At 72.4% G+C, this 83980-nt stretch carries 77 protein-coding genes, 1 rRNA gene and 3 pseudogenes; 50 read left to right on the forward strand and 31 right to left on the reverse strand.

Features of this window, described 5'->3' with window-relative positions; genetic code table 11:
- From ACWGKU_RS07525 to ACWGKU_RS07545, 5 genes are all read right to left on the reverse strand, one after another.
- Positions 1-1070, reverse strand: a 1070-nt coding sequence (locus ACWGKU_RS07525; RefSeq protein WP_452191381.1) for a peptidoglycan-binding protein, incomplete at its 3' end; no start/stop codon positions are given.
- A 157-nt stretch (positions 1071-1227) separates the two neighbouring features.
- Positions 1228-2136, reverse strand: a complete 909-nt coding sequence (locus ACWGKU_RS07530; protein WP_401050737.1) for a pyridoxamine 5'-phosphate oxidase family protein — start codon at positions 2134-2136, stop codon at positions 1228-1230.
- A gap of 32 nt (positions 2137-2168) precedes the next feature.
- The gene (locus tag ACWGKU_RS07535) at positions 2169-2639 is read right to left on the reverse strand and encodes a VOC family protein (RefSeq protein WP_452178375.1); all 471 of its coding nucleotides are present in this window, start codon (positions 2637-2639) and stop codon (positions 2169-2171) included.
- A gap of 196 nt (positions 2640-2835) precedes the next feature.
- Complete coding sequence (locus ACWGKU_RS07540) at positions 2836-3843, reverse strand: XRE family transcriptional regulator (protein WP_387694032.1); 1008 nt, start codon at positions 3841-3843, stop codon at positions 2836-2838.
- Between the two features lie 300 nt (positions 3844-4143).
- Positions 4144-6300 carry a protease pro-enzyme activation domain-containing protein gene (locus ACWGKU_RS07545; RefSeq protein ID WP_452178376.1) on the reverse strand — a complete coding sequence of 719 codons (2157 nt, stop codon included), beginning with the start codon at positions 6298-6300 and terminating at the stop codon, positions 4144-4146.
- 256 nt (positions 6301-6556) lie between these two features.
- On the opposite strand from ACWGKU_RS07545, the gene ACWGKU_RS07550 reads away from it, so the two are divergent.
- Positions 6557-7123: a CGNR zinc finger domain-containing protein gene (locus ACWGKU_RS07550; RefSeq protein WP_452178377.1), complete on the forward strand. Its 567-nt coding sequence runs from the start codon at positions 6557-6559 to the stop codon at positions 7121-7123.
- Between the two features lie 93 nt (positions 7124-7216).
- Here ACWGKU_RS07550 and ACWGKU_RS07555 read toward each other — a convergent pair whose 3' ends face one another.
- The 3 genes from ACWGKU_RS07555 to ACWGKU_RS07565 all read right to left on the reverse strand — a co-directional run bounded on the left by ACWGKU_RS07555 (position 7217) and on the right by ACWGKU_RS07565 (position 11952).
- Entirely contained in the window at positions 7217-8707 is a 1491-nt protein-coding gene (locus ACWGKU_RS07555; RefSeq protein WP_401050879.1) for an FAD-dependent monooxygenase, read from the reverse strand.
- Between the two features lie 145 nt (positions 8708-8852).
- Positions 8853-10553, reverse strand: a complete 1701-nt coding sequence (gene paaN, locus ACWGKU_RS07560) for a phenylacetic acid degradation protein PaaN (RefSeq protein ID WP_401050877.1) — start codon at positions 10551-10553, stop codon at positions 8853-8855.
- A 160-nt stretch (positions 10554-10713) separates the two neighbouring features.
- The gene (locus ACWGKU_RS07565) at positions 10714-11952 is read right to left on the reverse strand and encodes a hypothetical protein (protein ID WP_401050875.1); all 1239 of its coding nucleotides are present in this window, start codon (positions 11950-11952) and stop codon (positions 10714-10716) included.
- Between the two features lie 159 nt (positions 11953-12111).
- Between ACWGKU_RS07565 and ACWGKU_RS07570 the strand changes: the two genes are divergently transcribed.
- The gene (locus tag ACWGKU_RS07570; RefSeq protein WP_359905207.1) at positions 12112-12696 is read left to right on the forward strand and encodes a TetR/AcrR family transcriptional regulator; all 585 of its coding nucleotides are present in this window, start codon (positions 12112-12114) and stop codon (positions 12694-12696) included.
- An 85-nt stretch (positions 12697-12781) separates the two neighbouring features.
- Here ACWGKU_RS07570 and ACWGKU_RS07575 read toward each other — a convergent pair whose 3' ends face one another.
- On the reverse strand, positions 12782-13228 hold the full coding sequence (locus tag ACWGKU_RS07575) for an Lrp/AsnC family transcriptional regulator (protein WP_359905204.1): 447 nt from the start codon (positions 13226-13228) through the stop codon (positions 12782-12784).
- 164 nt (positions 13229-13392) lie between these two features.
- On the opposite strand from ACWGKU_RS07575, the gene ACWGKU_RS07580 reads away from it, so the two are divergent.
- The 4 genes from ACWGKU_RS07580 to ACWGKU_RS07595 all read left to right on the forward strand — a co-directional run bounded on the left by ACWGKU_RS07580 (position 13393) and on the right by ACWGKU_RS07595 (position 18901).
- The gene (locus tag ACWGKU_RS07580) at positions 13393-14535 is read left to right on the forward strand and encodes a thiamine pyrophosphate-dependent dehydrogenase E1 component subunit alpha (protein WP_452178378.1); all 1143 of its coding nucleotides are present in this window, start codon (positions 13393-13395) and stop codon (positions 14533-14535) included.
- A gap of 77 nt (positions 14536-14612) precedes the next feature.
- Positions 14613-15581: an alpha-ketoacid dehydrogenase subunit beta gene (locus tag ACWGKU_RS07585; RefSeq protein ID WP_380545877.1), complete on the forward strand. Its 969-nt coding sequence runs from the start codon at positions 14613-14615 to the stop codon at positions 15579-15581.
- Positions 15581-16948, forward strand: a complete 1368-nt coding sequence (locus ACWGKU_RS07590; RefSeq protein ID WP_452178409.1) for a dihydrolipoamide acetyltransferase family protein — start codon at positions 15581-15583, stop codon at positions 16946-16948. The genes ACWGKU_RS07585 and ACWGKU_RS07590 overlap by 1 nt, the downstream gene beginning before the upstream one ends.
- 234 nt (positions 16949-17182) lie before the next feature.
- Positions 17183-18901 carry a globin domain-containing protein gene (locus ACWGKU_RS07595; RefSeq protein ID WP_452178379.1) on the forward strand — a complete coding sequence of 573 codons (1719 nt, stop codon included), beginning with the start codon at positions 17183-17185 and terminating at the stop codon, positions 18899-18901.
- On the opposite strand, the gene ACWGKU_RS07600 is transcribed toward ACWGKU_RS07595, so the two are convergent.
- Positions 18902-19471, reverse strand: coding sequence for an NUDIX domain-containing protein (locus ACWGKU_RS07600; protein ID WP_452178380.1), 570 nt, complete (start codon positions 19469-19471; stop codon positions 18902-18904).
- Between the two features lie 238 nt (positions 19472-19709).
- Between ACWGKU_RS07600 and ACWGKU_RS07605 the strand changes: the two genes are divergently transcribed.
- Both ACWGKU_RS07605 and ACWGKU_RS07610 read left to right on the forward strand, forming a co-directional pair.
- A complete protein-coding gene (locus ACWGKU_RS07605) occupies positions 19710-20627 on the forward strand; it encodes an IclR family transcriptional regulator (RefSeq protein ID WP_452178381.1) in 918 nt (305 codons plus the stop codon).
- A gap of 196 nt (positions 20628-20823) precedes the next feature.
- The gene (locus tag ACWGKU_RS07610) at positions 20824-21249 is read left to right on the forward strand and encodes an SsgA family sporulation/cell division regulator (RefSeq protein ID WP_359905190.1); all 426 of its coding nucleotides are present in this window, start codon (positions 20824-20826) and stop codon (positions 21247-21249) included.
- Positions 21250-21351: 102 nt separating this feature from the next.
- Here ACWGKU_RS07610 and ACWGKU_RS07615 read toward each other — a convergent pair whose 3' ends face one another.
- Positions 21352-21732, reverse strand: coding sequence for a phage holin family protein (locus tag ACWGKU_RS07615; RefSeq protein WP_359905187.1), 381 nt, complete (start codon positions 21730-21732; stop codon positions 21352-21354).
- Between the two features lie 120 nt (positions 21733-21852).
- On the opposite strand from ACWGKU_RS07615, the gene ACWGKU_RS07620 reads away from it, so the two are divergent.
- Together ACWGKU_RS07620 and tenA are read left to right on the forward strand one after the other, a co-directional pair.
- Positions 21853-22170, forward strand: coding sequence for a cupin domain-containing protein (locus tag ACWGKU_RS07620; protein ID WP_401047999.1), 318 nt, complete (start codon positions 21853-21855; stop codon positions 22168-22170).
- 26 nt (positions 22171-22196) lie between these two features.
- Positions 22197-22868 carry a thiaminase II gene (tenA, locus tag ACWGKU_RS07625; RefSeq protein WP_387694022.1) on the forward strand — a complete coding sequence of 224 codons (672 nt, stop codon included), beginning with the start codon at positions 22197-22199 and terminating at the stop codon, positions 22866-22868.
- Between the two features lie 82 nt (positions 22869-22950).
- Here tenA and ACWGKU_RS07630 read toward each other — a convergent pair whose 3' ends face one another.
- On the reverse strand, positions 22951-24240 hold the full coding sequence (locus ACWGKU_RS07630; protein WP_452178382.1) for a hypothetical protein: 1290 nt from the start codon (positions 24238-24240) through the stop codon (positions 22951-22953).
- A gap of 259 nt (positions 24241-24499) precedes the next feature.
- On the opposite strand from ACWGKU_RS07630, the gene ACWGKU_RS07635 reads away from it, so the two are divergent.
- Both ACWGKU_RS07635 and thiC read left to right on the forward strand, forming a co-directional pair.
- Complete coding sequence (locus tag ACWGKU_RS07635) at positions 24500-24700, forward strand: DUF5326 family protein (RefSeq protein ID WP_049653234.1); 201 nt, start codon at positions 24500-24502, stop codon at positions 24698-24700.
- Positions 24701-25066: 366 nt separating this feature from the next.
- Entirely contained in the window at positions 25067-26881 is a 1815-nt protein-coding gene (thiC, locus tag ACWGKU_RS07640) for a phosphomethylpyrimidine synthase ThiC (protein ID WP_401047994.1), read from the forward strand.
- 109 nt (positions 26882-26990) lie between these two features.
- Here the strand turns inward: thiC and ACWGKU_RS07645 are convergent, their stop codons facing one another.
- Positions 26991-27422 (reverse strand): hypothetical protein, encoded by a 432-nt coding sequence (locus ACWGKU_RS07645; protein ID WP_401047991.1) that lies wholly within the window; start codon positions 27420-27422, stop codon positions 26991-26993.
- A 463-nt stretch (positions 27423-27885) separates the two neighbouring features.
- Between ACWGKU_RS07645 and ACWGKU_RS07650 the strand changes: the two are divergent.
- Positions 27886-28554, forward strand: a pseudogene (locus tag ACWGKU_RS07650) (ice-binding family protein); the annotation flags it as partial.
- Positions 28555-29376: 822 nt separating this feature from the next.
- Here the strand turns inward: ACWGKU_RS07650 and ACWGKU_RS07655 are convergent.
- Positions 29377-29628, reverse strand: coding sequence for a hypothetical protein (locus ACWGKU_RS07655; RefSeq protein ID WP_452178411.1), 252 nt, complete (start codon positions 29626-29628; stop codon positions 29377-29379).
- A gap of 470 nt (positions 29629-30098) precedes the next feature.
- Between ACWGKU_RS07655 and ACWGKU_RS07660 the strand changes: the two genes are divergently transcribed.
- Complete coding sequence (locus ACWGKU_RS07660) at positions 30099-30251, forward strand: thiamine biosynthesis protein ThiC (protein ID WP_401056382.1); 153 nt, start codon at positions 30099-30101, stop codon at positions 30249-30251.
- 93 nt (positions 30252-30344) lie between these two features.
- Here ACWGKU_RS07660 and ACWGKU_RS07665 read toward each other — a convergent pair whose 3' ends face one another.
- Entirely contained in the window at positions 30345-30770 is a 426-nt protein-coding gene (locus ACWGKU_RS07665) for a CBS domain-containing protein (protein ID WP_452178383.1), read from the reverse strand.
- Between the two features lie 352 nt (positions 30771-31122).
- Here ACWGKU_RS07665 and ACWGKU_RS07670 point away from each other — a divergent pair, with 352 nt between their 5' ends.
- Both ACWGKU_RS07670 and ACWGKU_RS07675 read left to right on the forward strand, forming a co-directional pair.
- The gene (locus tag ACWGKU_RS07670; protein WP_452178384.1) at positions 31123-31518 is read left to right on the forward strand and encodes a DUF5994 family protein; all 396 of its coding nucleotides are present in this window, start codon (positions 31123-31125) and stop codon (positions 31516-31518) included.
- A gap of 154 nt (positions 31519-31672) precedes the next feature.
- Positions 31673-31906: pseudogene (locus tag ACWGKU_RS07675) on the forward strand (SRPBCC domain-containing protein); the annotation flags it as partial.
- A 93-nt stretch (positions 31907-31999) separates the two neighbouring features.
- On the opposite strand, the gene ACWGKU_RS07680 reads toward ACWGKU_RS07675, so the two are convergent.
- Positions 32000-32386, reverse strand: a complete 387-nt coding sequence (locus tag ACWGKU_RS07680) for a VOC family protein (RefSeq protein WP_452178385.1) — start codon at positions 32384-32386, stop codon at positions 32000-32002.
- A 129-nt stretch (positions 32387-32515) separates the two neighbouring features.
- Between ACWGKU_RS07680 and ACWGKU_RS07685 the strand changes: the two genes are divergently transcribed.
- A complete protein-coding gene (locus ACWGKU_RS07685; RefSeq protein WP_452178386.1) occupies positions 32516-33439 on the forward strand; it encodes a LysR family transcriptional regulator in 924 nt (307 codons plus the stop codon).
- Positions 33440-33487: 48 nt separating this feature from the next.
- On the opposite strand, the gene ACWGKU_RS07690 is transcribed toward ACWGKU_RS07685, so the two are convergent.
- Positions 33488-34324: a helix-turn-helix domain-containing protein gene (locus tag ACWGKU_RS07690; protein WP_452178387.1), complete on the reverse strand. Its 837-nt coding sequence runs from the start codon at positions 34322-34324 to the stop codon at positions 33488-33490.
- 101 nt (positions 34325-34425) lie between these two features.
- Here ACWGKU_RS07690 and ACWGKU_RS07695 point away from each other — a divergent pair, with 101 nt between their 5' ends.
- Entirely contained in the window at positions 34426-35022 is a 597-nt protein-coding gene (locus tag ACWGKU_RS07695; RefSeq protein WP_401052374.1) for an NADPH-dependent FMN reductase, read from the forward strand.
- 70 nt (positions 35023-35092) lie between these two features.
- Here the strand turns inward: ACWGKU_RS07695 and ACWGKU_RS07700 are convergent, their stop codons facing one another.
- The 5 genes from ACWGKU_RS07700 to ACWGKU_RS07720 all read right to left on the reverse strand — a co-directional run bounded on the left by ACWGKU_RS07700 (position 35093) and on the right by ACWGKU_RS07720 (position 41392).
- The gene (locus ACWGKU_RS07700) at positions 35093-35656 is read right to left on the reverse strand and encodes a hypothetical protein (protein ID WP_452178389.1); all 564 of its coding nucleotides are present in this window, start codon (positions 35654-35656) and stop codon (positions 35093-35095) included.
- Between the two features lie 149 nt (positions 35657-35805).
- Positions 35806-37317: an alpha/beta hydrolase family protein gene (locus ACWGKU_RS07705; protein WP_401052378.1), complete on the reverse strand. Its 1512-nt coding sequence runs from the start codon at positions 37315-37317 to the stop codon at positions 35806-35808.
- 141 nt (positions 37318-37458) lie between these two features.
- Complete coding sequence (locus ACWGKU_RS07710) at positions 37459-38364, reverse strand: hypothetical protein (protein WP_452178390.1); 906 nt, start codon at positions 38362-38364, stop codon at positions 37459-37461.
- 285 nt (positions 38365-38649) lie between these two features.
- Positions 38650-39813, reverse strand: a complete 1164-nt coding sequence (locus ACWGKU_RS07715; RefSeq protein WP_452178410.1) for a metallophosphoesterase — start codon at positions 39811-39813, stop codon at positions 38650-38652.
- Between the two features lie 421 nt (positions 39814-40234).
- Positions 40235-41392 carry a LacI family DNA-binding transcriptional regulator gene (locus ACWGKU_RS07720; protein ID WP_359905133.1) on the reverse strand — a complete coding sequence of 386 codons (1158 nt, stop codon included), beginning with the start codon at positions 41390-41392 and terminating at the stop codon, positions 40235-40237.
- A gap of 341 nt (positions 41393-41733) precedes the next feature.
- Between ACWGKU_RS07720 and hisC the strand changes: the two genes are divergently transcribed.
- The 5 genes from hisC (at position 41734) to ACWGKU_RS07745 (ending at position 47272) form a co-directional block, all read left to right on the forward strand.
- Positions 41734-42813, forward strand: coding sequence for a histidinol-phosphate transaminase (gene hisC / locus ACWGKU_RS07725; RefSeq protein WP_359905131.1), 1080 nt, complete (start codon positions 41734-41736; stop codon positions 42811-42813).
- A gap of 327 nt (positions 42814-43140) precedes the next feature.
- The gene (locus ACWGKU_RS07730) at positions 43141-44523 is read left to right on the forward strand and encodes an efflux RND transporter periplasmic adaptor subunit (RefSeq protein WP_401048269.1); all 1383 of its coding nucleotides are present in this window, start codon (positions 43141-43143) and stop codon (positions 44521-44523) included.
- Positions 44524-44531: 8 nt separating this feature from the next.
- Positions 44532-45356: an ABC transporter ATP-binding protein gene (locus tag ACWGKU_RS07735; RefSeq protein WP_401048271.1), complete on the forward strand. Its 825-nt coding sequence runs from the start codon at positions 44532-44534 to the stop codon at positions 45354-45356.
- A complete protein-coding gene (locus ACWGKU_RS07740) occupies positions 45353-46564 on the forward strand; it encodes an ABC transporter permease (protein ID WP_452178392.1) in 1212 nt (403 codons plus the stop codon). Before ACWGKU_RS07735 ends, ACWGKU_RS07740 begins: the two co-directional genes overlap by 4 nt.
- Before the next feature lie 12 nt (positions 46565-46576).
- Positions 46577-47272, forward strand: coding sequence for a DUF5666 domain-containing protein (locus ACWGKU_RS07745; RefSeq protein WP_452178393.1), 696 nt, complete (start codon positions 46577-46579; stop codon positions 47270-47272).
- A gap of 84 nt (positions 47273-47356) precedes the next feature.
- Here the strand turns inward: ACWGKU_RS07745 and ACWGKU_RS07750 are convergent, their stop codons facing one another.
- Both ACWGKU_RS07750 and ACWGKU_RS07755 read right to left on the reverse strand, forming a co-directional pair.
- Entirely contained in the window at positions 47357-47608 is a 252-nt protein-coding gene (locus ACWGKU_RS07750; RefSeq protein ID WP_452178394.1) for a hypothetical protein, read from the reverse strand.
- Positions 47605-47967, reverse strand: coding sequence for an ATP-binding protein (locus tag ACWGKU_RS07755; protein WP_452178396.1), 363 nt, complete (start codon positions 47965-47967; stop codon positions 47605-47607). Before ACWGKU_RS07755 ends, ACWGKU_RS07750 begins: the two co-directional genes overlap by 4 nt.
- Positions 47968-48184: 217 nt before the next feature.
- On the opposite strand from ACWGKU_RS07755, the gene ACWGKU_RS07760 reads away from it, so the two are divergent.
- The 3 genes from ACWGKU_RS07760 to ACWGKU_RS07770 all read left to right on the forward strand — a co-directional run bounded on the left by ACWGKU_RS07760 (position 48185) and on the right by ACWGKU_RS07770 (position 49924).
- Positions 48185-49051, forward strand: coding sequence for a helix-turn-helix domain-containing protein (locus tag ACWGKU_RS07760; protein WP_452178397.1), 867 nt, complete (start codon positions 48185-48187; stop codon positions 49049-49051).
- A complete protein-coding gene (locus tag ACWGKU_RS07765; protein ID WP_452178398.1) occupies positions 49044-49247 on the forward strand; it encodes a DUF397 domain-containing protein in 204 nt (67 codons plus the stop codon). The genes ACWGKU_RS07760 and ACWGKU_RS07765 overlap by 8 nt, the downstream gene beginning before the upstream one ends.
- Before the next feature lie 89 nt (positions 49248-49336).
- Complete coding sequence (locus ACWGKU_RS07770; RefSeq protein ID WP_452178399.1) at positions 49337-49924, forward strand: GNAT family N-acetyltransferase; 588 nt, start codon at positions 49337-49339, stop codon at positions 49922-49924.
- A gap of 63 nt (positions 49925-49987) precedes the next feature.
- Here ACWGKU_RS07770 and ACWGKU_RS07775 read toward each other — a convergent pair whose 3' ends face one another.
- Positions 49988-50167: a hypothetical protein gene (locus ACWGKU_RS07775; RefSeq protein ID WP_452178400.1), complete on the reverse strand. Its 180-nt coding sequence runs from the start codon at positions 50165-50167 to the stop codon at positions 49988-49990.
- A 126-nt stretch (positions 50168-50293) separates the two neighbouring features.
- Complete coding sequence (locus tag ACWGKU_RS07780; protein WP_452178401.1) at positions 50294-50728, reverse strand: VOC family protein; 435 nt, start codon at positions 50726-50728, stop codon at positions 50294-50296.
- 275 nt (positions 50729-51003) lie between these two features.
- Here ACWGKU_RS07780 and ACWGKU_RS07785 point away from each other — a divergent pair, with 275 nt between their 5' ends.
- From ACWGKU_RS07785 to ACWGKU_RS07820, 8 genes are all read left to right on the forward strand, one after another.
- Positions 51004-51207, forward strand: a complete 204-nt coding sequence (locus ACWGKU_RS07785) for an EF-hand domain-containing protein (protein WP_401056539.1) — start codon at positions 51004-51006, stop codon at positions 51205-51207.
- Between the two features lie 220 nt (positions 51208-51427).
- Positions 51428-51829, forward strand: coding sequence for a hypothetical protein (locus ACWGKU_RS07790; protein WP_452178402.1), 402 nt, complete (start codon positions 51428-51430; stop codon positions 51827-51829).
- A gap of 234 nt (positions 51830-52063) precedes the next feature.
- Complete coding sequence (locus ACWGKU_RS07795) at positions 52064-52255, forward strand: hypothetical protein (RefSeq protein ID WP_452178403.1); 192 nt, start codon at positions 52064-52066, stop codon at positions 52253-52255.
- Entirely contained in the window at positions 52239-52763 is a 525-nt protein-coding gene (locus ACWGKU_RS07800; RefSeq protein WP_452178404.1) for a DUF6879 family protein, read from the forward strand. Before ACWGKU_RS07795 ends, ACWGKU_RS07800 begins: the two co-directional genes overlap by 17 nt.
- Positions 52760-53593 (forward strand): helix-turn-helix domain-containing protein, encoded by an 834-nt coding sequence (locus ACWGKU_RS07805; RefSeq protein ID WP_452178405.1) that lies wholly within the window; start codon positions 52760-52762, stop codon positions 53591-53593. Before ACWGKU_RS07800 ends, ACWGKU_RS07805 begins: the two co-directional genes overlap by 4 nt.
- A 292-nt stretch (positions 53594-53885) precedes the next feature.
- Complete coding sequence (locus tag ACWGKU_RS07810) at positions 53886-54224, forward strand: hypothetical protein (protein WP_452178406.1); 339 nt, start codon at positions 53886-53888, stop codon at positions 54222-54224.
- A gap of 1 nt (position 54225) precedes the next feature.
- A complete protein-coding gene (gene tgmB, locus ACWGKU_RS07815) occupies positions 54226-55200 on the forward strand; it encodes an ATP-grasp ribosomal peptide maturase (RefSeq protein ID WP_452178407.1) in 975 nt (324 codons plus the stop codon).
- On the forward strand, positions 55197-56297 hold the full coding sequence (locus tag ACWGKU_RS07820) for a methyltransferase domain-containing protein (RefSeq protein WP_401046142.1): 1101 nt from the start codon (positions 55197-55199) through the stop codon (positions 56295-56297). The genes tgmB and ACWGKU_RS07820 overlap by 4 nt, the downstream gene beginning before the upstream one ends.
- A gap of 65 nt (positions 56298-56362) precedes the next feature.
- On the opposite strand, the gene ACWGKU_RS07825 is transcribed toward ACWGKU_RS07820, so the two are convergent.
- Both ACWGKU_RS07825 and ACWGKU_RS07830 read right to left on the reverse strand, forming a co-directional pair.
- On the reverse strand, positions 56363-58600 hold the full coding sequence (locus ACWGKU_RS07825; protein WP_452178408.1) for a transglycosylase domain-containing protein: 2238 nt from the start codon (positions 58598-58600) through the stop codon (positions 56363-56365).
- 239 nt (positions 58601-58839) lie between these two features.
- A complete protein-coding gene (locus tag ACWGKU_RS07830) occupies positions 58840-59445 on the reverse strand; it encodes a YceI family protein (protein WP_401051962.1) in 606 nt (201 codons plus the stop codon).
- A 228-nt stretch (positions 59446-59673) separates the two neighbouring features.
- Here ACWGKU_RS07830 and ACWGKU_RS07835 point away from each other — a divergent pair, with 228 nt between their 5' ends.
- Both ACWGKU_RS07835 and aspS read left to right on the forward strand, forming a co-directional pair.
- Positions 59674-60027 carry a UBP-type zinc finger domain-containing protein gene (locus tag ACWGKU_RS07835; RefSeq protein ID WP_359905082.1) on the forward strand — a complete coding sequence of 118 codons (354 nt, stop codon included), beginning with the start codon at positions 59674-59676 and terminating at the stop codon, positions 60025-60027.
- A 312-nt stretch (positions 60028-60339) separates the two neighbouring features.
- Entirely contained in the window at positions 60340-61647 is a 1308-nt protein-coding gene (gene aspS, locus ACWGKU_RS07840; RefSeq protein WP_401051966.1) for an aspartate--tRNA(Asn) ligase, read from the forward strand.
- A 169-nt stretch (positions 61648-61816) separates the two neighbouring features.
- On the opposite strand, the gene ACWGKU_RS07845 is transcribed toward aspS, so the two are convergent.
- The 3 genes from ACWGKU_RS07845 to ACWGKU_RS07855 form a co-directional block, all read right to left on the reverse strand.
- Positions 61817-62530 (reverse strand): IclR family transcriptional regulator, encoded by a 714-nt coding sequence (locus ACWGKU_RS07845; protein WP_030246527.1) that lies wholly within the window; start codon positions 62528-62530, stop codon positions 61817-61819.
- Between the two features lie 268 nt (positions 62531-62798).
- Positions 62799-62915, reverse strand: a 5S ribosomal RNA gene (gene rrf, locus ACWGKU_RS07850).
- 87 nt (positions 62916-63002) lie between these two features.
- On the reverse strand, positions 63003-63485 hold the full coding sequence (locus ACWGKU_RS07855; RefSeq protein WP_401051968.1) for a nuclear transport factor 2 family protein: 483 nt from the start codon (positions 63483-63485) through the stop codon (positions 63003-63005).
- 147 nt (positions 63486-63632) lie between these two features.
- Between ACWGKU_RS07855 and ACWGKU_RS07860 the strand changes: the two genes are divergently transcribed.
- The 14 genes and pseudogenes from ACWGKU_RS07860 to ACWGKU_RS07925 form a co-directional block, all read left to right on the forward strand.
- A complete protein-coding gene (locus ACWGKU_RS07860) occupies positions 63633-64226 on the forward strand; it encodes a sigma factor (protein WP_452180486.1) in 594 nt (197 codons plus the stop codon).
- A 293-nt stretch (positions 64227-64519) separates the two neighbouring features.
- Positions 64520-65308 carry a response regulator transcription factor gene (locus ACWGKU_RS07865; RefSeq protein ID WP_359914346.1) on the forward strand — a complete coding sequence of 263 codons (789 nt, stop codon included), beginning with the start codon at positions 64520-64522 and terminating at the stop codon, positions 65306-65308.
- A 12-nt stretch (positions 65309-65320) separates the two neighbouring features.
- Complete coding sequence (locus ACWGKU_RS07870) at positions 65321-66820, forward strand: sensor histidine kinase (protein ID WP_452180487.1); 1500 nt, start codon at positions 65321-65323, stop codon at positions 66818-66820.
- Positions 66821-67057: 237 nt separating this feature from the next.
- A complete protein-coding gene (locus ACWGKU_RS07875) occupies positions 67058-67963 on the forward strand; it encodes an LAETG motif-containing sortase-dependent surface protein (RefSeq protein ID WP_401049477.1) in 906 nt (301 codons plus the stop codon).
- A gap of 224 nt (positions 67964-68187) precedes the next feature.
- A complete protein-coding gene (locus ACWGKU_RS07880; protein WP_452180488.1) occupies positions 68188-69561 on the forward strand; it encodes an oxygenase MpaB family protein in 1374 nt (457 codons plus the stop codon).
- 348 nt (positions 69562-69909) lie between these two features.
- Entirely contained in the window at positions 69910-71454 is a 1545-nt protein-coding gene (locus ACWGKU_RS07885) for a cytochrome ubiquinol oxidase subunit I (protein ID WP_401049480.1), read from the forward strand.
- Between the two features lie 33 nt (positions 71455-71487).
- Entirely contained in the window at positions 71488-72513 is a 1026-nt protein-coding gene (gene cydB / locus ACWGKU_RS07890) for a cytochrome d ubiquinol oxidase subunit II (RefSeq protein WP_452180489.1), read from the forward strand.
- A gap of 4 nt (positions 72514-72517) precedes the next feature.
- Positions 72518-76051, forward strand: a complete 3534-nt coding sequence (cydD, locus tag ACWGKU_RS07895; protein ID WP_452180490.1) for a thiol reductant ABC exporter subunit CydD — start codon at positions 72518-72520, stop codon at positions 76049-76051.
- 93 nt (positions 76052-76144) lie between these two features.
- On the forward strand, positions 76145-77959 hold the full coding sequence (locus ACWGKU_RS07900; RefSeq protein ID WP_401053441.1) for a sensor histidine kinase: 1815 nt from the start codon (positions 76145-76147) through the stop codon (positions 77957-77959).
- 233 nt (positions 77960-78192) lie between these two features.
- Positions 78193-78606, forward strand: a complete 414-nt coding sequence (locus ACWGKU_RS07905) for a hypothetical protein (protein ID WP_452180491.1) — start codon at positions 78193-78195, stop codon at positions 78604-78606.
- Positions 78596-79000 carry a hypothetical protein gene (locus ACWGKU_RS07910; protein ID WP_359914327.1) on the forward strand — a complete coding sequence of 135 codons (405 nt, stop codon included), beginning with the start codon at positions 78596-78598 and terminating at the stop codon, positions 78998-79000. The genes ACWGKU_RS07905 and ACWGKU_RS07910 overlap by 11 nt, the downstream gene beginning before the upstream one ends.
- A gap of 423 nt (positions 79001-79423) precedes the next feature.
- Positions 79424-80467: a PstS family phosphate ABC transporter substrate-binding protein gene (locus ACWGKU_RS07915; RefSeq protein ID WP_452180492.1), complete on the forward strand. Its 1044-nt coding sequence runs from the start codon at positions 79424-79426 to the stop codon at positions 80465-80467.
- 237 nt (positions 80468-80704) lie between these two features.
- Positions 80705-81298 (forward strand): hypothetical protein, encoded by a 594-nt coding sequence (locus tag ACWGKU_RS07920; protein ID WP_387693984.1) that lies wholly within the window; start codon positions 80705-80707, stop codon positions 81296-81298.
- A 385-nt stretch (positions 81299-81683) separates the two neighbouring features.
- A pseudogene (locus ACWGKU_RS07925) lies at positions 81684-83980 on the forward strand (hypothetical protein); the annotation flags it as partial.

The raw sequence follows: 83980 nt of genomic DNA on the forward strand, positions 1-83980 counted from the left end.
GTGCCGCCCCCGCCGCCGATGTCGCGGCCCTTGCCGTTGACCAGGTAGTCCCAGGTGTCCTTGCCGGGGATGCCGTCGGCCTCGTTGCCGCGCCAGCCCTGGGCCTGCTGGAAGGCCTGGGTGGCCCTGCGGTCGGCCTCGCCCCAGCGCGGGCCGGGGCCCTCGGAGTAGAACGCGGCGCCGCCGCGCCGCACCAGCAGTTGGCCGAGCTCGGTGACGTACGCGTTGTTGGCGCCGGGGCCGAACTTGGCGGTGCCGGGGAAGGCGGTCGAGGAGGTGCCGCCGCCGTTGCCGCCGGCGGACAGGCCGGTGTAGCGGTACGGGACGTAGCCGCCGGAGTTGTTCCAGTACGCGTACGGGGTGGAGCGCTTCTTGGTGGCGGGGCCGGTCTGCTCGTAGGCGACGTACGTGGTGCGGGAGGAGTCGGTCCAGCCGCCGAAGATTGTCACGTGCGAGCCGGCCTGGGGGTTGGCCGGGTTGTTGTAGATGAGGACGTCGCCGGGCTGGAGGTCGTTCTTGCCGATCCGCTCGGCGAAGTCGGGCAGTGTCCAGGTGGTCTGACTGCTGCCCAGGCCCCAGGCCATCGAGACGAAGCCGGAGCAGTCCTGGCGGTAGCCGTCCGACCAGTAGCGGCTCATGCTGTACGGCACGCCCTGGTCGACCCAGGTCTGGGCGCGCTGGATGATCTGGGCCCGGGTGAGCGGCGCGGCGGCGGCGCGCGGGGCGGCGAAGGTGCGGGCGCCGGGGGCCTGGCCGTAGAGGCCGCTGACCTCGCCCTGGGGGGTCTGTGACCGGGCGTTGCTGCTGCCGCCCGGGGTGGGGCCGGGCGCGGGGGCCGCGGTGGCGGAGCCGGCGGCGGCCGTTCCGCCGCCTATCGCGGTGCCCACGGCGGCCATCAGGACGGCGGCCCGGCGGCGGACGCTGCGGGCGGCGGCGTGGCCGCCCTCGTGGACCGGCGCGGCGTGCAGCCGTGCGCGTCGGCGGGCGTTGCAGCCCCCGCATATGCAGTCCTCCGCCGGTTCGACGTCGTCGAACTCGATGAGCGGGGACAGGGGGTCGGTCAGGGTCATGCTCCGCCTCTTTCCCGGACTATTCCGCGTGTTATCCGGACCAAAGTCCCAAAGCGGGCGGGATGAGTCACGGTGGGTTAGGCCGAACGGGTGAGACCCGTTCGGCTCCCGGGCGTGGCGTCGATCGGTGGGATGGCCTAGGAGAGGTGAGCCGTGGTCAGCGCGGAATGGCGGCCGAGTACTCGGGGTCGCTCCAGGTCAGGGGGGTGGCGTCGGCCAGTTCGACGACGCCGGTGACGGTCAGTTCGACCATCCGTTCGGCGCCCGGGACGCCCTGCCGGGCCTCCTCGGACCAGTCGGCGCGGGCCTCGCCGGTCACCAGCAGCGCCCCGCCGGTCTCCCAGTCGGGCAGCAGCAGGCCGGCGCGCGGGTCCAGCTCCAGGTTCCCGAGCGTCAGGAACATGCTGTTGCCCGGGTACTCCGGCCAGCGCAGCCGGTCCGGTGCCACCGGTCGCAGGAAGCCGGGGAGGCCACCGCGGTGGGAGGCGTCCACGCTGCCGTCCGGGCCGGTGCTGGCGATGAAGAAGGTGTCCGCGGTGGCCGCCGCCAGGCGCTGCGCGGTGGTCAGCGCCGGACCGGTGGCGACCGTGCGGGGCGGGCCGGCGGCCGGGCGGTCCGTCGGGGTGCGGCGCTGGATGTACTTCGGGCAGTTGGCGACCACCTCCTCGGCGTGCACCAGCAGCCCGCCCCGGCCGTCCGGGACGGAACGCCCGTTGAGCCGCATCCGGCGCCGGCCGGCCGGGTCCAGTGCGATGGTGCCGACCCGGGCCGGGCGGTCCAGCGCCCCGGCCAGCGGGTCGGCCCCGGACGGGAGGGCGGCGACGGCCAGGGTGTGTTCGTCCGGGGCGGAGAGGAAGCCGGCCGGGCCGGCCAGCTGGGTGGCCCAGACCCGGCCGTCCCGGTCGGCGGCGCCGACGACCAGCATCCGGCGCTCGGTCAGGAAGCGGGCGGCGACCGTCGGGACGGTGCGGCGGATCGACCGGCCGGCGTGGTCGGCCCGTCCGGTCCGGTCGGCCCGGGCCTGGACGGTCCGCTCGCCGGGGTGGTACGGCGTGCTGGTGGTCATGGTCGGCTCCCTGGCGGTGGTCGGGACGCGTTCTAGAAGAAGCCGCAGGTCGGGGCGTTGGCAGTGGGGGCTTCGGCCTCGGTCCCGTCCACACCGGTGCGGGTGTAGACCTCCAGCCGGATGCCGTCCGGGTCGGTGAAGAAGATGCCGCCGGAGGCCGAGCCCTCGCTGTGCGGGACGACGCCGTCGTAGGCGAACTCCGCGCCGAGCCCGCGCAGCAGCCGTTCGGTGGCGCGGACCTCGTCGAGGCTCTCGACCTCGAAGGAGAGGTGGTGCAGGCCGGGGCCGGTGGTGGCGAAGGTGCCCGCGCTCTGCTGCCAGAGCGTCACCACCAGGCGGCCGTCGCGGCCGAGCAGGGCGTAGCGGCGTTCGGGGTCGGTGCCTTCGGCGGTGACCTCCAGGCCGAACACGGCGCGGTAGAAGTCGAGCGAGCGGGCCAGGTCGGTGACGTTCAGTCCCACGTGGCCGGTCTGCAGGGTGCGGAGCTGGGTGGTGGCGGACATGCCTGGTCACTCCCGGAGGCTTCGGCGTCCGGCGAGGCTGCCGCCTAACCGGTACTCATGAGAGTAGGAGTTAGATGATGCAGCGTCAACCAGTGAACGGCACTGGAGCGGTTAGGTTTTGCGGGGGGCACGCGAAAGCCCCGCCGGGCCTGACGGTCCCGACGGGGCTCGGAAGGGGGAAGGGCCCGGCCCCTGGCTAGGCCCACTCCCAGCGGATGCCGATGTGGCCCGGCTGCTGGTCCGGGGCCAGGACGTGGGCGCTCGCCGAGGCGCCGATCCACAGCTGTTCGCGGCGGTGGTCGACGTCGGCGCCGGGCTCGCGGTCGTAGCGCTCGCAGTGCGCGGGGACGGCCGCCGGGTCGAAGTGCACCTGGAGCACGTACTCGCGCACCGGGCTGGCGAAGCGGCGGCTGTACTCCATGGTCGGGCCGCCGGGCGGGATCTCCACCTCGTACTCGAAGACCGTGCTGTCGCCGAGGCCGAGCGGGCGGTCCAGCATCAGCTCGGCGACGATCAGCCCGGCCTCGGGGCGGCGGCGCACCCGGCCCAGCCGGCCGTGCCGCACCGAGGTGATCTCCGGGCAGCCGGCCGCCTCCTCGTCGGCCATGTGCACCACCAGGCAGCGGCCGACGCCGCCGACCGTGGCGCGCACCACCTGGCGCATCCGCAGCAGGTTGCCGCGCCGCTCGGCGTCCACGTAGTAGGAGTCGTGGATGCTCAGCCGCTCCAGCTCGCCGGCCGGCGGGGCGTTCAGCTCGGCGAAGATGTTGGCGATCTCCTGCTCGCCCGGCCAGACGTCCTCCAGCCCGAGGTGGCAGGTGTTGGCCGCGGCGGCCCAGCGGCCGCGCGGGCGCGGCGGGCCGAGCAGGGAGGAGAGCGCGCTGTGCGGCAGGCCGAGCAGTTCCTCCAGCAGGTGGACGGCGCGCAGCGAGCTGGCCCGTTCGGGCTGGCTGCGGCCGCGCCGCCAGTAACTCAGGGTCGTGACACTGACCCTGACGCCCCGTCCGGCGAGGGCGGCGCGGATGCGGTCCAGGCTGAGGCCGCTGGCCTCGATGGCCAGGTGCAGGGTGTCCGCGAAGCCGCCGACCGGGGCGAGCCGGCCGGGCGGTGGTGCGGGGGCGCCGGCGGGAGCCGGTCCGGGGCGCTCCGTGTGCGACCCGACCAGCCGCAGTCGCGCGGCGTCCTGTGGTTGCTGTGCGGCCATGCGGTGACCCTCCCCACCAGGTGAGTTCGGCGGGACCGGGCCGGCGCCGGGGCGCGCCGCCAGCGGCTTCACCGAGCTTTGGGGAACCCTATGCACGGTCGAGAGGCTACGTCATCAGTCGTGCGTATGACAGTGGTCACGGCAGGTGGACCGAAGGGTTAGCGATCTTGAAACAGTCCGGAAACACGAGCCGCCGACCTGGGCCCGCACACCGCCGTGGGCGGGCCCGGACGGACACCGCCGGGGCGGGCCCTGACGGCTCCGCCCCGGCGGGGGTTCGGTGGTGCTACCGGTCGGTGATCAGCTCACGTTCAGCGCGACGTCGTCGATCACGAAGCTGGTCTGCTGCGACGAGTCCTCGGTGCCGGTGAACTTGATGGTCACGGTCTGGCCGGCGAAGGAGGTCAGGTCCAGGGTGCGCTGGACGTAGCCCGCGGCGGCGTTCGCGTTGGAGTAGGTCGCCAGCGTGGTGCTGTTGGCCTGGACGGTCAGCTTGTCGTACGCGGTGGTGCCGGTCTCCGCGGTGTCGATGTGCAGCCAGAAGGTCAGCTTGGCGGAGGCGCAGCCGGCCGGGATCGAGACGGTCTGCGACATGGTGTCGGTGTGGGCCGAGCCGTAGCCGTTCATCCAGGCCTTCCAGCTGCCCGAGTGGGCCGCCTGGGAGGAGCTGTTGTCGACCACGCCGCTGGAGGTGGTCCACGGGGAGGCGGTACCGGTCTCGAAGCCGCCGTTGGTGACGAGCTGGGCGGCGGTGCAGCCGCCGGACGGCGGGGTGGTGCCGCCGCCGAGCAGGGCGGTGGTCAGCGCGTCGGCGACCGGGGAGCCCCAGCCGGTGACCTGGTCGTAGCCGGCCTTCGCGGAGAAGTCCTGGTTGGCGCCGGTGGTCACGTCGTGGAAGGTGCTGCCGTAGGCGCTGCTGTTCGCGACCGAGTACAGCCGCGGGCTCGCCTCGCCCAGGACCGGCTGCCCGGCGGTCTTGGCCTTCTGGTTGAACTGGGCCGCGTAGCCGGACCAGAGCGGCGCGGCGGCGCTGGTGCCGCCGTAGACCTGCCAGCCGCCGGCGGTGTAGATCGCGAAGCCGCTGGCCGGGTCGGCGTTGGAGGAGACGTCCGGGACGGTGCGCATGGTGCCGCTGACACCGGTGCCGGTCTGCCAGCTCGGCTTGGCGAACACGGTGGAGACGCCGCCGCCGGCGGTGCTCCAGGCGCTCTCCGAGGAGTAGGCGTTGCCGCTGGAGACCTTGAGGTTGGTGCCGCCGACGCCGGTCTGGTGCGGGCTGGAGGCCGGGAAGTCGACCGCCTTGACGGAGGAGCCGCTGGTGGAGCGGGTGCAGTCGCGGGAGCCGTCGTCGCCGGAGGCGGAGAAGATCGAGATGCCCTGGGCGGCGGCCTGCTTGAAGGCGTTGTCGACCGCGGTCATCGAGGAGGCGGTGGTGTCCGGCTCGCAGGAGCCCCAGGAGATCGAGACCACCGAGACCTTGTTGTCGGTCACGATCTTGTTGGCCATGTCGATCTCGCCCTGGTCGCTGTTGGGCGCCTCGTAGACCAGCTGGGTGGCCTTGGGCGCCGCGCCGCGGACGATCTCGCTGTCCAGCTCGACCTCGCCCTGGCCCTGGCCGGGGGCGGAGTCGTAGTTGGCGCCGTCCACCGAGACGGTGGAGACGGCCGGGCCGGACAGGCCGTACTGGGAGTCGTAGGTGGTCAGGTTCGAGGACTTGTAGCCGTCGAACTCCCACAGCGCGACCGTGGTGCCGGTGCCGTCCGCGCCGGTCTTGTTGAGGTTGTACGCGCCGGTGTACTGGGCCGGGGCCATGCCGCTCGGGGTGGCGCTCGCCGCGTTCGGGGTGACCGCGTTCGGCGTGGCGATGCGGTTCTTGCGCACCGCGTGGTTGTCCAGGCCGCTGATGCCCTGGACCACGGCGGCCAGGTCGGAGGGGATCGAGGCCGCGGCGTCGTTGGCGAAGAAGGCGCGCTGCAGCTGCGGGTCCAGGTACGAGCTCTCGTGGGTGCCGAAGGCCTGGGAGACCTGGGCGGCGGTGCCGTGGGCGTTGACCACCTGGCGGTTGGCGCTCACGTCGCCGACGGTCAGGCCCTGCTGTGCCAGGTACGTCCTGACCTGGTCGACGGCGGCCTGGGTCGGGCCGAACCGCGCGGTGAACTGCTCCGGCGTCAGGTAGTGGCCGTACTCCGGGGTGCCCGGGGTGGCGACGGCGGCGAGGAAGCGGTCCAGGGCGTCCGTGTCGCGCAGCTTCAGGCTGACGGACACCGCGATCTGCTGCGCGGCCGGAACGTCACCCTTCTTCTCCGAGTGGGCCACCGCGGGGTTCACGGTGTTCGGCAGGGCGACGCGCGGGGTGGCGTTGGGCGTGGCGGCCTGCGCGGTGGAGACACCGAGCGAGACGGCGGTCAGCGGCAGCACGGCTATCGCCGCGGCGAGGGCAAGGGAGCGGGGACGCAACGGATCCTCCTCTGGCCGGCTGTGGGGGCCGGCCCGGGGCCAGGCGTTCAGGGGGTCGAGAACGCTGGCTCGAACATGACAGAACCCGTGTGCGAATTGGCTCATGGCCGGGCAATTCGTTGCTAAAAAACAGTCAACTGTGGAGAGTGGGAAACTCGGCGGTTCCATACAGTGAATGGCCGGGATTCCGGGGCCGGTCCGGCCCGGTTCGGCCGAGGGGGGCGGACGTAGAATCGGACCGAGCCGAGGGAGAGCCATGACCGATGCGCAGCCCGACCCGAGGGACCCGCGACCGCTGATCGGCGAGCCGCTCGCGCTCGACCTGCTCAACACCCGCTGGGCCGGAACGCCCGTCAACGACCTGCTCACCGATGTCGAGGGGTACGCGATCTGGCTCTCCTCCGCCGGGCTGGGCGGACGCTGCGCGGCGGACGAGGAGGGCCTGGCGGCGATCCGGCAGACCCGCGAGGCGATCCTGTCGGCCGCCCGGGACGTCCGCGAGCACGGCGAGTTGGGCGCCGCGGCGCGGGACGGACTGGACGCGGTGCTGGCGCGCGGCCGGATCCGGCGCACGGCGGCACCGGGCGGGGCCGAGGACCGGATCGAGGCCGACGGTTCGCAGTGGCTGGCGCCCTGGCTGGCGGCGGACGGCTTCCTCGCGCTGCTCGGCGAGGGGGCCCACCGGGTCAGGCAGTGCGCGCACGAGGCGTGCATCCTGCACTTCTTCGACGCCTCGCAGAACGGCCGCCGGCGGTGGTGCCGGATGGCGGTGTGCGGGAACCGGGCGAAGGCGGCGCGGCACTATGTGAAGGCCCGGGGCTGACCGGCGGGCTGACGGGCTGACCGGCGGGCCGGCGGGCGGGCCGGAGCAGTGCGGGCGGGCCCGCGGCTCATCGCGCGCCCGCCCGCAGGACGGTCAGGCCGGAGTGCCCAGCCAGTCGGTGAGGGCGGCGCGGAGCTCGCCCTGGCCGGGGTCGACGGCGCCCCAGGCGACGTAGCCGTCCGGGCGGATCAGCAGGACGGTGTCGCGCAGCTTGCCGTGCGGGTCGGCGGGGGCGGCGCAGACCACGCGGTCGGTCCAGGGCTCGGCGGCGGCCAGCTCGTCATTGCTGACCAGGACGAACTTCCCGGCGCGCAGCGCCTCGTAGAGCCGCTCCGGGGCGGCGGGGGCGCCCTCGACGGGCTTGCTCAGGGCGGTCAGCCGCAGGTCCGGGACGCGCTTGCCGACCTGCGGGTGGGCGTCCTTGGGGGCGGGGTAGGAGATGCCGATGCCGGAGACCAGCCTGGCGCCGCGCTCGGTGACCGGGTCGAGGTGGCCGCCCAGCGCGGTCAGCGCCCCGCGCAGGGCGCGGGTGGGGGCGGACTCGGCGAGCGCCAGCCGGATCAGCGCGCCGGAGGTGCGCAGCACCGTCCGGCCGACCGGGTGCCGCTCGGTCTGGTAGGTGTCCAGCAGGGCGTCGGTGGCGTGGCCCCGGAGCGCGGCGGCGAGCTTCCAGGACAGGTTGGCGGCGTCCTGGAGGCCGGTGTTCATGCCCTGGCCGCCGGCCGGGGAGTGGCAGTGCGCGGCGTCGCCGGCCAGGAAGACCCGGCCGGAGCGGTAGTTGGGGGCCTGTCGCTCGTCGCTGTGGAAGGTGGAGCTCCAGCGCACCTCGTGCAGGCCGTAGTCCTCGCCGAGGATGGCCCGGGTGAGGTCGGTGAGCTGCTCGGTGGTGGGGGTGGTGCCGTCCGGGTACCGCTCCTCGCGGTCCCAGGCGATGATCCGGAACCAGCCGTCGCCGAACGGGGCGATGAAGGCGAAGCCGGCCTGGTTGGCGCCGACGGTGATCGCCTGGGCGGGCTCGCGGTCCAGCCGGACGTCGGCCAGCACCACCGAGTCGACCACGGACTCCCCGGGGAACGGGATGCCCAGCAGGTCGCGGACGGTGGAGTGGGCGCCGTCGGTGGCGACCGCGTACGCGGCGCGGTGGCTGTGCCCGTCCCGGGTCTCCAGCGTCACGCCCTCGGCGTCCTGGTGCAGCCCGGTGACCTCGGCGCCGCGCAGCACGGTCGCGCCGGCGTGCTCCGCGCGCTCCAGCAGCACCCGCTCGACGTGGTACTGCGGGGTGATCAGGACGAACGGGAAGCGGGTGGGCAGCGAGCCGAGGTCGATGCCGAAGCGGTCGAACATCCTCAGTTCGGCGAGCGGACGGCCGGTGGCGATCAGCTCCTCGGCCAGGCCCCGGGCGTCCAGCAGCTCCAGGCTGCGGGCGTGCACGGCGAAGGCCCGGGTGAGGTTGGACTCGGCGGCCCGCTTCTCCAGCACCGTGACGCCGACCCCGGCGGCGGCGAGGTCGCCGGCCAGCAGCAGTCCGGTCGGTCCGGCGCCGACGATCAGGACGTCGGTTTCGGTCGTCGGCTTCACGGCCATGTATTCAGCTCCCGTTCCTCGGAGGGCGGTCGGACGCCGTTCCCGGCGTTCTCCCAGCCTCCATCATCGCGGGCGCCGTCGGGGCTGTGAACCGCCGGGTCCCGGCGGTGGGTGACCGCCGGGATCCGGGTACTCGTCGAACGGCTCAGGCGTGCCGGCGGATCTCCACCGTGCGGAACCGGTTGGCGACGAACGCGCCGTCGCAGTAGGCCGCGTTGGCGGCCGGGTTGGCGCCGGTGCCGTGCAGGTCGGAGAAGGCGGCGGTCTGGTTGGGGTAGACCCCGCCGGTGAGGTTGAGCGAGAGCGAGACGCCGGAGTCCAGCGCGGCCTCGACCAGCAGCGCCTCCACCGCGGGCGAGGTGGTGTAGCCGGAGGCGGTCATGGCGCCCTTCTCGCGGACCGTGGTGCGCAGCAACTCGACGGCGGCGGCGGTGGATTCGACGGCGACGGCGAAGGAGACCGGGCCGAAGCACTCGCTGCGGAAGACCGCGCGGTCGTCCGGCTTGTCGGCGTCCAGCTTGACCAGCGCGGGGGTGCGGACGGTCGCGCCGGGGAAGTCCGGCGAGGTCACCGCGCGCGGGGCGAGGGCGAGTTCGCCGTACTCGCCGCCGGCCGCGGCGGCCGAGCGCTGGAGCACCCCGGGGTTGACCACGGCGCCGAGGATCGCCGCGGCGCGGGCGTCGTCGGACAGCAGGCCCTCGATGGCGCCGGCCAGGTCGGAGACCACCTGGTCGTAGGACTTGTCGCCCTGGTCGGTGGCGATGCCGCCGCGCGGGATCAGCACGTTCTGCGGGGTGGTGCACATCTGGCCGCTGTAGAGCGAGAGCGCGAAGGCCAGGTTGCCCAGCATGCCCTTGTAGTCGTCGGTGGAGTCGATCACCACCGCGTTGACGCCGGCCTTCTCGGTGTACACCTGCGCCTGCTTGGCGTGCTCCTCCAGCCAGTCGCCGAAGGCGGTGGAGCCGGTGTAGTCGATCAGCTTGATCGCCGGGTGGACGGCGAGCGCCTGGGCGACGGTGCCGCCCTCGTGCTCGGCGGCCAGGCAGACCAGATCGGCGTCGAAGCCGGCCTCGGCGAGCACCTCGCGGGCGATCCGCACGGTCAGCGCGAGCGGCAGCACGGCCCGCGGGTGCGGCTTGACCAGCACCGGGTTGCCGGTGGCCAGCGAGGCGAACAGGCCCGGGTAGCCGTTCCAGGTGGGGAAGGTGTTGCAGCCGATCAGCAGCGCGAGGCCGCGTGGGACGACGGTGAACTCCTTGGTCATCACCAGCGGGTCGCGCTTGCCCTGCGGCTTGGTCCAGGCGGCCTGCCGGGGCAGCCGGGTCTGCTCGGCGTAGGCGTAGGCGACGGCCTCCAGGCCGCGGTCCTGGGCGTGCGGGCCGCCGGCCTGGAAGGCCATGCCGTAGGCCTGGCCGGTGGTGTGCATGACGGCCTGGGCGAACTCGTGGGAGCGGGCGTTGATCCGGTGCAGGATCTCCAGGCAGACGGCGGCGCGTTCCAGCGGGGTCGCGGCGGCCCAGCCGGGGCGGGCGGCGGTGAGCGCGGCGATCAGCGCGTCCGGGGCGGCGTGCGGGTAGGTGATGCCCAGCTCGACGCCGTACGGGGAGGCCTCGCCGCCGACCTGGTCGCCGTCGGTGGGGTGGCCGTCGAGGGCGAAGGGCTTGCCGAGCAGGGCGTCGAAGGCGGCCTTGCCGTCCGCCGGGCCGCTCTCGCCGTAGGCCTTCGGGAACTCGGGGTAGGGCGACCAGTAGTCGCGCTCGGTGGCGGCGGTGAGCGCGGCGTCCAGGGTGGCCTGGTGGCGCTCGACCAGCTCGCTGACGAGGGGGTGGGTGACCGCTGCGGACATCTGTGCGCTCCTCGGAGGGCCTCGAAAAGCAGGACGGGACACGTCACAGAGTAACCGAACGATCGGTCGGCTCAAGGGGGTGCAGCGGGGGAATCCGGCGGGAACGCACAGGGGGCGCGTCCATGGCGGACGCGCCCCCGTGGGCTCGGGTGATCCGGGTCTACGGCACGCCGAGCTCGAAGATGATGTACCCGGCGTACCAGCCGGAGGCGACCGCCCCGGTCCCCAGGACGGTGGCCAGCACCGGCAGGCTCAGCTTGCGCATCGCCACCGCCAGCGCGATGAACAGCGGGAACACGGGCATCAGGTAGCGCGAGACGTTGCCGAAGATGCCGAGGCTGCCGAGCACCGAGACGATCGTGGCCAGCGTGTAGGCGGTCAGCACCAGCGGCGGGCGCAGCCGGACCAGCAGCACGATCAGCACCGGCAGGCTGAACACGATCAGGGTGGCGAGGAGGTCCGGCACCGGGAAGCCGTAGGGGTAGTCGCTGCGGCCCAGCATCACCCCGCGGATCGCGTGCCAGGTGCCCTGGCCCCAGTCGAAGTAGTGCATCCAGGCGTCCTGCTGGATCCGGAAGTAGCCGCCCCACTCGCCCGTCCGCCAGCCCACCCAGCCGACGTAGCCGAGCAGGCCGACCGGGGCCAGCACCATCGCGGTCAGCGGGCGCAGGACGCCGCTCTCCCGGCGGTACAGCTCGACGATCGCGGCCAGGCCGACGGCGCCGATCAGGGCCGCGGAGGTGGGTCGGTTGAGCCCGGCGACCAGGGTGATCACCCCGGCCGCGATCCACTGCTTGGTCATCACGCAGTAGCAGGCCCAGGCGGCCAGCGCGACGAACAGCGAGTCCGAGTAGACGGCCCACTCGGCTCCCGAGCCCGGGACGATCGCCCAGATGCCGGCCGCGATCACGCCCGAGCGCGCGTCCGAGGTGAGCTTCTCCACGACGGCGTAGATGCCGGCCGCGGCGAACAGCGAGGACACCACCGAGACCAGCATTCCGGCGCCGTACAGGCCGAGGCCGGTGGCCTCCGAGACCATCCGCATCAGGCCCGGGTAGAGCGGGAAGAAGGCGGCCGAGTTCTGCTCGATGGTGTAGCCGATCGGACCGTTGGGGATCGGTACGAGCGCCGGGTGGTAGCCGAACTGCGCCACCTGCTGGTACCACCAGCCGTCCCAGGTGGCCAGCACGTCCCAGGGGTTGGCGCCGCCGCCGAACCGGGCCGGCTTCTTGGCGTAGTCACCGGCGAAGGAGAGCAGCTTCATGAAGACGGTGAAGCCGATCAGCTTCAGCACCGCGTAGCACCAGACGGCCGGTCCGTAGCGGACCACCAGGTCGCGACCGCGTTCCTGCCAGGTGCGCCCGGTGTCCGCCGGCTCCTCGCTGCGCTGCTCTGGCATGTCGGAGGCGACTGCCGGTATTGCGTTCATCAGCCGTGGACCCCAGTGCTCTGGACGTGGACGGATCGTCCGGAGATTCTAGGGCCTGCCTTTCCGGGCCGGTGTGGACCAGTCGGACCCGATCGCGTAACGCGGGGGGCGGCCGGGGATACTCGGAGGATGGCCGATCACACCACGCGCACCGCCTACACCGTGGAGTCACTGCTCGCGGTGACCGTCGACGTGTTCAACGAGCGCGGCTACGACGGCACCTCCATGGAGGACCTGTCCCGGGCGGCCGGGATCTCCAAGTCCTCCATCTACCACCACGTGCGCGGCAAGGAGGAACTGCTGCGACTGGCGGTCGGGCGGGCGCTGGACGGGCTGTTCGCGATCCTGGTCGAGCCGGCCGCGGTCCGGGGCCCGGCGGTGGAGCGGCTGGAGCACGTGGTGCGGCGCACCGCCGAGGTGCTGCTGGAGGAACTGCCGTACGTGACGCTGCTGCTGCGGGTGCGCGGCAACACGGCCACCGAGCAGTGGGCGCTGGAGCGCCGGCGGGACTTCGACCACCAGGTGGCCGAGCTGCTGCGGGCGGCGGTCGCGGACGGCGCGCTGCGCGCGGACGTGGAGCCCAGGCTGGCCACCCGGCTGCTGTTCGGGATGATCAACTCGATCGTGGAGTGGTACCGGCCGGGGCTCAAGGCCGCCGACGGGGTCGCGGACGCGGTGGTCCACCTGGCCTTCGACGGGCTGCGGGCGCGCTGACCGGCCCGGCCCGCCGCGGCGGGCCGACAGGTGGGCCGATCGGTGGGACCGGCGGGCCGGCCGGTCGGATCGGCGGCCCGACCGGTCAGATCGGCGGCACCTGGTCGGTCTCCTCGAAGACCAGCATGGTCCGGGTGCCGAGCACCTGGGGAATGGACTGGATGCTGCCCAGCACCAGCTCCCGCAGGGCCTGGTTGTCGGCGGTGTGCACCAGCAGCAGGACGTCGAAGTCCCCGCCGACCAGCGCGATGTGCGCCACCCCGGGCAGCTCCAGCAGCCGTTCGCGCACCGTCCGCCAGGAGTTCTGGACGATTTTCAGGGTGACGTACGCGGACGCGGTCTGACCTGCCCGTTCGTGGTCCACCCTGGCAGTGAAGCCGCGGATGATGCCGTCCTCGACCATTCTGGAGATCCGGGCGTACGCGTTGGCCCGGGACACGTGCACCCGCTCGGCCACCGAGCGGATGGAGGCGCGACCGTCCTGCTGCAGCAGCCGAAGGATCGACCGGTCGACCTGATCGAGTCTGGACATCTGTTCAGCAGACATGACCCCCCACCCCCACCGATTGGACACACTGCCACCAGTCGACCGCCGAACAGGCCGAATGTCCACCACCTTGTCACGCTTCTGGTCAAGATGAACAGACGACCGAACAATCGGTAGGGAGCCCCCGCCACCCCTGGAGGTGCCCCGAGATGACCGTTCTCGACCACAGACACCACACGAGCGTGCCCGGCTGGCTGCCCGGGGCCACCGCTCCGCGCACCGACCCGGCGCCCCTCCTCCCGGACCCGTCCCCCGTCCGGGCGCTCGGCACCCCGGCCCTGGAGAAGTACGACCCGGCCCTGCTGCGCGAGCTCTACCGCCGGCTGGTCGTCGGCCGCCGCTACAACCAGCAGGCCACCACCCTGACCAAGCAGGGCAGGCTCGCCGTCTACCCGGCGTCCACCGGCCAGGAGGCCTGCCAGGTCGCCGCCGCGCTGGTGCTCGGCGAGCACGACTGGCTCTTCCCCAGCTACCGCGACACCCTCGCGGTGGTCTCCCGGGGCGTCGACCCGCTGGAGGCGCTGACCCTGCTGCGCGGCAACGCCCACACCGGCTACGACCCGCGGGCCAGCCGCACCGCCCCGCTCTGCACCCCGCTCGCCACCCAGGCCCCGCACGCCGTCGGGCTGGCGCACGCCGCCCGGCTGCGCGGCGAGCCGGTGGTCGCGCTGGCGATGCTCGGCGACGGCGGCACCAGCGAGGGCGACTTCCACGAGGCGCTGAACTTCGCGGCCGTGCTCGGCGCCCCGGTGGTCTTCCTGGTGCAGAACAACGGCTACGCGATCTCCGTCCCGCTCAGCGCCCAGTCCGCCGCACCGAGCCTGGCCCACAAGGCCGTCGGCTACGGCATGGCGGGCCGGCTGGTGGACGGCAACGACGCGCCCGCCGTGCACTCGGTGCTGACCGAGGCGGTCGAGCGGGCCCGGGCCGGCGGCGGCCCGACCCTGGTCGAGGCGCTGACCTACCGGATCGACGCCCACACCAACGCCGACGACGCCACCCGCTACCGCACCGAGCCCGAGGTGGCCGCCTGGCGCGAGCACGACCCGATCCTGTTGATGGAGCGCGCGCTGCGCGGGCTCGGCGTGCTGGACGACCGGCTGGTGCGGGAGGCGGCCGACGAGGCCGAGGCGCTGGCGGCCCGGATGCGGGCCGAGTTCCACACCGACCCGGCCCTGGACCCGATGGCGCTGTTCGCCCACGTCTTCGCCGAACCGACGCCGCAACTGCGGGAGCAGGCAGCCCAGTTGGCCGAAGAACTGGCCGCCGAGGCGGAGGTGGCGGACCGGTGAGCACCTCCCACCCGTCGCCCGCGCCCACCCTCGGCAGGGCCGCCGCGCGGCGCCCCTCCGACGTCCGCCCGTCGAGCATGGCCCAGGCGCTCAACTCCGCGCTGCGGGACGCCATGCGCGAGGACCCGGCGGTGCACGTGCTCGGCGAGGACGTCGGCGCGCTCGGCGGTGTCTTCCGGATCACCGACGGGCTCACCGCCGAGTTCGGCCCGGAGCGCTGCCTGGACACCCCGCTGGCCGAGGCCGGCATCCTCGGCACCGCGATCGGCATGGCGATGTACGGGCTGCGCCCGGTCGTCGAGATGCAGTTCGACGCCTTCGCCTACCCGGCGCTGGAGCAGCTGTTCTCGCACGTCGCCAAGATGCGCAACCGCACGGCCGGCAGGCTGCCGCTGCCGATCACCGTCCGCATCCCGTACGGCGGCGGCATCGGCGGCGTCGAGCACCACAGCGACGCCTCCGAGGCGTACTACACCAGCACCCCCGGCCTGCACGTGGTCACGCCGGGGACGGTGGCCGACGCGTACGGGCTGCTGCGCGCCTCGATCGCCTCCGACGACCCGGTGGTCTTCCTGGAGCCCAAGCGGCTCTACTGGGGCAGGGCCGACTTCGACCCGGCGACGCCGGTCGAACCGATCGGCCGGGCGGTGCTGCGGCGCACCGGCACCTCCGCCGTGCTGATCACCTACGGCCCCTCGCTGCCGGTCTGCCTGGAGGCGGCCGAGACGGCGAAGGCCGAGGGCTGGGACCTCGCGGTGCTGGACCTGCGCACCCTGGTGCCCTTCGACGACGAGACGGTCTGCCGGGTGGTGCGCTCGCTCGGCCGGGCCGTGGTGGTGCACGAGGCGAGCGGCTTCGGCGGCACCGGCGCGGAGATCGCCGCCCGGGTCACCGAGCGCTGCTTCCACCACCTGGCCGCGCCCGTGCTGCGGGTCACCGGCTTCGACATCCCGTACCCGCCGCCGATGCTGGAGCACCACCACCTGCCCGGGGTGGACCGGATCCTGGACGCGGTCGCCCGGCTCCAGTGGGAGGACCGAGGATGATGCCCGTCGTGCGCGAGTTCCGGCTGCCCGACCTCGGTGAGGGTCTCACCGGGGCGGAGGTGGTGCGCTGGATGGTCGAGGTCGGCGAGGTGATCGCCGTCGACCAGCCGGTGGTGGAGGTGGAGACCGCCAAGGCCGTGGTGGAGGTGCCCTGTCCGTACGGCGGGGTGGTCACCGCGCGGTACGGCGAGGTGGGCGAGGAGATCGCCGTGGGTGCGCCGCTGGTGACGGTCGCGGTGGGGCCGTCGTCGGGGAGCGGTCCGCAGGCTCCGGACGAGCCGGGCGTCGTCGCCGCTCCCGCGGCCTCCGAGGTGGAGCGGCCGCTGGTCGGGTTCGGCGTCGCCGAGCCGGGCCGGGGCGGGCGCCGGCGCCGGGTCGGGGGGCCGGCCGCGGTGCCGGCCCCGGTCGTGTCCGGTGGCGGTGCCGCTGCTGGTGCTTCGGCCGGTACTGCGGTGGGTGCGGTGGCCGGTGCGGTGGCCGTGCGGGCTCCGGCGGTGCCGACCGGGCCCGCGGTGGTGCCGGTGATCTCGCCGCTGGTGCGGCGGCTGGCCCGGGAGCAGGGGGTCGACCTGACCGCGCTCGCCGGGAGCGGGCCGGACGGACTGATCATGCGTGCGGACGTCGAACGGGCGGTCGCGGCCAGGGTGGCCGCTCCGGCGCCCGCCGGACCGGCCGTGCGGGACGGTGTGGTCCCGCTGCGCGGACTGCGCAAGGCGGTGGCCGAGAAGCTGAGCCGCAGCCACCGGGAGATCCCGGCGGCGACCTGCTGGGTGGATGCGGATGCCACCGAACTCATGGCGCTGCGAAGGCAGTTGAACGCCACGCCGGGGCCGAAGGTGAGCGTGCTGGCGCTGCTGGCGCGGATCTGCACCGTCGCGCTGGCGCGCTTCCCGGAGCTCAACTCCTCCGTGACCGAGGACGGTTCGGGCATCGTCCGGCATTCGGCGGTGCACCTGGGCTTCGCCGCGCAGGGCGAGCGCGGGCTGGTCGTCCCGGTGGTCCGGGACGCGCAGAACCGCAGCACCGAACAACTCGGCGAGGAGCTGGCCCGGTTGACCGGGGCGGCGCGCGGCGGCGCGCTCACCCCGGCCGAACTGACCGGCGGCACCTTCACGTTGAACAACTACGGGGTGTTCGGCGTGGACGGCTCCACCCCGATCCTCAACCACCCGGAGGCGGCGATGCTCGGGGTCGGCCGGATCGTGGCCAAACCCTGGGTCCATCAGGGGGAGTTGGCGGTGCGCGAGGTGACCCAGCTGTCGTTCACCTTCGACCACCGGGTCTGCGACGGCGGGACGGCGGGCGGCTTCCTGCGGTTCGTCGCCGACTGCGTGGAGCAGCCGGGGATGCTGCTGCGACAGCTCTGATCCCGGCCGCCGAAACGGACAGGCGCGGTCGCCCTGGGTGCACGGAGGGGCACCCAGGGCGACCGCGGACCGGGGAGAGTAGCGCGTCCCCGGCCCGGATGTCCGGGCTTCGCGCGATTCGTCGGAGGAGCGCTCCGGCCGTGCCACGCTGCCCTGGCGCCAGTAGGGACAAGCCGAGTGGTGGCGCAGCCGGCCGGAGGCGAAACGATTTTCTTGGGTACTCGAAACGTAGCGGTGAAGTCCCGCGGGACAGTCCTGGTCCGCACCGGACACGGCTCGGCGGGGGCCGCCTCCGTCCCGGGCCTGCCGGCGGGCGCGTCCGGGCGGGCCCCGGCGCGGGAGGTGGCGCGGGAGGTCGCCGTCCGGCCGCCGACGCCCCTGGACCCGCCGGACCCGCCGGACCTGCCGCCCCTGGCGGCGGCGGAGGCGCCGACGGCGGTGCTGCCGCCGGTGTCGCTGCTGGAGCCCGTCCGGCCGGTGATCCCGGCCCGGCCGCCGCACCCCCCGGCCGTGCCCGCCACCGGCCCCGTTCCCGTTTTCGGTTCCGGCACCGCGCCCGGTTCCGGCCCCGTCCTCGCTCCGGACCCCACCCCCTTCCGCCCGCTGTTCGCCGACGCGCCCGGCCTCAACTGGGCCGGGCCGGGCGACCGGTGGAGCGAGGCCTGGGGCGTGCGGACCCCCGTCGGGCAGCTCCCGGCCGCACCGCCCGCCGTCGCGCTCCCCACTGCCGGACTCCCCGCCGTCGGCCAGGACGGGACCGCCGGCCGACCGCCGCTCACCAGCCGGGAGGTCGCGCTGGTCCGGGCCGGCCTCGCCGCCGTCGAGCCGGACGCCGACCGGGCCACCGCGCACTTCTTCGCGCTGCTCTTCCTGCGCCACCCCGAGCTCCGCCCCTCCTTCCCCGCCGCCATGGACGTCCACCGCGACCGGCTGTTCCGCACCCTGCTGGCCGTCGTGCGCGAGATCGACCAGCCGGTGGCCCTGCGCGCCACGCTGACCGGGCTCGGCCGTGACCACCGTCGGTACGGCATGCTGACCGGGCACGACGCCGCGGTGGAGGAGTGCCTGGTGGCGACGCTGGCCCGGTACGCGGGCGGCCACTGGGGCGCCGAGGCCGAATCGGCCTGGCGCCGCGCCTACCGGATGATCTCCTCGGCCGTGATCGAGGCCGCCGAGGAGGACGCCCGCACCTCGCCGCCCTGGTGGCAGGGCGAGATCGTCCGGCACGAGCGCCGCACCCGGGACGTCGCGGCGATCACCGTCCGCCCGGACCAGGCGTACCCGTTCCGGGCCGGGCAGTACGCCGCTCTGGAGACGCCCTGGTGGCCGAGGGTCTGGCGGCAGTACTCCTTCGCCGGTGCGCCCCGCCCGGACGGGCTGCTGACCTTCCATGTCAAGGCCGTCCAGGCGGGCTGGGTGAGCAACGCGCTGGTCCACCGGGCCGCGCCCGGGGACGTGCTGCGGCTCGGTCCGGCGGCCGGCTCGATGACCGTCGACCACGCGGCGGGTGCGGACCTGCTCTGCCTCGGCGGGGGCACCGGCATCGCGCCGATCCGCGCCCTGGTCGAGGAGGCGGTCGAGCACGGCGTGTCCGGCCGCCGGGTCGAGGTGTTCTACGGGGCCCGCCGGGCCGAGGAGCTGTACGCGTTGGGCGAGCTGCGCGAACTGGCCGCGCGGAACCGGTGGCTGACGGTCCGTCCGGTGCTGTCCGGCGGCGCCCCGGCGGGTGTCCTGCTGCCCGGGGGCCTGCTGCCCGGGGGCCTGCTGCCCGGCGGGCCGCTGACCGGCGAACTGCCCGAGGTGGTGAGCCGGTTCGGCCCGTGGACCGGGCGCGAGGCGGTGCTCAGCGGGCCGCCCGCGATGGTGCGCACGGGCGTCGGGGCACTGCTGCGGGCCGGGGTGCCGGCCGAGCGGATCCGGCACGACCCGGTCGGCGACCCGACCGCGGGTTGATCACCCGAGGTCGGGTGCGAGGAGCGCGCGGATGCCCTCGATGTTGGCCGCCAGGTACGCCCGCAGCCGGGGCGGGACCACGTTGACCGAGGTGACGCCCTCGCGGGTGAACGGCAGCCGGACCACCTCGTACTCGCCGTTGGGGTCGGTCACTTCGGGCCCGTGCCGCCGGCTGAGGTCCATCTCGGTGAGCCGGCAGACGAAGAAGTGCTGCACCTTGACCCCGTGCGGGTGCGGCGGGGTGCCGTCGTCGACGGCGGTCCCCCCGGCCGGTGGCTGGGGCATGGTGTGGCTGATGGTGTCGACGAAGGCGGGCACCACGTCCACGACCTTGCCGCCGAGCTCCTCGTCCACCTCGCGGTGCAGCGCCTCGACCACCGTCCGGTCCTCGCGCTCGACCCCGCCGCCGGGGGTGATCCAGTACGGGTGCGGCGAGCCCGGCCGGACCCGCCGGATCAGCACGATCGACGCCGGGCCGTACGGATCGTCCGGGTCGAGCTCCAGCAGGATCGCCCGCGCGGTGCGCTTCACGACGGGGCGCGGTGGCGGAGTGCGGTTCTCGGGGCCCATGGCCACCTCCGGGACTGGCGCGTTGTGCGGGATTCTCCCGCGCCGGGGCGGGGGCGAAACCCGGGGAACAGGGCGAAACGCACCGGGAACGGGTCGAAACGCCGACCCGGTCGGGTGCATCCGTTCGGGGCCCCGCTGTGCTGCAATGAGCAGCTATCGGGCAAATCGGAGGTTTCGCTCCGCATGCCCGTTCTGGGCACGGACCTGTACGAGGGACTCGGGCTGGGGGTTGGGTGGCATGGATCGGATCGCACAGCCTTTCGGGAAGACGCAGCCGCTCGGGAAGACGCAGCCCTGCGGGAAGCCGCCGCCGTCCGAGCGGACACGGCCGTCCGAGCGGACGCGGCCGTTCGGGACCGCCCGGGAGCCCCGGATCGCGCGGGAGTCCGGGGCGGCCGGGTCGCGGCGGGCGGCCGCGGACCGCGGGCCCACCCTGATCGGCTCCGTCCAGCGGGCGCTGCGGCTGCTGGAGGCGGTCGGCGGCTTCCGGCACGGAGCGACCGCCAAGCAGCTGGCCCGGGCCGCCGGACTGCCTCTCGGCACCGCCTACCACCTGCTGCGGACCCTGGCCCACGAGGGCTATCTGCGGCGCTCCGAGGGGCGCTTCTTCCACGGGGAGGCGCTCGACGGCATAGCCCGCACCGGCGCGCGGCCCGGCGACCCCGACCTGAGGACGCGGATGCAGTCCCTGCGGGACGAACTCGGCGCCGCCGTCTACTTCGCGCTCTACCGGGACGGCGAGGTCCACGTGGTGGAGGTGGTCGAGGACCCGAGCCGGCCCGCCGTCGAGCCCTGGGCGGACTTCCGGGCCACCGCCCACGCGCACGCCATCGGCCAGTGCCTGCTCGGCCAACTGCCCGAGGAGGAACGCCGTGACCACCTCGCCCGCCACCCGCCGGCCGGGCTCACCCCGTCCACCCTCACCGGTGAGAGCGCGGTGCTGCGCCGGCTCGCCTCGCTGCGGCCGACCATGCCCGTGCTGGAGCGGCAGGAGTACGTGCTCGGCACGGTCTGCGCGGCCGTCCCGATCACCATCGGCCCGGTGGTCGCCACCATGGCCCTGTCGCTCCCGGTCGATCAGGCCGACCGGCTGGGGCCCGCCGCCCGCCAACTGCGGCGCGGGGTGGGGGCGATGAGCCCGGCGTTCATCTCCTGACGCCACTTGGTCTGGACCAGCTCCGGCTCGTTCACCATTTGAAAAAGCACACCTTGTCCGCTACATCCCCAAACGGGACGATGATGATCGAACGTGGATTGGTTGCATAAACCGTCACAAAAACCGTCGAAAACATGTCCGGCCGCCATCGGGCCAGCAGACCGACGGCGCGGGCAGAACGAGAGGTACTGGCGCCATGCAGCACAGCACAGTCCAGGGTCACCTGGTGATGAACCTCGTGGTCTCGCACGAGCTCTCCTTCCGCCTCCCGGTGGACCTGGCGTACGAGGCCGACGATCCGTACGCCGTCCGGCTCACCTTCCACCTCCCCGGAGACGCCCCGGTCACCTGGTACTTCGCGCGGGAGCTGCTGCTCGACGGGATCAGCGGGCCGGCGGGCGAGGGCGACGTGCACATCCGCCCGGTCGGCGACGAGCTCTCGGAGGTCCGCATCGTGCTGCGCTCCCCCGACGGCGACGCCCTGCTGTGCGCCTCGTCCGCGCCGCTGATCGCCTTCCTGGCGCGCACCGACCGGCTGGTGCCGATGGGACAGGAGTTCACCGGGCGGGACATCGACGCCCAGCTCGCCGACCTGCTCAAGGGGCGCGAGAACGCGGGGTGAGCGGTCCGGCGCCGGCAGGCCGCGCGGCGAGAACGGCGAAGGGGCCCGTACCCGGTGGAACACCCGGGTGCGGGCCCCTCTCAGCTGTCCGCGCGCCGCCGGTCAGTCGTCGTCCAGGGCCAGGTGCAGGCCCCACGAGACCAGGCTGATGATCAGCGAACCGACCAGCGCGGAAACGAAGTTGGTCACGTGGAAGTCCAGGCTCAGCTTCCCGGAGGCCCAGGAGGTGAGCAGGAGCATCAGGGCGTTGATCACGAAGGTGATCAGACCCAGCGTGAGGATGAACAGGGGGAGCGAGAACAGCTTGACCACCGGCTTGATCAGCCAGTTCACCACGCCGAACACGACGGCGACGCCGAGCACCGTCAGCGCCTTGTGCTGCCAGTCCGCGTTGCCCTCGGCGAGTTGGATGCCGCTGACGATCCAGGCGGCGACCCAGATGGCCGCCGCGTTGATCAGTGTCTTGATGACGAAACCCTTCATGCCGCCCAAGCCTGACAGGTACCCCCGTCCCGGCGGAACCACCGGACGGCGGGGTGGTGTTGAATGCCCCTGGTCCGGGAGGTGGACGGACGGGCCCGAGAACGAGGGAGGACGGCGGCGGTGAAGCTCTTCCGGCTGGACGGACTGGACGCCGAACGGGCGGCCAACGACGGTGCGTACCTGCGGTTCCTGCGCGAACCGCGGATGTCCGCCGGGCTGTACGCGCTCGCCCCCGGCGACACCGACACCCAGACCGCGCACGACCAGGACGAGATCTACCAGGTGATCAGCGGCCGGGCCGAGCTGACCGTCGGCGCCGAGACCGCCACGGTCGCTCGCGGCACGGTGGTGTACGTGCCGGCCGGAACCCCGCACCGGTTCCACCACATCACCGAGGAACTGCGCGTCCTGGTGGTGTTCTCCCCGCCGGAGGACTGAGCGCCCCGCCGGTTAGGGTCGGCGTCATGAGCACCAAGACGCTGACCGAAGAACTCTGGGCGGCCATCGAGCCGGTGTACGCCGAGATCCTCGCCCACCCCTTCCTGGCCGGGCTCACCGACGGCACCCTGCCGCGCGCGGCCTTCCGCCACTTCGTCGTCCAGGACTCGCACTACCTGCGCGACTACGCCCGCGCGCTCGCCGTCTGCGCCGCGAAGGCGCCCGGCGAGCAGGACGTCCGGGCCTTCGCCGACGACGCGGTCGGCGCGCTCGCCGCCGAACAGGGCATGCACGCCGAGTTCCTGACCGCCTTCGGCGGCAGCGCCGAGGAGGCCGCCGCCGAGCCCGTGCTGCCCACCACCCGGGCCTACACCAGCTACCTGCTGGCCACCGTCTACGGCGGCTCCTTCGCCGAGGCGGTCGGCGCGGTGCTGCCCTGCTACTGGATCTACGCCCGGGTCGGCGAGGCGCTGCTCGCCCAGGGCTCGCCCGACCCGCTGTACGCCAAGTGGATCGCCACCTACGGCGACGAGGCCTTCCAGTCGGTGGTCCGCCGGGTGCTGGCGCTCACCGACCGGCTCGGTGAGGAGCTGTCCGCGGCCGAGCGCCGCAAGGTGGTCGAGCACTTCGTGACCACCTCGCGCTACGAGTGGATGTTCTGGGACGCCGCCTGGCGCGGAGAGCGCTGGCCGGTCTGAAGCCGCGCGGGTGCGGCCGCCCGCCGTCCGCCGTCCGCACGGTACCTGGACGACGGGCGGACGACGGGCGGGCGGTGCCGGGTCAGCCGGTGACGAAGTAGCCGGTCAGGTCGGCGACGACGTTCACCGGGCCGCCGTGGTTGAAGACCGAGTAGGTGCCCCCGCCGGTGACCCCGGTGGTCACCGAGTTGGCGACGGTCTGCCCGGGTTCGACGTTGACGGTGGAGGTGTTCGGCGGCAGGCCCCCGCCCGGGAACACCGTGAGGTGGCCGGAGTCGGTCACGTCGGTGATCGTGATGTTGGCCTCGACACCCAGCACGTTCGGGACGGAGCCGTCCGTGGGCACCGCCTGGACGGCCGTGGTCGCCCCCTGCTGGAGCTTGCCACCGGTGATCCGGGTGTCGAGGTTGCGGACCGGCGTCGTGAGCGCGCTGAACAGGCCCGTTCCGGACGGGCCGTAGTAGCCGACGACGTCGACGATCACGTGCACCCAGCCGGCGCGGTTGTAGACGTCGATCCGCCCGTCCGCGCCGACCGGCACCACGACCTGGTTCGCGACCGTCGATCCCACCGGGAAGTTGACGTTCGAGCCGTAGGCGGGCCGCTGCGTCCCGCTCGGGTACGCGGTCAGGAAGCTGTCCCAGGAGCCGTCCGTGGTGGTGACGTTGAGGACCACCGAGGTGGCGTCCGCGGTCCCCAGCTCGGGGCGGGCGACCTGGTAGGTGCGTACCGCGTCGCCGCCGAGCCGCCCGGTGCCGTCGCTGCGGCTGTCGGCGATCCGGGTCGGGGTCAGCGGGCCGTACTTGTCGGTCGCCGCGGTCCGGTAGTACCCGACCACGTCGAGCACGACATGGGCGGTGCCCGCGTTGTTGTAGACGTTGATCCAGGGGGCGCCCCGGCCGACCGGACCGACCGCGATCGTGACCAGGTTGGAGATGGTCTGGCCGGCCTTGAAGTTGATGCTGGAGGTGGCGGGCTTGGTGCCGGCCGGGCCGGCCTTGGCGGCGAGCGTGACGTAGCCGTCGGCGGTCGGGTCGGTCACGGTGAGGTTGACCACCACGGCCGTGGCGTCGGTCGGCACGGCGGAACCGCAGTACATCGGCGGGTGGTTGCCGCAGCGCTGCGAGACCGGGGTGCTGTAGTACTCGCCTTCCTTGAGCGGTCCGAAGTGGTCGTGCGACGGGGTCTGGTCGAAGGAGCGGGTGTCCAGGATCCGGGTCGGGGACATCCCGACGAACCCGGCCGGTGCGGTCACGTCGGCGGCGGCGGTCACGGCCGCCGGTGCCGCGGTCGCCGGGACCGCGGCGAGCGCCGCCACGGTCAGGTTGAGCGCCGCGAGAGCGGCGGTGGACACGGCTGTTCTGGCCCGCATGACAGGTTCCCCCCTGGTCGATGGCACCGGACAGGCGTTCTTCCGGCACTGGTTGGACGCTTGGGAACGCCGGGGGTTGTACGCCGCCGGACGAATTCTCGGGGGTCACCCGGGGGGTCGGGCTCGGGGTGATCTCGGGGTTCTCTCCGGGCCGTTGGGCCTCGTTCCGGCACTCGCGCCACCGTACGATCGAAGTACCGAAAGCAAGCGGGATGCGGCACCGGACGGCGGCCGACCCGAGGGGAGAAGAGGAACCGACATGGCTGAGCTCTGGAAGTCGCTGCCCTCCTGGGTGCGCAACATCGTCATCCCGGTGCTGGTCCTGGTGCTGGCCTGGAACATCGTCGCCTTCGTGTTCGGCGTCGTCGGCGCCCTGCTCTCGATCGTGATCAAGCTGCTGGTGGTGGTCGGCATCGCCGCCGCCGTGGTGGTCCTGGTGAAGAAGGCCGCCAAGAGCTGACCCACCACCCCGTAACGCCGCCCTGAGGCCCGGCCCCCCACGAGAGGGGGACCGGGCCTCGGCCGTTCTCCGGTATCCGATCGGCTACTGGTTGCGGGTAGTAGCCGAAGAGGTCGACGACGACGTCGGTCGCTCGACCGGGCCGGGTGACCGGGCGGGCCGACCGGGCGGGGTGGGGCGCTCTGGACCTGCGGCGATCGGCTCGCTACCGTGTTGGGCGTCGTGTGCAGGCAACACCGCCTGCGACGCGGGAGCTCGGAGCACCGGGCTGAGAGGACGCTGACCGGGACGTCGACGGACGGACCGACGGCTGCGTCGACCGCAGGAACCTGACCGGGTAATGCCGGCGTAGGGAGTAGAGGTCAGATGACCACGTTCGAAGCACAGCCGCAGTCTGCCCAGGGCGCCCCCAGCAGCGAGCGCACCGGCTACCCGACCCCGGCCTGGCGCAAGTCCTACCGCGAGGGGTCGCGCCCCGACCTGCGCGTTCCGTACCGCGAGGTGCGGCTCACCAACGGCGGGTCCGTCCCGCTGTACGACACCTCCGGCCCGTACACCGACCCGTCCTTCGAGCCCGATGTGCGGCGCGGCCTGCCCGCCCTGCGGGACGCCTGGATCCGCCAGCGCGGCGACGTCGAGGAGTACGACGGCCGCGAGCCGCGCCCCGAGGACGACGGGATCAAGCACACCTCGCCGCGCGGCGGGAACCTGCGCAACCTGGACGCCGTCTTCCCCGGCCGGCCGCGTCGCCCGCTGCGCGGTCGCGGTGGCGCCGCCGTCACCCAACTCGCCTACGCAAAGCGGGGTGTGGTGACGCCGGAGATGGAGTTCGTGGCGCTGCGCGAGGGCCTGGCGCCGGAGTACGTGCGCGCCGAGGTGGCCCGCGGCCGGGCCGTCATCCCGGTCAACGTGAACCACCCGGAGGTGGAGCCGGCCGTCATCGGCACCAACTTCCTGGTGAAGATCAACGCCAACATCGGCAACTCCGCCGTGACCTCCTCGATCGAGGAGGAGGTGGAGAAGATGACCTGGGCCACCCGCTGGGGCGCGGACACCGTCATGGACCTCTCCACCGGCCGCAACATCCACACCACCCGCGAGTGGATCCTGCGCAACTCCCCGGTGCCGATCGGCACCGTGCCGCTCTACCAGGCCCTGGAGAAGGTGGACGGCAGGGCCGAGGAGCTGAGCTGGGAGGTCTACCGGGACACGATCGTCGAGCAGTGCGAGCAGGGCGTCGACTACATGACCGTCCACGCCGGTGTGCTGCTGCGCTACGTCCCGCTCACCGCGCGCCGCAAGACCGGCATCGTCTCGCGCGGCGGCTCGATCATGGCGGCCTGGTGTCTGGCCCACCACCAGGAGAACTTCCTCTACACCAACTTCGAGGAACTCTGCTCCATCCTGGCGTCCTACGACGTCACCTTCTCGCTCGGCGACGGCCTGCGCCCGGGCTCGATCGCGGACGCCAACGACGAGGCGCAGTTCGCCGAGCTGAAGACCCTCGGCGAGCTCGGCCGGATCGCCCGTGAGCACGACGTCCAGGTGATGATCGAGGGCCCGGGCCACGTCCCGATGAACAAGATCAAGGAGAACATGGATCTCCAGAAGGAGATCTGCGACGAGGCGCCGTTCTACACCCTCGGCCCGCTGACCACGGACGTCGCCCCCGGCTACGACCACATCACCTCGGGCATCGGCGCCGCGATGATCGCCTGGTGGGGCACCGCGATGCTCTGCTACGTGACCCCCAAGGAGCACCTGGGCCTGCCCAACCGGGACGACGTCAAGACCGGCGTGATCACCTACAAGATCGCCGCCCACGCCGCCGACCTGGCCAAGGGCCACCCCGGCGCCCAGGCCTGGGACGACGCCCTCTCCGACGCCCGCTTCGAGTTCCGCTGGGAGGACCAGTTCAACCTGGCCCTCGACCCGGAGACCGCCCGCGCCTTCCACGACGAGACCCTCCCCGCCGAGCCTGCCAAGACCGCGCACTTCTGCTCGATGTGCGGCCCGAAGTTCTGTTCGATGAAGATCTCCCAGAAGATCCGCGACGAGCACGGTGACGGATCGACGGCCGTCTCCAGCGGGTTCGACGCCGAGGCCCTGGCGGGCATGGCCGAGAAGTCGGCCGAGTTCGCGGCCCAGGGCAACCGGGTCTACCTCCCGCTGGCCGACTGACGGCAGGTGCCGAGGCGCTGTGCTGGGACCCCGACGGCGGTGTCCGGCACAGCGCCGCGCACGTTCGGGTGCGCGGGTGGAATCCGGTGGGCGGATTCTCGGGTGTAGGTCAGAGCCCGAGGATTTCGCGAATGAGGCCGAGCTTGCGCTCCGGGGAGAGATTCTGGGGACGGCCGGTGAGCAGGCCGTTCAGGACCGCGGGGACGTCGGAGCCGTCGGGAGCCTGGACCGCGTCGATGACCTGGCAGCGCAGGCCGCCGTCCCGGAGGAACACCCACAGGTCGTGTTCCTTCCGCGGCTCGCCGTTCTCCCTCGGGGAGAGCCGCCACGCCGGGAACCAACCGAGCCCCTCCTCGGTAAGGCGTTCGGCCAGTTCTTCCAGGACGTACTTGCCGAGTCTTCGGTAGCCGACTTCCGCGCGCAGTTCACCGAGGGTGACCCTGAGGAGGCCACCTGCGGCACGGCAGCGCTCGGCCACCGTGCCGGCGTCACCGGCGGCCGCAGTGAGCGCCTCTTCCTGCGGATTCGTTAGGTCGTTCATGATCGGGCCAACGATTGGGATCACGGGGCGATACGTGATTCACCGGCCCGGGCGCGGCCAAGAGGAAAAAACGGTACTGCTATGGCGTTGGCGGCGACCCGGGTAGCCCCCATCCCCCCGGCCGACAGCTGCCGGCCGTCGGCTGCCAGTGGAGGGACAAACCCGCCATTTGGTACGTAGACGAATGACGCTGCGGGATGGGGGTCATTCCCCGATCGGCGCTGGTGCGTCACTCCGTTGCATCTTTATCACTCTCTTCTTTTCATGTTGTTGTTGCACGGTGTAGTGAGTTGGTGACTCTCCATCACCTGCCCTGGTCGGCTCCGATCGTCGAAAGCCCTCCGGCGCGAGTGCGAGGGCGTGAGGCCTGACCGGAAACCACCAGCGGCGCTCCGAATGCCCTCTTCGGGTGACGGAGTTCAACGGCGACAAGAAAGGGTCCTGTCCTATGGCAGTCGATGCCATGTTGTCCGCTCCACCGGGACGAGGGCGTAGACGCACTCGACTCGCGGGGGCGTCCGTCCTGCTGTCCGGACTGACGTTGCTCGCGACGGCCGGCCTGGTCCCCAGCCCCGCGCACGCCGCAACCGCACCGGTGGGGCTGGGGACTGATACCAGCTATGCGATCCTGGCGGGCTCAACCGTCACCAACACCGGCCCCAGCGTCATCAACGGCGACCTGGGGCTCTTCCCGGGCACCAGCGTGACGGGCTTTCCCCCCGGAGCCGTGAACGGGGTTCAGCACGTCAACGACGCGCAGGCGGCGCAGGCCCAGTCCGACCTCGTCATCGCCTACAACGATGCCGCCGGCCGGGCCCCCACGGCCATCCTGACCTCGCCCGGTGACATCGGAGGGCTGACGCTGACGCCCGGCGTCTACAAGGCGAGTTCGTCGCTGAACCTCACCGGGACCGTCACCCTCGACGCGATGGGCGACCCGAACGCCGTCTTCATCTTCCAGATCGGCTCCACCCTCATCACAGCTCCGTCGAGCGTCGTCAGCCTGGTCAACGGAGCACAGCCCTGCAATGTGTTCTGGCAGGTCGGCAGCTCCGCCACCATCGATGTCGACTCCTTCTTCAAGGGCAACATCCTGGCCCTCACATCCATCAGCGTGAACCACGCCTCGGTGATCGAAGGCCGTGCCCTGGCGCGCAACGGCGCTGTCACCCTGGACGACAACACCATCACGAGGGCGGCCTGCACCGTCGGCCCGCCCGGACCGAGTGGCCCGCCCGGACCGAGCGGCCCACCCGGACCGAGTGGGCCCGCCGGTCCTCCCGGTGCTGCCGGTTCCCCGGGGGCACCTGGACCTAACGGTGCTCCGGGGGTGGCGGGCTCCCCGGGCGCTCCGGGTGCTCCCGGCCCCAACGGTGCTCCCGGTGCCCCCGGTGCCAATGGTTCGCCCGGCGCTCCGGGTGCTCCTGGCCCCAACGGTGCTCCCGGTGCTCCGGGTGCTCCGGGCGCCCCCGGGCCCAACGGTGCTCCCGGTGCCCCCGGTGCCAATGGTTCGCCCGGTGCCCCCGGTGCACCCGGTCCCAATGGTGCTCCGGGCGTGGCGGGCTCCCCGGGCGCTCCGGGCGCCCCCGGGCCCAACGGTGCTCCCGGCGCCCCCGGTGCACCTGGTCCCAATGGCGCTCCTGGCGCCCCCGGTGCGAATGGTTCGCCGGGTGCGAATGGCTCGCCAGGGGCTAATGGCTCGCCGGGTGCCAACGGTTCGCCGGGGGCTAATGGCTCGCCGGGTGCCAACGGTTCGCCGGGTGCTAACGGTTCTCCCGGGGCTAACGGTTCTCCCGGGGCTAACGGTTCTCCCGGGGCTAACGGTTCGCCCGGGGCGAATGGCTCCCCGGGTGCCAACGGTTCGCCCGGGGCGAATGGCTCCCCGGGTGCCAACGGTTCGCCGGGTGCCAACGGCTCACCCGGCCCTGCCGGTCCTGCTGGTCCGGCCGGCCCATCAGGTCCTGCTGGTCCGGCCGGTCCTGCTGGTCCGGCCGGTCCTGCCGGTCCTGCTGGTCCGGCCGGACCGCCCCAGTCTCCAGGCGGTCACGGTGGTCAGGGTCACGGCGGCCATGAGCAAGGTGATCACGGGAAGGAGCAGGGCAACCACGGCAACGTTCCGGCCGACCACGGGAACGGCAATGGCGGTCACGAACAGGGCAACCACGGCAACGTTCCGGCCGACCACGGCAACGGCAATGGCGGTCACGAACAGGGTGTGCCGGTTGTGCGTCCGCACGAGTCGGGGCAAGCACTCGCTGCCACCGGCTCCGACAAGTCGATCGTCATGGCGGTCGGTTCGGCGGCCGCCGTCGTGCTGGGAGGCTCAATCCTCATCCTCGTGAGGCGCAGCGGACGAGCCGCAGCTCGCCGTCGGCACTAGCCCTCGCCGTGATGGGCGGCGCGCGTCAGGAGTGGGTCCACTTCCCGCCGACGGACTGACGCTCGTCCACGCGTGGCGCTGTCCCGGGTAGCCGGAAGGCCGTTCGAGACAGCGCCACGCCCTTGGCCGGAACGGTGGTCGGATCGGTGTTCCCGGCCTGTTCGCGGGCTGATCGGCCTGACCCGGCACTTGTCCGTCGCGGCGGCGCGCCAGGCCAGTCCTGCGGTCGCGTGGGTGGGCCCATCGGGGCGTCGGTCCAGCGACGAGGTGTTGGTCTCGGCCCGAAGTTCTGCTCGATGAAGATCTCCCAGAAGATCCGCGACGAGCACGGTGACGGATCGACGGCCGTCTCCAGCGGGTTCGATGCCGAGGCTCTGGCGGGCATGGCCGAGAAGTGGGCCGAGTTCGCGGCCCGGGGCAACCGGGTCTATCTTCCGCTCGCCGACTGACCATGCGCGTCGTCGACCCTGCTCCGGGAGCCGGACGGGCTTCCCGGGCAGGGTCGGCAGGTGCCTGGTGCGGGGCCGGCCGGGTGCCGTGGGTCACGCGGGCGCGGCGGTGAGCAGGCCGGTGGCGCGGTCCGCGGTGAGCACGCCGAGGATGTAGCCGTCCTCGTCGACGACGGGCCAGACCGCCAGGTGCTTGATCCGCATGGCGATCGAGGCCAGGGTCAGGCCCATGGTCGGCCAGGCGAACGGGCCGCGCTGGTGGGTGGTGGCGCTGACGGCGGTCCGCTCGGTGTACCAGGAGCGGGTGAGGAACGGGTGGAGTCCGGTGCGGGTGACCAGCCCTTCGCACCGGCCGTCGTGGCCGCGGACGAGGAGGTAGTCCAGGTGGGCGCCGCGGAGGATGTCGTCGGCCTGGTCGACGGTGCTGTCGTCGGCGATCTGGTAGTCGCAGGGTTCCATGGCGTCGGCGACCGTGAGGCCGTGGCCGGGCCGTGCGGGCTGGGGCGTGCGAGTGGTCACGGCATTCACCGTTCCCGTCTCCGGCCGCCCGCCGGGGCGGGGTCTGCCGGGCTGTCCTGCACCCAGAACGAAGCCGGAACGGGGACCGGGATGCGGGATGCCCTGGATGTCTCCGAGGCTACTCCTGCGGTGGTCGGCCCGGGGGAGGTTACGGCGGAGTAGCGTGGGGAGTAACCGAGGACATTCCGGACACCGGCATCAGCGTCGACGTCGCCCTGGGTCATGACGGGTCCCTCGTGGACCGGACGGGCGGCCTCAGATGATGCCGATCCCCCTCCCCATTCCTTCCTCCCCCGGGCCGTGGACGGCGCCCGGTGCCCCGCTGCTGCCGCGCTTGGAGCTGGAGCCGACGATGTCGCGGGAGGGTGTCTTCGACGGGGCCTGGTGGCCCCGTTCGAACGAGGTCCTCGCCGAACTGCCGGACCTGATCACCGCGCTCGGCGCCCACTTCGGACGCATCCTGCGGGTCGGCCTCGACACCGAGGCCTGGGACGGTGTGCCCCGGTCCGTCGCCGCGAACGGCCTGGTGGTGAGGATCAACTGGTTCGCCGGCAGCGACGCGACGATCAGCGTCACCCGGGGCCTCCAGGACCACTTCCTCCTGCTGGTGGTGCCGCCCGGCACCGACCCGACAACGGCCGCCTCGGCGATGGCCGGAGCCTCCGCGACCGGGAACCACACTCCGGCGGCGGAGCTGCTGCTCGGCCGACCGCTGGTCGTCGTCGCGCCCGGCCGGATTCACGGCTGAAGCCGTCCTCGATGAAGACCTCCCGGCCTCGGTGGAGAACACCGGTGGAGAACACCAACGGGAGAGGTCGTCGGGAGAAGTCGTCGAAAACCTTCACGGCGAGCGATGAGTTTCCGGGACACCCGGGGTCTACCCCTGTGCGAGCGACGGACGTGACCACGGAGGAGATCCCGAGATCACCGAGATCCGGGTCGGCGAGTTCTTCGCGATGGTGGAGGAGGGCTCGGGCATGCGCTCCACCCTCACCTTCACCGGGCTCGACGGGGGCGGCACCCGGGTGGTGCTGCACCAGACCGGGGTGCCGGAGATGTTCCGCGGCCCGGAGGCCGAGGCGGGGCTCAACTCCAGTTTCGACCGGCTGGTCGAGCACCTCGCCGGCCGGAACTGACGGGCGCGGCGCTCCCGGTGTGCCCGCCCCGGGCCACCCCCGTGGGCCCGGGGCGGGCACACGGTCTGTTGGCCGTGCGCCGGGGGTGAACGGTCAGTTGGCCGCGTCCTGGGGGTACCAGCGGAGTTCGACGGTGTTGCCGTCCGGGTCCTGGACGTAGACGGAGGTGGCGGTGCCGCGGGCGCCGTAGCGGGGGACGGGGCCCTCCAGGACGGTGAAGGTGCCCGCGTCGATGACCTCCTGCCAGTCGAGGGGCTCGACGGTGAGGCAGAAGTGGTCGACGTTGGACTCGTGCCGGGGGCCGTGGACCAGGTCGATGATGGTCCCGGCGCTGACCCGGATCGACGGGAAGGACACCTTGCCGGCGCGCCATTCGTCGACGCGGACGGGCTCCAGGCCCAGGGGGCCGGCGTAGAAGGCCAGCGAACGCTCGACGTCGGCGACGTTGAGGACCAGGTGGTCGAAGGCTACGACGCGCATGGGTGATCGGCTCCGCTCGGGTGGGGCTGTCGGGGACGGGTTCAACGATCCTCTCGGCCGGGCGGGTGATCAATGCGCGATCGCCGTAGGATCGTTGAGCCGGATTCAACGATCGAGGGACGGGGCGGGATGCTGGAGCGGTTGGAGATCGAGGTCTTCCTCGCGCTCGCCGGGGAGCTGCACTTCGGCCGGACCGCGGAGCGGCTGCACCTGACCACCGGGCGGGTCAGCCAGGTGGTGAAGAAGCTGGAGCGCCGGATCGGCGGGCAGTTGTTCGACCGCACCAGCCGGTCGGTCCGACTCACCGCGGTGGGGCGGCAGTTGGCGGACGACCTGACCCCGGTGGTGGCGGCGATGGAGGCGGCGCTGCGCCGGGCGGAGGACGCGAACCGGGGCGTCACCGGGGAGCTGCGGGTGGCGTTCCTCGGCGAGTGGACGGCGCCGGTGCTGCTCAAGGCGGTCGCGCTGTTCGGCGAGCGGCACCCGGACTGCCGGGTGGACGTGCGGGAGGTGCAGCTCTCCAACTCCCGGGCGAGCCTGGTGGACGGTTCGATCGACGTCCTGATCGCCTCCTACCCGTTCGACGGCATGGCCCGCGGGCCGGTGCTGCTGACCGAGCGGCGGGTCCTCGCGGTGGCGGCCGGACACCCCTTGGCCGGCGAGCGGTCGGTGTCGCTGGAGGTGCTCGCGGACCATCCGGTGGTGCAGTACCCGGAGGTCACCTCGGCGGGCTTCAAGCGCGACCGCACCCCCGGCCGGACCCCGTCCGGCCGCCCGGTGCCCAAGGGGCCGTCCGGCGGCACCTTCTCCGAGATGCTCAGCCTGGTCGCGATGGGCCGCGGCGTCCTCCCGGTCGGCGAACACTCCCGCCGCTACTACCCGCGCCCGGACGTCGCGTACGTGCCGATCCACGACGCGCCCCCGATCGAGCGCGGCCCGGTCTGGCTGGAGAGCAACACCACCGCCCGGGTCCGCGCCTTCGTGCGGGCGGCCACCGACGCCGTCGCGGAGTCGGTCGACCGGGCGACGCCGTTGTGCGTGCCGGCGGAGTGACCGGTGCCGGCGGGGTGGCCGGTGCCGGCGGGGTGGCCGGTGGGGGTTTCAGGAGATCGCGCGCAGCCGGGGCCGCTCCGGGGCGAGCAGGCGGTCGAGGTGGGCGGCGGTGTCGTCGTCGGCGGGGAGCAGGACGAGGAGCTGCTGGGCGTCGTCGGTGAGGTCCAGGGTCTCGCGGTGGAGCCGGAGTTCGGGGCCGGACGGGTGGCGGAGGCGGAGCGGGCCCCGGCGGGGGACGAGGTGGTTGCCGATCCGCCGGGTGAACTCGGGGCCGGCGAGCGGGGCGAGTTCGGTGCTGAGCCATTCGGCGGACTCGACCGAGGGCCCGAGCCAGATGTCGAAGGCCTGCTCGTCGGCGATGTCGTCCCAGTCGGCGAACAGGGTGCGGGCGCGCGGGTCGGTGAAGACGTAGCGGGTGAGGTTCGGGGCCGGGGCGTCGAGCAGTCCGGCCGCGCCGAGGACGGCCGCGTAGCCGCTGGTGTGGGCGAGGACGTCGCCGAGGCGGTTGGTGACGGCGGCGATGCCCGGTTCGAGCAGGCGCAGGGTCTCGCGGACGGTGGGGCGCAGCTCGCGCGGGGCGGGGACGGGCCGGGCGTGGCCGGCGCACGCGCCGCCGGTGATCTTGGTGAGGTAGCGCACGTGGTTGCGCTCGGCGGGGTCGAGACTGAGGGCGTCGGCGAGCGCGTTGACCACGGCGGTGGAGGGGTTGCGGTCGCGGCCCTGCTCCAGCCGGGTCAGGTACTCGACGCTGATCCCGGCCCGGACGGCCAGGTCGGAGCGGCGCAGGCCGGGTGAGCGGCGGCGGCCGTGGTCGGGCAGGCCCAGCGTCTCCGGCTGGATGCTGTCGCGCTTCGCGCGGATGAAGTCCCCCAGTGGTGTGCCCATATGGCGAGCGTACGGTTGATCGTCGCGTGGAGGGTGGCCCTGCGGGGGCCAGCCTGGGCACGGCCTGGTTGCGGCCGTGCGGCGGGCGGAGAGTGGTCGCCATGGAGACGAACACGCACAAGCTGGTGATCATCCTCGGCAGCGTCCGGGAGGGCCGGTTCGGCCCGGTGGTGTCCTCGTGGGTGGCCGAGCAGGCCGCCTCGCACGGCGGCTTCGAGGTCGAGACGGTGGACCTCGCCGAGATCGATCTGCCGCTCGAACTTCCCGCCGCATCACCGAAGTTCGCGGGTGACGGGTATCCGCGCCCGGCCGGGATGGCGAAGCTGACCGAGGCCCTGGAGGGCGCCGACGCCTTCGTCGTCGTCACGCCGGAGTACAACCACAGCTACCCGGCCTCGCTGAAGGCCGCGATCGACTGGCACTTCACCCAGTGGACGGCCAAGCCGGTCGCCTTCGTCAGCTACGGCGGCGCGGCCGGCGGCCGGCACGCCGTGCTGCACCTGGAGAACGTGCTGACCGAGCTGCACGCGGTGACCATCCGGGACGGCCTGGCCTTCCCGAACTACTTCACCGCCTGGGCGGACGGCCGCCCGAACGACCCGCAGGCGCCCGGCTACGCCAAGGTCCTGCTCGACCAGCTGTCCTGGTGGGCGGGCGCGTTGAAGAACGCGCGGGCCGCCGCGCCGTACCCGGCGTGACCGGAACGGCGAAGGCGCCGGAGCGGGGAAAGGGACCGGGGCAGGGAAGGCGCCGGAGCAGGGAGGCGCCTCAACCCGCCCTGCGCCGACGGTAGTAGTGCACGGTGAGCACGGCGAGCAGCGGTCCCCAGGCGGCCAGCGGCAGGTAGCCGAACCAGAACGCGACGGTCTGCCAGCCGTGGGTGATCAGCCCGATGTGCCGGTCGCCCCGGATGGTCAGGCCGAGCGAGAACATCACCATCGCGTACGGGAAGACCATCAGCGCCGCCGAGCCCAGCCCGGCCGGGACCACGGCGGCGAGCACCGGGACCGGGCGGCCGCCGAGGACGGGGATCCAGCGCGGCCACACCTCGCCCCAGCGGGCGACCAGGCCGAAGCAGAGGAGCGCCAGCGCCTCGCTGACCACGCTGAGCGCCAGGATGTACGCCCAGCCGCCGTCGAACGAGGCCGGGTCCTGCTCCGGCGGCGTCGGGCCGTGGTCGAGCAGCGGCAGCCCGAGGATGAAGCCGCCGATCCGCCAGAGGCAGGAGGGCAGGACCGCCAGGGTGATCGCGTAACCGGTCCGGACCGCCCAGCGCGGTGTGCCCGGTGCGGGTGTGCCGTGCAGTCGTGCCGCGATCGTCCGTGCGCCCATGGTTCCGCCTCCGGCCCGGGCGGACGCCGTCCGTCCGCCACCGCTCCGACCCTCCCGGAGCGCGCGGGCGGGGGCGTCCTCACCCGGGCTGAAACCGGGCGCGCCCGCTCCCCCGGGCGGGGGAGCGGGCGGTCGCCGCAGTGACGAGGTCAGGGCAGCAGCAGCCCCCAGGACAGGGCCCAGGGCAGAAAGACCACCCCGGCCAGCAGCAGTGCGCCCAGCCGGACCCGGTCGGCCGCCGGGGCGGCGGCCAGGGCGGCCCGCTCCCGCCGGGCGCCGGCCGCGGCGACGGCGGCCGCCCCGAGCGCGAACAGCGCGAGCAGCTGGACGGCCAGCCAGACCACCGGGCGGCCGAACAGGACCGGGCCGGGGAACATCGCGGCGGTGACCGTCAGGAAGAGCAGGTACCCGAGGGCGCCCAGGAGGGCGGCCGTCCCGGTGAGGGCGGCCCAGCGGGCGGCCCGGGGCAGGGCGGCGGGGCGCGGCCGGCGGCGCAGGCGGCGGGCGGCGCCGGTCAGCGCGTAGCCCGCGAAGCCGGTCAGGCACAGCAGGGTGGCGACGGCCTCGACCCAGGTGGACTCGTACCAGGGGAGCGGATCGAGCGCGCGGCTGCGGGTGTCCTGCTGCGGGGCCGGGTCGGTGGAGGCGGTGGGCAGGCCGGTGGCGAGCCGCTGGATCCAGGCGGACTCGGCCTCGGCGTAGTCCGCCGGGAGCCGGTCGGGCCGGTCGTAGCCGTCGTCCGCGGTGAGGTGCAGGTTGTGCCGGACGTCGGGGACGGTCCGCAGCGTGTAGTGGGTGTTGCCGCCGCGGTCGAGGGCCCGGCGGATGATCGTCGCGCTCTCCTCGGGGGCGGCCTCGCGGTCGAGGGTGCCCCACTCGGCCAGGACCGGCTGCCGGACCCGCTCCCACGCCGGCACCGGATCGTAGTCGGCCTGCGGGAAGAGTCCGGCGGCGGTGAGCTGCCGGACGGAGGTGTCCGAGAGCGCGTCGATCAGTGAGCCGTGGACGCCCGCGTGGCGCAGGTAGCCCCGGTACGCCCAGGCCTGTTGGCGAGCGGGGGTGAGGCCGACCGCGCCGACGGTGACCAGGTACGTCGCCTCGGTGGAGCGGGTGGCGGCGAGCGAGGCCACCCAGGCGCCCTCGGACAGGCCCCACAGGCCGACCCGGTCCGGCGCGACCTCCGGCCGGGCGCGCAGCAGCCGGACGGCGGCCAGGGCGTCCTCGGCCAGCTGCCCGTAGTCCCGGTGGGTCATCGAGTAGCCGTCGGTGCGCTTGTCGAAGACCAGCGTGGTGACGCCGTGCCGGGCGTACGCCTCGGCGGCGGCCCGCAGTTCGGCCAGCGGGCCCGGCCCGGCCCCGGGGACCATGACCAGCCCGGGGCCGCGGGTGCCGGCCGTCGCGGCGGGGGCGGCCAGCAGCAGGCCGTGCAGGACGGTGCCGCCGGCGCCGGTGAAGTCGACCGGGTCGGCGACCGGACTGCCCGTCGCCGACGTGGTGTTCGCGGGTGTGGCGCTCGCGGGTGTGGTGCTCGCCGCCGTGCCGCTCACGGCCGCGGCACCCGCCGGTCCGCCGGTGAGGAGCAGCCCCGGCAGGGCCGCGAGTAAGGCGGTGAGCAGCAGCGCCGCTCCGGTGCGTGCTGATCGGACGGGTCCGGTGCTCATCGCCGCTCTCCCCCGGTCGTTCTCCTCCTGTGGGTTCCAGCCTGGCGGGCGGCGGAGTCCGGGGCGATGGTGGTCGCACCCGGACCGGGGGTGGGGATGTCCCCCGGAAGCGCCCCGGGCACCCGGGGCGTCGCGGAGGGCTCAGCGGACCTCGTCGGGCCCGGTGAAGTCGGGCGGTGTGTACCCGGGGCCGGTGAAGTCGGGCGGGGTGAAGGCGGCCGGGCGGGTCGTGCGGCCCCGGGGGTCGGTCAGCCCCTCGGGGCCGGGGCTGGTGAACGCGGGCGAGGTGTAGCCGGGGCTGCTGAAGTCGGGGCCCTCGTGGCCCGGGCCGTCGTGGTCGGGGCCGTCGTGGTCGGGGCTCTCGTGGCCCGGGCCGTCGTGGTCGGGCCGGGCGGCCGGGCCCGGCACCGGCGGCAGCGCGTCGAGCAGGTACGGGAGGATTCCGCGCTCGCGCAGCGCGCCGCGCCACTCGCGGTGGGCGTCGCCGAGTTCGGCGGCGAGCTCCGGGTCGGTGCCGGCCGGGGCGGTCGCGGCGCCTTCGCGCAGGGCGGTGAGCAGCAGCCCGATGACGCCGATGGCCATCGCGGCGACCCCGGCGGCGAGGGCCACCCACCCGGCCGTGACCAGGGAGCGGGCGAGGGCGAGGTTCGGACCGGCGGCGCGCAGCAGGTAGCCGATCAGCAGCAGGAACAGGGCGGCGGCCCAGGCCAGGATCGGGGTGAGCACGGTGAGGACGGGGAACAGTCCGGCACCGCCGCCCCCGGAGCGCAGCTGGCTGAGCAGCCCGGGGGCGGCCGGTTCGCTGCCGGGCGGCGGCGGGGGCGTGCTGTGCAGGCTCTCGCGCAGCCGGGTGTAGTGGGTGTACTCGGTGGCGGCCGCGGCGTTGACGCGGTCGGCGTCGCGCAGGGCGCGGATGCGCAGCTGGTCGGTGGTGAGCGCGCCGGGTGCGCGCAGGGCGGTGAGGACGGCGCGGTCGCGCAGGGCTTCCGTGAGGAGGCGCTCGTACTCCGGGCGGTCCTCGGCGAGCAGTGGCGGGGGGTTGGACATGGGGACCCCGTTCGTGCGGACCCCGTTCGCTCCGCCCCGGGGGCGCGCGGCCCTCAGGACGCCGAAACGGGCGCGGAGGCGGGCCGCCGGACGGGCGGCCGGGTGTGGTGTGCCTCATGGTAGGGGCGGGCGCGCCCGGGCTGACAGTCGGTTTCCGGAATTTCGCGCCCCGGGACGCGCGCGTGCGACCGCCCGAGCGCCGGGAACAACTGTTCTACGGCGATGGTCGGTTGACGATCGGTCGGCAGCCGGAGGGCGATCCGGCCGATGGAGCGGCCGCGCGCCTCAGCCGATGGGCAGCCGGGCGACCAGCAGCCGCCCCTCCATGGTGACGCCGCCGTCCATCGCCACCGCGAGGTCGTCCGCGTACACGTACGGCCCGGGGATGTGCGGCGGCTGGCCGTCGTCGTTGTGCACCGCGCCGGTGAGGTACGGGATGGGGCTGTGCCCGTGCACGATCCGGCTGCCGCCGTAGGTGTCCAGCAGCTCGTGGACGGCCATCGGGCCGGCGTCGCCGCGGAAGGCGAACCGCTTGGTGAAGCGGCGGAAGCAGTCCCACCACTCGTCCACGCTGCCGTCGGCGAGCAGGCCGTGCACCGCGTCGTTGACGTCGGGGATGGACTCGCCGTACTCCAGGTACGCGGTGGTGTCGGAGTGCAGCAGCAGGTGGCCGTCCTCGACCGCCATGGCGGGCAGCCGGGAGAGCCAGCTGATGTGGTGCGCCTCCAGCCGGTCCAGGTCGCTCTGCTGGCCTCCGTTGAGCCGCCAGGCGGCGAGGAAGGAGGCGGTGCCGGCGGTGGACTGGACGGGCTCGTCGCCGTACTTGGCGGCGCCGAGGAAGAGCAGTTCGTGGTTGCCCATCAGGGCGCGGCAGTAGCCGCCGGCCGCGGCGGCCTCGGCGGCCAGCTGCATGACCAGGTCGATGACGCCGATGCCGTCGGGGCCGCGGTCGGTGAAGTCGCCGAGGAACCAGATCCGGGCGCGGCCGGCCGACCAGTGGCCGTCGGCGTCGATCAGGCCCTGGCCGTGCAGCGCGGCGCGCAGCTCCTCCAGGTAGCCGTGCACGTCGCCGACGACGTAGACCGGGCCGGGGGGCTCGCCGGGGCCGGGGGCCGGGTACGGGTAGGTGGGCGCGGCGGGGTCGGGCAGCGGCGGGCCGAGTTCGATCGTCGGCGGGTCGTCGCGGCCGTCGAGCCCGAGTGCGGGGGAGGGCTGGTCGGGCAGGGTGGGTTCGTAGCCGGCCTGGTCCCGGCCGTCGTAGCCGCCCTGCTCCCGCGCGTCGTAGCCGCCTTGCTCCCCGCCCGCGTAGCCCGTGCGCTCCTCGTACCCGGGGCCGTCCTCGTAGCCGCCCTGCCCCTGGTGTCCCTGGTGCTCCTGCTGTCCCTGGTGTTCCTGATGTCCCTGGTGTTCCTGATGTCCCTGCTGCGAGAAGGCCGGGGCCTGGTCCATGCCGATGCCCTGGGCGTGCACGGTGTGGCCCTGGCCGTCGGCGGGCCAGTGCTGCTCCAGGTAGCGGGCTCCGCCGTAGCCGCTGTAGGTCTCCCCGTCGTGGCCCTCCCCCTCGTAGGGTGCGGCGGGGTAGCCGGTGGCGGCGTCGGGTTCGTAATAGGTGCCGTACGGCAGCACGTCGAGGTCCGGCTGGTGGCGGGGGACCGAGTGGGGGTGCTCGGGCCCGGGGAAGCGGTCCTCGGGTGTCATTCGCCCATCATAGGAAGACCACTCTCCCGGCGTCGTCACCTGGTGGGTATCCAATCCTCCGGAGCGTCAGCCGGGCGGTCCCGCAAGGTCCGTTTTGTCCCGGCTCGGCATGGTCTCGTCAGCTGTGGCGGGGCCGCGCGGCCCGGCCTCGGGGCCGCTGCGGCGTGGTGGTCTATACCTCGCCCGGGGCCCGGGGCGGGCTGACGGTGGTGCGCGGACTCCGGCGCTGGGAGGACGCGCGGACGATCAGCTCGGTCGGCATCAGGGTGCCGGGCGGCGGCCCGGTGCCGGCGGTGCGGAACCGCGGCGGGAAGAGCCGGGCGATGTCGACGCCCGTCCCGGAGTCCACGCCCTCGATCGCGTCGATGAGCAGGTTGACCACCGTGGTGCCGATCTTGCGCGGCTTGAGCGAGAGCGTGGTGATCGGCGGCTCGGTGGTCGCGTAGACGTCGCTCTCGCTGCAGCAGACCAGCAGCAGATCGTCCGGCACCCGCAGGCCGTAGCGGCGGGCGGCGGCCAGCAGGTCGGTGCCGTTGGGGTCGAACAGTCCGTAGACGGCGTCCGGCCGGTCGGGGCGGGCGAGCAGCCGGTCGGCGGCGACGGCGCCGGCGGCCGGGTCGTGCGCCGGGTAGGTCTCGTACACCGGCTCCTGCCCGACCTTGGCGCACCAGCCGAGGTAGGCCTCGGTGGAGAGCCGGGTGTAGGTGTCGGTGCTGGTGCCGGTGAGCAGGCCGATCCGGCGGGCGCCGGCCTCGGAGAGGTGGTCGAGGATGCCGAGCACGGCGGCCTCGTGGTCGTTGTCGACCCAGGCGGTGACCGGGCAGTTGCCGGGCTTGCCGTCGCTGACCACCGGCACGCCGGACCGGTAGAGCTCGCTCACCAGGGGGTCCTGGTCGGGCGGGTCGATCACCACGGTGCCGTCCAGGGCGATGTTGCCCCAGACGTCGTGGCGGGAGGAGGCGGGCAGCACCACCAGCGCGTAGCCGCGGCCCAGGGCGGCGCTGGTGGCGGCCCGGGCCATCTCGGCGAAGTACGCGAACTCGGTGAAGGTGAACGGCTCTTCACCGTAGGTCGTGACGGTCAGGCCGATCAGGCCGGACCGTCCCGTGCGCAGGGTGCGGGCGGCCGCGGAGGGGCGGTAGCCGAGGCGCTCGGCGACCTCGCGCACCCGGCTGCGGGTCTCGTCGGGCAGGCGGCCCTTTCCGTTCAGCGCATCGGAGACAGTGGTGATCGACACTCCGGCGGCTGCTGCCACATCCCGGATGCCGGCCCGTTCCAGACGCCGTGAGGTGGTGGGACGCCGACCGCTCTGGTTGGCTGCTGCTGTCATGGCGGACCGATCGTATGGCTCCTGACAAGGGTCTGTGACCGGCGCATCGGAAGCCCCCGGAGATACGTTTCTCCAAGAGTGAGCCGGGGTGCGCCCCTTCGATACCCGCCTGAAACCAGGCCTCTTACCTCTGACATGTGCCAAAGGAACCGGGCAGAATGGCTGATCTGCGCCTGTAACCCGACCGGGCATCTCACTCCTACGGGTGAGGGCGGTCGGTATCGTGCAAGGCACCCGACCGGGGAGTCCGGGCGCGTCACGAGGTCCCGGGCACGGAGGCGACCCCGTCCGTGGCGGGCGAGCGCACCGGAGAGTTCCGCAACTGGAAACGGAGTACGACCGTGAGCAGTGGTACGTCAGCGCAGGGCCCGCGGCTGCGGCCGACCCTCGACGGCATCCCCACGTACAAGCCCGGCAAGCCGGCCGGCGCCGACGCCTACAAGCTGTCCTCGAACGAGAACCCCTACGAGCCGCTGCCCGGTGTCCTGGAGACCGCGGTCAAGGCGGCCGGTTCGCTCAACCGCTACCCCGACATGGGGGTCACCGAGCTGACCTCGGTGCTGGCCGAGCGCTTCGGGGTGCCCGCCGAGCACATCGCCACCGGCACCGGCTCGGTCGGCATCGCCCAGTCGCTGGTGCTCGCCACGGCCGGCCCGGGCGACGAGGTGGTCTTCGCCTGGCGCTCCTTCGAGGCGTACCCGATCGTCGCCACGGTCTCCGGGGCGACGCCCGTCCCGGTGCCGCTCAAGGCGAACGGCGACCACGACCTGGACGCGATGCTCGCCGCGGTCACTCCGAACACCCGGCTGATCTTCGTCTGCAACCCCAACAACCCCACCGGCAACGTGATCCACCGCGCCGAGCTGGAGCGCTTCCTGGACGCCGTCCCCGGCGACGTCCTGGTCGTGGTGGACGAGGCCTACATCGAGTTCATCCGCGACCCCGAGGTGCCCAACGGCATCGACCTCTACCGGGACCGCCCGAACGTGTGCGTGCTGCGCACCTTCTCCAAGGCGTACGGCCTGGCGGGCCTGCGGGTCGGCTTCGCCATCGCGCACGAGCCGGTGGCGGCCGCGCTGCGCAAGGTCGCCACCCCCTTCGGCGTGAGCCGGATCGCCCAGGACGCCGCCATCGCCTCGCTGCGCGCCGAGGAGGCGCTGCTGGAGCGGGTCGAGGCGCTGGTCGAGGAGCGCACCCGGGTGGTGGCCGGACTGCGCGCCCAGGGCTGGGAGATCCCGGACTCGCAGGCCAACTTCGTCTGGCTCTGGCTCGGCGAGCGTTCGCCGGAGTTCGCCGCCGCGTGCGCCGAGGCCGGCGTGATCGTGCGGCCGTTCCCGGAGGGCGTGCGGGTGTCGATCGGCGAGGCCGAGGGCAACTCGATCTTCCTGTCGGTGGCGGAGGCCTTCCGCAAGTCGCTCTGACGTCCTGTTGGTGGTCGCAGGGGCGTGCCGGTTCTCCGGTGCGCCCCTGCGGCGTTCCGCACGGCTGCCGCGGGTTCCGTACCCTGCGGCGTTCCGGGCGGCTGCCGCCGGTCCCGCCCGACTCCGTGAGAACGCCCTCAGAACGTCCTGCCGGATGCCTGGAGGTCGCTGGGAGCCCGCTGGGAGTTCCGTCAACGGCCGCCCACGGGGCCGCCAAGACGCCCGCACGGGAGGGGTGCTCTGTCCGCAATGCCCGGATCCGGCCGGTCAGGCTTCTCCCAGCCGGCGTCCAGGGCGACGCAAGAGGGCCCCGGGAAGCTGTCCGGCATGAAGGTGCTCCCACGGCGGCGAGGCGCCGTCCTCGTCAATTCCGCGCTCGGCGTGGCCCTGCTGGGCGGTGCCGCCCTGGTGTACGCCACGGTCAGCGGCAGTTCCGGCCCGGCTTCCGCGAAGCCCGTGGCCCGTACCGCGACGGTGGCCAAGGGCACCGTCCTGGCCACCGTGTCCGGATCCGGCACCCTGGTCTCACCGACCGACGCGGCCCAGGACTTCACCACCGGCGGCAGGCTCACCGCGGTCGAGGTCGCGGTCGGGGACGCCGTGAAGAAGGGTCAGGTGCTCGCCACCGTCGACACCACGGCGGCCCAGCAGCAGGCGGACGCGGCCCAGGCCGCGCTCACCACGGCCCAGGCCAACCTCACCAAGGCCCAGGCCGGGGTCACCACCACGACCACCGAGCAGCTGCCGGGCGCCACCTCCGCCGCCTCTCCGGGCGCCGGGGCCGGCAGCGGTGGCCGCGGGGCGGGCGGGAGCAGTACGCCCGCCCCGCAGACCACCACCATCACCACCACCAAGGTCGACGACGCGGCCGTGGCCCAGGCCCAGCAGCAGGTCGCCACCGCGCAGACCAACCTCGCCAACGCCCGGGCGGCGCTGACCGGCACCACCCTGACCGCCTCGGTGGACGGCACGGTCGCCTCGGTCTCCGGCAAGGTCGGCGACACCGTCGGGGCCACCGGCTCCGGCGCCTCCTCGTCCTCCGCCACCAAGTCCACGGGCAGCGGCGCGAGTTCGACGTCCGCTCCGAGCGGCTTCATCGTGCTCACCAACCCGACCGGGATGCAGGTCACCGCGAACTTCTCCGAGCTCGACTCGCTCAAGCTGAAGAAGGGCGAGGCGGCCACCGTCACCCTGAACGCCCAGTCCGACACCAAGCTCAACGCGACCGTCCTGTCGGTCAGTTCGCTGCCCACCGGCAGCGGATCCGGCGGCGCGGCCGGCTCCGCGGCCGTCCAGTACGCGGCCATGCTCCAGATCACCGGCGACACCAGCACGCTGCGCACCGGCCTCAGCGCCACCGTCCAGGTGATCACCGGCGAGGCCGACAACGCGCTCTCGCTGCCCACCTCCGCGCTCTCCGGCACCGGAACGTCGCGCACCGCGACCCTGGTGCAGCCGGACGGCGCCTCCGAGCGGGTCACCGTCGGCGTCGGGGTCGAGGGCGACAGCACGGTGCAGGTGGTCTCCGGGCTGAAGGAGGGCGACAAGGTCGAACTCCCCACCACCAGTGGCGGCAACGGCTTCCCGAACGCCTCCTTCCCGGGCCTCGGCGGCAACCGGGGCGGGACCGGCGGAGCCGCGGGCGGCGGGGTCTTCCCGGGCGGCGGAGGTGGCACCGGCGGCGGGGCCGGTCGCGGCGGCAAGGGCTGAGACCGATCATGCGTCACGTCATCGACAAGCGCGTCCCCGCGCATCCCGTCCCGGTGATCCGGATCCGCCGGCTCACCAAGGCGTACGGGCACGGCGACGCCACCGTGCACGCGCTGCGCGGCCCCTCCGACCCGGAGACCGGCGAGCCGCAGGGCGTCGACCTGGACATCGAGCAGGGCGACTTCGTCGCCGTGATGGGCAGTTCCGGCTCCGGCAAGTCCACCCTGATGAACATCCTCGGCTGCCTGGACGTCCCGACCGCCGGCCGCTACCTGCTGGACGGCACCGACGTCGGACACCTGGACGAGCAGCAGCTCGCACTGGTGCGCAACCGCAGGATCGGCTTCGTCTTCCAGTCCTTCAACCTGGTGCCCCGCACCACCGCCCTCGCCCAGGTCGAGCTGCCGCTCGCCTACGCGGGCGTCCGCACCGCCGAACGGCGCCGCCGGGCGATGGCCGCGCTGTCGCTGGTCGGGCTCGCCGAGCGGGCCGGGCACAAGCCCAACGAGCTCTCCGGCGGCCAGCAGCAGCGCGTCGCGGTGGCGCGGGCACTGGTGACGGCGCCCGCGATGCTGCTCGCCGACGAGCCGACCGGCAACCTCGACAGCCGCTCGACGGAGGAGGTGCTCGCCCTGATCGACGGGCTCAACGCCACCGGCCGCACGGTCGTGCTGATCACCCACGAGGACGAGGTCGCCCGGCACGCCAAGCGGGTGCTGCGGCTGGTCGACGGGCAGATCGTGAGCGACCTGAGGCAGGCGCCCGTGGAGGGGCCGCCGCCCTTCCTGGACGCGGCGTTCGCGGAGGCCGCGGTCGCGGAGGTGTCGGCGTGATCCTCTGGCAGACGCTCCGCTTCGCGGTCGGCGGCCTGGCCGCCAACAAGGTGCGCTCGGCGCTCACCATGCTCGGGGTGCTGATCGGCGTGGCCTCGGTGATCCTGCTGCTGGCGGTCGGCAACGGCTCGTCCGTGGCGGTCAAGGACTCGATCACCTCGCTCGGCACCAACTCGCTGACGGTCAGCTCCGGTTCGGCGAACGGCGGCTCCCGGGCCACCTCCGCGGTCAAGAAGCTCACGGTCGCCGACGCCAAGGCGCTGGCGAGCGACGGCGACTCGGGCGCCATCAAGTCGGTCGCCCCGGTGGTCACCACCAGCGGGACGGCGCTGTACGGGAACATCTCGTACAGCCCCGGCTCGATCGTCGGCACCTACCCGTCGTACTTCGAGACCGCCAACCAGAAGGTCGCCCACGGCGAGTACTTCACCGACGACGACGTGCTCGCCTCGCGCAAGGTCGCGGTGCTCGGCGCGACGACCGCCAAGCAGCTGTTCGACACCGAGAACCCGGTCGGCAAGTCCGTCGTCCTCGGCGGCACGCCGTTCACCGTGGTCGGCGTGCTCCAGGCCAAGGGCGGCAGCGGCTTCACCGACCCGGACGACGTGGTCATCGCCCCGCTCCCGACGGTGCAGAACGCCTTCACCGGCTTCGGCCCGGTCAACCAGATCCTGGTGCAGGCCTCGAACGCCGACAGCACCACGGCGGCCCAGTCCGAGATCACCCGGGTGCTGCTCGGCACGCACGCCATCGCCGACCCCACCAAGGCGGACTTCCGGATCACCAGCCAGGCCTCGCTGCTCACGGCGCGGGAGAGCACCACCAAGACCTTCACCGTGCTGCTCGGCGCGGTGGCGGCGATCTCGCTGCTGGTCGGCGGGATCGGCATCACCAACATCATGCTGGTGACGGTCACCGAGCGGACGCGCGAGATCGGCATCCGCAAGGCGCTCGGCGCGCCGCGCGCGGTCATCCTCGGGCAGTTCCTCACCGAGTCGACGCTGCTGTCGGTGATCGGCGCGGGGCTGGGCGTCGCGGCCGGGATCGCCGGCTCGCACTTCAGCATCGCCGGCATCACGCCGGTGGTGATCCCCGAATCGGTGCTCGGCGCGTTCGCCATCGCCGTCGCCATCGGGCTGTTCTTCGGCAGCTACCCCGCCAACCGGGCCGCCTCGCTGCGGCCGATCGACGCCCTCCGGCACGAGTAGGACTCCACTGTCATGAGCAAAGAGATCGCCAGGGTCAGCCCGGACGCCGGCACTCCGGCCGAGCAGGTCGCCCTGCTCGCCACCCCGCCGGACGCCCGCGACGTGAGCGCCGAACTGGCCGCGCCGCCCCGGCGGAAGCTGCCCTGGCTCAGCCTGGTGCTGGCGGGCGGCGTGATCGCCACCGGGGCCTTCGCGGGCGGAGTCTGGTACCAGCAGAACAACGGGACCCCGGGCGGCGGGAAGTCCTCCGCCCGGCCGGCCGCCGCCGCGGCGGCTTCGGGCGGCGGCTACGGGCAGGGGCAGAACGGCTCCCGGCGTGGTGGGCAGGGGCAGGGGCAGGGGGCGGGCCAAGGGGCAGGCCAGGGCGGGCAGAGCAAGGGAGGGCAGGCCGGCTTCGCCCGGGGCACGGTCAAGGCCGTCGACGGCAACACGGTGTACCTGACCGACACCAACGGCAACACCATCAAGGTCACCACCGGCGACGCGACGAAGGTCCAGCTCAACAAGGAGGGCAAGGTTGGAGACCTGCAGCCCGGCCAGAGCGTGACCGTCGTCGGCACCCCCGACGCCAACGGTGGCTACACGGCCAGCCAGCTCGTCGAAGGCGCCGCCGGTGCGGGCGGCTTCGGTGGCTTCGGCGGTGGTGGCGGGGCCGGTGGCGGTGCCGGGGCCGCTGGCGGCGCTCCCAGGAACCCGTCCGGCGGCTGACCCGGAGCCGACGGACGACCGCGAGGCCCTCGCCCCTTCGGTGGGCGAGGGCCTTCGCATGTGCTCAGCGCGGTACGAGGTGCCTCACCGGTTCCACACCGATTCCCGGTCCAGCTCCCGGAGCAGGTGGAGGAGGTTGAGGAGAGTGCTCACGGGCGCGTTGCCGAAGTCGACCAGGAGACGGCCGTCGAGGATGGTCTCACCGGCGGAGGCCGAGCCCCAGAGCAGCCCGTACGGGAGGCCGCGCCGGTGCAGCTCCCCGAGCAGCACGGTGATGTGCGCGGCGGTGAAGTCCCGCATCCGGGGGTCGTCCGGCGCGACCGGTTCGCGGGTCACGCGACGGAGTCCAGCTCGTACCAGACCGTTTTGCCGCGCTTCTGGGGGTCGACGCCCCAGCGGTGGGTGAGCCCGGAGACGAGCTGGAGGCCCCGGCCGGTCTCGGCGAGGAGGGGGAGCGGGCGTTCGTGGGGGAGGCCGGCGCTCTCGTCCGCGACGCAGACCCGGAGGGTGCGGTCGTCAAGGGAGAAGTAGACGACGGGCGAGGCGGTGTGGGCGTGCCGCCACGCGTTGACGATGAGTTCGCCGAGGGCGAGTTCGGCGTTGAAGATGGTCTCGGTGTCCCAGGCGGCGCGGGTCAGGACGTCCCGCAGGGCCTGCCGGGTGAGGGTGAGGGAGGGGGTGTTCAGGGTGCACACAGGAACCTCCGAGAGGCATGAGTGTGGAGGGGGAAGCCGTGAGCCAGGCCAGGGGGTGGTTGCTCTTCGGCGGGAGGGCAGCAGGCGCCTACTGCGCTGAACCAAAGCGTGTCTGACGATCCATCGGATCGTTCTGAGGATGACGATAGCGCGCGTCGCCACAGATTTGTGGCGATCGGCGAGAAGTTCCCCCGAACGGGGCTGGCAGACTGGTCCCATGGCCCTTCGATCGAACCCAACGCTCCGCCAGTTGAGGTTGGGTGCCGAACTTCGCAGGATGCGGGAACAGGCCGGTCTCGGCGGCAGCCAACTCGCCCGCGCACTGGGCATCAACCCCGCCCACGTGACCCAGATGGAGAGCGGCAAGACCGGCATCAGCGTCGAACGCCTGCGCACGATCGCCGCGTTGTGCATGTGCGTCAACGAGCCCTTGATCGACGCGCTCGCGGACATCATCACGGACCGGGACAAGGGCGGCTGGTGGGAGGAGTACCGCGGAAACCTCTCGCAGCACTTCCTTGAGATGGCCGAGATGGAGAATCGTGCCCACGCGCTCTCCACTTACACTATGGCCTTCATTCCGGGGCTGCTCCAAACCACTGATTATGCTTCTGCGGTCTTTGCCCGAGGATTCCCACTCCTCCCTCGGCACGAAGTGGACCTGAGGGCGGCCTTCCGCATACGACGGCAGAACGTGGTTCGTTCTGGTGAGACTCCGTACTCGGCCTTCATCCATGAGGCTGCGCTACGCATGCAGTTCAGTGGCCCCAAGATTCAAGCCGAGCAGCTCGGTGGCCTCATTGAGGACTCCGAACGGTCGAGTATCTCGATCCGAGTCGTACTGTTCGAGGTGGACACTCTTCCGGTCAACCATGAGAACTTCACCTACGTTGAAGGCCCGATCCCCGAGCTCGACACCGTACAGATGGACTCAGGCCTCGACAGTGTGATTTTCGACGCGCCAGCTCATATCGCCCAGTTCCGCTCCCTGCTTGACGGGATCGATTCAGCGGCGCTCTCGGAGGAGGATTCCCGAGAGTTCATTCAATCCATCAAGAAGGATATGGAAAGAAAAAATGCCTAACTCCACCTGGCAGAAGTCAAGTTACTCGGCTGCGAACTCTCAATGCATCGAGGTCCGTCCCGCCGGCGGGGTGATCGAACTTCGTGAGTCCGACGAGGGCGACGTCATCGTCCGTACGACCGCTCGCAAGTTCGCCGCCTTCCTCCAGGGCGCGAAGGCGGGCGAGTTCGACCGCCTGGCCACCTGCCACGCCTAGCGAACCGTTCCGGCGGCCCCTTGCTCCTCCGCAAGGGGCCGCCGAAAAATCGATGGCCGGGTTCGGCAGTACCCGATGAAGATCGCTGGATGCATCCCTTCCTGCAGACCGACCGTCTCCTCCTGCGGCCGTTCACCGAGGCCGACGTCGACGACCTCTACACGCTGGACAACGACCCCGAGGTCATGCGTTTCATCAACGGCGGCAAGCCGGCGGACCGCGAGGCGATCCGCACGCGGACCCTGCCCCGCCTCCTCCACGTCCACTCGTGTTCGGGTACCCGGGGCTTCTGGGCGGCCCAGGAGAAGACCACCGGTACGTTTCTGGGCTGGTTCGAACTCCGCCCGCTCGACGACCACGATCCCGCCGTGGTCGAACTCGGCTACCGGCTGAACCGGTCGGCCTGGGGCAGGGGTTACGCCACGGAGGGTTCGCTGGCCCTGATCGGCAAGGGGTTCGCCGACCTCGGGGTGGAGCGGGTCACCGCGAACACCATGGCGGTGAACACGGGGTCCCGGCGCGTGATGGAGAAGTCGGGACTGTCGTTCCTCCGGAGCTACTTCGGGGACTGGCCGGAGTCGATCCCCGGGTCCGAGCACGGCGAAGTCGAGTACGAGCTCCTCAAGGAGACCTGGGAAGCGCGGGAAGTCGGCCGGTCCGACTTCCTACGCAAGTAGCGGTAGTTCGTGCCGGTGGCCCCTTGCGTCTCGCAAGGGGCCACCGGTCGATGCGTGCGGTGCCTACGGCTGGATCACGAAGTACACCATCATGCCCGCGGTCAGGCACAGGAAGAGCGCTCCGGCCACCGGCGCCAGGGACACCATGATCCGGTACGTCCGCGTCGGCTGCGGCGGCACCGCCGGCGCCCAGAACAGCACCGTCGTCAGCGCGACGATCCACCACCAGGTGGCCACGCTCAAGCCCAGTGGAGTCACTCCCCCACCCCCCAGGTCACGGACGTTCGTTCACGTCCACTCCCGAGCACACCAGCCACGCCACTCACGGCCCTGCGCCGACCGAACTCCGCCGGATCCCGGCAAGCACGCTCAGTCGAGGCAGAACTCGTTGCCCTCGACGTCCTGCATCGCGAGGCAGGACTCGTTCTTGTCATCGGCGACCAGCAGTTGCACCCGTGTCGCGCCGAGCGCGACCAGCCGGGCGCATTCGGCCTCCAGCACCGCCACGCGCTCCTCGCCGACGAGTCCGGTGCCCACCCGCACGTCGAGGTGCACCCGGTTCTTCACGGCCTTGCCCTCGGGGACGCGCTGGAAGTACATGCGCGGGCCCACGCCCGTGGGGTCACTGGCGGCGAACCACGCGCCCCGCTCCTCGGACGGCAGGGTGGCGTTGAAGTCGTCCCACGTGTCGAACCCCTCCGGCGGGGACGGCGGGACGTACCCCAGGACCTCGCACCAGAAGCGGGCGACGCGCTCGGGGTCCGCGCAGTCGAAGGTGACCTGGAACTGCTTGACCGATGTCATCGGGCCACCATAGTCATGACAAGTGGGAACCCGCCGCTCAATTTCCGCCGCGGATCCGCAGGTTGTGGGGCGTTGGGGCTCCTGATCCCGGGTCTCCGGCAGCCCTGGTGCCCGCCTTCGCCGCGTGGCCGAGCCTCGCGGGTGTGGAGTGAGCCGAACACGGAAGCAGTTATCAAATTATGGTCATTAAATATCCGCAATTGACCTCGACGGAACTCGTGGATTTGTGCTCTATGCTTCGGAACCGCGGAAGAATCTCCTATCAAAGGAATCCCATGAGCAGCGCAGACAACAAGAAGTCCCAGTTCGACGAGATCGACACCGACGGCGACGGCTACATCAGCGCCGCGGAGCTCAAGGCCCACCTCCAGGAGAACCCCAAGGTGAGCGACGCCAACGCCGAGGCGCTCTTCAAGTTCGCGGACGACAACAGCGACGGCCAGATCAGCTTCGAGGAATTCGCCGCGGTCGTCAGGTAATCGTCTTTATCGGACGGTCACTCCGCGCTCCGGGAAGTCGGCCATGCCGACTTCCCGCGCACGGCAGTCGCGTCGGCGGCCCCTTGCCTCCCGCAAGGGGCCGCCGGTGTTCCCTCCGGGGGGTGGGGCTGGCCCCACCCCTTCGTGGGGCTGGGCCCATACCCGGCGGCCCGTCCGCTCCGTAGCGTCGTTCCCACAACGACACGGAGGGGAAAGAACCATGGCGACCACGACCGACCAGGACACCTTCACCACGGTGAGGAAGTGCATCGTGCTCTTCGGCGCCGCCGGCGCCGTCGTCCTCGGAACAGTGGCCGTGCTGGCGGCCACCGGACACACCACGACCCCGTTCATGTGGATCCGCGGGGTGATCTTCCCCGCGATCGCCCTGTTCCTCCACCGCCTGGCCACCCGTGCCGCCGCCGGCTCCTACAAGCCCTTCGACCGGCTCCGCACCCTCTCCACCGTCATGCCGATCGCCATCATCGCGGTCGACGCGATCCCCGGCCTCTGCCCGGTCTGGTACGCGATCCTCCAGGGCCTCTCCGCCCTCGCCCTGGTCCCCGTCGCCGTCCTCACCCGAGGCTCCGCCCTGAAGGCCGCCTTCCCCAAGGCGGGTTGACCCACCGGGCCACCAACTCGGCGCAGGAAGTCGGCCGTTCCGATGTCCTGCGCCGGAGTGCTTCCCGGCGGCTCCTGGCTGCCCGCAAGAAGCCGCCGGCCAACGGCGCGCGTACGGTTTTGCCGCAGATGTTCGAGATCGACCAAGTTTCCAGTACCGGCAACACGGGACCCTTGCCTCGGCCCGTGCAGTCCCGAGAGCATCATTCAGAGACCGTCGAGCAAGGGGACGACTGTGAAGCTGACACGGCTTGTAGGTTCCTGCGACGAAGGCGAGTGCCCGACGCTGTATCTGACGGACCGGGGCACGCTCGCCGTCCAGGGCGAGCACGTGACCGAACACGGTCTCCAGATCCCGGCCCATGAGATGTTGGTCGAGATCCCCGTCGAACTCATTCGAAAGGCCGTCCGTGACAACCTCATCTAGGACTCTCGGGGACTGGCTCTCCGTCTTCGAGCGAGAGGCGTTCCGACTCGAGACGCTCGACGACTACAGCCAGTCCGGCGGAGTCGACGCCTACCGAGCCTTTCTCGCGGGCGAGGAACAGTCGGACGACTACAAGAACGCCGGATGGGTCAGGACGGTGGCCGCTGCCACGCAGGCCGGCAAGCGCATGTACCGGGTGCACATCCTCTCGCGGCCGCTCACGGACTACCTCCGCTTCGAGCTCGCATGGGGATACCACCGCAACATGGCGGTTGGTGAGGAGTTCTTCATCCTCGACGTGACCGACCGGAAGAACCCGGTCCCTGAAGCCCCGGACTTCTGGCTCTTCGACGACGAGACCGTCGCCGCTATGAGCTACGACGAGGGCAGGTACCTCGGCGTCGACTTCCGCACGGGCGCCCGGTCCGCCGAATTCAGGGCGTACCGGGACACCGTGATGGCTCAAGCGGTTCCGTTCTCCGAATGGTGGGCCGAGCACGGCGAGTGAACAGAACGGAGCTGGGACCAGCGCTTCGGGAACTGCGGCAGGCCTCCGGCAAGGAGGCCAAAGCCGTGGCCCGAGGCGCTGTCATGTCTCCAAGCAAGCTGAGCAAGATCGAAACTGGCAAGGTACCGCCCACTGTTGTGGACGTGGAGCGCATCCTCACCGCCATAGGTGTGTCCGACGAGGTCAAGTCCGAGTACATGACTGCCGCGCGGGCGCAGGCCACGGAGGCGACCGCCTGGCGTCTGGTCCGGCGCCTCGGGTATCACCGTAAACAGCAGCAGATCAAGGCACTGGATGACTCCACCGGGCTTCTCCGCGTGTTCCAGCCTTCCCTCGTTCCGGGACTCCTGCAGACCCCGGAGTACGTGCGTGCGGTCTTCGGGAGGAAGGGGCTCGGTGAGGAACCACTCGGGCGGGCGGTCGCTGCGAGGCTCGTCAGACAGCAGTCCCTCTACGACGCCACAAAGACCATGCAGTTCGTCATCACCGAACCTGTTCTCCGGTGGCGTCTGGTGCCACCCGCGATGATGGCCGGGCAGTTGGACCGCATCCTTTCCGTCTCTCGCCTCCCCCATGTCGACATCCGGGTCGTGCCGCTTGCCGCACCGCAGACCGATGTGCCCGCGCACTCCTTCGTCATCCGGGACGACCGGATGGTGACGATCGAGACTGTGCACGCCGAGGTGACGGTCACCGATCCGCGGGACGTCGAGTTGTACGTGCGCAAGTTCGATGAATTCGCGGCCGCAGCCGTGGTCGGCAAGGAGATGCGCCGGTTGATCGAGATGATTCGAGACGAGTACTTGGGTGCAGGGCAAAGGCCGGGGTGAATGCATCATGAGTGCGCAGGAGTTTCGAACCTTCGAAGCGTATGCACTCTGGGGAGACGATGCTCGGGGCCGGTTGGCGGACTGGGGAGACCGGTTTCGGCAATAATCGTACGGGGGCTTTTCTCTCGTTGTTCGGGCGGTTTTTGACCGAACAGGAAATCCTTGCCGGCCACTCGCCTTCTGCCCCTACATTTGTGCTTGCTACATGATGGAAGCCGCAGGGGGCCAGCATGTGGGAGCCCCCACCGCTGTGCGTCCATCGGTCCATGAGCGCGACGACGTGGAGGTACACATGCCCACCACCGTTCCGAGCCGGTCGGGAGGCGTCCCGGTCTTCGACCGCGCCGAGTCCCGGTTGCCGATGGGCGTCGCCGGTGCGACGCCCATGCCCGGGCTGGACGGCGAGGGCGGGCCCGGTAGCCCGTTCGCCTTCCGCTTCCTCGTCCCGGTCACCGGGGCCGGAGGGATCCTGCCCGCCGACATCGGCTACGACGACGAGACGCAGACCTGCACCTACGAGGGCCTCCCGCCCGGCGTCTACCTGACCAGCACCCCGCCGAAGACCTTCGGTCCGACGCAGCCCTCCGGGCAGATGGACGCGCCGGACGACCCAGGAAGCAGCAACGACTGAGATGTCGATCGCCGATGCCGTCCTCGTGCTGACGGGGACTTTCGATCCCACCGCCGACCTCGTGATCGAGGAGCTGAACCGGCGCGGAACCCCCGTCTTCCGGGCGGACACGGCGTGGTTCCCGTCGAGGCTGGCCGTGGTGGCCGGCCTCGACGGGGCGTCCGGTTGGGCCGGGACGCTGGCCACCGAGAGGCGCACGCTGGACCTCTCCACCGTCCGGTCGGTCTACTACCGCCGCCCGACCGCACCGGAGTTCCCCGCCGAGATGTCCGCGGAGGCCCGCAGCGTGGCCTCCGCGGAGGCGCGGCGAGGGTTCGGAGGCTTGCTGTCGGCGCTGTCCTGCCGGTGGCTGCCGCCGCCGGGCCGTGCCGCCGATGCCGAGTACAAGCCGTTCCAGCTCCGGGTGGCGGCCGAGTCCGGGCTTCGAGTGCCACGCACGCTGATCACCAACAGCCCTTCGGCTGCACGGGAGTTCGCGGAGGGCATCGGGGGTCCGGTGGTGTACAAGCCCTTCACGCCGATCCGCGGGACTGTCGGTGGTCGGTCCGTCGCTGTCTACGCGAACGTGCTGGAGGAAGGCGGGACCGATCATCCATCGATCTCCACCACGGCGAACCTGTTCCAGGAGTGGGTTCCCAAGGCCCATGAAGTGCGTCTCACCGCTGTGGACGGGCAGCTGTTCGCTGCGGAGATCCACGCGAACTCGTCAGCAGCAGAAGTCGATTGGCGCAGCGACTACGACAATCTGACCTATCAGGTCTGTGATCCTCCGGCAGCGGTGACGAGTGCGGTGCGCCGCATGCTGGGCAGGCTCGGACTCCCTTATGGGGCCTTCGACTTCGTCGTATCGCCCTCAGGGAAATGGACGTTCCTCGAAGTCAATCCCAACGGGCAGTACGGGTTCATCGAGCAGGCGACCGGGCTGCCCATCACGACCGCGATCTGCGACTACTTGGAAGGGATCGACGGGGTATGACGACCGTGCCCTACGACGACCAACTCCTGCGGGCCCGGATCGCGTTGGCCTCGGAGATCGAGCGGGCGAGCACTGTGCTGTCCTCGCGGGTGGTGGAGGCGTTCCTCAATGTGCCGCGGCATCCGTTCGTTCCCGCGTTCTTCCGGGAGGAGGACGGCGTGCACCGTCCCTGGCGGGCGGGCGACGGCTGGCTGCGGGAGGTGTACGCGGACCGGGTGCTGGTCACCGAGGTCGACGGCATCCACGCGGAGGTGGCCGGCCCGGAGGGGGTGAGCGGGGTGGCGACGTCCTCGTCCACGCTCCCGAGCCTGATGGCCGACATGCTCGACGCGTTGGACGTCAGCCCCGGGGACCGGGTGCTGGAGATCGGCACGGGCACCGGCTACAACGCCGCGCTGCTCTGCCAACTCGCCGGGGACCGGCACGTCACGACCATCGATCGCGGCGAGCACCTGGTGGCCACCGCCCGTACCCGGCTGGGTGAGGCGGGCTTCGGTCCGACGGTCGCGGTGGCCGACGGAGCCGACGGGTACCCGGGCGGCGCGCCGTACGACCGGATCATCGCGACCTGCGGTGTTCGCCGGCTGCCCCGGGCGTGGCTCGACCAGTGCGCGCCCGGTGGTCTTCTGGTCGTTCCGATCGGCGGCGCGGTGGCCAGGCTCACCAAGCTGCCGGACGGGCGCGCGGTGGGGCGGTACCTGCACCGTCCGGCCGGCTTCATGCCGCTGCGAGACGGAACGGAAGCAGACCGGGAAGTGTTTGAGGAGCACGGCGACAGCCGGATCACGGAGACCTGCGCCCGCGTGTTGGACGACCCGGGGTTCGCGTTCTGGGCCGACCTTCACCTCGGCCCGACCGTCGTCCGCGACGGCCATGTCCTCCGCGACACCGCGGACGGCTCGACCGCCCGCGCGCGGGGCGGCACCGTCACCCTCAGCGGCCCGCGCGACCTCTGGACGGTGATCGAAGCGGCCCACCGGACATGGCTCGACCGGAACCGGCCCCGCCGGGAGTGGTTCACCGTCGAGGCCGGTCCGGCGGGCCGTTTCACGGGCTACACGGCGCCGGACGGCAGCACGGTCCGGTGGCCTGGCTGAGGGAGCAGCACGTCGCCCCGCCGAGCTGATGCTCGGCGGGGCGGGTTGATGCGCGGGACGCGCGGTCAGGGCTGCTGGGGGTCGGGCTGCTGCGGGTCGGGCTGGGGCGCGGTCGCCGGGCCCGCGCCGGGCGCCGGGCCGGTGGGGGCCCCGGTCCCGGTGCTGTTCGGGTTGGTCTTGGGCGCCGGGTCGGGGATGTCGGCCATCGGCAGGGACTGCTTGGGGGTGCCGCGCAGGGCCTGGTTCATGGCGTCCCGCCAGATCGGGCCGGGGCCGTCGGCGCCGAAGACCTCGGGGCGGTACTTCCCGTTGATGGTGATGTTGCGCATCTCCACGCCGCCCTGGGGGCCGCCGATCCAGACGGCGGTGGCGAGCTGCGGGGTGTAGCCGTTGAACCAGGCGGCCCGCTTGCGGTCCGAGGTGCCGGTCTTCCCGGCGATCTGCCGGTTGTCCTCCAGGTTGAGCGCCGCGCCGGTGCCGTTGTTCTCGGTCACGCCGTTCAGGACGGTGTTCAGCGCCCGCGCCGTCGACTCGGAGAACGCCTTCTCGCACTGGCCGGCCGGGACGGGGACGTCCTTGCCCTCGACGGTGGTGATCCGGTTGATGGCGACCGGGGCGCAGTGGGTGCCCTGGGCGGCGAAGGTCGCGTAGACGTTGGCCATGGTCAGCGGGCTCATCTCCTCGACGCCCAGGGCCATCGCGGGGACCTCCTCCAGGGGCTTGCCGCTGGCCTTGGTGGTGATGCCGAGCTTGTTGGCCATCTGCTTGACCGCGCAGAGGCCGATCTCCTGCTCCATCTGGACGAAGTAGGTGTTGACCGAGAGCGCCATCGCCATCTTCAGCTGGTACGGGCCCTTCTCGCTCGCGGACTCGTTGGGGACGACCGTCTTGGGGCGGGCGTCGTTCTTCCAGGTCCCTTCGCAGGTCTTCATCGTCGGGTACTCGAGCTTGTTCGGGGACGAGTACTCCTGGGTGGCCGGCAGGCCGGCCTCCAGTGCCGCGGCCGCGACGACCGGCTTGAAGGTGGAGCCGGGCTGGAAGCCGTTGCCGCCGCCCATCGCCGCGTCGACGTTGAGGTTGACGACGGTCTGGTTCTGGTTGGTGTCCAGGCCGTACGGGCGGGTCTGGGCCATCGCCAGGATCTTGCCGGTACCGGGCTCGACCATGGAGGCGGCGGCGGACACGGTGTCGGTGACCCGCACGTTGGTGCTCACCGCGTTCTGGGCGGCGGCCTGCTTGTCCGGGTCCAGCGTGGTGTAGATGTTCAGGCCGCCCTGGTTCCAGAACTTCTTGCGCTCGTCGGCGCTCTTGCCGAAGACCGGGTCCTGCTTGACCACATGGCGCACGTAGTCGCAGAAGAAGCCCATCCCGGCCTGGGCGGTGATGCAACCGTTCTGCGGGGCCTTGAAGTTGAGGCCCAGCGGGGTGGCCTTCGCCTCCTTCGCCTGCTCGGCGGTGAGGTGCTTGTTCTCCAGCATCTTGTCGATGACGGTGTCGCGGCGGTTCTGCGCGGCCTGCGGGTGCAGCTTCGGGTCGTACTGGGACGGGTTCTGCACCAGCCCGGCGAGCGTGGCCGCCTCGGCGACGGTCAGGTCCTTGTTGCTCTTGCTGAAGTAGCGCTGGGAGGCGGCCTCCACACCGTAGGCGCCGTTCCCGTAGTACGTGATGTTGAGGTAGTTGGTGAGGATCTGCTCCTTCGGCACCTCCTCCTCCAGCTTGATGGCGACCTTGAGCTCCTGGATCTTGCGGCCCAGGGTCTTGCGCTGGGCCTCCAGAACGGCGTCCCGGTCGTCGCCGGCCTGTTCCACGTTGACGTTCTTCACGTACTGCTGGGTCAGCGTGGAGGCGCCCTGGGAGGCGGTGCCGCTCTCCGCGTTCTTGCTGATGGCGCGCAGCACGCCCTTGAGGTCGACGGCGCCGTGCTCGTAGAAGCGGGCGTCCTCGATGTCGACCTGGGCCTGCCGCATGAACGGCGACATCTGCTCGGCGGTGATGACGGTGCGATCGCGCTCGTAGACCTTGGCGATCAGCCCGCCCTTGGCGTCGAAGATCTGGGTGGCCTGGGTGAGCGGCGGGGTCTTGAAGTCGGAGGGGACGTCCTCGAACCCCTCCGCCGTGTTCTTGGCCGCCAGCCCGATGCCGCCGGCGACGGGCAGGGCGAGGCCGGCCAGCAGCACGCCGGACACCACACTCACCCCCAGGAAGGTCGCACCGAAGCGGGCCAGCCGGAGCGGCGCCTTGCGGGGCGGCTGGGGGGCCGCGTCCTCGGCGGAACTCCATATCGGGGGGTGGTTCGAATCCATTCCGGAATGCTAACCGGTGAAAGTCACCGGCCGAACGGTTTTTCGGGCCCGGTTGTCACGGCTGTGCAACAGGCGGGGGACTGGCTCCGGCAGGGCGGGTCGTGTACGCACTGAATGAATGCGGGGGAATTGGGTGGTCCGTACGCAATGCGGACCGATCCGTGTGCGCCGCCGCCCCCTCCCGTGGTCCTGCACTCACTGTGATGCGGTGGGCGGGCCGAAAGGTTGCGGGCGTCCGGTCAGGCGGCGGCACCTCCGGTCCCGGGGGCGGCGTCTCCGGTCCCGGGAGCGCTCTCCAGGACCGCTTCGACGTCGACCTCGACGTCGACCAGGTTGCCGACCACCGTGCCGCCCCGGTCCACCACGTCGTTCCAGCTCACGCCGAAGTCCTGGCGGTTGATCCGGGTGCTGGCGGTGAATCCGGCGCGCCGCCGGGGGCCCAGGTCGCGCCCGTCCTCCCACCACGGGGTGTCCCACTGCCCGAGGTAGGTCACGTCGAAGGTGACCGGGCGGGTCACGCCGCGGATGGTGAGCCGGCCCGTGACCTCGAAGCCGCTCGCGCTCACCTGGTGGACCTGTGATCCGACGAAGCTCCAGGTCGGGTGGTGCTCGACGTCGAAGAAGTCGGCGCTGCGCAGATGCGCGTCCCGCTCGGGCGAACCGGTGTACACCTGGGTCGCGTCGATGGTCGCCTCGACCCTGGCCTGCTCCGGAGCGTCCGGGTCGACCTCCAGGAAGCCGTGCACGTTCTTCAGCTGGCCGCGCACGTAGGTGACCATCATGTGTCTCGCGCGGAACTCCGCACCGGTGTGGCTGGGTTCGAAGAACCATTTCGTGGTGGCCATGGCGACTCCGTGGGGTAGTGGCCGGCGGGTCCCCGAGATCCCCTCCAGCCAGCGTAGGACGAAGCCGGCCCGCGGTCGTCCGGACGGCGGCCGACCCGCACCGCCGCCTCCCCCGCACCGCCGCCTCCCCCGGACCGGCAGCACCACCGCGGCCGCCCACCGGACTGGCAGCACCACCGCGACCGGGCCAGGCTGGTGGGGACGGACCGCCCAGCCGAGGAGGCAGGTATGACCGGCGAGCCGATCCCGGGGATCGACCCCACCGCGGTGCCCAGCGGCGAGGGCTGCGCGGAGTGCCTGGCCGGCGGCGGGTGGTGGTTCCACCTGCGGCGCTGCGCGGCCTGCGGCCACATCGGCTGCTGCGACTCCTCCCCGGCCCAGCACGCGACGAAGCACGCCCGCGGGGCCGGCCACCCGTTCCTGGTCAGCTTCGAGCCCGGCGAGGACTGGTTCTGGAACCTGGAGACCGGCGCGTACTACGAGGGCCCGCCGCTGGCACCGCCCACCGCCCACCCGGCCGACCAGCCCACCCCGGGCCCGGCCGGCAAGGTCCCCGCCGACTGGCAGTCGCGGCTGCACTGACGGCCCCGCGGCCGCACCGGCGGCCCCGCGGCATTCGGCCGGGCACAGCCGAGCCGGACACAGCCGAGCCGGACACAACCGAGCCGGTCACAACCGAGCCGGACACAACCGAGCCGGTCACAACCGAATCGTTCCGGTGGCCCCTTGCGCCTCGCGAGGGGCCGCCGGGCGCTGTCCGCCCGCCCGGACACGGCGGAAAACCGGGCGACTCCCGCGGGCTTGATCCTCTACGGTGAACGCGCCCTGGGCGGCCGTTTACCGCCCGTCGACGTGGCGCGACCAACGCGCCCGCACCCCAGGGGGTCCCCTGTCATGACGCGCACCCTTGTCGTAGAGCTCCACGCGCACCTCGGAGAGACGGTCACCGTCTACGGGTGGGTGAACACGCTCCGACTCCAGCGGCGCATCCAGTTCGTGCTGGTCCGGGACCACACCGGTCTCGTGCAGGTCACCCACCTCCGCGGTGGGGAGGGCGACGCCGTCGAGGCCGCCTTCGAGGGCGTGACGGTCGAGTCCGCCGTGAAGATCACCGGAAAGGTCGTCGCCAACCCGCAGGTCAAGCTCGGCGGGCTGGAGATCGTCCCGTCCCGGGTGGAGGTGGTCTCACCGGCCGAGCCGAAGCTGCCGATCGACGAGAAGACCGGTATCGACCAGCGCCTGGACTGGCGCTTCCTCGACATCCGGCGCCCCTCCCAGCACCTGGTCTTCGACGTCCAGACGACCGTCGAGCGGGCGATGCGCGAGGTGGCGGCCGAGGAGGGCTTCACCGAGCTGCACACGCCGAAGCTGATGGGGACGGCCTCCGAGTCGGGCGCCGAGGTGTTCGAGGTCGGCTACTTCGGCCGCACCGCCTACCTCGCCCAGTCCCCGCAGTTCTACAAGCAGATGGCCATCGCCGGCGGCATCGACCGGGTCTTCGAGATCGGGCCGGTGTTCCGGGCCGAGCCGTCCTTCACCTCCCGGCACGCCACCGAGTTCACCGGGGTCGACGTCGAGATCGCCTGGATCGACGGGGTCGAGGACGTGATGGCCTTCGAGGAGCGGATGCTGCACCGCGTCCTGGCGGCCGTGGCCGAACACCACGGTGCGGCGATCGCCGAGCACTTCGGCACCGCGGTCACGGTCCCCGGGCTGCCGTTCCCCCGGATCACGATGGCCGAGGCACTGGCCCGGCTCCGCGCCACCGGCTGGGACCGGGAGGGCGCCAAGGAGGACCTCGACCCCGAGGGCGAGCGCGCGCTGTGCGCCCTGATCGCCGAGGAGACCGGGCACGAGTTCGTCTTCGTCACGCGGTTCCCGGCCGCCGTACGGCCGTTCTACCACCTGCGGCCCGAGGACGACCCGACCGTCACCGAGTCCTTCGACCTGCTGTGGAACGGCGTGGAGATCACCACCGGCGCCCAGCGCGAGCACCGGTACGACCGTCTCGTCGCCCAGGCCCGGGAGAAGGGCATGGACACCGGGCCGCTCTCCGGATACCTCGACTGCTTCCGCTACGGCACGCCGCCGCACGGCGGGTTCGGTCTGGGGCTCGGCCGGCTGCTCATGCTGGCGCTGGGCCTGCCGTCGATCCGTGAGGCGACATTCCTCTTCCGGGGCCCGCACCGGCTCGAACCGTAGGACTCGAACCGTAGGACTCGAACCGTAGGACCCGAACCGCAGGACTCGAACCCTGGACGGGGACGGACGGCCGGAACGACGGAACGGGCCGCGCCCGAGGAGGTCTCTTCCTCGGGCGCGGCCCGTTCTTTCGTGTCCGTCGGCCGTCGTGTCCGTCGGCCGGATTCCGTCAGCTGCGGCGCAGGGCCTCGGTGAGCCGGTTGGCGGCTTCGATGATGGCCTGGGCGTGCAGCCGGCCCGGGTGGCGGGTCAGGCGCTCGATGGGGCCGGAGACGGAGACGGCGGCCACCACGCGGTTGGACGGCCCGCGGACGGGGGCGGAGACGGACGCGACGCCCGGCTCCCGCTCCCCGATGGACTGGGCCCAGCCGCGGCGGCGGACGCCGCTGAGCGCGGTGGCGGTGAAGCGGGCGCCCTGGAGGCCTCGGTGGAGGCGCTCGGGCTCTTCCCAGGCCAGGAGGACCTGGGCGGCGGAGCCGGCCTTCATCGGCAGGGTGCTGCCGACGGGGACGGTGTCGCGCAGGCCGGAGAGTCGTTCGGCGGCGGCGACGCAGATGCGCATTTCGCCTTGGCGGCGGTAGAGCTGCGCGCTTTCCCCGGTGACGTCGCGCAGGTGGGTGAGGACGGGGCCCGCGGTGGCGAGCAGTCGGTCCTCGCCGGCGGCGGCGGAGAGTTCGGACAGGCGGGGGCCGAGGATGAAGCGGCCCTGCATGTCCCGGGTGACCAGGCGGTGGTGTTCGAGTGCGACGGCGAGTCTGTGGGCGGTGGGGCGCGCCAGACCGGTGGCGGCGACCAGCCCCGCCAGCGTGGCGGGGCCCGACTCCAGTGCGCTGAGCACCAGAGCGGCCTTGTCGAGAACGCCGACGCCGCTAGTGTTGTCCATAGCATGATATTGCAGTCTCAGGTAGCGAGACGCAAGTCCGTTTCGATGTTCGCCATCCTCTCAGATACCCGCAAAGCGGCTCTTCCGGGACTCCGCATCTCACATGCTGGATGCGCCGGAGGGCGCGCCGCAGCACCGGAACCGCGGGCGGCGAAACGGCGGGGGGAATGGCGGGAGAAACGGTGGGGGGGCGGCAGGGGAAGCGCCAGGGGAAATGAAAAAAGCCCCTGCCGTGTCACTGTCGGACACGGCAGGGGCCGTAAGAAGAATTCGGCGGCGTCCTACTCTCCCACAGGGTCCCCCCTGCAGTACCATCGGCGCTGAAAGGCTTAGCTTCCGGGTTCGGAATGGAGCCGGGCGTTTCCCTCTCGCTATGACCACCGAAATGATCGGGCCGGGCAATTGCTCGAAAGCCTTGCCTTCGCCTCGCTGCAAATCATAGCAGGAGGGAAAACGAGGGGATTCCGCGGCCTCAGCGGCCGGCGTCCGTCGGGCCGGTCCACGGGGCCGGCCGGGCCGGGTCCGGTGCCGAGCCGGGCAGCGGGCTGGTGTCCAGGTACCGGGTCTCGTAGACCCGCTCGGTGAACCGCCAGCCGTCCGCCGTGCGCCGGTACCGGTCGTGGTAGATCGCGTGGTTGATCCCCTGCCGGCCGTCCTTGAGGCGCGCGAGCTCGTACATGTGGGCGCGGCCGGTCGCGGTGTCGCCGTCGATCACGACCGCCCCCGGGTGGGTGTTCTGGATGAAGAAGTCCCACTGCTCCTGGAGCTTCTCGCCGCCGGCCCGGATCTGCTCCGGGCCGGTCAGCTCGATGGGGACGTCGGGCATCCGCAGCACGCCGTCGGGGGTGAACAGCGCGGCGAGGCGGGCGCGGTCGCGCATCATCACCGCGTCGGTGAACTCGGCCTGCAGGGCCGTGATCTCGACGCGGTCGGCGATCGCCTGGAAGTCGGTCATCAGGTTCTCCGTTCCGTTGCACAGGTACGACGGACAGGACAGAACAGTCGCTCGAAATGTGACATGAGCGGGAAGGCGTCACATCCCGGGCCGCCGCGCTGTCATAGGAGGAGCGGAGAGCCGTCGAGTCGAAGGGGTGGGGACACGGTGCGGGAAGCAGGGGGCGGCACCACGACCGAGCCGGGCCCGGGCGCGATCATGGGCGAGCGGCGCCGGCTGATCGACCTGGCGTACCGGCTGCTCGGTTCGCCGGCCGACGCCGAGGACGTGGTGCAGGAGACGTACGCCCGCTGGTACGCGCTGCCCCGGCGGGAGCGGGAGGCGATCGTCTCGTCCGGCGGCTGGCTGACCACGGTGGCCAGCAGGATCTGCCTCAACCGGCTCGGCTCGGTCCGGGTGCGGCGGGAGCGCCACGTCGGCGGGTGGATCCCCGGGCCGCTGCCCGCGCGCCGGGAGTGGACGGACCCCGCGGCCGACCCCGCGGCCGACCCGGCGGCCCCCGCGGCCGACCCGGCCGACCGGATCACCCCGGACGGGACGGTGAGCACGGCCTTCCTGGTGGCCCTGGAGGCCGTGACCCCGGCCGAACGGGTCGCCTTCGTCCTGCACGACGTCTTCGGCCACCCCTTCGTCGAAGTGGCCGCGATCGTCGGCCGCAGCCCGGCCGCCTGCCGCCGACTGGCCGCCTCCGCCCACCGCCGGATCCGGACCGCGCAGGCCCCGGCCGCGCCGGGAGCCTGATCACCCGCGTCCGGCGGGTGCGCCACCCGGAGAGGCTCCGGCCGTGGACACAGGGGCGGCCGATCCGGAGCCGTGCGCGGGTGTGAGGCGCCTCGCGCCGGGCGGGCGGGGCCCCCGTCCGGCGCGCGTCCGTCGTGTCCACGCCCGTGCGCACACCATCGAGCCCACCCCTGTGCGCCGATCGTCCAAAAACCGACCGATAAGGTGTTAATCCAACATTCATCCATGCCGCATAGCCTCCGGGGGCTAGCCTCATGCTGAACGTCATCGTCCGACCGGGAGGCGAAAGCCCCGTGCAAGGCACTGTCACCACACCAGGCGGCTCCACGGTGGCCGGGGGCCAGGGCGAAGCGTTCCTGCTCGTCGTGGACGACGAACCCAACATCCGCGAGCTGCTCTCCGCCTCGCTGCGCTTCTCCGGCTTCCGCGTCGCCTCCGCTGCCAGCGGGACCGAGGCGCTCGAACTGGTCGCCGCCGAGCGTCCGGACCTGGTCGTGCTCGACGTGATGCTCCCCGACCTCGACGGCTTCACCGTCGTCGAGAAGCTGCGCGAGCGCACCAGCCGCGGACAGATAGCCGGCCCGGCCCACGGGCACCCCGGCGACCACCTGCCGGTGCTCTTCCTCACCGCCAAGGACGGCGTCGGCGACAAGGTGCAGGGCCTGGCCGCCGGGGCGGACGACTACGTCACCAAGCCGTTCAGCCTGGAGGAGCTGATCGCCCGGATCCGCGCCATCCTGCGCCGGGCCGGCGGGCCCGCCGAGGACGGCCGGCTGATCGTCGCCGACCTCAGCCTCGACCCGGTCGCCCACGAGGTCACCCGGGGCGGCACCCCGGTCTCGCTCTCCCCGACCGAGTTCAAGCTGCTGCACTACCTGATGGCCAACGTCGGCCGGGTGGTCTCCAAGTCGCAGATCCTCGACCACGTCTGGGCCTACGACTTCGGCGGGGACCTCTCCATCGTCGAGTCGTACATCTCCTACCTGCGCCGCAAGCTCGACTCCGGCCCGGCGCACGGCCCCAAGCTGATCCACACCGTGCGCGGCATCGGCTACGCCCTGCGCCGCCCCCCGCAGGGCTGACCGGGTCCGCTCGTGCTCGCCCGCTTCTCCGCCCGGATGTCGCTGCGCGCCCGGCTGCTGGTGCTCGTGCTCGCCCTGGTCACCACCGGGCTCGCGGTCAGCGACACCTTCGTGCTCGGCACCGTCCGGAGCCAGCTGGTGCAGCAGCTGGACGAACAGCTCCAGCGCTACGGGCCGCCGCTCTCCCGCAAGCCCCCGGGCCAGCTGACCGCGCAGACCGCAGGCCGGCCCGCCGTCGCCGGCCGGCGGGTCAGCCTGCCCAGCCAGTACCTGGTGCAGTACCTCTCCTCGGACGGCAAGGTCCAGGCGCTGATGCGCCAGCCCGTCTCGGACAGCGACCCGGCGCCCCAGCTGGAGGGACTGGACCCGACCCGTACCGCCCCCGACGTCCCCTTCGACCTGCCCGACCAGCGCGGCCAGCACCGCTGGCGGGTCCTGGTGCTGCCGCTCCAGACCCCCCGCGGGCAGGCCGCCAACCCCAGCGCGTACGCCTCGCCGGCGGTCACCCCGACCCACGTCATGGTGGCGGTCTCCCGCGAGGACATCGACGCCACGCTCGGCAAGCTGCGCACCTCCTTCCAGGCCATCGGCGGCGGCGTCCTGGTGGTGATCGCCGCGCTCGGCCTCTTCGCCGTACGGGCCGGGCTGCGGCCGCTGCGCCGGATCGAGGAGGGCGCCGAGCGGATCGCGGCCGGCGAGCTGTCGCACCGGATGCCGGAACTCTCCCCGGGCACCGAGGTCGGCCGGCTGTCGGTCGCGCTCAACGGGATGCTCACCCAGATCGAGGCGGCCTTCGCGGCCCGCGCCGAGTCCGAGGCCCGGATGCGGCGCTTCGTCGCCGACGCCTCGCACGAGCTGCGCACCCCGCTGGCCGGGATCCGCGGCTTCGCCGAGCTGTACCGGATGGGCGCGCTGCCCGCCGAGGCCGACGTCAAGCGGACCATGACCCGGATCGAGAGCGAGGCCGACCGGATGGGCGCCCTGGTCGAGGACCTGCTGGTGCTCGCCCGGCTGGACGAGGAACGCCCGCTCGACCTCGCCCCGATGGACCTGCGCACCCTCGCCGCCGACGCGCTGCACGACCTCACCGCCCTCGACCCGAGCCGACCGGTCGCGCTCACCGGCCCGGCCGGCACCGGCGCGCCCGGTGCCGCGCCCGTCATCGGCGACGAGGCCCGGCTGCGGCAGGTGGTCACCAACCTGGTCGGCAACGCGGTCAAGCACACCCCGCCCGGCACCCCGGTCCGGATCGGGGTGGGCACCGACCCCGGTGGCGTCTGCCTGCTGGAGGTCGCCGACTCCGGCCCGGGCCTCACCGAGGAGCAGGCCCAGCGGGTCTTCGACCGCTTCTTCCGGGTCGACCCCTCCCGCAGCCGCGACAACGGCGGCGGCGCCGGCCTCGGCCTCGCCATCGCGACCGCCCTCACCCGCGCCCACGGCGGCACCCTCACCCTGCGCACCGCCCCGGGCGAGGGCGCCACCTTCCGCGTCGAACTGCCCTGCCAGCACTGACCGGATTTCCTGTGGGTTCGCCCGAATGTCGGGAATTCCGGCCTTTGCGCAGCGGACCGGCCCCGACTTTGTCGACTCGTCAATTCCCCGGCGAACCAGGAAGACACGGTGCCCGGTCATTGCCGGAATCCGGCATGGAGCGTCAAGAATGCGTATGCCTATGATCGGTGCTGCCCGGCCGTCGGAAACCCTTCCGGTCGAGGCTTTTGCTTTCCTGCAGGCCCGAAAGGGGTCATTGTGAAACTCCGCCGTTCGCTGGTCTCGGCCGCCCTCGTCGCCGCCGTCGTCTCGCCCGCCGTGGTGCTCTCCGCGGCACCCGCCTTCGCGGAGTCGGCCTCCGCGGCCCAGACCCGGAGCGACAACGGCTCGATCGCCGAACTGGAGCGGGCCGCCGCCGACGCCGCCAAGGCCTGGACGGCGGCCGTCGCCAACGAGGCCACGGTGCGGGCCGAGGCCTCCGCCTTCCTCAACGACTCGCAGCCCTACCAGGGCAAGTACCAGGAGGCCAAGGCCGCCGCGGTGAAGGCCGCCGCGGCCAAGGACGCCGCCAACAAGGAGGCCGAGGAGGCCTCCTTGGCGTACGGCTCCGCCAAGGAGGAGGACCTGCCCAAGGCCAGGGAGCGGATGCTCAAGGCGATCGACGCCGCCAACGCCGCCATCGCCGCGGACGCGAAGGCCAAGGCCGCCGTGACCGCCGCCGGGAACGCCCTGGACGACGCCCGGGTCGAGGCGTTCCGGCGGATCCACACGGCGGACCAGGCCACCAAGGCCGCGGCCGCCGCCAAGGCCGCCGCGGACCAGGCCCTCGCCGAAGCGAGGGCGGCCGCCGAGAAGCCGGTCGAGAAGCCGGCCGAGAAGCCCGCCGAGAAGCCGGCGGAGCAGCCCGCGGCGGTCACCCCGGTCTCCAACACCACCACCACGGCCAAGACCAGCACCACCGGCAGGTCGACCGCCTCGACCACGTCGAGCACCTCGACCACGTCGACCAGCCGGGCCACCACCGGCTCGACCACCGAACTCGCCGAGACCGGCTCCAACCCGGCCACCCCGTACCTCGCCCTGGGTGCCGGCCTCGCGATCAGCCTCGGCGCCGCGGCCCTCTACGTCTCCCGCCGCAAGCCGGCCACCCGCCCCACCTCCTGACCCACCCCGGTCGCGCCCGCTCGGGAGGACGGCGCGACCACCCCGGAACCGCAGGACAGGCCCCGGCCCGTCCTGCGGTTCCGGCGTTCCGGCCCCGAAACTCCTCGATCGAGTGAATCAATCGCGTTCATCCGGCCGGCCCCTCGGCCGTGTGCGACCGTCCAGCCGTTGCCCGTGCGGACTCGCGCGGGCTGATCACACTGGACGGGAAGTGGGGTGTGTCCATGAGCGTGCTCGTGGCTGAGCGGTCCGCGTCGTTCAAGCGGGACCTTTCGGAGTGGCGGATCCTGCTGGTCGCGTGGCGGCTGCTGGTGCTGCAGGCGGCGGACCCGGTGGTGTCGGCGGGGATGGCGGAGCACTCGACGTACCGGGCGCACCCGTGGCGGCGGGTGGAGCACACGCTGGGCAGCGGGCGGCGGCTGTTCTACCAGGACGCGCAGTCGCTGCACCGGGAGGTCGCCCGGCTGGAGCGGGCGCACAAGCGGATCCGGGGGACGGGGCCGGACGGGCGGCCGTACGACGCCGGGGACGCGGCGACCAGGGCGTGGGTGCTGTTGACGCTCTTCGAGGGCGTGGTCGCGATGCGCCGGCTGGGCGGGGACCCGTACGACGCGCAGGAGATGGCGCAGGCGTACGCGGAGTTCCGGGAGGCGGTCGCCGCCTTCGGCCTCCCGAAGGGCGAGATCCCGGAAACCGTGGGGGAGTTGCCGGCCTACTTCGCCCGGTACGCGCGGGAGCGGCTGGAGTTCACCGAGGCGGCGCGCCACCTGCTGGACGATCTGCTGCGGGAGGCGCCCCGGCCGCGCCGGCTCCGGTTCCTCGGTGACGCGGGGTGGCGGGTGGCGCGGCTGGTGGTCGCCCGGGTGATCCGCGAGCTGACGGTGGCGGACCTGCCGCCGGCGGTGCGGGAGCGGTTCGGGGTGGTCCGTACCCGGCGGGCCGCGCTCCTGTCCGCGGTGCTGCACCGCGGCGCCGGCGCCGTCGTCCCCCTCCTCCCGGACCGGTTGCGCTACCGCTCGCCGGAGCCGTCCCGGCCGCCGAAGCGCCGCCACCCGCACCGGGACGGCCGCGGGCCCCGGCTGGACCGCTTCTTCCGCGAGGTGCTGGACCAGACCGGCGACGGCTTCATCACCGTGCACGACCTGCGGGCGATGGCGCACAACGTGTGCTGGCAGCTGGAGCTGGACGAGGCCGGCGAGGCCCGGGTGTACGAGGCCTTCGACAGCTGGTGGGAGCAGCTGCGCGCGGTGATGGACGCCGACGGGGACGGGAGGGTCGACCGGGACGAGTTCGTCGCGGCCACCCTGTCCGGCCTGGACCGGGACGAGGCCTACCTGGAGCGGGGGCTGCTGCCCGCGCTGCGGGCGGTGTTCACGGCGGCGGACACCGACGGCAGCGGTTTCCTGGAGTTCGACGAGTACCGCACGGTGTTCGGCGGGTCGCGGGTGCACCCGGCGGAGTTGTCGCACGGTTTCCGCCGGCTGGACGCCGACGGGGACGGGCGGATCACCCGGGAGGAGTTCCTCGCCGGTTTCACCGGGTTCTTCACGGCCCGCGCCGACTCCGCCCCGGGGACCGAGCTGCTCGGCCGCGCGTAGCCAGGCGCCGGTAGCACGCGGATCCGGCCGGGGCGACCGGGCCGCGGGCCTGTCAAGCGCCGGTTCGGCCAACACGGTCCGGCCGTCCGCCCCGTCGTTCGTTGCCGCGGCCCGCGGTGGGTCCGCAGACTGTGCGGACCGCACCGCGGGCCGCGGCGCAGCGCACCGGGCTGTCAATCCCACCCCACCTGCAGTTCCCCCGTAAGGATGGTGGATACTGCTCCTTGTGAACGTGTTCACGTTCACAAGCGGACAAGCTTGCGTAGTTGAGCAACGGTCTACGGCTATAGATGAAGTTTGTCCGGAAGATGCCCGTCGTCACGCGGGCAGGTTGGGAGAGAGGGCGACGTGGAACTGGCAATCGCTCACGAGACCATCGCGCGATGGCAATTCGGCATCACCACCGTCTACCACTTCCTCTTCGTCCCGCTCACGATCAGCCTGGCCGCGATCGTGGCCGGTCTGGAGACCGCCTGGGTGCGGACGGACAAGGAGAAGTACTTCCACGCCACCAAGTTCTGGGGAAAGCTCTTCCTCATCAACATCGCGATGGGCGTGGTCACGGGAATCGTCCAGGAATTCCAGTTCGGCATGAACTGGTCCGACTACTCCCGCTTCGTCGGTGACGTCTTCGGCGCCCCGCTCGCGATGGAGGCGCTGATCGCCTTCTTCTTCGAGTCCACCTTCATCGGCCTGTGGATCTTCGGCTGGGACAAGCTGCCGAGGAAGATCCACTGTGCCTGCATGTGGATGGTGGCCCTGGGCACCGTGCTCTCCGCCTACTTCATCCTGGCCGCCAACTCCTGGATGCAGCACCCGGTCGGCTACGCGATCGACCCGGTCACCGGCAAGGCCCAACTGACCGACGTCGTCCGGGTGCTGTTCCAGAACACCACCCTCGTGGTCGTCTTCCACACCCTGACCGCCGCCTTCCTCACCGGTGCGGCCTTCGTCGTCGGCATCGCCTCCTTCCACCTCTGGAAGGCCAAGCGCAAGCCGGAGACCGCCGACCCGAAGAAGACCGCCGCGATGCGGACCTCGCTGCGGCTCGGCCTGGTGCTCGCGGTGGTCTTCGGCGCCGGCACCGCGCTCAGCGGCGACACCCTGGGCAAGGTCATGTTCGAGCAGCAGCCGATGAAGATGGCCGCCGCCGAGGCGCTGTGGGAGACCCAGGCGCCGGCCCCGTTCTCGGTCTTCGCGGTCGGCGACGTCAGCAAGGGCCACAACTCGGTCGCCCTGGAGATCCCCGGAATACTCTCCTTCCTCGCCCACAGCGACTTCAGCTCCTCCGTCCCCGGCATCAACGACACCGCCGCCGCCGAGGCCGCCCAGCACGGCGGCGACCCCAAGGACTACATCCCGAGCATCTTCGTCACCTACTGGGGCTTCCGCCTCATGATCGGCTTCGGGATGACCTCCTTCCTGGCCGGCCTGATCGGCCTGTGGACCACCCGGAGGAAGCTCTTCCTGCGCCCCGAGTTCCGCACCGGCGAGACCGAGGTGCCCCGGCTGATGCTCACCCCCAAGCGCGAGCTGGGGCCGCTGCTGACCAAGTGGAGCTGGCGGATCGGCATCCTGACCATGGGCTTCCCGCTGATCGCCAACAGCTTCGGCTGGATCTTCACCGAGATGGGCCGTCAGCCCTGGGCCGTCTTCGGCCTGATGACCACGGCCAGCGCCGTCTCCCCCAATGTCGGCGTCGGCACCCAGATCGGGGCGCTGGCCACCTTCACCGCGCTGTACGCGATCCTCGCGGTCATCGAGGTCCGGCTGCTGGTCAAGTACGCCAAGGCCGGCCCGGTGGTGACCGAGCAGCCGCCCACCAAGGACCCGTCGCTGCGCGGACCGTCCTCGGACGAGGACGCCGACAAGCCGCTCGCCTTCGCCTACTGAGGCGCCGGGACACCGGGGAACTGAGGATCTGACATGCAACTCCACGACGTCTGGTTCGTGCTGATCGCGGTCCTGTGGATCGGCTACTTCTTCCTGGAGGGCTTCGACTTCGGGATCGGCGTGCTGACCAAGCTGCTGGCCCGCAACACCGCCGAACGGCGGGTGCTGATCAACACCATCGGCCCGGTCTGGGACGGCAACGAGGTCTGGCTGCTGACCGCCGGCGGCGCCACCTTCGCGGCCTTCCCGGACTGGTACGCGACGCTCTTCAGCGGCTTCTACATCCCGCTGCTGGTCATCCTGGTCTGCCTGATCGTCCGCGGGGTGGCCTTCGAGTACCGGGCCAAGCGCGACGGCGCCCGCTGGCAGCGGAACTGGGAGGAGGCCATCTTCTGGACCTCCCTCCTCCCGGCCTTCCTCTGGGGCGTGGCCTTCGCCAACATCGTGCGCGGCGTGGACATCGACGCGCAGAAGAACTACATCGGCACCCTCTGGGACCTGCTGAACCCGTACGCGCTGCTCGGCGGCCTGGTGACGCTCGCCCTGTTCACCCTGCACGGCTCGGTGTTCGCCGCGCTCAAGACGGTCGGCGAGATCCGCGAGCGGGCCCGCAGGGCCGCCCTGCTGTCCGGTCTGGTGACCGCCGTGCTGGCGCTGACCTTCCTGATCTGGACCCAGGCCGACCACGGCAACGGCCGCAGCCTCGCCGCGATGATCGTCGCGGTGGTCGCCCTGCTCGGCGCCCTGGCGGCCAACCAGCTCGGCCGCGAGGGCTGGGCGTTCAGCCTCTCCGGGGCGACCATCGTGGCCGCGGTCGGGATGCTCTTCCTGGCGCTCTTCCCGGACGTCATGCCCTCCACCCTGAACCCGGACTGGAGCCTGACCGTCGGCAACGCCGCGTCCTCGCCCTACACGCTGAAGGTGATGACCGTCGTGGCGGCGATCTTCACCCCGCTGGTGCTGCTCTACCAGGGCTGGACGTACTGGGTGTTCCGCAAGCGGATCGGCGTCCAGCACATCCCCGGGCACAACCCGGCCGCCCCGCTCGACCAGGCCTGACGCCATGAAGCCGGTCGACCCCCGACTCCTCGGGTACGCCCGCACCACCAGGGCCTTCCTCGTCGGATCCGTGCTGCTCGGCGCGGTCGGCGCGGCCCTGGTGGTCGCCCAGGCGAGTCTGATCGCCGAGATCGTCGTCCGCGCCTTCCAGCGCGGGGCGACGCTCGGCGAGCTGACCACGCCGCTGCTGCTGCTCGCCCTGACGGCGGTCGGGCGCGGGCTGGTCGGCTGGCTCACCGAGCTCACCGCGCACCGGTCCGTCGCCCGGGTGAAGTCCACCCTGCGGCGCCGGCTGCTCGACCACGCCACCGCGCTCGGCCCGTCCTACCTGGCGGGCCGGCGCACCGGCGAACTCACCACCCTCGCCACCCGCGGCATCGACGCGCTGGACGACTACTTCGCCCGCTACCTGCCGCAGCTGGCGCTGGCCGTGGTCGTCCCGGTGATCGTGCTGCTGCGGATCGTCGGCGCCGACTTCACCTCGGCCGCGATCATCGCCGGAACGCTGCCGCTGATCCCGCTGTTCATGGTGCTGATCGGGATGGCCACCCAGTCCCGGATGGACCGGCAGTGGAACACCCTGGCCCGGCTCTCCCACCACTTCCTCGACGTGGTCGCCGGGCTGCCCACCCTCAAGGTGTTCAACCGGGCCCGCACCCAGGCCGCCACCATCGCCCGGATCACCGCCGACTACCGCCGCGCCACCCTGCGCACCCTGCGGATCGCCTTCGTCTCCTCCTTCACCCTGGAACTGCTCTCCACCCTGTCCGTCGCGCTGGTCGCCGTCACCGTCGGCTTCCGGCTGGTGGACGGCACGCTCGACCTGGAGACCGGGCTGCTGATCCTTGTGCTCGCCCCCGAGGTGTACTTCCCGATCCGCCAGGTCGGCGCGCTCTACCACTCCAGCGTCGAGGGGCTGACCGCCGCCGACGAGCTGTTCCGGGTGCTGGAGACCCCGCTGCCCGCCGCCGGCACCACCCCGGCGCCGGACCTCGCGGGTGCCGAGATCGCCGCCGACGGCCTGGTCGTCCGGCACCCCGGGCGCACCGAGCCCGCCCTGGACGGCGCCGGGCTGACCCTGAGCCCGGGCTCCAGCACGGCGCTCACCGGCCCCAGCGGCGCCGGCAAGTCCACCCTGCTGGCCGTCCTGCTCGGCCTCACCGCCCCGGACTCCGGCACCGTCCGGATCACCGCCGCCGACGGCCGCGTCCACGACCTGGCCGAGCTGGACCCGCAGAGCTGGCGGCGGCAGATCGCCTGGGTGCCGCAGCACCCGCACCTGTTCGCCGGGACGGTCGCCGAGAACCTGCGGCTCTACCGGCCGCAGGCCACCGACGAGCAGCTGTGGACGGCGCTGCGGTCCGCGCACGCGCTCGACTTCGTGACCGACCTGGCGGCCGTCCTGGGGGAGGACGGCGCCGGGCTCTCCGCCGGGCAGCGCCAGCGCCTCGCCCTCGCCCGGGTGCTGCTCGCCGACGACCGGCCGCTGGTGCTGCTGGACGAGCCGACCGCCAACCTGGACGGCGCCTCCGAGGCGGCCGTCGTGGACACCGTCCGGGCACTGGCCGCCGATCCGGCGCGCACCGTGCTGGTGGTCGCGCACCGGCCGGCCCTGCTGGCCGCCGCCGACCGGCGAGTACGGCTGGCGGGGCCCGCCGCCCCGCCCGCCCCGCTCACGGACGGCGGTCACCGCGGCGGTCACTACGACGGGAAGCACGGCGGTCACCGCGGCGGGAAGCACAGCGGGAAGCCGACCCCCGCCCCCGCCGTCGCCGAGGAGACCGGCCCCGAGGGCGGCACCACCCCCCGGCTGGCGCTCTCGATCCTGCTCGGCGCGCTCGCCCTCGGCTGCGCCGTCGCCCTGATGGCCACCTCCGGCTACCTGATCTCCCGGGCCTCCGAGATGCCGCCGGTGCTCTACCTGATGATGGCCGTCACCTCGGTACGGGCCTTCGGCATCGGCCGCAGCGTCTTCCGCTACGCCGAGCGGCTGGTCTCGCACGACGCGGTGCTGCGCACCCTCGGCACCCTGCGGGCCGCCGTCTACCGGCGGCTGAGCGCGCTCGCCCCGGCCGGACTGCCCGCCTTCCGGCGCGGCGACCTGCTCTCCCGGCTGGTCGCCGACGTGGACGCGATCCAGGACCACTACCTGCGCTGGCGGCTGCCGGCCGCGGTGGCCGGCCTGGTCGCGCTGGCCTCGACGGTGGCGATGACCGCCTTCCTGCCCGCCGCCGGGCTGGTGCTCGGCCTCGGGCTGCTGCTCGCGGGCGTGCTGGTGCCCGCCCTGGCCGCCCGCTGGTCGGCCGGTGCCGAACGGCGCCAGGCCCCGGCGCGCGGGCGCCTGGCCACCGCCGTGGTGGACGCCTTCACCGGCACCGCCGAGCTCACCGTGGCCGGCGCCCTGCCCGGCCGGCTGGCCGCCGTCCGCACCGCCGACGCCGCGCTGACCGGGCTGGCCGCCCGCTCGGCCGCCACCACGGCACTCGGCACCGGGCTGATCGCCCTGCTCACCGGGCTGACCGTGACCGCCGCGGCCGCCGTCGGCGTCCAGGGGGTGCGCGACGGGGTGCTGGCGCCGGTCTGCCTGGCCGTAGTGGTGCTGACCCCGCTGGCCGCCTTCGAGGCCGTCACCGGGATGCCGCTCGCCGTCCAGGCCCGCCAGCGCAGCCGCGCCGCGCGGGCCCGGCTGGACGAGGTGCTGAACGCTCCGGTGCCGGTCACCGAGCCGGCCGACCCGGTGGCGCTGCCCGAGCAGCCGCTGCCGGTCGCGGTGCGCGGGCTGACCGTCCGCCACCCCGGGCAGGCGGTGGACGCGCTCGCCGGGGTGGACCTCGACCTCGCCGCCGGGCGCCGGATCGCCGTGGTCGGCCCGTCCGGCTCCGGCAAGACCACCCTCGCCCAGGCGCTGCTGCGCTTCCTGGAGCCGAGCGCCGGGACGGTGCGGTTCGCCGACGGCCGTCCACAGGCTGTGGACAGCCGCGCGCTGGCGGGCGAGTCCGTCCGCCGGGTGATCGGGCTCTGCGCCCAGGACGCCCACGTCTTCGACAGCTCGCTGCGGGAGAACCTGCGGCTGGCCCGGCCGGAAGCGGCGGAGGACGAGCTGCGCGCCGCGCTGGCCGGCGCCCGGCTGCTGGAGTGGACCGAGGGCCTGCCGGACGGCCTGGACACCATGGTCGGCGAGCACGGCGCCCGGCTCTCCGGCGGCCAGCGCCAGCGGCTGGCACTCGCCCGGGCCCTGCTCGCGGACTTCCCCGTCCTGGTCCTGGACGAGCCCGCCGAGCACCTCGACCTGCCCACCGCGGACGCCCTGACCGCCGACCTGCTGGCCGCCACCGAGGGCCGCACCACGGTGCTGATCACCCACCGGCTGGCCGGGCTGGACGACACCACGGTGGACGAGGTGCTGGTGCTGGACGGCGGGCGGGTGGCCGAGCGGGGCCGCTGGTCCGAGCTGGTCGCCGACCCGGACGGGCGGCTGCACGCGATGTGGCGGCGGGAGCGGGAGGCGGACGGGCTGCTGGAGCCGGTGGGCCGGTAGCCGCGCGGCCCGTCGTACTGCCCGTCGTACTACCCGCCGTACTGCCCGTCGCGCCGCCCTTCGGCTGAAAAGCGTACAAACTAGGCTTTCTCCATGGACCCCACGCCGGACCTCCCCGAGGCCACGCCCGAGCCGACACCCCATCGGGTGCCCGAGATCGCCTCGCTGGGGCTGGACACCCTGGTCACCGAGGTCGCCGAGCGCCTCCAGTCGGCCGCCGCGGTCACCGACCGGATGCAGCGGCTGCTGGAGGCGGTGGTCTCGATCGGGGCCGGGCTGGACCTGCACGCCACCCTGCACCGGATCGCCGTGGGCGCGGCCGAACTGGTCGACGCCCGGTACGCGGCGCTCGGCGTGATCGCCCCCGGCGGCACCGGCCTGGCCGACTTCATCCACGTCGGGGTCGACGACGGGACCGCCGGCGAGATCGGCGAACTGCCCGCCGGCCGGGGCATCCTCGGCGTGCTCATCGACCGCCCCGAGCCGCTGCGGCTGACCGACCTCGGCGCCGACCCGCGCTCCTCCGGGTTCCCCCCGCACCACCCGCAGATGAGGACCTTCCTGGGCGTGCCGATCCGGGTCCGCGCGGAGGTGTTCGGCAACCTCTACCTCACCGAGAAGAAGGGCGGCGGGGCCTTCACGCCCGAGGACGAGCAGGTGGTGCACGCGCTCGCCGCGGCGGCCGGTGTGGCCATCGAGAACTCCCGGCTGTACGAGGAGGGCCGCCGCCGCGAACGCTGGATCGCCGGCGCCGCCGCCGTCACCACCGCCCTGCTCTCCGCCGAGCAGGCCGAGACCGCGCTGACCGTCGCGGCCGAGCAGGTGCGGGAGCTGGCGGACGCCGCGCTCGGCATGATCCTGCTGCCGACCGGCCCGGAGGACGGCGACGAGGGCGACGGGCAGATGCGGGTCGCCCACGCCTCCGGTGAGCTGGCCGAGTTCGTGCGCGGCGAACTGCTGCCCAGGGAGAGCTTCGCGGCCCGGCTGCTCGCGGGGGAGAGCGTCTACCTGGACGACATGTCCAGCGACCCGACCGTGGTGATCCGGCTCGCCCGCCGCTTCGGCCCGTCCATGGCGGTGCCGATGGTCGCCGCCGGGCGGGTGCTCGGCGGGCTCTGCGTCTGGCGCCCCTGCGGAGCGGTGCCGTTCACCGACAGCGAGAAGCAGCTCGCCGAGACCTTCGCCTCGCAGGCCGCGCTCGCCCTGCGGCTCGCCGAGGGCCAGCGCGACCAGCAGCGCCTGGCCGTCTTCCAGGACCGCGACCGGATCGCCCGCGACCTGCACGACCTGGTGATCCAGCGGCTGTTCGCCACCGGGATGATGCTGGAGAGCGCCGCCCGACGGGCGGTCGTCCCCGAGGTGAAGGTCGGCATCGGCAAGGCGGTGGACGAGCTGGACGCCACCATCCAGGAGGTCCGCACCACCATCTACGCCCTCCAGCACGACAACCACGGCGACGCGCCGGACACCCTGCGCACCCGGGTGCTGCGCGAGGCCAGCCAGGCCGCGGCCGCGCTCGGCTTCAAGCCCGCGGTGAGCTTCGTCGGGCCGGTGGAGAGCCTGGTCGGTGAGAACACCGGCCGTCAACTGCTGGCCGCCCTGCGCGAGATGCTCTCCAACACGGCCCGGCACGCGCGCGCCTCCCGGGTCGGGGTGGAGATCGACGCCACCACCCACCTGGACGAGGACGGCCGCCCGGTGGGTGGCGACCCGGAGTCGCTGGACCGGGGCGGGCGGCCGGGCGTCCTGCTCACCGTGACCGACGACGGGGTGGGCATCCCGCGGGGCGGCCGGCGCAGCGGCCTGCTCAACCTCACCCGGCGCGCCGAGGCGCTCGGCGGCGACGCCTGGCACGAGAGCGGGCCGTACCGCAAGGGGACGATGGTGCGCTGGACCGCCCGGCTCTGAGCGTTCCAGGGCGGTTCCCGGCCGGTTGCCGGTCGGTTCCGGAGCGGTTCCGGGCCGGTTCCGGGCCGCTTCCGGAGCGGTTCCCGATCGAGACGCGTGAAAGTTAAACGAGAGAGAACTTCCCGACCAACGGCGCAAGTTGTGAACGTTCTGGGCTTTCGGGGGCTCCGTGTGCACACATAGCTTTACTCCGCTCGGAGGGGAATCCGGAGGGCAACCGGACGGAGGGGGCAGTGAACGCTGCCGGCCGCGGCTACACCGCAGCAGGGGCAAGTCGAGGGGGGTTCCGCGCCGAACGGGCGGCGGACGGGCGCTACCGCTGGCAACTGAAGGCGCCCAACGGACGGGTGGTCGCGATCACCCCGGCCGCGTTCGAGACGGCCGGCGAGGCCGAGCGGGCCTTCGACGGCCTGCGGGTCGTGGCGGTCGAACTCACCGCGCGGATCACCCACGTGCGGGAGGGCATCGGCTGGATCTGGGTCGTCCCGGGTTCGCGGGCCCTGCCCGAGGTGCGCTCCAGCCGCGCGTACGAGCGGTACGCGACCTGCCAGAACGCCTTCCGGCGGTTCGTGGTGCTGCTGTCCAAGCAGCCGCCGCGCGAACTCCCGGAACCCGTGGTGCCGTTGAGACGCACCGATGGCCGCTGAGCGGCGCGGTCCGCGGCTGCTGATCGTGCCGGCGGCCGACCGCTGCCTCGGCTGGGCGCTGCGGGCCGCCAACGGTCGGCCGCTCGGGGTCGGGGTGCGGACCTACCGGAGCGAGGAGGAACTCGCCGAGTCGGTCCGGGAACTGCTGATCGAGCGGGCCGCGCTGCGATGTTCGGTCGGACAGTCCGAGGGGCGTCAGTGGGTCTGGGCCGCCTACCTGCCGGTGCGCAGCACCCGGCGGGGGGCGGCCGACGCCGTTCCGGTGGCCCGCAGCGCGCGGGGGTACCTGCGGCGGGACCAGTGCCAGGCGGGGGTCGAGGGGTTCCTGGCCGGACTCCAGTGGGTGGGGCAGGAGTTGCGACGGTCCGGGCGGGACGGCCGCTGGCCGCTGTGAGCGTTTGAGTCGATGACGGTCCGAGTCGGATGACGGACCGTCATTCCGGCGTTCCCGGAAGGGGATCCTCCATCGGATCCCGCTCCCGGAAGGGGATCCTCCATCGGATCTCCGTCCGTGCTGTTCCGGTGAAGGACAGGTTTCCGGCAACACTCCGAGCAGCCTCCTGGAGAAGAACGTCGACCGGGCTCGGAGCCCCGGCAGTGCCCCTGTCACGTGCACGCTGACCAGTGGCTAAACCTCGCCGAACCGATGAGTCGACATTCACCGGCCGGGCTCGACCTCTCTTCCGGCGGAACCTCCCCGGCGGACAGGATCGGCACTGCCGGTGAGGCCGCAGCGGACGCGGCCACACGGCCCCGAACTCCCGAACGGAGTACGGGTTTCACGCGATGTACGTCTCTCCCCCGGAGGAAGAGGAACATGCGTAAGACCGCTGCCAAGCTGCTCACCGTCGCCGCGCTGGCGACCTCCCTCGCCACCGTCGTCGGCGGCACCGCCGTCGCCGACCCGGCCACCGGTGTCACCCCGCGCGCCATCGACATCGTGGGCGTCGGCTCCGACACGACCCAGTCGGTGCTGAACCAGCTCGCCGCCGACTACAACTCGTCGCTGACCAGCTCCACCTCCCCGCGCCTCTACAGCTGGGACGCGATCCCGGCCGGCACCATCACCACCAAGACCGGTGCCACCGCGATCACCCGCCCGAACGGCTCCGGCGCCGGCATCACCGCGCTGAACGCCAACACCAGCGCCACCGTGGACTTCGCCCGTTCCTCGCGCGGCCCGGTGGCCACCGACCCGACGACCGACGACTTCGTCGCGCTGGCGCAGGACGCGGTCTCCTGGGCCGCCAAGACCGGTGGCAACGCCCCGGCGAACCTCACCACGGCGAACCTGAAGGACATCTACTCCTGCACGGTCACCAAGTGGAACCAGATCAGCGCGTCGCTCCCGAACGTCACGATCAAGCCCTTCCTGCCGCAGACCGGCTCGGGCACCCGTTCCTTCTTCCTGACCGCCATCAACGGTGGCGTGACCCCGCTCACCCCGGGCGCCTGCGTCAACAGCAGCGTCCAGGAGAACCAGGGCAGCGACACCCAGCTGAACGACGCCAACGCGCTGGTCCCCTACTCCGTCGCCCACTACATCGGCCAGGTGTACTTCGGCAAGGGCACCGGCGCCGACGTCCAGGGCCCGCTGACCATCCGCAACATCGACGGCAAGGCGCCGGTCGACACCGTGAACAAGGTCATCAGCGACACCTTCGTGGCCACCCAGTACGGCCGCGTGGTCTACAACGTCTTCCGTGACGCCGAGTGGAACGCCACGGACGCCCACGGCACCGCCCTGCGCGCCATCTTCGGCGCCGGTGGCTGGATCTGCACCAACGGTGCCACGGACATCCAGAGCTACGGCTTCCTGCCGCTCTCGCCCTTCGCCTGCGGCAGCGTCACCCACTCCTGATCGAACCCGCACCGCACCGGCGGCCGCAGGGGCCTCGCCCCTGCGGCCGCCGGCCCGGCCGAACCCCCGGACCGGGGAGCAGGGCGCACCACGGCCGTACAGCCGGGACCGTCCCTCCGGCACCCTCACCGGCCGTGCCGCCGGCCGCGTTCCGCCCCGCGGCGGCGCCACCCCGCACGAGCTTCCTCGAACCGCACCACCGATCACCTCTCCTCTCCCTCTCCCAAGGAGTTCGGCATGTCCCGCATCAGTGCCCGCCTGGCCGCGACCGGTGCCACCGTCGTCCTCGCCCTGACCGGTGTGAGCGGTGCGGCCGTCGCCGACACCACCGCCACCCCGGCCTCCGGCCAGGCCGTGATCACCACCGACGTGAGCTTCCTGGCGGACGCCGCGCTCAACGGCATCCTGGTCATCCCGCTGCAGCCGGCCGACCCGAAGCTCGACGCCGACACCGGCCTCACCGTGACGCTCCCGGTGACCGACGGCGCCGCGAACATCCCCGGCTTCTACGGGCACGTGCAGTTCGGCGGCGGTCTGCTCTTCATCAACCTCTCGACCGGCAAGAGCGTGACCTTCAAGCAGCTCGACTTCTCGGTGGCCAAGGGCTACTTCACCGCCGTGCCGAACGGTTCGACCACCCCGGTGCCGCTGCTGGACCCGCGCGGCAACAACGTGATCGGCCGCACCGGCACCACCCAGACCCTGAACTCCTCCAGCTTCCAGGTGGACGCGGCCGGCGCGAACTACCTGGACACCAACCTCGGCACCACGTACTTCAAGGGCGGCCAGCAGATCGGCTCGCTCGCGCTGTCCTTCACCCCGGCGAGCTGATCCCCGCTCCACCCGGCCGCAGATCGGAGGGCCCGCGCCTCGGCGCGGGCCCGCCGCATGCGGATCTTCCAACTCCGGTACGGAGTCGCCGCGTTGTGGTCTCGTACACCTGGCCGACCGGATCCCGCCATGTCCGGCTGGCCGAATAGTACGCACGGAATCGTCCGTCCCCAGCGCGATCCGACGCCCTCGCGCCGCTCCCTCGGCGGCCCGCATCTCCCGGAGGCCTCGCATGAGAACCCGCGTACCCGACCGAAGAGGTCGGGGAAGGTGGCGCCGTCGACTACCGGCCCTGGCCCTCGCCAAGGCGGTGGTGGCGGCGCTCGCTGTCATTCCGATCGGGTTGGGCGCGGCGCCGCAGGCTCACGCCGACTCCTCGACGACCGTGACCGGTCCGAAGGTGTGGATCCCGGCCGCCGGAACGTACGGCGACGAGGGCAGTGTGACGGTCTCCCAGACGGCCAACCTGACCAACCAGGTGCTCCAGGTCTCCTGGAGCGGCTTCACGCCGACCGTCACCCAGAGCGGCGGCCCGGTGACGACCACGCCCGTGGAGTCGACCCTCAACCTGTACGCGGTCCGGGTCTACCAGTGTCGCGGAACCGACCCCGCCGTGACGGACTGCTACGGCAGCACCCTCTACGGCGGCGACCGCGAGGCGGGCTTCGAGCAGCCGGCCCGCCCGGTGCACACGGAGACGCCGGACTGGCCCACGAACATGGTGCTGGCCCCGACCGGCCCGGACGGCTCGGGCACCGCCTCCATCGAGGTGTGGAGCGCCAAGGAGAGCACCACGCTCGGCTGCGACGCCACCCACCCCTGCTCGATCGTGGTCGAGCCGAACTACGGCGGCGACCCGACGGACCTGTACAACATCCGCGGCGGCAAGGCCGACTGCAACGACCACCGGATGGACAAGGACAGGTTCTACAACGCCGCTTCGGACGGCGTCATGAAGCCCGGCCGGATCAACTCGAAGACCAAGAACCGCACCAGCGAGCAGTGCGCCTGGCTCAACCGGACCGTGGTCCCGCTCTCCTTCGCGCCCACCCCGGACTCCTGCGTCGCGAGCGCCCAGGACTTCGGCGCCGCCGGTCTGGAGATGGCCAACCGGGCGATGCAGCAGTGGCGTTCGGGCCTGTGCCTGGGCGAGTCCCCGATGACCGTGGGCTACATCCCGGCCGGTGGCGAGCCGCAGGCCCGGTCGGCCTTCCTGGGCGGCAGCAGCAGCATCGACCTCGCGCTGACGGCCCGGCCGGACACGTCACCGCCCCCGCGGCCGTACGTCTACGCCCCGCTGGCGACGACCGGCATCTCCGTGACCTTCGTGGTCGACGACCCGAACACCGGTCGGCAGATCAAGGACATGAAGCTGAACGCGCGGCTGCTGGCCAAACTGCTGACCCAGTCCTACGCGTCGCCCGGTGCCGACATCCCGTCCGTGGCCGGCAACCCGATCTGCCTCTTCACCGACCCCGAGTTCAGGCAGCTGAACCCGGAGACCCCGGAGAACGGGATCAGCTGGCCGACCAGCTGCGGCGGAGCCCTGACGATCTTCCCCGGTGTCCCCGGCGGTACGACGGACTTCACCTACCTGCTGACCTCGTGGATCGCGGCCGACCCGGACGCCGCCCGCTTCCTCGACGGCGAGCCGGACCCGTGGGGCATGCACGTCGACAGCTTCTACCTGAAGCCCCGGTTCACCGGCTACCCGGCCGAGGCCTTCCAGCCCCAGGACATGTCCGGGACGAGCACGCCGCAGGACGGCGCCGACACGGCGCACTGGAAGCAGTTCGAGTGGGTGCCCTCCACCGAGGGCCTCTCCCGGGTCGCCCGCAACCAGGTCCAGAACCGCCCGAACTGCCAGCAGCCGACCTACAACGCCAACGGCGGGCACGACGCCTGCGCCGCGCAGCCGGCCGGCCAGCGCATGATGCTCGCCATCATGGACACCGCCCAGGCCAAGGCGTTCTCGCTGCCCGAGGCCACGCTGCTCAACCCGGCCGGCTCCTACGTGTCGCCGTCCACGGCCGGCTTCCAGGCCGCCGTCGCCGACATGCCGACCGACCCCGCCACCGGGGTCCAGCAGCTGCCCTACGGCACGCCCGACACCGCGTTCTCCCGTGACCAGCGGGCGTACCCGCTGAGCTACGTCCAGTACGCGATGGTCCCGACCGGCGGGGTGCCCGCCGCGAAGGCGGCCGTGATCTCCCGTTTCCTCAAGACGGTGACCACCACCGGGCAGACCTACGGCATCGCGCCCGGCCAGCTGGCCCAGGGCTTCCTCGCCCTGAACAACGCCCAGCGCCAGCAGGCCCAGCAGGCCGTCCAGCACGTCGAGGCCCAGGACGGCAAGCTGCCCGGCAACCAGACCGCCCCGCCGGCCGGGAACCCCGAACCGGGCACCCCGGAGAGCGGCAACGGCGGCTCGGGCTCCGGCGGCACCGTCGACGGAACCAGCCCGGTGAGCACCTCCGGCACCGGCACCACCAGCGCGGACGGCAACTCCGGCGGCACCGGCTTCGGTTCCTCCGGCGGCCTGTCCGGCGGCGGGCTCTCCGGCACCGGCTCCACCGGCTCCACCGGGACCGGCACGGCCGGCGGCGCCGCGGCCCCCGGTGCGGCGGCCGGCGGCAAGCCCGGCGCGAGCGCCGCGCCCTCCGGCGGCCCGCTCGCCGCGGC

Source organism: Kitasatospora sp. NPDC054768, from assembly GCF_053612025.1.

What these genes read in the sequence shown, in the direction of transcription:
- ACWGKU_RS07605 (WP_452178381.1), top strand. Translation starts at nt 19,710, where the DNA reads ATGGATCGGATCGCACAGCCTTTCGGGAAGACGCAGCCGCTCGGGAAG.
- ACWGKU_RS07695 (WP_401052374.1), top strand. Translation starts at nt 34,426, where the DNA reads ATGGAGACGAACACGCACAAGCTGGTGATCATCCTCGGCAGCGTCCGG.
- ACWGKU_RS07610 (WP_359905190.1), top strand. Translation starts at nt 20,824, where the DNA reads ATGCAGCACAGCACAGTCCAGGGTCACCTGGTGATGAACCTCGTGGTC.
- ACWGKU_RS07820 (WP_401046142.1), top strand. Translation starts at nt 55,197, where the DNA reads ATGACGACCGTGCCCTACGACGACCAACTCCTGCGGGCCCGGATCGCG.
- ACWGKU_RS07530 (WP_401050737.1), bottom strand. Translation starts at nt 2,136, where the DNA reads ATGACCACCAGCACGCCGTACCACCCCGGCGAGCGGACCGTCCAGGCC.
- ACWGKU_RS07710 (WP_452178390.1), bottom strand. Translation starts at nt 38,364, where the DNA reads ATGTCCAACCCCCCGCCACTGCTCGCCGAGGACCGCCCGGAGTACGAG.
- ACWGKU_RS07830 (WP_401051962.1), bottom strand. Translation starts at nt 59,445, where the DNA reads ATGGCCACCACGAAATGGTTCTTCGAACCCAGCCACACCGGTGCGGAG.
- ACWGKU_RS07535 (WP_452178375.1), bottom strand. Translation starts at nt 2,639, where the DNA reads ATGTCCGCCACCACCCAGCTCCGCACCCTGCAGACCGGCCACGTGGGA.
- ACWGKU_RS07715 (WP_452178410.1), bottom strand. Translation starts at nt 39,813, where the DNA reads ATGGACCAGGCCCCGGCCTTCTCGCAGCAGGGACATCAGGAACACCAG.
- ACWGKU_RS07615 (WP_359905187.1), bottom strand. Translation starts at nt 21,732, where the DNA reads ATGAAGGGTTTCGTCATCAAGACACTGATCAACGCGGCGGCCATCTGG.
- ACWGKU_RS07635 (WP_049653234.1), top strand. Translation starts at nt 24,500, where the DNA reads ATGGCTGAGCTCTGGAAGTCGCTGCCCTCCTGGGTGCGCAACATCGTC.
- ACWGKU_RS07845 (WP_030246527.1), bottom strand. Translation starts at nt 62,530, where the DNA reads ATGGACAACACTAGCGGCGTCGGCGTTCTCGACAAGGCCGCTCTGGTG.
- ACWGKU_RS07600 (WP_452178380.1), bottom strand. Translation starts at nt 19,471, where the DNA reads ATGGGCCCCGAGAACCGCACTCCGCCACCGCGCCCCGTCGTGAAGCGC.
- ACWGKU_RS07565 (WP_401050875.1), bottom strand. Translation starts at nt 11,952, where the DNA reads ATGCCAGAGCAGCGCAGCGAGGAGCCGGCGGACACCGGGCGCACCTGG.
- ACWGKU_RS07645 (WP_401047991.1), bottom strand. Translation starts at nt 27,422, where the DNA reads ATGAACGACCTAACGAATCCGCAGGAAGAGGCGCTCACTGCGGCCGCC.
- tgmB (WP_452178407.1), top strand. Translation starts at nt 54,226, where the DNA reads ATGTCGATCGCCGATGCCGTCCTCGTGCTGACGGGGACTTTCGATCCC.
- ACWGKU_RS07660 (WP_401056382.1), top strand. Translation starts at nt 30,099, where the DNA reads ATGAAGATCTCCCAGAAGATCCGCGACGAGCACGGTGACGGATCGACG.
- ACWGKU_RS07575 (WP_359905204.1), bottom strand. Translation starts at nt 13,228, where the DNA reads ATGTCCAGACTCGATCAGGTCGACCGGTCGATCCTTCGGCTGCTGCAG.
- ACWGKU_RS07670 (WP_452178384.1), top strand. Translation starts at nt 31,123, where the DNA reads ATGTCGCGGGAGGGTGTCTTCGACGGGGCCTGGTGGCCCCGTTCGAAC.
- ACWGKU_RS07790 (WP_452178402.1), top strand. Translation starts at nt 51,428, where the DNA reads ATGGCGACCACGACCGACCAGGACACCTTCACCACGGTGAGGAAGTGC.
- ACWGKU_RS07580 (WP_452178378.1), top strand. Translation starts at nt 13,393, where the DNA reads ATGACCGTTCTCGACCACAGACACCACACGAGCGTGCCCGGCTGGCTG.
- ACWGKU_RS07680 (WP_452178385.1), bottom strand. Translation starts at nt 32,386, where the DNA reads ATGCGCGTCGTAGCCTTCGACCACCTGGTCCTCAACGTCGCCGACGTC.
- ACWGKU_RS07555 (WP_401050879.1), bottom strand. Translation starts at nt 8,707, where the DNA reads ATGGCCGTGAAGCCGACGACCGAAACCGACGTCCTGATCGTCGGCGCC.
- ACWGKU_RS07745 (WP_452178393.1), top strand. Translation starts at nt 46,577, where the DNA reads ATGAGCAAAGAGATCGCCAGGGTCAGCCCGGACGCCGGCACTCCGGCC.
- ACWGKU_RS07690 (WP_452178387.1), bottom strand. Translation starts at nt 34,324, where the DNA reads ATGGGCACACCACTGGGGGACTTCATCCGCGCGAAGCGCGACAGCATC.
- ACWGKU_RS07720 (WP_359905133.1), bottom strand. Translation starts at nt 41,392, where the DNA reads ATGACAGCAGCAGCCAACCAGAGCGGTCGGCGTCCCACCACCTCACGG.
- ACWGKU_RS07920 (WP_387693984.1), top strand. Translation starts at nt 80,705, where the DNA reads ATGTCCCGCATCAGTGCCCGCCTGGCCGCGACCGGTGCCACCGTCGTC.
- ACWGKU_RS07915 (WP_452180492.1), top strand. Translation starts at nt 79,424, where the DNA reads ATGCGTAAGACCGCTGCCAAGCTGCTCACCGTCGCCGCGCTGGCGACC.
- ACWGKU_RS07855 (WP_401051968.1), bottom strand. Translation starts at nt 63,485, where the DNA reads ATGACCGACTTCCAGGCGATCGCCGACCGCGTCGAGATCACGGCCCTG.
- ACWGKU_RS07765 (WP_452178398.1), top strand. Translation starts at nt 49,044, where the DNA reads ATGCCTAACTCCACCTGGCAGAAGTCAAGTTACTCGGCTGCGAACTCT.
- tenA (WP_387694022.1), top strand. Translation starts at nt 22,197, where the DNA reads ATGAGCACCAAGACGCTGACCGAAGAACTCTGGGCGGCCATCGAGCCG.
- ACWGKU_RS07685 (WP_452178386.1), top strand. Translation starts at nt 32,516, where the DNA reads ATGCTGGAGCGGTTGGAGATCGAGGTCTTCCTCGCGCTCGCCGGGGAG.
- aspS (WP_401051966.1), top strand. Translation starts at nt 60,340, where the DNA reads ATGACGCGCACCCTTGTCGTAGAGCTCCACGCGCACCTCGGAGAGACG.
- ACWGKU_RS07730 (WP_401048269.1), top strand. Translation starts at nt 43,141, where the DNA reads ATGAAGGTGCTCCCACGGCGGCGAGGCGCCGTCCTCGTCAATTCCGCG.
- ACWGKU_RS07785 (WP_401056539.1), top strand. Translation starts at nt 51,004, where the DNA reads ATGAGCAGCGCAGACAACAAGAAGTCCCAGTTCGACGAGATCGACACC.
- ACWGKU_RS07585 (WP_380545877.1), top strand. Translation starts at nt 14,613, where the DNA reads ATGGCCCAGGCGCTCAACTCCGCGCTGCGGGACGCCATGCGCGAGGAC.
- ACWGKU_RS07835 (WP_359905082.1), top strand. Translation starts at nt 59,674, where the DNA reads ATGACCGGCGAGCCGATCCCGGGGATCGACCCCACCGCGGTGCCCAGC.
- ACWGKU_RS07825 (WP_452178408.1), bottom strand. Translation starts at nt 58,600, where the DNA reads ATGGATTCGAACCACCCCCCGATATGGAGTTCCGCCGAGGACGCGGCC.
- ACWGKU_RS07630 (WP_452178382.1), bottom strand. Translation starts at nt 24,240, where the DNA reads ATGCGGGCCAGAACAGCCGTGTCCACCGCCGCTCTCGCGGCGCTCAAC.
- ACWGKU_RS07780 (WP_452178401.1), bottom strand. Translation starts at nt 50,728, where the DNA reads ATGACATCGGTCAAGCAGTTCCAGGTCACCTTCGACTGCGCGGACCCC.
- ACWGKU_RS07810 (WP_452178406.1), top strand. Translation starts at nt 53,886, where the DNA reads ATGCCCACCACCGTTCCGAGCCGGTCGGGAGGCGTCCCGGTCTTCGAC.
- ACWGKU_RS07910 (WP_359914327.1), top strand. Translation starts at nt 78,596, where the DNA reads ATGGCCGCTGAGCGGCGCGGTCCGCGGCTGCTGATCGTGCCGGCGGCC.
- ACWGKU_RS07540 (WP_387694032.1), bottom strand. Translation starts at nt 3,843, where the DNA reads ATGGCCGCACAGCAACCACAGGACGCCGCGCGACTGCGGCTGGTCGGG.
- ACWGKU_RS07705 (WP_401052378.1), bottom strand. Translation starts at nt 37,317, where the DNA reads ATGAGCACCGGACCCGTCCGATCAGCACGCACCGGAGCGGCGCTGCTG.
- cydD (WP_452180490.1), top strand. Translation starts at nt 72,518, where the DNA reads ATGAAGCCGGTCGACCCCCGACTCCTCGGGTACGCCCGCACCACCAGG.
- cydB (WP_452180489.1), top strand. Translation starts at nt 71,488, where the DNA reads ATGCAACTCCACGACGTCTGGTTCGTGCTGATCGCGGTCCTGTGGATC.
- ACWGKU_RS07770 (WP_452178399.1), top strand. Translation starts at nt 49,337, where the DNA reads ATGCATCCCTTCCTGCAGACCGACCGTCTCCTCCTGCGGCCGTTCACC.
- ACWGKU_RS07570 (WP_359905207.1), top strand. Translation starts at nt 12,112, where the DNA reads ATGGCCGATCACACCACGCGCACCGCCTACACCGTGGAGTCACTGCTC.
- ACWGKU_RS07590 (WP_452178409.1), top strand. Translation starts at nt 15,581, where the DNA reads ATGCCCGTCGTGCGCGAGTTCCGGCTGCCCGACCTCGGTGAGGGTCTC.
- ACWGKU_RS07880 (WP_452180488.1), top strand. Translation starts at nt 68,188, where the DNA reads ATGAGCGTGCTCGTGGCTGAGCGGTCCGCGTCGTTCAAGCGGGACCTT.
- ACWGKU_RS07735 (WP_401048271.1), top strand. Translation starts at nt 44,532, where the DNA reads ATGCGTCACGTCATCGACAAGCGCGTCCCCGCGCATCCCGTCCCGGTG.
- paaN (WP_401050877.1), bottom strand. Translation starts at nt 10,553, where the DNA reads ATGTCCGCAGCGGTCACCCACCCCCTCGTCAGCGAGCTGGTCGAGCGC.
- ACWGKU_RS07700 (WP_452178389.1), bottom strand. Translation starts at nt 35,656, where the DNA reads ATGGGCGCACGGACGATCGCGGCACGACTGCACGGCACACCCGCACCG.
- ACWGKU_RS07900 (WP_401053441.1), top strand. Translation starts at nt 76,145, where the DNA reads ATGGACCCCACGCCGGACCTCCCCGAGGCCACGCCCGAGCCGACACCC.
- ACWGKU_RS07760 (WP_452178397.1), top strand. Translation starts at nt 48,185, where the DNA reads ATGGCCCTTCGATCGAACCCAACGCTCCGCCAGTTGAGGTTGGGTGCC.
- thiC (WP_401047994.1), top strand. Translation starts at nt 25,067, where the DNA reads ATGACCACGTTCGAAGCACAGCCGCAGTCTGCCCAGGGCGCCCCCAGC.
- ACWGKU_RS07550 (WP_452178377.1), top strand. Translation starts at nt 6,557, where the DNA reads ATGACCGATGCGCAGCCCGACCCGAGGGACCCGCGACCGCTGATCGGC.